At 44.0% G+C, this 115,343-nt stretch carries 97 protein-coding genes and 31 tRNA genes (2 of these 128 only partly in view); 73 read left to right on the plus strand and 55 right to left on the minus strand.

Going from position 1 to position 115,343, the window contains the following annotated elements:
* Positions 1 to 334: the 3' end of a thiamine-phosphate kinase gene (gene thiL / locus AABK40_RS03810; RefSeq protein ID WP_338397684.1), read on the plus strand. The gene continues 710 nt to the left of window position 1, outside the view; the window shows 334 of its 1,044 coding nt (coding positions 711-1,044); its start codon lies off the left edge, out of view; it ends in the stop codon at positions 332 to 334.
* Positions 335 to 345: 11 nt separating this feature from the next.
* Entirely contained in the window at positions 346 to 726 is a 381-nt protein-coding gene (locus AABK40_RS03815; protein WP_332922123.1) for a DUF423 domain-containing protein, read from the plus strand.
* Here the strand turns inward: AABK40_RS03815 and yidD are convergent.
* Positions 718 to 957 (minus strand): membrane protein insertion efficiency factor YidD, encoded by a 240-nt coding sequence (gene yidD, locus AABK40_RS03820; RefSeq protein WP_332922122.1) that lies wholly within the window; start codon positions 955 to 957, stop codon positions 718 to 720. The genes AABK40_RS03815 and yidD overlap by 9 nt on opposite strands.
* A gap of 94 nt (positions 958 to 1,051) precedes the next feature.
* Here yidD and AABK40_RS03825 point away from each other — a divergent pair, with 94 nt between their 5' ends.
* The 3 genes from AABK40_RS03825 to AABK40_RS03835 all read left to right on the plus strand — a co-directional run bounded on the left by AABK40_RS03825 (position 1,052) and on the right by AABK40_RS03835 (position 2,656).
* Positions 1,052 to 1,501, plus strand: a complete 450-nt coding sequence (locus tag AABK40_RS03825) for a Fur family transcriptional regulator (protein WP_332922121.1) — start codon at positions 1,052 to 1,054, stop codon at positions 1,499 to 1,501.
* 205 nt (positions 1,502 to 1,706) lie between these two features.
* Positions 1,707 to 1,946, plus strand: coding sequence for a hypothetical protein (locus tag AABK40_RS03830; protein WP_332922120.1), 240 nt, complete (start codon positions 1,707 to 1,709; stop codon positions 1,944 to 1,946).
* Between the two features lie 53 nt (positions 1,947 to 1,999).
* Positions 2,000 to 2,656, plus strand: a complete 657-nt coding sequence (locus AABK40_RS03835) for a hypothetical protein (RefSeq protein ID WP_338397685.1) — start codon at positions 2,000 to 2,002, stop codon at positions 2,654 to 2,656.
* Positions 2,657 to 2,774: 118 nt separating this feature from the next.
* Here the strand turns inward: AABK40_RS03835 and AABK40_RS03840 are convergent, their stop codons facing one another.
* Positions 2,775 to 3,488, minus strand: a complete 714-nt coding sequence (locus AABK40_RS03840; protein ID WP_332922118.1) for a LytR/AlgR family response regulator transcription factor — start codon at positions 3,486 to 3,488, stop codon at positions 2,775 to 2,777.
* Positions 3,489 to 3,752: 264 nt separating this feature from the next.
* Here AABK40_RS03840 and AABK40_RS03845 point away from each other — a divergent pair, with 264 nt between their 5' ends.
* On the plus strand, positions 3,753 to 4,337 hold the full coding sequence (locus AABK40_RS03845) for a histidine kinase (RefSeq protein ID WP_332922117.1): 585 nt from the start codon (positions 3,753 to 3,755) through the stop codon (positions 4,335 to 4,337).
* 54 nt (positions 4,338 to 4,391) lie between these two features.
* On the opposite strand, the gene AABK40_RS03850 is transcribed toward AABK40_RS03845, so the two are convergent.
* From AABK40_RS03850 to AABK40_RS03860, 3 genes are read right to left on the minus strand one after another with little or no spacing between them, the layout of a single operon-like run.
* Positions 4,392 to 5,444, minus strand: a complete 1,053-nt coding sequence (locus AABK40_RS03850; RefSeq protein WP_332922116.1) for a vWA domain-containing protein — start codon at positions 5,442 to 5,444, stop codon at positions 4,392 to 4,394.
* Positions 5,437 to 6,312 (minus strand): hypothetical protein, encoded by an 876-nt coding sequence (locus AABK40_RS03855; RefSeq protein ID WP_332922115.1) that lies wholly within the window; start codon positions 6,310 to 6,312, stop codon positions 5,437 to 5,439. The genes AABK40_RS03850 and AABK40_RS03855 overlap by 8 nt, the downstream gene beginning before the upstream one ends.
* Entirely contained in the window at positions 6,305 to 7,183 is an 879-nt protein-coding gene (locus AABK40_RS03860; RefSeq protein ID WP_332922114.1) for a DUF58 domain-containing protein, read from the minus strand. The genes AABK40_RS03855 and AABK40_RS03860 overlap by 8 nt, the downstream gene beginning before the upstream one ends.
* A gap of 155 nt (positions 7,184 to 7,338) precedes the next feature.
* On the opposite strand from AABK40_RS03860, the gene AABK40_RS03865 reads away from it, so the two are divergent.
* The 5 genes from AABK40_RS03865 (at position 7,339) to AABK40_RS03885 (ending at position 14,414) form a co-directional block, all read left to right on the plus strand.
* On the plus strand, positions 7,339 to 7,737 hold the full coding sequence (locus tag AABK40_RS03865; protein ID WP_332922113.1) for a DUF4296 domain-containing protein: 399 nt from the start codon (positions 7,339 to 7,341) through the stop codon (positions 7,735 to 7,737).
* Between the two features lie 39 nt (positions 7,738 to 7,776).
* Positions 7,777 to 10,188 (plus strand): endonuclease MutS2, encoded by a 2,412-nt coding sequence (locus AABK40_RS03870; RefSeq protein ID WP_338397686.1) that lies wholly within the window; start codon positions 7,777 to 7,779, stop codon positions 10,186 to 10,188.
* Positions 10,189 to 10,561: 373 nt separating this feature from the next.
* Positions 10,562 to 11,083, plus strand: a complete 522-nt coding sequence (locus AABK40_RS03875; protein WP_338397687.1) for a hypothetical protein — start codon at positions 10,562 to 10,564, stop codon at positions 11,081 to 11,083.
* Between the two features lie 5 nt (positions 11,084 to 11,088).
* Complete coding sequence (locus AABK40_RS03880) at positions 11,089 to 11,925, plus strand: geranylgeranylglycerol-phosphate geranylgeranyltransferase (protein ID WP_338397688.1); 837 nt, start codon at positions 11,089 to 11,091, stop codon at positions 11,923 to 11,925.
* A gap of 161 nt (positions 11,926 to 12,086) precedes the next feature.
* The gene (locus AABK40_RS03885; protein ID WP_338397689.1) at positions 12,087 to 14,414 is read left to right on the plus strand and encodes a TonB-dependent receptor; all 2,328 of its coding nucleotides are present in this window, start codon (positions 12,087 to 12,089) and stop codon (positions 14,412 to 14,414) included.
* 12 nt (positions 14,415 to 14,426) lie between these two features.
* Here AABK40_RS03885 and AABK40_RS03890 read toward each other — a convergent pair whose 3' ends face one another.
* From AABK40_RS03890 to AABK40_RS03900, 3 genes are read right to left on the minus strand one after another with little or no spacing between them, the layout of a single operon-like run.
* Positions 14,427 to 14,642, minus strand: a complete 216-nt coding sequence (locus AABK40_RS03890; RefSeq protein ID WP_338397690.1) for a hypothetical protein — start codon at positions 14,640 to 14,642, stop codon at positions 14,427 to 14,429.
* Positions 14,643 to 14,659: 17 nt separating this feature from the next.
* Positions 14,660 to 14,938, minus strand: coding sequence for an RpnC/YadD family protein (locus AABK40_RS03895; protein ID WP_338397691.1), 279 nt, complete (start codon positions 14,936 to 14,938; stop codon positions 14,660 to 14,662).
* A 17-nt stretch (positions 14,939 to 14,955) separates the two neighbouring features.
* Positions 14,956 to 15,837, minus strand: coding sequence for an Rpn family recombination-promoting nuclease/putative transposase (locus AABK40_RS03900; protein WP_338397692.1), 882 nt, complete (start codon positions 15,835 to 15,837; stop codon positions 14,956 to 14,958).
* 234 nt (positions 15,838 to 16,071) lie between these two features.
* Here AABK40_RS03900 and rplU point away from each other — a divergent pair, with 234 nt between their 5' ends.
* The 5 genes from rplU (at position 16,072) to AABK40_RS03925 (ending at position 21,518) form a co-directional block, all read left to right on the plus strand.
* Positions 16,072 to 16,383, plus strand: coding sequence for a 50S ribosomal protein L21 (gene rplU / locus AABK40_RS03905; protein ID WP_332922105.1), 312 nt, complete (start codon positions 16,072 to 16,074; stop codon positions 16,381 to 16,383).
* An 8-nt stretch (positions 16,384 to 16,391) separates the two neighbouring features.
* Positions 16,392 to 16,658 carry a 50S ribosomal protein L27 gene (gene rpmA, locus AABK40_RS03910; RefSeq protein ID WP_332922104.1) on the plus strand — a complete coding sequence of 89 codons (267 nt, stop codon included), beginning with the start codon at positions 16,392 to 16,394 and terminating at the stop codon, positions 16,656 to 16,658.
* Positions 16,659 to 17,076: 418 nt separating this feature from the next.
* A complete protein-coding gene (locus AABK40_RS03915) occupies positions 17,077 to 17,763 on the plus strand; it encodes a response regulator transcription factor (RefSeq protein ID WP_338397693.1) in 687 nt (228 codons plus the stop codon).
* Entirely contained in the window at positions 17,760 to 19,037 is a 1,278-nt protein-coding gene (locus AABK40_RS03920; RefSeq protein WP_338397694.1) for a sensor histidine kinase, read from the plus strand. The genes AABK40_RS03915 and AABK40_RS03920 overlap by 4 nt, the downstream gene beginning before the upstream one ends.
* A gap of 75 nt (positions 19,038 to 19,112) precedes the next feature.
* On the plus strand, positions 19,113 to 21,518 hold the full coding sequence (locus tag AABK40_RS03925) for a TonB-dependent receptor (RefSeq protein ID WP_338397695.1): 2,406 nt from the start codon (positions 19,113 to 19,115) through the stop codon (positions 21,516 to 21,518).
* 117 nt (positions 21,519 to 21,635) lie between these two features.
* Here AABK40_RS03925 and AABK40_RS03930 read toward each other — a convergent pair whose 3' ends face one another.
* Entirely contained in the window at positions 21,636 to 22,466 is an 831-nt protein-coding gene (locus AABK40_RS03930; protein WP_338397696.1) for a phosphatase PAP2 family protein, read from the minus strand.
* A gap of 131 nt (positions 22,467 to 22,597) precedes the next feature.
* Between AABK40_RS03930 and AABK40_RS03935 the strand changes: the two genes are divergently transcribed.
* Entirely contained in the window at positions 22,598 to 26,140 is a 3,543-nt protein-coding gene (locus tag AABK40_RS03935; RefSeq protein ID WP_338397697.1) for a BamA/TamA family outer membrane protein, read from the plus strand.
* 4 nt (positions 26,141 to 26,144) lie between these two features.
* A complete protein-coding gene (locus AABK40_RS03940; RefSeq protein ID WP_338397698.1) occupies positions 26,145 to 27,356 on the plus strand; it encodes a Pycsar system effector family protein in 1,212 nt (403 codons plus the stop codon).
* Here AABK40_RS03940 and AABK40_RS03945 read toward each other — a convergent pair.
* Positions 27,285 to 28,469 (minus strand): adenylate/guanylate cyclase domain-containing protein, encoded by a 1,185-nt coding sequence (locus AABK40_RS03945; protein WP_338397699.1) that lies wholly within the window; start codon positions 28,467 to 28,469, stop codon positions 27,285 to 27,287. The genes AABK40_RS03940 and AABK40_RS03945 overlap by 72 nt on opposite strands.
* Positions 28,470 to 29,113: 644 nt before the next feature.
* Here AABK40_RS03945 and AABK40_RS03950 point away from each other — a divergent pair.
* The 4 genes from AABK40_RS03950 to AABK40_RS03965 all read left to right on the plus strand — a co-directional run bounded on the left by AABK40_RS03950 (position 29,114) and on the right by AABK40_RS03965 (position 32,082).
* Entirely contained in the window at positions 29,114 to 29,716 is a 603-nt protein-coding gene (locus AABK40_RS03950) for a nitroreductase family protein (protein ID WP_338397700.1), read from the plus strand.
* Between the two features lie 168 nt (positions 29,717 to 29,884).
* Positions 29,885 to 30,484, plus strand: a complete 600-nt coding sequence (locus AABK40_RS03955) for a nitroreductase family protein (RefSeq protein ID WP_338397701.1) — start codon at positions 29,885 to 29,887, stop codon at positions 30,482 to 30,484.
* 484 nt (positions 30,485 to 30,968) lie between these two features.
* On the plus strand, positions 30,969 to 31,178 hold the full coding sequence (locus AABK40_RS03960; protein ID WP_338397702.1) for a hypothetical protein: 210 nt from the start codon (positions 30,969 to 30,971) through the stop codon (positions 31,176 to 31,178).
* A 694-nt stretch (positions 31,179 to 31,872) separates the two neighbouring features.
* Positions 31,873 to 32,082, plus strand: coding sequence for a hypothetical protein (locus AABK40_RS03965; protein WP_338397703.1), 210 nt, complete (start codon positions 31,873 to 31,875; stop codon positions 32,080 to 32,082).
* Between the two features lie 352 nt (positions 32,083 to 32,434).
* Here the strand turns inward: AABK40_RS03965 and AABK40_RS03970 are convergent, their stop codons facing one another.
* From AABK40_RS03970 to AABK40_RS03985, 4 genes are all read right to left on the minus strand, one after another.
* Positions 32,435 to 33,775, minus strand: coding sequence for a radical SAM family protein (locus tag AABK40_RS03970; protein ID WP_338397704.1), 1,341 nt, complete (start codon positions 33,773 to 33,775; stop codon positions 32,435 to 32,437).
* Between the two features lie 467 nt (positions 33,776 to 34,242).
* Complete coding sequence (locus AABK40_RS03975) at positions 34,243 to 34,692, minus strand: GNAT family N-acetyltransferase (RefSeq protein WP_338397705.1); 450 nt, start codon at positions 34,690 to 34,692, stop codon at positions 34,243 to 34,245.
* A gap of 78 nt (positions 34,693 to 34,770) precedes the next feature.
* Complete coding sequence (locus AABK40_RS03980) at positions 34,771 to 35,121, minus strand: hypothetical protein (protein ID WP_338397706.1); 351 nt, start codon at positions 35,119 to 35,121, stop codon at positions 34,771 to 34,773.
* A 7-nt stretch (positions 35,122 to 35,128) separates the two neighbouring features.
* The gene (locus AABK40_RS03985; protein WP_338397707.1) at positions 35,129 to 37,540 is read right to left on the minus strand and encodes a penicillin acylase family protein; all 2,412 of its coding nucleotides are present in this window, start codon (positions 37,538 to 37,540) and stop codon (positions 35,129 to 35,131) included.
* A gap of 104 nt (positions 37,541 to 37,644) precedes the next feature.
* On the opposite strand from AABK40_RS03985, the gene AABK40_RS03990 reads away from it, so the two are divergent.
* Positions 37,645 to 38,511, plus strand: a complete 867-nt coding sequence (locus tag AABK40_RS03990; protein ID WP_332922089.1) for an SDR family oxidoreductase — start codon at positions 37,645 to 37,647, stop codon at positions 38,509 to 38,511.
* Positions 38,512 to 38,824: 313 nt separating this feature from the next.
* Here AABK40_RS03990 and AABK40_RS03995 read toward each other — a convergent pair whose 3' ends face one another.
* Positions 38,825 to 39,391: a class I SAM-dependent methyltransferase gene (locus AABK40_RS03995; protein ID WP_338397708.1), complete on the minus strand. Its 567-nt coding sequence runs from the start codon at positions 39,389 to 39,391 to the stop codon at positions 38,825 to 38,827.
* A 50-nt stretch (positions 39,392 to 39,441) separates the two neighbouring features.
* Positions 39,442 to 40,071: a peptide-methionine (S)-S-oxide reductase MsrA gene (gene msrA, locus AABK40_RS04000; protein WP_338397709.1), complete on the minus strand. Its 630-nt coding sequence runs from the start codon at positions 40,069 to 40,071 to the stop codon at positions 39,442 to 39,444.
* Positions 40,072 to 40,294: 223 nt separating this feature from the next.
* On the opposite strand from msrA, the gene AABK40_RS04005 reads away from it, so the two are divergent.
* Entirely contained in the window at positions 40,295 to 40,576 is a 282-nt protein-coding gene (locus tag AABK40_RS04005; RefSeq protein WP_332923012.1) for a hypothetical protein, read from the plus strand.
* Between the two features lie 55 nt (positions 40,577 to 40,631).
* On the opposite strand, the gene AABK40_RS04010 is transcribed toward AABK40_RS04005, so the two are convergent.
* The 14 genes from AABK40_RS04010 to AABK40_RS04075 all read right to left on the minus strand — a co-directional run bounded on the left by AABK40_RS04010 (position 40,632) and on the right by AABK40_RS04075 (position 47,636).
* A tRNA-Leu gene (locus AABK40_RS04010) sits at positions 40,632 to 40,713 on the minus strand.
* A gap of 70 nt (positions 40,714 to 40,783) precedes the next feature.
* Positions 40,784 to 40,865, minus strand: a tRNA-Leu gene (locus AABK40_RS04015).
* A 70-nt stretch (positions 40,866 to 40,935) separates the two neighbouring features.
* Positions 40,936 to 41,017 (minus strand) — tRNA-Leu (locus AABK40_RS04020).
* A gap of 70 nt (positions 41,018 to 41,087) precedes the next feature.
* A tRNA-Leu gene (locus tag AABK40_RS04025) sits at positions 41,088 to 41,169 on the minus strand.
* Positions 41,170 to 41,239: 70 nt separating this feature from the next.
* A tRNA-Leu gene (locus AABK40_RS04030) sits at positions 41,240 to 41,321 on the minus strand.
* A 70-nt stretch (positions 41,322 to 41,391) separates the two neighbouring features.
* Positions 41,392 to 41,473: transfer RNA gene (locus AABK40_RS04035), tRNA-Leu, on the minus strand.
* Positions 41,474 to 41,543: 70 nt separating this feature from the next.
* Positions 41,544 to 41,625, minus strand: a tRNA-Leu gene (locus AABK40_RS04040).
* A 70-nt stretch (positions 41,626 to 41,695) separates the two neighbouring features.
* A tRNA-Leu gene (locus AABK40_RS04045) sits at positions 41,696 to 41,777 on the minus strand.
* A gap of 70 nt (positions 41,778 to 41,847) precedes the next feature.
* Positions 41,848 to 41,929: transfer RNA gene (locus AABK40_RS04050), tRNA-Leu, on the minus strand.
* Between the two features lie 105 nt (positions 41,930 to 42,034).
* Entirely contained in the window at positions 42,035 to 42,694 is a 660-nt protein-coding gene (locus AABK40_RS04055) for an HAD family hydrolase (RefSeq protein ID WP_338397710.1), read from the minus strand.
* Between the two features lie 58 nt (positions 42,695 to 42,752).
* Complete coding sequence (gene lpcA, locus AABK40_RS04060) at positions 42,753 to 43,337, minus strand: D-sedoheptulose 7-phosphate isomerase (protein WP_338397711.1); 585 nt, start codon at positions 43,335 to 43,337, stop codon at positions 42,753 to 42,755.
* Positions 43,338 to 43,418: 81 nt separating this feature from the next.
* The gene (gene fabD / locus AABK40_RS04065; protein WP_332922751.1) at positions 43,419 to 44,288 is read right to left on the minus strand and encodes an ACP S-malonyltransferase; all 870 of its coding nucleotides are present in this window, start codon (positions 44,286 to 44,288) and stop codon (positions 43,419 to 43,421) included.
* Positions 44,289 to 44,427: 139 nt separating this feature from the next.
* Positions 44,428 to 44,832 carry a thiol-disulfide oxidoreductase DCC family protein gene (locus tag AABK40_RS04070; RefSeq protein WP_338397712.1) on the minus strand — a complete coding sequence of 135 codons (405 nt, stop codon included), beginning with the start codon at positions 44,830 to 44,832 and terminating at the stop codon, positions 44,428 to 44,430.
* Positions 44,811 to 47,636 carry a T9SS type B sorting domain-containing protein gene (locus AABK40_RS04075; RefSeq protein WP_338397713.1) on the minus strand — a complete coding sequence of 942 codons (2,826 nt, stop codon included), beginning with the start codon at positions 47,634 to 47,636 and terminating at the stop codon, positions 44,811 to 44,813. The genes AABK40_RS04070 and AABK40_RS04075 overlap by 22 nt, the downstream gene beginning before the upstream one ends.
* 434 nt (positions 47,637 to 48,070) lie before the next feature.
* Here AABK40_RS04075 and AABK40_RS04080 point away from each other — a divergent pair, with 434 nt between their 5' ends.
* The 5 genes from AABK40_RS04080 to AABK40_RS04100 all read left to right on the plus strand — a co-directional run bounded on the left by AABK40_RS04080 (position 48,071) and on the right by AABK40_RS04100 (position 54,273).
* Complete coding sequence (locus tag AABK40_RS04080; RefSeq protein WP_332922748.1) at positions 48,071 to 48,754, plus strand: succinate dehydrogenase cytochrome b subunit; 684 nt, start codon at positions 48,071 to 48,073, stop codon at positions 48,752 to 48,754.
* A 12-nt stretch (positions 48,755 to 48,766) separates the two neighbouring features.
* Complete coding sequence (locus AABK40_RS04085; RefSeq protein WP_338397714.1) at positions 48,767 to 50,701, plus strand: fumarate reductase/succinate dehydrogenase flavoprotein subunit; 1,935 nt, start codon at positions 48,767 to 48,769, stop codon at positions 50,699 to 50,701.
* Between the two features lie 60 nt (positions 50,702 to 50,761).
* Positions 50,762 to 51,538, plus strand: coding sequence for a succinate dehydrogenase/fumarate reductase iron-sulfur subunit (locus AABK40_RS04090; protein WP_332922746.1), 777 nt, complete (start codon positions 50,762 to 50,764; stop codon positions 51,536 to 51,538).
* Positions 51,539 to 51,688: 150 nt separating this feature from the next.
* Positions 51,689 to 52,258 carry a redoxin family protein gene (locus AABK40_RS04095; RefSeq protein ID WP_338397715.1) on the plus strand — a complete coding sequence of 190 codons (570 nt, stop codon included), beginning with the start codon at positions 51,689 to 51,691 and terminating at the stop codon, positions 52,256 to 52,258.
* Between the two features lie 380 nt (positions 52,259 to 52,638).
* On the plus strand, positions 52,639 to 54,273 hold the full coding sequence (locus AABK40_RS04100; RefSeq protein WP_338397716.1) for a hypothetical protein: 1,635 nt from the start codon (positions 52,639 to 52,641) through the stop codon (positions 54,271 to 54,273).
* Between the two features lie 57 nt (positions 54,274 to 54,330).
* On the opposite strand, the gene AABK40_RS04105 is transcribed toward AABK40_RS04100, so the two are convergent.
* Positions 54,331 to 55,212, minus strand: a complete 882-nt coding sequence (locus tag AABK40_RS04105) for a beta/alpha barrel domain-containing protein (RefSeq protein WP_338397717.1) — start codon at positions 55,210 to 55,212, stop codon at positions 54,331 to 54,333.
* 210 nt (positions 55,213 to 55,422) lie between these two features.
* On the opposite strand from AABK40_RS04105, the gene AABK40_RS04110 reads away from it, so the two are divergent.
* On the plus strand, positions 55,423 to 57,057 hold the full coding sequence (locus AABK40_RS04110) for an AMP-binding protein (RefSeq protein ID WP_332922742.1): 1,635 nt from the start codon (positions 55,423 to 55,425) through the stop codon (positions 57,055 to 57,057).
* A gap of 141 nt (positions 57,058 to 57,198) precedes the next feature.
* Here the strand turns inward: AABK40_RS04110 and AABK40_RS04115 are convergent, their stop codons facing one another.
* Positions 57,199 to 57,585, minus strand: coding sequence for a YciI family protein (locus AABK40_RS04115; protein WP_332922741.1), 387 nt, complete (start codon positions 57,583 to 57,585; stop codon positions 57,199 to 57,201).
* 123 nt (positions 57,586 to 57,708) lie between these two features.
* Positions 57,709 to 58,701 carry a tryptophan--tRNA ligase gene (gene trpS / locus AABK40_RS04120; RefSeq protein WP_332922740.1) on the minus strand — a complete coding sequence of 331 codons (993 nt, stop codon included), beginning with the start codon at positions 58,699 to 58,701 and terminating at the stop codon, positions 57,709 to 57,711.
* A 282-nt stretch (positions 58,702 to 58,983) separates the two neighbouring features.
* On the opposite strand from trpS, the gene AABK40_RS04125 reads away from it, so the two are divergent.
* On the plus strand, positions 58,984 to 60,060 hold the full coding sequence (locus tag AABK40_RS04125; RefSeq protein WP_332922739.1) for a DUF1573 domain-containing protein: 1,077 nt from the start codon (positions 58,984 to 58,986) through the stop codon (positions 60,058 to 60,060).
* Positions 60,061 to 60,122: 62 nt separating this feature from the next.
* On the opposite strand, the gene AABK40_RS04130 is transcribed toward AABK40_RS04125, so the two are convergent.
* Positions 60,123 to 60,797 carry a YggS family pyridoxal phosphate-dependent enzyme gene (locus tag AABK40_RS04130; protein WP_338397718.1) on the minus strand — a complete coding sequence of 225 codons (675 nt, stop codon included), beginning with the start codon at positions 60,795 to 60,797 and terminating at the stop codon, positions 60,123 to 60,125.
* A 404-nt stretch (positions 60,798 to 61,201) separates the two neighbouring features.
* Here AABK40_RS04130 and AABK40_RS04135 point away from each other — a divergent pair, with 404 nt between their 5' ends.
* The gene (locus AABK40_RS04135; protein ID WP_332922737.1) at positions 61,202 to 61,885 is read left to right on the plus strand and encodes a LysE family translocator; all 684 of its coding nucleotides are present in this window, start codon (positions 61,202 to 61,204) and stop codon (positions 61,883 to 61,885) included.
* Positions 61,886 to 61,925: 40 nt separating this feature from the next.
* Here AABK40_RS04135 and AABK40_RS04140 read toward each other — a convergent pair whose 3' ends face one another.
* Positions 61,926 to 63,500, minus strand: coding sequence for a hypothetical protein (locus AABK40_RS04140; RefSeq protein WP_332922736.1), 1,575 nt, complete (start codon positions 63,498 to 63,500; stop codon positions 61,926 to 61,928).
* Positions 63,501 to 63,752: 252 nt separating this feature from the next.
* Between AABK40_RS04140 and AABK40_RS04145 the strand changes: the two genes are divergently transcribed.
* From AABK40_RS04145 to leuB, 4 genes are all read left to right on the plus strand, one after another.
* Positions 63,753 to 64,898 carry a 2-isopropylmalate synthase gene (locus AABK40_RS04145; RefSeq protein ID WP_332922735.1) on the plus strand — a complete coding sequence of 382 codons (1,146 nt, stop codon included), beginning with the start codon at positions 63,753 to 63,755 and terminating at the stop codon, positions 64,896 to 64,898.
* Between the two features lie 124 nt (positions 64,899 to 65,022).
* Positions 65,023 to 66,405, plus strand: coding sequence for a 3-isopropylmalate dehydratase large subunit (gene leuC, locus AABK40_RS04150; RefSeq protein ID WP_332922734.1), 1,383 nt, complete (start codon positions 65,023 to 65,025; stop codon positions 66,403 to 66,405).
* 20 nt (positions 66,406 to 66,425) lie between these two features.
* Complete coding sequence (gene leuD, locus AABK40_RS04155) at positions 66,426 to 67,016, plus strand: 3-isopropylmalate dehydratase small subunit (protein ID WP_332922733.1); 591 nt, start codon at positions 66,426 to 66,428, stop codon at positions 67,014 to 67,016.
* Between the two features lie 2 nt (positions 67,017 to 67,018).
* Entirely contained in the window at positions 67,019 to 68,095 is a 1,077-nt protein-coding gene (gene leuB / locus AABK40_RS04160; protein WP_338397719.1) for a 3-isopropylmalate dehydrogenase, read from the plus strand.
* A 136-nt stretch (positions 68,096 to 68,231) separates the two neighbouring features.
* Here leuB and AABK40_RS04165 read toward each other — a convergent pair whose 3' ends face one another.
* The 7 genes from AABK40_RS04165 to AABK40_RS04195 form a co-directional block, all read right to left on the minus strand.
* Positions 68,232 to 69,611, minus strand: a complete 1,380-nt coding sequence (locus AABK40_RS04165; RefSeq protein ID WP_338397720.1) for a GAF domain-containing protein — start codon at positions 69,609 to 69,611, stop codon at positions 68,232 to 68,234.
* 167 nt (positions 69,612 to 69,778) lie between these two features.
* Entirely contained in the window at positions 69,779 to 70,957 is a 1,179-nt protein-coding gene (locus AABK40_RS04170; RefSeq protein WP_338397721.1) for an acetyl-CoA C-acyltransferase, read from the minus strand.
* 106 nt (positions 70,958 to 71,063) lie between these two features.
* On the minus strand, positions 71,064 to 72,728 hold the full coding sequence (locus tag AABK40_RS04175; RefSeq protein WP_338397722.1) for an ABC1 kinase family protein: 1,665 nt from the start codon (positions 72,726 to 72,728) through the stop codon (positions 71,064 to 71,066).
* A 158-nt stretch (positions 72,729 to 72,886) separates the two neighbouring features.
* Positions 72,887 to 73,453, minus strand: coding sequence for a DUF4136 domain-containing protein (locus AABK40_RS04180; protein ID WP_332922728.1), 567 nt, complete (start codon positions 73,451 to 73,453; stop codon positions 72,887 to 72,889).
* A gap of 135 nt (positions 73,454 to 73,588) precedes the next feature.
* Positions 73,589 to 74,326 (minus strand): hypothetical protein, encoded by a 738-nt coding sequence (locus tag AABK40_RS04185; protein WP_338397723.1) that lies wholly within the window; start codon positions 74,324 to 74,326, stop codon positions 73,589 to 73,591.
* A 10-nt stretch (positions 74,327 to 74,336) separates the two neighbouring features.
* Positions 74,337 to 74,978 (minus strand): tetratricopeptide repeat protein, encoded by a 642-nt coding sequence (locus AABK40_RS04190; RefSeq protein WP_332922726.1) that lies wholly within the window; start codon positions 74,976 to 74,978, stop codon positions 74,337 to 74,339.
* Positions 74,975 to 75,943: a vWA domain-containing protein gene (locus tag AABK40_RS04195; RefSeq protein ID WP_332922725.1), complete on the minus strand. Its 969-nt coding sequence runs from the start codon at positions 75,941 to 75,943 to the stop codon at positions 74,975 to 74,977. Before AABK40_RS04195 ends, AABK40_RS04190 begins: the two co-directional genes overlap by 4 nt.
* 447 nt (positions 75,944 to 76,390) lie before the next feature.
* Between AABK40_RS04195 and AABK40_RS04200 the strand changes: the two genes are divergently transcribed.
* The 25 genes from AABK40_RS04200 to AABK40_RS04320 all read left to right on the plus strand — a co-directional run bounded on the left by AABK40_RS04200 (position 76,391) and on the right by AABK40_RS04320 (position 82,740).
* Positions 76,391 to 76,466: transfer RNA gene (locus AABK40_RS04200), tRNA-Thr, on the plus strand.
* 1 nt (position 76,467) lies between these two features.
* A tRNA-Ser gene (locus AABK40_RS04205) sits at positions 76,468 to 76,554 on the plus strand.
* Between the two features lie 47 nt (positions 76,555 to 76,601).
* Positions 76,602 to 76,676 (plus strand) — tRNA-Val (locus AABK40_RS04210).
* 69 nt (positions 76,677 to 76,745) lie between these two features.
* A tRNA-Thr gene (locus AABK40_RS04215) sits at positions 76,746 to 76,818 on the plus strand.
* A gap of 58 nt (positions 76,819 to 76,876) precedes the next feature.
* Positions 76,877 to 76,951, plus strand: a tRNA-Pro gene (locus tag AABK40_RS04220).
* A 34-nt stretch (positions 76,952 to 76,985) separates the two neighbouring features.
* Positions 76,986 to 77,060: transfer RNA gene (locus AABK40_RS04225), tRNA-Val, on the plus strand.
* Between the two features lie 27 nt (positions 77,061 to 77,087).
* Positions 77,088 to 77,162: transfer RNA gene (locus tag AABK40_RS04230), tRNA-Pro, on the plus strand.
* Positions 77,163 to 77,197: 35 nt separating this feature from the next.
* Positions 77,198 to 77,272: transfer RNA gene (locus AABK40_RS04235), tRNA-Val, on the plus strand.
* 56 nt (positions 77,273 to 77,328) lie between these two features.
* Positions 77,329 to 77,401 (plus strand) — tRNA-Thr (locus AABK40_RS04240).
* Positions 77,402 to 77,419: 18 nt separating this feature from the next.
* Positions 77,420 to 77,494: transfer RNA gene (locus AABK40_RS04245), tRNA-Pro, on the plus strand.
* A 35-nt stretch (positions 77,495 to 77,529) separates the two neighbouring features.
* Positions 77,530 to 77,604, plus strand: a tRNA-Val gene (locus AABK40_RS04250).
* A gap of 56 nt (positions 77,605 to 77,660) precedes the next feature.
* Positions 77,661 to 77,733: transfer RNA gene (locus AABK40_RS04255), tRNA-Thr, on the plus strand.
* An 18-nt stretch (positions 77,734 to 77,751) separates the two neighbouring features.
* Positions 77,752 to 77,826 (plus strand) — tRNA-Pro (locus AABK40_RS04260).
* A 35-nt stretch (positions 77,827 to 77,861) separates the two neighbouring features.
* A tRNA-Val gene (locus AABK40_RS04265) sits at positions 77,862 to 77,936 on the plus strand.
* 56 nt (positions 77,937 to 77,992) lie between these two features.
* Positions 77,993 to 78,065, plus strand: a tRNA-Thr gene (locus tag AABK40_RS04270).
* 19 nt (positions 78,066 to 78,084) lie between these two features.
* Positions 78,085 to 78,159 (plus strand) — tRNA-Pro (locus AABK40_RS04275).
* An 88-nt stretch (positions 78,160 to 78,247) separates the two neighbouring features.
* Positions 78,248 to 78,322 (plus strand) — tRNA-Pro (locus AABK40_RS04280).
* A 34-nt stretch (positions 78,323 to 78,356) separates the two neighbouring features.
* Positions 78,357 to 78,431, plus strand: a tRNA-Val gene (locus AABK40_RS04285).
* 60 nt (positions 78,432 to 78,491) lie between these two features.
* A tRNA-Thr gene (locus AABK40_RS04290) sits at positions 78,492 to 78,567 on the plus strand.
* Position 78,568: 1 nt separating this feature from the next.
* A tRNA-Ser gene (locus AABK40_RS04295) sits at positions 78,569 to 78,655 on the plus strand.
* 33 nt (positions 78,656 to 78,688) lie between these two features.
* Positions 78,689 to 78,766: transfer RNA gene (locus tag AABK40_RS04300), tRNA-Val, on the plus strand.
* A gap of 16 nt (positions 78,767 to 78,782) precedes the next feature.
* Positions 78,783 to 78,857 (plus strand) — tRNA-Pro (locus tag AABK40_RS04305).
* 96 nt (positions 78,858 to 78,953) lie between these two features.
* Positions 78,954 to 80,030, plus strand: a complete 1,077-nt coding sequence (locus AABK40_RS04310; protein ID WP_338397724.1) for a sensor histidine kinase — start codon at positions 78,954 to 78,956, stop codon at positions 80,028 to 80,030.
* A 162-nt stretch (positions 80,031 to 80,192) separates the two neighbouring features.
* Positions 80,193 to 81,869, plus strand: a complete 1,677-nt coding sequence (locus AABK40_RS04315) for an IS1182 family transposase (protein ID WP_338397725.1) — start codon at positions 80,193 to 80,195, stop codon at positions 81,867 to 81,869.
* A gap of 115 nt (positions 81,870 to 81,984) precedes the next feature.
* Positions 81,985 to 82,740 carry a LytR/AlgR family response regulator transcription factor gene (locus tag AABK40_RS04320; RefSeq protein ID WP_338397726.1) on the plus strand — a complete coding sequence of 252 codons (756 nt, stop codon included), beginning with the start codon at positions 81,985 to 81,987 and terminating at the stop codon, positions 82,738 to 82,740.
* A 249-nt stretch (positions 82,741 to 82,989) separates the two neighbouring features.
* On the opposite strand, the gene AABK40_RS04325 is transcribed toward AABK40_RS04320, so the two are convergent.
* Complete coding sequence (locus AABK40_RS04325; RefSeq protein ID WP_338397727.1) at positions 82,990 to 83,505, minus strand: transposase; 516 nt, start codon at positions 83,503 to 83,505, stop codon at positions 82,990 to 82,992.
* Positions 83,506 to 83,971: 466 nt separating this feature from the next.
* Between AABK40_RS04325 and AABK40_RS04330 the strand changes: the two genes are divergently transcribed.
* From AABK40_RS04330 to AABK40_RS04340, 3 genes are all read left to right on the plus strand, one after another.
* On the plus strand, positions 83,972 to 86,293 hold the full coding sequence (locus AABK40_RS04330) for a TonB-dependent receptor (protein ID WP_338397728.1): 2,322 nt from the start codon (positions 83,972 to 83,974) through the stop codon (positions 86,291 to 86,293).
* A gap of 3 nt (positions 86,294 to 86,296) precedes the next feature.
* Positions 86,297 to 87,097: a DUF4249 domain-containing protein gene (locus tag AABK40_RS04335; protein ID WP_338397729.1), complete on the plus strand. Its 801-nt coding sequence runs from the start codon at positions 86,297 to 86,299 to the stop codon at positions 87,095 to 87,097.
* Between the two features lie 481 nt (positions 87,098 to 87,578).
* Positions 87,579 to 88,766 carry a hypothetical protein gene (locus AABK40_RS04340; RefSeq protein WP_338397730.1) on the plus strand — a complete coding sequence of 396 codons (1,188 nt, stop codon included), beginning with the start codon at positions 87,579 to 87,581 and terminating at the stop codon, positions 88,764 to 88,766.
* 123 nt (positions 88,767 to 88,889) lie between these two features.
* Here AABK40_RS04340 and AABK40_RS04345 read toward each other — a convergent pair whose 3' ends face one another.
* Positions 88,890 to 90,101, minus strand: a complete 1,212-nt coding sequence (locus AABK40_RS04345) for an MFS transporter (RefSeq protein WP_338397731.1) — start codon at positions 90,099 to 90,101, stop codon at positions 88,890 to 88,892.
* A 238-nt stretch (positions 90,102 to 90,339) separates the two neighbouring features.
* Here AABK40_RS04345 and AABK40_RS04350 point away from each other — a divergent pair, with 238 nt between their 5' ends.
* Together AABK40_RS04350 and AABK40_RS04355 are read left to right on the plus strand one after the other, a co-directional pair.
* Positions 90,340 to 91,800 (plus strand): sodium:solute symporter, encoded by a 1,461-nt coding sequence (locus AABK40_RS04350; RefSeq protein WP_338397732.1) that lies wholly within the window; start codon positions 90,340 to 90,342, stop codon positions 91,798 to 91,800.
* A gap of 332 nt (positions 91,801 to 92,132) precedes the next feature.
* Complete coding sequence (locus AABK40_RS04355; RefSeq protein WP_338397733.1) at positions 92,133 to 92,912, plus strand: hypothetical protein; 780 nt, start codon at positions 92,133 to 92,135, stop codon at positions 92,910 to 92,912.
* Between the two features lie 502 nt (positions 92,913 to 93,414).
* On the opposite strand, the gene AABK40_RS04360 is transcribed toward AABK40_RS04355, so the two are convergent.
* Positions 93,415 to 94,839 carry an exonuclease domain-containing protein gene (locus AABK40_RS04360; RefSeq protein WP_338397734.1) on the minus strand — a complete coding sequence of 475 codons (1,425 nt, stop codon included), beginning with the start codon at positions 94,837 to 94,839 and terminating at the stop codon, positions 93,415 to 93,417.
* 318 nt (positions 94,840 to 95,157) lie between these two features.
* On the opposite strand from AABK40_RS04360, the gene AABK40_RS04365 reads away from it, so the two are divergent.
* On the plus strand, positions 95,158 to 98,178 hold the full coding sequence (locus AABK40_RS04365) for a SusC/RagA family TonB-linked outer membrane protein (RefSeq protein WP_332922604.1): 3,021 nt from the start codon (positions 95,158 to 95,160) through the stop codon (positions 98,176 to 98,178).
* A 33-nt stretch (positions 98,179 to 98,211) separates the two neighbouring features.
* The gene (locus AABK40_RS04370) at positions 98,212 to 99,573 is read left to right on the plus strand and encodes a RagB/SusD family nutrient uptake outer membrane protein (RefSeq protein ID WP_338397735.1); all 1,362 of its coding nucleotides are present in this window, start codon (positions 98,212 to 98,214) and stop codon (positions 99,571 to 99,573) included.
* Positions 99,574 to 99,652: 79 nt separating this feature from the next.
* Here the strand turns inward: AABK40_RS04370 and AABK40_RS04375 are convergent, their stop codons facing one another.
* The 6 genes from AABK40_RS04375 to AABK40_RS04400 form a co-directional block, all read right to left on the minus strand.
* Complete coding sequence (locus AABK40_RS04375) at positions 99,653 to 100,147, minus strand: hypothetical protein (RefSeq protein ID WP_332922602.1); 495 nt, start codon at positions 100,145 to 100,147, stop codon at positions 99,653 to 99,655.
* A 133-nt stretch (positions 100,148 to 100,280) separates the two neighbouring features.
* Complete coding sequence (locus AABK40_RS04380; RefSeq protein WP_332922601.1) at positions 100,281 to 101,168, minus strand: MORN repeat-containing protein; 888 nt, start codon at positions 101,166 to 101,168, stop codon at positions 100,281 to 100,283.
* 1 nt (position 101,169) lies between these two features.
* Positions 101,170 to 101,991, minus strand: a complete 822-nt coding sequence (locus AABK40_RS04385) for a DUF2490 domain-containing protein (protein ID WP_338397736.1) — start codon at positions 101,989 to 101,991, stop codon at positions 101,170 to 101,172.
* 214 nt (positions 101,992 to 102,205) lie between these two features.
* Positions 102,206 to 103,216, minus strand: a complete 1,011-nt coding sequence (gene gap, locus AABK40_RS04390) for a type I glyceraldehyde-3-phosphate dehydrogenase (protein WP_332922599.1) — start codon at positions 103,214 to 103,216, stop codon at positions 102,206 to 102,208.
* 349 nt (positions 103,217 to 103,565) lie between these two features.
* Positions 103,566 to 103,979, minus strand: a complete 414-nt coding sequence (locus AABK40_RS04395; protein ID WP_332922598.1) for a MaoC family dehydratase — start codon at positions 103,977 to 103,979, stop codon at positions 103,566 to 103,568.
* Positions 103,980 to 104,023: 44 nt separating this feature from the next.
* The gene (locus tag AABK40_RS04400; protein ID WP_332922597.1) at positions 104,024 to 104,695 is read right to left on the minus strand and encodes an ABC transporter ATP-binding protein; all 672 of its coding nucleotides are present in this window, start codon (positions 104,693 to 104,695) and stop codon (positions 104,024 to 104,026) included.
* 168 nt (positions 104,696 to 104,863) lie between these two features.
* Between AABK40_RS04400 and sucC the strand changes: the two genes are divergently transcribed.
* Positions 104,864 to 106,054 (plus strand): ADP-forming succinate--CoA ligase subunit beta, encoded by a 1,191-nt coding sequence (sucC, locus tag AABK40_RS04405; RefSeq protein ID WP_332922596.1) that lies wholly within the window; start codon positions 104,864 to 104,866, stop codon positions 106,052 to 106,054.
* 107 nt (positions 106,055 to 106,161) lie between these two features.
* Here sucC and AABK40_RS04410 read toward each other — a convergent pair whose 3' ends face one another.
* On the minus strand, positions 106,162 to 106,662 hold the full coding sequence (locus AABK40_RS04410) for a SixA phosphatase family protein (protein ID WP_332922595.1): 501 nt from the start codon (positions 106,660 to 106,662) through the stop codon (positions 106,162 to 106,164).
* Between the two features lie 456 nt (positions 106,663 to 107,118).
* On the opposite strand from AABK40_RS04410, the gene topA reads away from it, so the two are divergent.
* Positions 107,119 to 109,617, plus strand: a complete 2,499-nt coding sequence (topA, locus tag AABK40_RS04415) for a type I DNA topoisomerase (RefSeq protein WP_332922594.1) — start codon at positions 107,119 to 107,121, stop codon at positions 109,615 to 109,617.
* A gap of 48 nt (positions 109,618 to 109,665) precedes the next feature.
* Here topA and ppk2 read toward each other — a convergent pair whose 3' ends face one another.
* Together ppk2 and AABK40_RS04425 are read right to left on the minus strand one after the other, a co-directional pair.
* Positions 109,666 to 110,466 carry a polyphosphate kinase 2 gene (gene ppk2 / locus AABK40_RS04420; RefSeq protein WP_332922593.1) on the minus strand — a complete coding sequence of 267 codons (801 nt, stop codon included), beginning with the start codon at positions 110,464 to 110,466 and terminating at the stop codon, positions 109,666 to 109,668.
* Positions 110,467 to 110,601: 135 nt separating this feature from the next.
* Positions 110,602 to 111,822: a uracil-xanthine permease family protein gene (locus AABK40_RS04425; protein ID WP_338397737.1), complete on the minus strand. Its 1,221-nt coding sequence runs from the start codon at positions 111,820 to 111,822 to the stop codon at positions 110,602 to 110,604.
* 220 nt (positions 111,823 to 112,042) lie between these two features.
* Here AABK40_RS04425 and AABK40_RS04430 point away from each other — a divergent pair, with 220 nt between their 5' ends.
* Positions 112,043 to 112,675, plus strand: coding sequence for an HAD family hydrolase (locus tag AABK40_RS04430; RefSeq protein ID WP_338397738.1), 633 nt, complete (start codon positions 112,043 to 112,045; stop codon positions 112,673 to 112,675).
* 150 nt (positions 112,676 to 112,825) lie between these two features.
* Positions 112,826 to 113,941: a site-2 protease family protein gene (locus AABK40_RS04435; protein ID WP_332922590.1), complete on the plus strand. Its 1,116-nt coding sequence runs from the start codon at positions 112,826 to 112,828 to the stop codon at positions 113,939 to 113,941.
* Here the strand turns inward: AABK40_RS04435 and AABK40_RS04440 are convergent.
* Entirely contained in the window at positions 113,938 to 114,303 is a 366-nt protein-coding gene (locus AABK40_RS04440; protein ID WP_332922589.1) for a CoA-binding protein, read from the minus strand. The genes AABK40_RS04435 and AABK40_RS04440 overlap by 4 nt on opposite strands.
* A 102-nt stretch (positions 114,304 to 114,405) precedes the next feature.
* Between AABK40_RS04440 and AABK40_RS04445 the strand changes: the two genes are divergently transcribed.
* Positions 114,406 to 115,343 carry the 5' portion of a toxin-antitoxin system YwqK family antitoxin gene (locus AABK40_RS04445; RefSeq protein ID WP_338397739.1) on the plus strand. It continues 922 nt past the right edge of the window, so only the first 938 of its 1,860 coding nucleotides appear in the window; its start codon is at positions 114,406 to 114,408; its stop codon lies beyond the right edge, outside the window.

Below are 115,343 nucleotides of genomic sequence, written 5' to 3' on the forward strand. Positions count from 1 at the left end.
GATGGATATTTCTGATGGCCTGGCTTCGGAACTGTTACACATTTGTCGCCACTCAAAAGTCGGGGTAAATATTTTTGAGGATAAATTGCCCATCGATGAAGTTGCCTATGAAAATGCCGTGGAGTTTCAGCTTGATCCTGTTACCGCAGCAATGAATGGTGGCGAAGATTATGAATTACTGTTTACAATTAAGCAGGATGATTATGAGAAAATCAAAAATTTGCCTGATATTCATACCATAGGATATATTCAAGCAGAGGAAAAGGGAAAAAACCTGGTAACCAAGCAAGGGAATGTTTACCCATTGCAGGCGCAGGGCTTTACCCATATGTGATTTTTTATAATATGCAGAAAATAATGATCGCCACTGGCGCAATATTGGGCGGCTTGGCCGTGATGATTGGTGCCTTTGGAGCACACGCCCTAAAAGATTTGCTCGAGGCCACTGGGCGGGCGGCAACTTTTGAAACAGGAGTGAAATATCAAATGTATCACGCCATTTTAATCATCCTGCTCGGGGTGGTTGCCCCAAAACTGACGGGCAACCTGATTAACTACAGTTTTTATGCTGCATTGGTCGGTATTTTGTTGTTCAGTGGGTCATTATACGCCCTTTGCCTGACCAATACCCCCAAATTAGGCATCATCACCCCCTTTGGCGGTGTAGCCTTTATCGTTGCATGGGCTTGTTTGGCCATTGCAGCGATGGGAAAATGGTCAGTCTAAATCCGATTTGGGAGGTACGGGATCATGCCCATGGCCTCCCCAAGGATGACATCTGCCAATTCTCCTGAGCCCAAGCAACAGCCCCCTGAAAGGCCCATGTACCTGAATGGCCTTTACCATATAATTTGAACAGGTAGGCGTAAAACGGCAGGCAGGAGGAAAAAATGGAGAGATACCATAGCGGTAAATATCCACCATAAAAATTAAAATTTTTGATAGCAATGCTTTCATTGTAGCGTAATTTTGGAGACGAAAATCCCCATAATTTCTTTATATGCTAAAGAAAGATACGTTTTTTTTAAGGATTCTTCGTAAATTGTACCATATGAAAAACTCACCCGCCCGTATAGAGGAGGTAAAAAAGATATTTACCGAGTATTTGGAAAATAATGCCCTGCGCAAAACACCTGAACGTTTTGCCATTTTAGAAGAAATTTACTCTCGTGATGAGCATGTTGATGTGGAATCATTATACATCAATATGAAGAACAAGAATTATCGTGTTTCTCGTGCTACCGTATATAATACCCTGGATTTACTGATTGAATGTGATTTGGTGACAAGACATCAGTTTGGGAAAAACCTGGCACTTTACGAAAGCTCTTATGGTAACAAGCAGCATGACCATATCATTCTGACTGATACCGAAGAGATTTTGGAATTCTGTGACCCTCGGGTGCAGCAAATCAAAAAAACAGTAGAGGAGCTTTATAATATCAAAATTCAGGCTCATTCACTGAATTTTTACGGAAAGCGAGTTTCTGAAGAAAAATAAATCAGCACCCAAAGTGATTAAGAATCCCAAAATAGGAATTAGTTCCTGTTTTGGGATTTTTTTTGTGGGCTGATTTTCCTGAAAAAGTAGTTTTAACCAGCAAACCAATGGTTGATAAGTAAAATAAGTAGAATGTCGGGGAATTAAAGCACACGCAAGAGCTGGAATAAGATTTGAAACTGTTGGGGAAACAACCCAACACAAAATGCGAAACCTATTTTTAATGATTATCGGCACCTTGATCGCATTCGGTTCTATGGCCAATCCATCGAATGAGAATTACGCCAAGGTGAAACAGAATAAGAAACATGCCATTAAGCAACAGCGAAAGGTGCTGAAGAACCGAAGGAAGTTTCATAAAAATCTCGCCAAGCTGCAAGATAAGGTGCTCAAGAAGAAAGAGAAAAATGAGCGCAAATCCATCCGACGTTCACGTCGCCATTAATATACAACTCTTTTCCTGCTACTTAATTTCAAATTCAAACCCTCGAATTACTTATGAACACCCTAAAGCCAATATTTACATTTTTACTGTTGTTTGCCAGTTCGTTTTTATATGCTGCTGATTTATTTCCTACTGATTCGGTATTTCACTACCATTCAAGACAGATGAATCATTTTGAGGCACAGCCAGAGGAGGCTTTAATTCGTGTAAAGGCCCTCGAAACAGATATGTTTTATTATGCTATCGTGTTACCTAATGGCGAGGAGATGGAATTTATGTCAGAGCCTGTGGGGTATATCAAACTGGGGAATGCGATGGTTGACCTTACCAGTGTGAATGCTGATACAGTGTTTATTGCAAAATTAATTCCTGAGCAACAAGTGGTGTTTGAAGAGGTAGAGGAAGATTTCAGTGATCTCGAAGGCGTGGTAGATTTGGCGCATCAGGAAGATTCATTCGATGTGGAGGATAAATTGATATTGGATAAATTTGTCAATGCATTATTAAGCGATAGTAACTATACCGTGGAGCTGGAATCGCAGGGAGGGAAAAAAGCGGATGAAAAAGATCAGTTGATTTTAAGTAAGATCAAAAAATATTTGCTTGACCATTGGGTAGATATGGGGCAGATCGACATTAAGGCGCATCGCCCGAGTAAAGCCATCAGAAAACAGAAGAAGAATTTGGTAGCCATGAAAATGGCCAATTAATCAATCAAAGTAAGCATTAGTGATGGAATGGGTTGCCTGAAAAGGCAGCCTTTTTTATTGTGAAAAGGGCACAAAAAAAGCCGCTATCAGCGACTTTATTTTGTTCATATCTTCTCTATTACTGAAAAACAACCTTGGCCATTTTTTCTCTCAAATTGCCTTTGTAAGTATTTCCTATCGGAATTTCAACCCCATTTACCTGAATGCGGTTGCTGGTCATTTTTTGAATCTTGTCAGTGTTGGTGATATAAGACTTGTGCACACGTACAAAGCGTTCGTCAAGCTGATCCATAATTCGGATCATTGTTTCCGTCTGAATGTAAGTCTTGTTGGGGTGGTGGATCTTTAAATAGTTGCCAAAAGCCTCGATATAATAGATCTCTTCAAAGAATAAGCGATGGTTAATACCGTTCTCTTTGACAATCAGTGAAGGCTCATCTTCTTTAATAATTTTCTCTTCAGTAGGCGCCTTGGTATAGGCTGTCATGGCTTTGTTAATGGCCTTCAGGAATCGCTGCAAAGTGATTGGCTTGAGCAGGTAATCCACCACAGAATATTCGTAACACTCCAAAGCATAACTTGGATCTGAAGTAGTCATGATAATCATTGGCTTGTCCACCAATGTTTTCATGAAATCGATACCACTGAGTTCGGGCATCTGGATGTCAAGGAAGATTAAATCGACAGGGTTTTCATTGATGTAATTCAATGCCTCAATGGCATTTTCAAGATTTGCACACAATTCCAAAGCCTCATTCTGCTCGACAAATTTCTGAATGATACTACGCGCCAGCGGTTCATCATCAACGATGATACATTTAAGTTTTTTCATATAGGGAAGAAATAGTTTCGGTTTATTGGGTGAAGGGTTAGATTCATCATGAAAAAGTGCCGAAGACCCTTTGTTAAATAAACACGATCTATCCGTTGAGGTGGGGTATAGGATCGGGGGGAATTTTATTGAAATTACCTCGTGTTTCTTACATGATTGGTCAGTAAGAAATATTGGTAGTAATAGAAAGTTGGCATTGATCCCTTTGTGCGGTACTATTTTAATAATTTGGAGTTAAAGTAATAGATACAAACACAATAGGATATGAAAGTAAACTTAGAGACTACAAATACAGTGATGGCCCGTGTGGAGGATGATTTTTTGATGAATACGTTGAATAACCTGTACTCCATGTCTTTGTTGGACGATGGCAGGCTGACGGATTCTTTGGTCAAACTATCCGATTATTTTCGATATCAGTACCGATCAGCAGAATTGGACAAAATACCGATTAAAGAGGAGGTGCAGTTTTTACGATCGTATTTCTATTTGCAGAGATTGCGATTTAATAATCATCTTGACATTAATTTTATACACGCAATTGATCGAAATCATTACATCTCCCCAGGGGTTTTCTTTCCTCTATTAAGTCTTGCGTTCAACATGTTACAACGCAGGGTTGTGGATAAATTGGGCTTTTCAGCCAAATTGCAATCCAGTGCAGATCGCATAGAATTGGTGATGGATATTGTCAAACCTGACGACTTCAGGTCTTCGGTGTTTTCAGCTCAGCTTGATGGGGCTTTGGAGAAATTGAGGCAGGCTTATAAGGGGCAATTTAAAATATCTATTGACGAACGGACGAATCAGTTTTTGGTGGTCATTAGTATTTTGCCATGGTTGGAATAAAAAAAAAGGCTATCTCTGAAATTTAGAAATAGCCTTTTTTGTGCCATGAAGGTTTTAATCTTCAAGAATATTACTCATGAAACTGGATTTCAGTACCATGAAAATCAGTAAGAAAATAATCCCCCAGTTGAGGTAAACATCATAGAAATCAGAAGTGTTTTTATACCTTGATTCCTTAATTTTCACCTTCTCATATTGGTCAATTTTATGGAATACATTCTGTAAGGCTTCATTATTTGATACCCGATAGAAATGCCCTTTTCCAATTTCAGCAATAGATTTCAGCGTGGTTTCATCAAGGGTGTTGGGAACCATTCTTGGGCGGCCGAAGAAATCTTTCCCCCAAGGCACCATACCTTCCTTACCAATGGCAATCGTATAGATTTTGATGTCGTATGCCGCCGCTAACTTGGCCGCAGTAATCGGATCGATATTCCCAGCGGTATTCTCTCCGTCAGACAATAGGATAATCACCTTCGATTTACTTTTGCTTTCACGCATGCGATTGGTGGCCACAGCAAGGGCCGAGCCAATGGCGGTACCGTCGTTGGCGATCATCTTGAAATCGATATCGTGAATATAGCTTTCCAGCAGGTTGTAGTCAGTGGTGAGTGGAGCAAGGGAATAGGCCTCGCCAGAGAAGATGACCAAACCGATGCGGTCCTGAAATCTTCCTTTGATAAAATCACCACAAACCTTCTTGGCAGCCTCCAGGCGATTGGGCTTAAAGTCCTCAATTTGCATGGAGCCAGAAATATCTACCACCAAATTAATGTCAATTCCTTCCGCCCATTGTTCTACATGCTCATTGGTACGCTGTGGTCGGGCTAAGGCAACGACCATCAGTGCCATGGCCAGTGCAAAAAAGAGGGGAGGGATGAATCGGAGTAAGGTTACTGGGCTCCAATTAAGCTCCCGCTTAGTCAGTGCAATGGGTAAGCGCTGTTTGAATTTGATATTCAAGAGCCATTTAAGAAGGTACAGCACTGGGATGACCAATAATAAGTATAGCGCCCATGCATTATCCCACGTAAATCCCTGAAGCGTGCTTGGTTCAAACCAGCTCATGCTCCACCATTGATGTGCTAAATTATTTACTTCAGTCATTTTTTATCTTGTTGAGCTTTTCTTCAAAAGTTTCAATCGCAAACTGGCGCAAGTGATCGTACTGGCTTACTTCGATTTCAGCCGACTGCGCACCATAAATATTCCTGTCCAGTAGTTTTAGGGCATTCACCGCCTCCTGGTCGCTGATGACTTTGGCGATTTCCTTGGTGGTTAACTTTGAAAATGGCCGCCCGTCGATGGTCTCGACATATGACTTCCAGTGGGCCGATAATTCAGCCTGTTGATTTGAGGAAGTCAGGCTGTCGAAGTTATTGAGGAACTTGCTATGCTGACGCTGTAGTTTCTTGATTTTGAATTGCTGACGAATGCCACTACCGAAAATCAGGAATCCGATGATCAGCAATGCGAGGAATATGCCCAAACCCGCAAACCAATATGGGTAATTGAAAGGGTAATCAACGGGGGTATAGGCAACATTCGCCCGCATTTTCAAGGAATCTGGCAACTGTAAAACAGTAGGCGCAAAAAAGATGTCCGAGGCTGGGGCAAACAGGGTCAGGCTGTCCTTTTCCTGAATCAGGTAAACAGGCATCACTAAGGTTTGCAGGCTGTCGGTTTCAAAAGTAGACAGGTGATACACCACACTGTCGGTACTGATGCCTGCCGTTGTTTTCGTCGGAAAAACCTCCCGCCTGTTATATTCAAAAGGGTGGAAGTTATTGAGGGAATCAGGAAATAAAATGTTGAGGGTTTCAGGGTATTTTGCAGTCAGGATATAGGCGAGGTCTTCCCCGACTTTTGTAGAATCCTGCATGAAATATCCGTCCAGTTTTACATTTTGCGCCATGGCACCAAAATGACAGATCAGTAGGAGTAATAGGCTCCAAATCCAGTTGCGCTTAGCCATTTTTCTTGCTTAAATTTCTGACCTTAAAAAGTTTAATTAACTGTGGTACATAGTCTTCTTCGGTATCAATACGAAGGTAGTTGGCCTCGTATTTCTGACAAAGTTCTTTCAGCTTATTTTGATTACCACCATATTTATTGGCGATTTTGTTCCTGAAATGTGCCGAGGAGGTATTGACCCAAATCGTTTTTTCAGATTCTTTATCGTAAAGAGGAATGATTCCCAGTCTTGGCAGTTTGGTCTCCCGTTGATCGAAAATATGAAGCACCACTAAATCATGGCGCTTGGCCAAAGATTTCAGGTTTCGTTCATAGCCTTCGTCAATAAAATCCGAAATGAGGATAATAATACTTTTTCGGCGGACCAGGTTCAGGCAGGATTCAATGCCTTTGTTCAGGCTCGTTCGTTTGGATTTTGGCACCAGTTTATACAAAGAGGTGATCAGCTGATAAGCCTGCGATTCCCCTTTTCCTGCTTTGATGTATTTTTCCTTCTGATCGGAAAAGCATATCGCCCCAACAGAACTGCCCTCTTTTACAGCCGACAGCGACAAAACACTTGTGATCTCGTTGGTGATGTCAATTTTTTGCTTCCCTTTCTTTCCAATTTGCTGAGAAGCACTCACGTCTACCAGGAAAAATACCGTCTGTTCTTTTTCTTCCTTAAAGGTTTTAATGTAGGTACCATGACCTTTGGCTGTTACATGCCAGTCGATACTCCTGACATCATCGCCATATTGGTAGGCCCGAACATCGTCGAACTCCAAGCCACTGCCCTTAAAAATGGAGTGAAAATCTCCCTGCATCTGGCTTTTTACCGCCTTGCGTATCCGTATTTCGTATTTACGTATTTTCTGAAAAATCTCCTTCATCCTGTTTTTGCATTTATTGATCTGTGGCGATTTACTCCAGATAAAAGACCATTTTTTACCTTTCAATCAAAAATCAGAGCACAATATTGTAAGAATGATCTAAATGTACAATGCTGTGTTTTCAAAATTAGAAAGTATTCCGCTAAATTGCAGTTGTGAAAAAATATTTTTTAATACCGATACTGATTTCTCTTTTGGTTGCCTGCGATCCAGAGGAGCACAGAACGCCCAAGCCTGATGGCTTGTTGCCTAAAAATGAGATGGTTCAGCTCATGATCGACTTTTACGTCTTGGAAGCAAAGGTGAAAGAGGTTCGTGTAGGTCGTGATTCGGCAAATGCCTTGTATCATCAGCTTGAACCACTAATTTATAAAAAACATCAGGTGGATTCTACACTTTATAAACAAAGTATGGATTATTACCTTGGGGAGCCAGAAACTATGGAGGCACTGTATGCCGCCATCGTGGACAGCCTCAGTTTGCAGGAGCGCCTGGTGAATGAAAAAGAGAAAAAGCAAAAACAGGAGCTGAAAAAAGTCGATAGAAAGAAATAGGCCGTTGCTGTTTTGCACATAAAAAGGAGAAAATAATAGATGCTATATCCCCGAAGTTTTGAGGAGAAGTTAGGTTTTGACCGTATTCGTGATTTAGTCAAGGACAATTGCCTGAGTCGTTTAGGGGTCAGTTATGCGGAAAAGATGCGCTTTTCCAAAAATTTTGATCAGCTGAATACCTGGTTGTTGCAGACCGAGGAATTTCGGCAGATCCTAACCTCAGGAGAGTCTTTTCCCAATTCAAATTATATTGATGCCACTTCGGCATTGGACAAAGCGTCCTTACAGGGGACGTTCCTTACTCAGGAAGAATTTTTCGATTTGTTGTTGTCGCTGAAAACCATCGACGACATCGTGCGATTTTTCAAAGGTAAGCAGGAAGACTATCCGCTGTTGGCTGAAATCAGTGGAGCGGTATTTTTCAATCAGCAACTGGTGCAGCAAATCGAAAGCAAGATCGATGAAAAAGGTCAGCTGAGGAATAATGCAAGTGCCGAGCTACAGCAAATCAGGGGTAAAATTCAGGGGCAACAGGTGCAATTGCGCCGTGTGCTGGACAGGATCCTTCGCGATGCCAAAGCCAAAGGTTACACCAAAGATGATGTTACGCCAACGATCCGCGATGGCCGAATGGTCATTCCCGTAAGTGTAGCTTACAAACGTTCGATCAAGGGTTTTGTGCACGATGAATCCTCTACGGGGCAGACCGTTTATTTGGAGCCTGCTGAAGTGCTCGAGGTTAATAACATGATCCGAGAGCTGGAGTATGAAGAGCGCCGTGAGATCGTTCGTATCCTGACCGTGCTGACTGACGCCGTTCGCCCTGAAATTGAGTTTTTGCGCAAAGCTTATCGTTTCATGGGGCTGATGGATTTTATCCGTGCAAAAGCAAAACTGGCGGTAAAGATTGAGGCCAATAAACCAGAGATTCATAATCGGACGATGGTGGATTGGTACAATTCCCGTCACCCATTGCTATGGTTGTCCTTTCAGGAACAAGGTAAAAATATTGTACCGCTGAACGTTCGATTGTCTTCCCAACAGCGAATTTTGCTGATTTCAGGACCTAACGCTGGGGGTAAATCTGTTTGTGTGAAGTCTGTAGGCTTAGTGCAATACATGATGCAGTGCGGGCTCTTGGTGCCGATGGATGCCCACTCAAAAATGGGAATTTTCCAGAATATTTTCCTGGACATTGGCGATGAACAGTCGATCGATAATGACCTTTCAACCTACTCTTCACACCTGACGAATATGCGTCATTTTGTCAATAATGGCAATAAACGTACTTTGGTGCTGATTGATGAGTTTGGTACAGGTACAGAGCCTCAGTTTGGTGGGGCAATTGCCGAATCGCTGTTGAGTCAGTTTGCGGAAATGGGCATGTTTGGTGTAATCAACACCCACTATGGCAACCTGAAACGCTTTGCGGATAAAACCAAAGGGCTGGTTAATGGAGCGATGCGCTTTGATCTGGAAAAACTCGAACCGATGTTTCAGTTGGAAATCGGAAAGCCAGGAAGCTCTTTTGCTTTGGAAATTGCCAGAAAGATTGGCCTGCCGAAGGATGTACTGGAGGCCGCACAGGATATGGTAGGGGTGGATCAGGTGAAGCTCGATAAAATGCTGGGGCAGTTGGAGAGTGAAAAACGAAAACTCGAAGAACGCAACAAGAAGGCTGAAGACCGTGACCGTCGTCTGAAGTTGCGCATGCAGGAATATGAGGAGGCGAAGACCAAACTGGACGACCGCCGCAAAGATCTGATTGATGACGCCCGCCGCGAGGCCAAGGGAATTGTGGAAGGGGCGAATCGTCGGGTGGAATTGGCGATTAAGGAAATTAAAGAAACCAAAGCTTCGAAAGAACAGACCCGACAGGTACGTGAGCAGTTGTCGAAATACAAAGACAACATCAAGGTAACAAAGCGGAAGTTGCCCAATGCGGAGGTAAAGGAAGCGGAATACATCGTTGAAGGTGGCCCGATAAAAGTAGGCAACTATGTTCGGGTGAAAGATTCTGGCACTATTGGCGAGGTACTTGGCGTTCGGGGTAAGGATCTTGAAATCTCGCTTGGCGGACTGAAAACGAAGGTAAAAATGACCCGCGTGGAGAAAGTCTCGAAGCGTGAGCAGAAGAAAGAAGAGAAGGAGCGCACGAAGCGTTTCGGCATGAAAGGGATTGACATTAATGCCAAAATGTCGAATTACAACTCGAACTTGGATATCCGTGGACGTCGGGGCGAAGAAATCTTCTTCGAGGTGCAAAACTTTGTCGATGAGGGCGCAATGCTCGGCTTTGATGAGTTGCGAATTGTGCACGGAAAAGGCGATGGCATCCTAAGGGATGTGGTCAGAAATATCCTCGATACCATGTCGCAGGTTCGTTCATATAAGGATGAACATGTGGAGCGTGGAGGCGCAGGTGTTACTGTGGTGCAGATTAAAGGTTGATCAAGCAATCGCGAGAGTCTCTCTTGTGGTAGCTGAGAAAATTTATAGATATATGAAAAGGAGGCCTCGGGCTTCCTTTTTTGTTTTTACCGCAATACTGGTTCGAGGGTCTCGCTTGGATTAGTCCTTCGGTAAATCAACAGTCCAAGCGTGATGCTTGAACTAATAGATCTAATAAATAAAATCTGTGGAAATCTGCGTAATCCGTGAACAATAAATAAATCATGGAAATTCTTCTAACCAAGGAAATCATGGTCTTTATTATCCCTCCAATTGTATCGCATCTCCTACCAATGAAAACAAAAAATCCTTTGTCAAAAAATGGATTTTGTGCAATTTGAAAATCAATCCTATCAACCCTAAAATCAACCTGATGAACTTTATTTTAAAACGTGTTTTGCCTATTGCCCTGATTATTTTCACTTGCTCAATGGGTATTTATTGGTATTTCGGTGGATTCGATGCCGTTGCCGTGGAACGCAAAGAACAGGCGATGCAATATCCTTTGCAGGGCTTAAAGTATGAAGGTAGGATGGGGAGTCCCTTGTTTCAGCAAGCCTTTGAAGCGGTGCGTGATCAGGTTAAAGCAGGGAATTTATCGGCGCCTTTGGTAGTGGTGCAGTATCCTGCGAAAGATGCCGAACATGCCGATGTTTTTATCGGAGGCATCAGCACGGGCAAGGCGCTCGATAGTATGGAGCATTTGACGATTCAGGCTAATCGCTATTATGAAGTGAACTTGGGTACAAGCAGTTTTGTCAAGCCCCGACCTGATCAGGTGTTGGAATTAATTCAGCAAGAAAGCATAAAGCGTCAGGAAAGTTTACAACCTTATTCGTTGGAATTGTATTTCCCTGATAACCATGTAGTGGTTCAAGTTCCTGTTAAACCCTGAAAATCATGAAAGCGATCTTCAAATTGATCCGTCTGAACAACCTGTTGATCGTCGCCTTTACACAGGTGCTGGTTGCTGGTGCCTTAGTGCGCATTGACTTGCTGAACGAGAACAACTGGCTTCCGCTTGGCGTGTTGATTATCTCTACCATTCTTATTGCCGCTGGCGGTTATATTATCAATGATTATTACGACATTAAAATTGATTATGTCAATCGCCCAGACCGAGTAACCATTGGCACAATCATTACTCGACGGGAAGCCATGGCGATGCATTTTGTCGTTACCCTGATCGGCCTGTTACTGGCATTGCTCCTTTCCTGGAAAACGGGATTAATTGCGCTCTTTTGTGCCTATTTTTTATGGTACTATTCCCGGTATCTAAAGAAAAAGCCATTGGTCGGGAACATTATAGTGGCACTCCTGACGGCACTTTCGCTGATGCAGGTGGCGGTTTATTACCAAAAATCCTATATGATTACAGGGATTTATGCCGTGTTCGCCTTCGCGTTAAGTCTGATTCGGGAGCTGATCAAAGATATGGAAGATGTGGATGGCGACCGAATGCATGGTGGCAGAACGGTTCCAATTTTATGGGGAATTCCCAAAACCAAGAAGTTGTTACTGGGTTTTATTGTCCTGTTTATCACTCTGATGATGACCTGGATGTCGGTGGCAGATAATCAACGGCTGAACGTTTATTTTATGCTTTTGAGTCTGCCCTTGATGCTGGTGGTGGCCTATCTTTTTCGGGCAGATACCAAAAAGCACTACCACAGATTAAGTCTTTTTTGTAAATTATTGATGCTCGGTGGTGTGTTGAGTATGTTAATGATCGCCTGATCGAAAACTATTGAAGTCAACGTCTTGTTTCCTTTTCATCAGTGTAGCGCGTTAAAACAGATAACAGAAAATCTCTTGGGGAAACTTGAGGGATTTTTTTATTTTTTGTACTTTTTTCATTTATATTAAGTACTTTTCAAATATCAGCCTTTAACCGCTTTATGCCTACCTACTCAAAATTAGCCATGCTATTGGCTGTTGTACTTTTTAGTTCCTTCGATAGCTACGCTCAAATTTCAGGACAAATTCTGGATAGCGAGCAAACTCCTGTTCCTTTTTGTAACATTTTATTATTGTCCACTTCGGATAGTACCATGATTTCTGGAGGGGTATCCGATGAGCAAGGGAAGTTTACTTTAGCGCTCAAATCGCAAGATCAGCCGTTGTTGATTTATGTGTCTGCGATTGGGTATGAGCCTTATTATTCACCCAAAATTATCGACATTCAGGTTGCTCAATCAATCGTTTTGAAAAAAGCCGATCAGCTATTGAATGAGGTTACGGTCAAGGGAAAACGATCGCCTATTCGGTTGGAGGTCGATCGGAAAATAGTCGATGCCTCGGCGATTGAAGGGGCGTCGGTGGCATTGGATCTAGTGGGGCATCTTCCTGGGGTTAAAATGGACCTTGAGGGGAATATCAAATACCGCAATCATTTATCTTTTATGGTGTTCATTGATGGAGAACCTGCTGAAGGAGGGGTGGATCAGTTGCGGAACATCCCTGTGGAGAAAATTCAGCAGATCGAACTGATTACCAATCCTGGCGCTGAGTTTTCGGCTTCAGGTTTGGCGGGTATCATCAATGTGGTGCAAAAGCGATCGTATTTTGAAGGGTATTCATTGAATGCCTCTACCACCTGGAATACCCTTGGAGGGAAGGATGTCGGAAGTTATTTTGAAATGGAGGGCAAGAAAATGGGCTGGTCTGTTTCGGCGCGTTATGGGGATAAGGTTTTTGGTAACTATCAATTGACGGGAAATCAAAAGTCGGATGATGGTGCTGAAATCCAACGTGATGAAAAATACACCGCAGGGGCAGAGTATGCGATGGTTAATTATGATTTTTTCTACAAATGGAAAAGCAATAATCAATTTACAATCCGTGGAGGACTCACCCCAATCACTTCCCGAAACACCAATAAAATGACAGGTGAGAATGTGATTGTTTCGGATAATCATACGCCCCAAACGACCAATTTCGACCTCAATAACAGTTCGCAGATCATTAATGGAAATGCCCGACTGGATTATTATTTCAATGATTCTCCTGCGAATAATCTCAAGGTTAATTTCAATTATTTTTCATTTTTAAGACAGTCCGCAGAAACCCTCGATAATGAGTTTTTGAGTGCAGATCAAAGATTGACGGCGGGTTATTCCAAGTTGGTGGACGCAGAGCATTCCATTACTGCAAAATTGGGTGGGACGCATACATTAACCGAAAATATGAAACTGAATTGGGGAGGGGAGTTTGATCAGAATTCCATGAAGGGACTGCATCTGGAGAATAATGTGGAGGGAGGTTCAACCGCTCTACCCGACCAATACGCTCCTTATTTTGATCAATATGTTTATAGTGTCTATACCTCATTGAAGGGCAAAGTTGGCGAGGTTTCGGGGCAGTTGGGATTACGGTATGAGATAACCGATCGTAAAACTGCGGTGGTGGATCAGACTAACGGCGGTGCAGAAAGTACGCTATACGATCATCATTTTAACAATCTCTTTCCTTCCTTGCACCTGAAAAGAAATGTGGGTGAACACCATGAATTTGGGTTGTCTTATGCCCGTAGAATTGATCGTCCTTATTATTTTCAGTTTCTACCGATACAACATTTTGTTGAAACTTACCTTGTGGAAACAGGTAATCCGTCTTTATTGCCTGCGCTGACCGATACCTACACGCTGAGTTATTTTTTCTATGACAAGTGGAATTTCAGCTTCGATGCCTTTTTCAATCAGACCGTGAACCATACGACTTATGTTTATGAGTCGATGGGGGCGGGGATTTTTAATCGACAGTTGGTCAATACAGGTTCTGCGAATAACCTTGGGGTAGAAAGCAGTGTCAATGTGCCGATTTTTTCCTGGTGGGATGTAAGCACCTCTGTGGCCTTTTATCACCATCAGTTGCATTTGACTTACCTTTCAGAAAATCAATATCAGCGAAATTTGAATAAGGAATTGAATTTGACCAATAATTTCAGCCTTCCTTTGGGCTTTTCATTGGATATGATGCTCGATTATCAAGGAAAACAGGTCTTGCCTCAGGGATACACGAAGCCTTACACAACGATGGATTTGAGGGTAGGAAAGGCTTTTGGGAAAAAAGAGCATTTCCGAATGAGCATCAGCGTGAACAATATACTCAATAGTAATCAGGTGGTAACCATTATGGAGGATGATGGCTTTTCTACTTTTTCTGATGTGCGGTATGAGCCTTTCGCCACCTTCAGATTGGCTTATAATTTTCAGAAAAGTAAATAAAGGGGAGGAGGCTTATCTGTTGGCCTCCCTCATATTTTTGATCTCCTCTTCATGAATTCTTGCGCTTTGAGCAATTTGGGCATTGGTAAGTACGTTCATTTCAAGAAGGCTTTTAATGAACTCTAATTTCTCCTTCTCAATCCCGACCTTCTCAGCCTCACTCTTAGCCGTTTCGATCACATTAAACAAATCTCTTTGAATTTTTAGTTGATGATCCTCTATGTTCATTATATGGATTGACTGTTTTACAAATTAAGGTCTTTTCTGATTTTCTTCACTTGATCTTCGGTAACCCTTGCACTTTGAGCAATTTGAGTATCTGTAAGAACATTCATTTGGATGAGGCTTTTGATGAATTCAGTTTTTTCATTTTGAGCTCCTTTTTCAATTCCAATCTTTTCCCCTTTTTCGATTCCAATCTTCTCTCCCTTCTCAATCCCGACCTTCTCAGCCTCACTCTTAGCCGTTTCAATCACATTAAACAAATCTCTTTGAATTTTTAGTTGATGATCCTCTATGTTCATTATATGGATTGACTGTTTTACAAATTAAGGTCTTTTCTGATTTTCTTCACTTGATCTTCTGTAACCCTTGCACTTTGGGCAATTTGAGCGTCAGAAAGAACATTCATTTGGATGAGGCTTTTGATGAACTCATTTTTTTCATTTTGAGCTCCTTTTTCAATCCCAATCTTCTCCGCTTCACTCTTAGCCGTTTCAATCACATTGAATAGGTCGCGATAAACCTTCAGAGAAGCTTCGTACGCCTTTCTTTCGACAGGAGTGTAATGCGCAATTTCGGCATTGTCGAAAAATTTGGTAAAGATCCTTTCTTGAAGCTGTGCAGGACGATCCTGAAGTTTTTCCAAATTGCGCAACAGGTACAGCCATTTGTCAAACTTGCTTTCTAATTCGTGGAGCTCCTTGGTGAATTTTGGGGTCTCCAAATAGATAAAGGTTAGTTTATCGTAAAAGACCTCTTTGGTTTCGGTTTCTAACAGCTGGACATGGTGGAGCAGTTTGTCCTTGTTTTCATCTTTTTCATCAAAAACAAAATCCATGATGCCGATGGTGTAAACGCTTTTGAGTTTGAATTTCCAATCTTTTCCTGGCTCGGCTTGTTCCTGAATCGGGAAGGTGGAATAATACAGACTGCGGTCTTTGAAATATTTTTGCTTGGCGCGCTGAAGCTCAATAATGAAGGTTTCTCCCGCTTCATTCTGACAGAACAAATCAAAAATAGCTTTTCGTTCTTCGGGAGTGCGAGGCAAATGCTCGTTGTTTTGATAACTCAACTCCTTGATTTGATCCTCTTCGGGCAACAACTGATTCAGAAAATCAATTAACAGGTCTTTATTCGCTTCTTCTCCAAAAAGCTTCTTAAAACCAAAATCGGTGAACGGATTAATGAATTTGCTAAGCATTGTTTTTCCCTCAAACTGAAAATCTAAAACATTTCACGGGCAAGATAATAAATGTCGGGCGATTTCGGCAACGTATTTGCCAACCCTCAGCAGGTGTTAAAATAATCTTTTACCTTTCGAAAAGAATAATAGCAGATTCTTGCCGAAGCGTTTGATTATAAAGCTAAAACACCTATATTTGCATTCCGTTTGTGTAAACGGAGCTTAATTATTTGAATAATTTATTATTTACAAATGTACGCAATTGTAGAAATAGCCGGTAAGCAGTTCAAAGTAACGCAAGATCAGTATATTTACGCTCCAAAAATGGAGGGTGAAGCTGGCGCTTCCGTAGAGTTCGGCAAAGTATTGTTGGTTGACGCTGACGGTCAAGTCGAAGTAGGTGCTCCTGTTGTTGAAGGTGCTAAAGTTTCAGCAGAGATTGTTGAGCACGTTAAAGGTGACAAAGTGATCGTTTTCAAAAAGAAACGTCGCAAAGGTTACAAGGTGAAAAATGGTCACCGTCAACAATTCACAAAGGTAGTAATTAAAGGTATCTCTAAATAATTTGAACAATGGCTCACAAGAAAGGTGTAGGTAGTTCTAAGAACGGTCGCGAATCAGAATCAAAACGATTAGGCGTAAAAATCTTTGGTGGTCAAGCAGCTATCGCTGGTAACATCATCGTACGTCAGCGTGGTACAAAACACCACCCAGGTGAAAATGTAGGTATCGGTAAAGATCATACATTGTTCGCATTGGTGGATGGTAAAGTTTCTTTCCGCAAAGGATATAAAAACCGTTCATTTGTTTCAGTTCTTCCAGTAGAAGCTGAAGCTTAAGAGAAAACGATTTTACAAAGAATTGGAAAAGCTCATCATTTATTTGATGGGCTTTTTTTATAGCCTATTTTTTTATTTAGCCTTGGTTCAAGCGTCCCATTTGGGGCAGGCAGGGTTAATATCTTGTAGGAAGAATGTAAGAATATAATTTTCTACTGTGTAGGGACGTTGCATGCAACGTCCGTACCGGTAGGTACAAAAATATTTGATCGACTAAGGTATTCCGAATTAGAAAAGTTTAATATTCAGAGACAGGAAGTAGTTTTCATCCCTATAAAAAAACAAAAAATCATGGTAATCCTTTTAATCAAGGTAATCATGGTCTATTTCTCTCCTTTAATATTTTGCCTATTAGCCCTTCCTAAAAGATTAATATTTATATTTGCACTTTGATTTTTTTAGGTAATAGTAGAGGCAAGTGAAAGTTTTGATCGTCGAAGACAATACCGCCCTGTCGAGTGGTATTGTCAGTTATCTCAAACCGATGGGTTATTTTTGTGAGGTTTGTGAAGAAGTAAAGTCAGCTATTGAGAAAATACAATTGTACGATTACGATTGTATTTTATTGGACATCGGATTACCCGATGGCTCGGGTTTGGAGGTGTTGAGTTTTATCAAAGAACAGGGTAAGGCAGATGGCGTTTTGATTATTTCTGCAAAAAATGCCTTGGATGATCGCTTGGAAGGACTGCGATTGGGAGCTGATGATTATCTGACCAAACCCTTCGACTTAGCCGAACTTTCCATGCGGGTATTGGCCATTACCCGCCGGCGAAGATTCGAAGGAAACAACATTATTCGTATCGGCGATCTGCGTATTGACCTGATAGAAAAGCAGGTGTTTTGTGGTGATGAGCCTGTCCCACAATTGACCGCCACTGAATTTCAGCTGTTGTTGTTTTTTGCATCCTCCAAAGAACGGGTGGTTTCGAAAATGGCCATTGCTGAGCACTTGGTAGGCGATCATGCCGACCTGATGGACAACTTTGACTTCGTCTATGCACATATCAAAAACCTGAAACGTAAGCTCAAGAAGGTCGGGCTCGAGCATTTGATTCAGACCATTTACGGTATGGGCTACAAATTAAGCGAGGTAGAGGCATGAAGCTGATTCATAAAACAGGGCAATTTTATTCCTTGCTGTCGTTGGCGATTTTATTGCTGACCATTCCGATTTTTTATGTGATGGTCAATCGGTTGTGGATTGATGATGTGGATGAAAGTTTGTGGGCGCAAAAGGAAAAAATTACCAATGCCCTACACGATCACCCGGAGATGATTGACGAACTATCTGCCACTTTGAAATTTGTTGATCTTGCCATTACCCTAAATCCAATTCCTGAAGATTCTCTTTTCGTTGATGACCTTTATACCGCGCTATGGTGGGATCATGAGCATCAGGAGGATGAGCCTTTTCGGGTGCTTGATACGCGAATTACTGCCAATGGAGGCACTTACCACCTTCGTGTAATGCATGATTTGGTGGAGAACGAAGACTTGGTCATGGGGATTTTCCTGGTAGAGGTCGGTGTGATGCTGGTTTTTTTATTGATGTTTTTGGTGCTGAACAACTACCTTTCCAAACGGATGTGGATGCCTTTTTTTCAGTTGATTGATACCTTAAGAAAATTCCGCGTCGATCGATCAGTTTCCTTGAAGTTTGCCCCTGTTGAGATCGATGAATTCAACGCTTTGGGCGGTGCAATTGAACATTTGACCAATGAAAATCATAAGATCTTTCAGTCGCAAAAGGCCTTTACCGAAAACGCTTCGCATGAGTTGCAGACCCCTCTGGCAGTGATGAAAAATCAGCTTGAATTGTTGATGCAGACCAAAGACCTCAATCCTGAGGCGTATCCCTATATCGAAATTATGGAGATGAACCTGCGTTACATGTCTAAGCTGAGTAAAAATTTGCTTTGGTTGTCTAAGATCGAAAATGGGCAGTTTGAACAGAAAACAAAGCTGAACCTGACGGACTTGATCAAAGGGCAATGCCGAGTTTTTGAGGAGCAACTTTCTTTACAAGGCATAGACTTGCAAATGGAACTTCAGCAAGAAGTGGAGATCGAGGCGGTGGCGACGCTATGGCAATCTTTGGTATTGAACTTTCTGACCAATGCCATAAAATACAATGTAGCGAATGGCTTTATAAAAATAGTATTGAATGGGAAATCCTTTCAGGTGATCAATACAGGTGGGTTTCAGCCTTTGGATGGGCAGAAGATTCGTGAGCGTTTTTATAAAGGACAACAGCAAAGTGCAAAGAGTTCGGGCTTGGGACTGTCGATTGTGCATGAGATTTGTCAGCGGATGGAATATGACTTTTCTTATCAGTATCAAAAGCCGAATATTCATCTTTTTAAGATTTATTTTTAGGATATAGATAAAATTCAAAATCTCTTCAGAATTGGTTGATAGCTTGCGGACAAATATTCCAAATCAACCAAAAGAATGAAGAAGTTATTGTTGTTGGGCATGGTGATGCTCATGAGTGTTCAGCTTTATGCACAACGTTCCCTCTCGGGGACAATCATCGATGAAAGTAATGAAGAGGCGCTTCCTTTTGCCTCGGTTAGTATTTTTGATGCTTCCGAAAAGTTAGTTACTGGGGGAGCATCCAATGAAAAAGGGGTGTTTATTTTTCAAGACCTCGAAAAAGGAAATTATGTGGTGAAAATCACTTGTATCGGTTATCAGCCCACTCAGAAAAACATCCTGTTAGGTGAATTGAATGAGCATTATGACTTGGGCAAGATCGAATTGATCGCTGACACCAAAATGTTGGACGGCGTAACCGTTGCGGGTCAGCGAGCGATCAGCAGTGAAAATTTGGAGCAAAAGAGCTTCAATATGGACGACCTTTTGGCGCAGTCGGGTGGGTCAGTTCTGGATGCGATGAAAAACATGCCTGGCGTGGCGATTGATGCTGACGGCAAGTTGTTTTTGCGTGGTAGCGACAAGGTGATCGTCTTGATTAATGGCAAGCAATCGGCATTGACCGGCTTTGGTCAGCAGAAGGGATTGGACAATTTGCCTGCCTCAAATATTGAAAAAATTGAAGTGATTCATAACCCTTCCTCAAAGTACGATGCTGCGGGAATGGCGGGGATTGTGAACATTATTTATAAAGAATCCAAAGAAAAGGGATTCAATGGAAGCGTGGGTTTGACTTACGGTTTAGGTGCTTTGACGCAACGCAAATCAGATTTGCCTACCGACTTGGGCTCATACCAATTTACGCCAAAGTACATTCCAAGCCTTGACCTGAACTACCGAAGCAAGAAGGTGAACTGGTTCTTGCAGTCGGAGGTGTTATCGCAAGAGAAATTACCGAACAATGAATTTACAACAAGACATTACGAGGATGGACGTGTAACCCGTTCGCAGGTTCCTGAGAACCGTCAGCAGATTCACTATATCGTGAAGGGTGGAGCGAATATCGACCTTGATGATAAAAATCGCCTGACCGTTTCAGGTGTTTATGACTGGGAAAACCATCAGGATACGGCACAAGTTGCTTACCTGAACAAAGGTGGGGAGCGTTACCGTTACACCAACTGGATGGAAGATGAGATCACGGGTTTCATGAACTTTGGATTGAACTGGGAGCATCAGTTTGATCAGCCTGGACATGAATTGACTGTCGATGGGCAATATACCAAAGGTTGGGAGGATGAAACTTATTACATCAACGATAGCTCGGCGGTTCGTCAGGGACGTGATGTTACCAATATTTTGGCAATTGAGCATACCATTGCCACGCAGGTGGACTACACCAAACCATTGGCTTCAGGCCGTTTGGAACTTGGATTAAAGGGACAATGGAGATGGTTACCTGTTGAATATACCGTCGATCGTGGTCATGAGTCGGTGATTTATCCTGACTTGGGGGAATGGTCTGACTGGGGCGAGAATATCTATGCCACCTATATGAACTGGGTGATGGAGAAAACCAAATTCAGTATGGAAATGGGGCTTCGTGCAGAATATACGGAGGTTTTCTACAAAATTGACCCTGCCAATAAGTACTATGATGAGGATGATGCTTATGATTACTTCCGTATTTTCCCGAACATTAGAATGAGTTATAATTTGGGCAATGATCAGAAATTTTCAGCCTTCTTGAACAGCCGTGTGGATCGTCCTGGTGAGCAGGAGTTGCGTGTGTTTCCGAAGTCTGACGATCAGGAACTGTTGAAAATGGGTAACCCATATTTGCGTCCGCAATTTACGACGGCTGTTGAATTGTCTTACCGCAAGGGGTGGTCATCGGGTAGTTTGGTTTTGGCGACATTCCACAAGTGGATCGAAGACCCGTTCATGCGTGTTTACACGGAAGATACCGAGAATGAAAAGTATGACGTGATGTTCAAATCGTATGCAAATACAGGTTCGGCGACCAACACAGGTTTTGAGTGGGGTGTGGAGCAGAAGGTAGGCTCTTTTTGGAAAATGAACGCCAATATGAACATTTACCGCAACCATATTCATGCTTTTACAGGCATGTTGAGATTTCCTTACGAGCATGAGTTCACGGTGGAAGACCGTGTGGATTTGACTTGGGACATGAAAATCGGTAACACTTTTATCCTGCCAAGAAATTTCACCTTCCAATTGAGCGGTTTGTATGTGGCACCAAAGAACATTGCCCAAGGGCGCATGCTATCAAGAAGCTCGGTGGATTTTGGTTTGAGCAAAAAAGTGATGGAAGGCAAAGGAGAGTGGACACTTTCAATGACCGATGTCTTCAATCAATATGGTATCCGCCAAGAAATTTATAGCGATGGATTCACAGTGAATTATGAGAATTTCTATGAAACGCAGGTCGTTCGCCTGGGCTTCAAGTATAAGTTTTAACATTTTGGAATATTAGTTTTGAACCGTCGTGGGCTTATCCTGCGACGGTTTTTTTGCTTTTACTTTTTTGGCTCGCAGGGTAATATGCCGTGATTCACCGCTCTTCACATTTAAGATTTAGTACAGTTTATAGGCGAAGACCACACCCGTAGAGTGCTCATTAATATAAGGTACATAAGAGAGCTTTCGAAGCTTGTTTTGCCGATGAATGGTTGGGATCAGGACACCGATACCTGCGCCAATAAGTAAGCCAGTAAAGGTATCAGTAGGGAAATGTTTATAGGCCTTGAAACGGAAATAACTCATCAGGGCAGGTGGCAGCGCGGCAAAACCGTACATCATGGCTTTTTTGGGCACTGACCAATGTGGGTGGTAGTCTATCAATACCTGCGCCATGAAAAAACTCGATACCGCAGTAGTTGTGGTGTGGCCACTGAAGAAAGAATTTTTGTTATTGGAGTCGCTCCTTTTCTCAAGGGAAAGTGTGTTATTATATGCCAAAGGGCGATATCGGTCAAAAGAAATAGGCCCTAAATAGGAGTAAGCATTATTGGCCAAAGCCTGTGCCTGCAAATACATCAGCGTAATGTCAATCCATTCCTGTCGAATATCTCGGTCAATATACAATAAAAGCGGCATCAAGGCACTGACCTGCAAAATGGTGTTGGAGATATTTTGGCCCTCCACCGTTTTTGTCGGGTCGAAATCGAAGACCCACCGATTAATCGGGCTCAGGCTTTGTTGATCCAGCGCCCGAAGTTCATCAAAAGTAATGGCCTCCTTTTCTCGAATAATCTTGAAGCCCAATGCCCCTGTCCCGAACCCCACCAAGGCAGATCCTCCCGTAGTCCATCGGTTGACCTGATACACTTTAGTATCTTCTTGCACTTGTGCAAAGGCAGTCATTTGTAGCATCAGGCTTAGGAAAATAGCAATCAGTTCTTTCATGGTAAGGGTTATTTACAATTAATCAGGTGCTATTAGTCAAAGATATTTTCATTACAATTGTTTTGCTGAACAATAAGGACAACAAATAGGGTTATCTGCATGAACCGAGCTGATGACCTCACCCCATTAACATGAAATTTTGGCTTTTCTTGCTGTTTTCCTTTTTCCTGCAAAACACCTTTGCACAGCCTCATAAGGGTGCTAAGGTGGTGTTTGTGGGTGGTTTGGCCTCGCTCACTGACCCGCAGCTTGAAGAGCGCTTACGGCATGAGCTGAAAACGGCGCAATCGGTGGTGCTATTGGGCGATTATGTTCCGCTTGCAAAAAAACATCGCGCAGTAGCGGATGAACAGCTGCATAAAGTTGATCAATTGCTGAAAGACTTCAGTGGGCAGGTGATCCTGACTTCTGGCTACAATGAGTGGATGGGAGGACGAAAAGAAGGCAAAAAAAATATGCGGCAGCTCGCAGATGCTATCAATGCTCGGGAAAACTGGACGACAACAGCGCAGGCCTGCCCGAATATTGTAGAAGTGCCTGTTGGCGATCACCTCACTTTTGTGGTGCTGGACACCCAATGGTGGCTGAATCCTGAAGATCGATATTTCAATAAATGTGGCATTGAAGATCCACTTGATGTACTGATCGAGTTACAGGATGTCTTGCGGCGAAATACAGGTCGGCAGGTGTTTGTGGTGGGGTACCACCCGATCGAAAGTTATGGTCATCACGGTGGCTATTTTTCTACGGGAGCATCGATTTTACTTGCTCCTTACGTGCTGTACCGCAAGGCGCTTGGGCTACGCTATGACCTCGCATTTCCCGAATACAAGGCGGTGGCTTCTCGTTTGAAGACCATCCTGAAGGCATTTCCCAATGTGAATTATATATCGGGGGCAGAAAAAAATCAGCAATATTTCTCTGTTGATGGTCTGCCGATACGCAACACCAATATGGCTGAACCTGATTTTGTGAAGCCGATAACCGAGGGGTTTACCGCTAAGCAGTCGGCTTTTGTGGTTTTAACTGCGGACAAATCAATGGAGTATGAATGGTCGTTTATTGGGACTGAAGGCCATATTAAAGCGATGAAATACACCGCTACACCAACAGCGCCTGTAGAGCAGAAAAGACAGTTGCCACCTTCGGCGAGTAGTGTGGGCAGCAAATTGTACCATGACAAAAGTGGACGGAAAAGCCGTTGGATGGGGGCGAATTATCGACAGGTTTGGGAAACACCTGTACGGGCCACCGTTTTTGATATTTCGAAGGTGTATGGTGGCCTCAAGGTCGTGAAGCGCGGAGGTGGTCAGCAAACCATGTCGCTGAGGTTACAGGACAGCACTGGCCGTCAGTATGTGCTTCGGACGGTGGATAAAAATGTGTTGGGGGCACTGCCTGCTGAATTGCAAAAAACTATTGCTCATAGCATTGTTCAGGATCAAATTTCGGCATCTAACCCCTATTCTGCACTGGTTGTAGCGCCTTTGTCCGATGTTGCAGGAATCTTACACCCTGTCCCGAAATTGGTTTATGTACCCGACGATCCCCACTTTGGGATTTACCGACAAGATGTTGCCGACCGTTTGTTTTTCTTTGAACAGCGCCCCGACGGTGATTGCTCCGACCTGCCACATTTTGGCAATTCCAAAAAGGTCATCAGTACGAAAAAAATGATTAAGAAAATGCAGTCGTCGGAAGATCATCAGGTAGATCAGCAGGCGGTTCTCAAAGCCCGTGCTTTTGATATTTGGCTTAATGACTGGGATCGGCACGATGACCAATGGCGATGGGCAGGAGAAAAAGTAGGTGGCCTGACGGTTTATCAGCCTATTCCCCGAGACCGTGATCAGGCCTTTTTTGTGAACGAGGGCATTTTACCGAAGTTGATGGCCCGACAATGGCTGATCCCCAAAATTCAAGGATTTTCGCCTTATACAGCGCATGTGAAAAGCCATGCTTTTAATGCCCGATTTTTTGATCGGACCTTCCTGACCTCACTTTCATGGGCGCAATGGCAGCCGCAAATTGAAGCTTTAATAGCCGATCTTGACGATGCGTCGATTGATCAGGCGGTAAAATCTTTCCCGAAGGAAATCTACCCGATTGCAGGGCAAAAAACAGCTAATATGCTGAAGCAAAGACGGGATCATCTGTTGCCCATGATGCGCCAATTTTATGATTTTCTGGCGAAGGAGGTCGATGTGGTAGGTACTAAGGATGCGGATCAGATACAGCTTGACTATTTGGCCGATGGGGAATTGCGGGTGCGACTTTGGCACCTGAAAAAATCTGGCGATAAGGGGCGGAAGCTTTATGATCGGCGGTTTCGTGCGACCGAAACAAAATACGTACATATTTATGGCTTGTCGGGCAGAGACGAGGTGCTCATTAAGGGAGATCGTCCGTCAAAAATAAGGGTCAATATTTTCAGTAAAGGCACAAAAGATACTTATCGGTTACTGATGGAGAAGCCACCGCGTAAACTGAAAATTTATACCGTGGATACCTTACCCAAAAGTAGTGGATTAAAAAGGATTCAGGTGAGGCATTATCAGCAAAAGGAAGCAAAATATGATCGGGAGCGTTTTCAGTATGCGGTACTTTCTCCTGCATTGGCTTTGGGGTATAATATTGACGACGGTGCCTTTGTTGGGGGTGGAGGCCTGTACCGTTCCTATCGGAATTTTCATTATTGGCGACACCGCTTTGTGGGGAATTATGCCTTCCTTACAAGGGCTTTCAACCTTGATTTGCAGTCGTCCTTATATTTACCCCTTCGGGGGATGGCTTTTGACCTTCAGGCATTTATAAAAGCCCCAAATTTCACCATTAATTATTTCGGTTTGGGGAATAATACTGAGTGGCGGGTGCCAAGGGCTGAACGGGCATTCTATCGGATCCGTTTAAATCAGTATGTCGGGCAGTTTCGCGGGTGGAAAACCCTCGGAGATCCCTTTCACCGAATTGGGCTCGGGGCTTTTGCACAGCGGACGGTCGTGGAGCCACGCATCGGGCGGTTTATATCCCGATTGAACATCAATGATTTACCTGCCAATATATTTGACGGGCAGTCCTTTTTGGGCTTGTCGGTTAACTATGAGTTCGATAATATTTCAGGCAAGCGCCTGAAAGCCGAGGAGCAATTTGCAGGCAGTGCGATTTTCCCCCGAAGGGGCTATAAGGTGAATGCTTCCCTGAAACAATACTTCGGAATGGGAGGGCTGGCGACAGATTTCACCACTTACCAAATGGATATGGCGGGCTATTTCAGTTTTTCTCAGCGGCCAAGGGTGGTGTATGCTTTGCGCCTCGGCGGACAGAAAAACTGGGGGGATTATATTTTCTATGAAGCAGCGAAACTGGGGCGGAGGGAAAATTTGCGCGGCTATCGGGCAACGCGCTTTTATGGCGATGCTTCAATATATCAAAATACTGAAATGCGAATACGACTGAGAGAATTGAATATGTATTACCTGCGGGGTGTTGTGGGCTTGCTGCTGTTTAATGATGTGGGCCGTGTATGGCTTGAGGGGGAGGATTCTGGCCGATGGCACCACGGTTATGGTGCAGGACTCTGGCTTGCACCTTTTGAGCTGGCCGTCTTGGGCTTTAACTACGCGAGGAGTCGGGAGGACGGCATGATTAACTTTCAATTTTCTTATCAATTTTAACCTTATGAAAAAAAGACCATTGACGCCAGCCGAAATCATTGCCAAAGGGAAAGCATTTATTCACCAATATTATCAGGATAACCTTCAGCTCAGCCGTTTGCCTTTCCATAATATCAAACATGTGGAAGGTGTGGTGGAGTGTGTTCAGTACCTTTCTCAACATTATCAGGTGAGTGAGCAAGACGGGCTGCTGTTGGTGGTTTCGGCACTTTTCCATGATATTGGCTATGAAAGTGGCTGCGGGAAAGGGCATGAAGAAAGAAGTGCTGATTTACTGACAAAAGCACTTGCTGATGAGCTGTCGACGGAAGAGCTCGAACGTGCCAGACGGCTTATAATGGTCACCAAGATGGGGGAAGCACCTGAGGGAATTGTGGAGTGTATTATGAAAGATGCGGATTACTTTCATTTGCATATGAGCGATTATATGGCGTATTCGAATAATCTTTGGCAGGAATTTCAGCAGATGGATAACGGGCAGGGGATGTCGGAACAAGCCTATCTGGAGTGTACCCTGACTTTTCTTAACAACCATCAATATTATACTGACTTTGCCGAAAGGAATTTTGCCCTTGGCAAAGCCTATAACCTTCAGCGTATAGAAGATCGGCTGAACCAACTTATTGAGCAAACCCCTAAAGTCCGTGGTACCAATGCGAAAGTGAAGAAAAAGAAGCGTAAGAAGAAGGAGGCTTCGGTGGAGCGCGGGGTGCAATCGATGTTTCGACTTACCTCCCGAAATCAAATCAGCCTGAGTTCAATAGCAGATAATAAGGCGAATATTTTACTGACGGTTTCTTCACTGATTGTCTCGGTGGTAACCATCTCGGGCTACCCTTACGCACAGGAGCACCCCGACCTGCAGTGGGCAATGCTGATGTTTGTCGTTACCTCATTAATTACCCTCATTCTCGCCATTCTCTCTACCCGTCCGAAGGTGTCAAAAAAGCCCGTTTCAAAGGAAGCCCTGACCAACAAGTCTGTCAATTTGCTGTTCTTTGGGAACTTCTGGAAAATGGCCTACCCCGAATACGAGTATGAACTCAACCGCCTGATTACCGACCGAAAAGCGCTTTACAATAACATGATTAAAGACCAATACAGCTTGGGTTTGGTGTTGGCCAAAAAGTTTAAACTCCTGCGCTTAGCCTATACCGTCTTTATGCTGGGATTTGTAGGGACGATGATTACCTTTTTTCTTTTTATTTATTTTTGAGGAAGCCCCCGCATTTTGCTCTACGGCATATATAGCCACCTCATTCTGTTTGCCTTTGGGCAACACTTTATTGATGTAGGAGAAGTAATAGGAAGGGCTGAATATGCCCGCACTTTTCACAAACCTGCCAGTAACCAATAGGTTTTTGTGGAAAAGTTTACACTTTTCAAGTACCCTTGCTGCGGTGTTCAGTACGTCCCCGTGATAGGCAATTTCAATTTTTACCTCGCCCACTTCCGCTGCCATGACCAAGCCAGAGTTTATGGCGCCATTGAACTGCGGGGAAAGGCCATATTTTTCCTGAAAGTAATCTTCTTTTGCTTCCAGGCTTTTGCATACCTCATAGAAGAAATCCAGCGAGCGCTGATAATTTTTGTCGTTTGCTGGCCAGGAAAGGATGATCTCATCGCCAACATATTGATAAACCTGCGCTCGATAAACGAAAATATGATCCGTAAACTCCCGAAATACTTCCTGGATGAAGGCACTGTATTTCTTATGCCCAAGAATTTCCGCTGTCCGTGAGGAAGAAATCAGGTCGGCAAAGAGGAAAATCCGGTCTTCCTCATGAGGAATACGGTATTTCCCCCTCAGGACTTTGTTCAGGTTACCAGGCCCGAGGTAGTTGGTGGCGGCCATATAAATGGTTACTCCAGAGTTGATGATCAGCCCAAGGACAAAGAAGTACAGCCATACTTTATTGAGCATAAACTGCGGAAGTTGCTCGAAAGCCATCAGCAGCCCGTAACCATAGTGTTGGGTATAGTAAAAGCAGTTAATGGCGATACTGATCAAAATGGCGACACACAAATACACAATATTTGAGGGGATGGTACTGGAGGCGCATACCACACGCATCTTAATCCAATTATTCAAAAACTCCTCGACCAGCCAAGTGGAGAAAGCCACCGACGAGGCTACAATGATGGTGATAAAATGCCTGTTTTTCAGTACGGTAATCGCCTTTGCCTCCAAATAAACAAAGGCATCTGAGCCCGATCCAAAGCGGATAAAACTTAGAATGAACATCCCAATGTTCCAAAGCAATAGCATGACCAACAGGCGGTACAAGCGGTATTTATTGATAGGAGAAAGCATAAAGTTACGCCTCATAGATTCTTCTTTTGTTATCCTTATTAAACAACGTGAAGGCTGTTTGTACTTCGATTTCAGCAGAACTATTGAAATCTATTGGATAGGTGCAGGTTTTTGTATGTTTACTTATGATCTATCGCGAGAGCCCCTCTCCTGATAGCCTGTTAAACATAGCCTGTCGAATATTTTTGTACCTGTCGGTACGGGGCTGTTGCATAACCATAAATTGATCTTGTTCCACGAAATTTTATTTGGTCACTGTATGGGCTGACCTGCGTGTCTGCCCGAATCATCATAAATTCTGTGTGGTTTGGATACACACATAGGTGCATCCGCAATGTCATTAAGTTAAGGATTTTGGGATGACTCAGGTCTAAATTCGAAGTGCTTGTAAAGGCATAATTCATTATGTCTCACGTAACAATTTGAATTAATCCAAGAGAAATCAGCGTTGTGTTAGACGTTAAAAATAACGTCTCTACGGGGTAAGGCGCTTAACTTATTGACATTGGGTGCATCCGTACAGCTCACGAAATAATCTTTTGTGTTAAATTCAAAGAATGAAGTTGTGTCACAGCCCCCTACACAATAGAAATCGTTGCATGATCTTTGAACTTTACTACTCAATGCATTAGGTTTGTACAAAACAAAATCATCGAGCAATGAACTTTACAGAAAATATAGCCAATCGATACACCACCAAATTATATGATGCGAGCAAAAAGGTAGATGCTGACATTATCGAGCAATTGAAGCAGGTGTTGTATCTGAGTCCGTCGTCATTGAACACTCAGCCATGGAATTTTACTTTCATTGAAGAAGGCGAAAAGAAGCAGGCGTTGGCACACCATTCTTTTCACAATACCGAGAAGGTGCAGAAGGCGAGCCATATTGTGGCCTTCAATGTGATTGATGATTTGGAATATTTTGAGCAAAAAATCGAAGAGACCCTTCCTGAATATGCCGTTCAGTATTATCAAAATAATTTGAAAGGTCAGCCCGCCGAAGAGATCAAAAGCTGGATGAGCAAGCAGGTGTATATTGCCTTGGGCGTGTTTTTGAGTGCCTGCGCTAGCATGGGCATCGACTCGACACCGATGGAAGGCATCGAGCCTGAGAAATACACCGAGATCCTTGGTTTGGACAAACACAAAACCATTTTGGCGGTGGCGATCGGTTACCGTGATGAGGAAGATTTGAACCAGCTCAGTAAGAAACCAAAGCAACGCCGAGCATTCGAGGAGATTATCAGTACCACCCGCTAATAACAATTAATAGGTCGTTGAAAAATAAAAAAGTAAAATAAAAACCCGTTTTACAGCTCGTAAGGCGGGTTTTTGTATACTATCCATATGGTTAGTTATTGATTGGTAAATTCACTTACCTTAGCTTTGTACTATACTTTTGATAGCAACAAACAAATATATAGTATTATGAGCTTTATTGAAACAATGGAAACCCGCTACACTACCAAACAATATGACGGTAGTAAAAAAATTGATGCAGCAACAATCGATACCTTGAAAGAGATTCTGCACTTGAGCCCATCGTCGATCAATAGCCAGCCATGGAACTTTACTTTTGTGGAGAATGATGAGTTGAAAGACCAATTGGCGGAAGCGTCTTACTTCAATGCAGACCGTATTCGTAATGCCAGCCATTTGGTGGTTTTCAATGTGATCAATGATTTACCTTATTTCGAAGAAGTCATCAATGCCAACCTTCCTGAAGGTGCCGTTGGTTATTATAATACTTTCCTTAAACCAAAACCTGAAGCGGAAGTCAAAAATTGGATGACCCACCAAGTGTATTTGGCTTTGGGCGTGTTCTTGAGCGCATGTGCCAATATGGGCATCGACTCAACCCCAATGGAAGGCATTGTGCCTGAAGCGTACACTGAGATTTTGGGTTTGGACAAGCATGAAACCGTGTTCGCCGTAGCGATCGGTTACCGTGATCCAGCCGATGATAATCAAGTGAATAAGACGCCAAAACAACGCAGAAATACTCAGGAAGTGATCACTACGCTATAATTCAAACCCCTAAAAAACAAAAATCCCGAAACTGTTTGTTCAGCTTCGGGCTTTCTTATTATGCTTGCTTTGGTTCAAGTGTCCCACTTGGCTCGAAGCATTTTATAAATTCTATAGTCCAAGCGAGACGCTTGAACTAAGGGTAACACTATCCTCCTATCGTGAGAGTCCCTCTCGTGATAACCTACAAACCCAAAGAAATCCGTTCAAAACCTCTAAAAAACAAAAATCCCGAAACTGTTTGTTCAGCTTCGGGTTTTCTTGTTATGCTTGCTTTGGTTCAAGTGTCCCACTTGGCTCGAAGCATTTTATAAATTCTATAGTCCAAGCGAGACGCTTGAACTAAGGGTAACACTATGCTCCTATCGCGAGAGTCCCTCTCGTGATAACCTACAAACTCAACGAAATCCATTTCATTTCCTCCAATTATTGATTAAATTCAATTCATAACGTGATTCTCCTTCAGTGTCTTAACCTCAAATCTATGAATAGAACTTGGTTCATCAGCTTGTTTACCATTGCCTTTGGTGGAGGCTATGTTTATGGTCATTTCGTGGATTGGGATGAGGGGACGATTTTTATGTTGTTATCCGTTTTCATATTGACAGGTTTGAGAAGAAAATATTTAGGCATGTCATGGCCGTGGTTGGGAGGAACGCTATGCGACATCGTTACATATTTCAAAGCCCCGTAAATCAAACCCCTAAAAAACAAAAATCCCGAAACTGTTTGTTCAGCTTCGGGATTTCTTGTTATGCTTGCTTTGGTTCAAGTGTCCCACTTGGATCGAAGCATTTTATAAATTCTATAGTCCAAGCGAGACGCTTGAACTAAGAACAACACTCTCTCCTCCTATCGCGAGAGTCCCTCTCGTGATAACCTACAAACCCAAAGAAATCCATTCAAACCCCTAAAAAACAAAAATCCCGAAACTGTTTGTTCAGCTTCGGGATTTCTTGTTATGCTTGCTTTGGTTCAAGTGTCCCACTTGGCTCGAAGCATTTTATAAATTCTATAGTCCAAGCGAGACGCTTGAACTAAGAACAACACTCTCTCCTCCTATCGCGAGAGTCCCTCTCGTGATAACCTACAAACCCAAAGAAATCCATTCAAACCCCTAAAAAACAAAAATCCCGAAACTGTTTGTTCAGCTTCGGGCTTTCTTATTATGCTTGCTTTGGTTCAAGTGTCCCACTTGGCTCGAAGCATTTTATAAATTCTATAGTCCAAGCGAGACGCTTGAACTAAGAACCACACTCTATCCTCCTATCGCGAGAGTCCTTCTCGTGATAACCTACAAACTCAACGAAATCCATTTCATTTCCTCCAATTATTGATTAAATTCAATTCATAACGTGATTCTCCTTCAGTGTCTTAACCTCAAATCTATGAATAGAACTTGGTTCATCAGCTTGTTTACCATTGCCTTTGGTGGAGGCTATGTTTATGGTCATTTCGTGGATTGGGATGAGGGGACGATTTTTATGTTGGTATCCGTTTTCATATTGACAGGTTTGAGAAGAAAATATTTAGGCATGTCATGGCCGTGGTTGGGAGGAACGCTATGCGACATCGTTGCATATTTCAAAGCGCCTTAAATCAAAACCCTAAAAAAACAAAAATCCCAAAACTGTTTGTTCAGCTTCGGGCTTTCTTATTATGCTTGCTTTGGTTCAAGTGTCCCACTTGGCTCGAAGCATTTTATAAATTCTATAGTCCAAGCGAGACGCTTGAACTAAGGGTAACACTATCCTCCTATCGCGAGAGTCCCTCTCGTGATAACCTACACACCCAACGAAATCCGTTCAAAACCCTAAAAAAACAAAAATCCCGAAACTGTTTGTTCAGCTTCGGGCTTTCTTATTATGCTTGCTTTGGTTCAAGTGTCCCACTTGGATCGAAGCTAAATTCTATAGTCCAAGCGAGACGCTTGAACTAAGGGTAACACCTTTATTTTTCTCTCAACGCATTATATTTCTCCTGCACTTCGATTGGTGGGTTGAAGTATCCATAAGCAATGTGCGGGAATTCTTCATGAATTGCCTCCATCACTTCGGCAACACCCAAGCCTTCGCCGGTGTCTTCCATACCCAATTTCGACAGGTACCACTCCAGATCAATATTGAAATTACGCCACTGAATCATGCTCAGATCGGTATAGCGGATCACCTGACGAAGCGTTTCAAACTCTTCTTTGTTATCCGTAAAACCAGGCAAGGTGAAGTAGTTGATCGACGCCCATTTGCCATGCTGACGGGCAACTTTGATCGACTCAATCACATCCTCGTATTCGTAATTGTTCGGCAGGTAATATTTATTGTAAACATCTTTTCTAACCGAGTTCATGCTCACACGGATACTGTCCAAGCCAGCCTTGAATAGCTCATCCACCGCTTTTGGTTTCGATCCATTGGTGTTCAAGTTGATGATTCCTCGCTTGGTGCGTTTACGAATAGCAACAATCACATCACGGATCAATTGCCATACCAACAAAGGCTCACCTTCACATCCCTGACCAAAGCTGACGATCGGCAATGGAGCATTTTCCAAATGCGGAACGGCCATTTCAATTACTTCCTCGATATATGGAATGAAGTCAATGCGGTTTTGCATCGCATCGATACCATGCTCATCAGGCTGAAAGCTGATACAACCCAAGCAGTTGGAGTTACAGGCAGGTGATAATGGAATCGGCGCTTCCCAGCGTCCCATAAAGAAGTTGCGGGCCGCAGGACAAGAATAAGTCAAAGAACAGTTGGCACCCAGATGCTGAATCAATCGGTTTTCCGAAAATTCCTGCATGGTTTCAACGGTCTTTTGCTCGATCTCCTCACAATCAAAATTTTCGAAGTCCTGACGTGGATCGGGATCAATACGAACTGCTGTTGTGTAAAATTTATCATCCAACCAACCTACGGCAGTGTAGGCATACAAAGGCAAGGTTTCAGCGCCGTCAGTTTCTTCATAAGCAGGCATGAAGGTTTGTGTGTAGGCAGGTGAAACGAATGCCGCCACAGCATAAACGTCTTCCAACAATTCTACTTCGCCGGTATGTTTGTTCATCCCGTAAGGATGACGGCAGGGCATATTGAAAAACTCACTGCCTTCCGGTAATTCGATGAAGTCCTCAGGTTTAAGCCCCATCAATCGGGTACCCGAGCGACCAATTACCTCGTAATCTTCCTCTTCAAACATGTTTCCCTCGGCATCGCAAGCCAACAAGTACGGCACACGATCAGGGTGCTTCAAATCATTTGATTTAGCAGTGTGGATATTTGAACTTTCCTTCAACACGGTAATATTTATGTCAAGCAATACACCCAGCCCCTTGGTGTTGGATGTTTGATTTTGATCAATTTTGAAATAGTGCGCAATTTAAGCATTTTTTCGCTGATAATTGTCATGCTTTGCCCTTGATGTTGAGCGTTTAGCCTTATTGGCTTAAGATTCTCAATCATGATTGCTACTGTGTAGGGACGTTGCATGCAACGTCCGTACCGTCAGGTACAAAAATATTTGACTGCCTGATCTTCGGGTTAAGCACTACACAATATTGTTGGTGAGGTGTTATAGACCTTGATTACCATGATTAAAAAGGATTTTAAGATTTGTTTCTTACGATAATCGTGATAATCCTTCTAATCAAGTAAATCATGGTCAAAAAAATACCGACGTTAAGCGTTAAGACACTAAATAAATCACAATAAAAAAATCTGTGGAAATCTGTGTCATCTGTGGACAGTCACTACCGTCCTCTTTTAAAAAGTATAAACCATCTTTCTATGCGGAATGCGATCCTCCAGGTAGATAGGCCCCTCTTCTTTAAAGCCAACCTTATTGTAAAATGGAATGATGATCTGTTGGGCTGAAATGGCAACCTGTTCAGCGGTTGGGAATTGTTGGTGTGTTGCTTTCAGTGCTTCTTGAACAAGGACTTTGCCCAGGCGATCCTCCCGAAAATCAGGAGCAATGATGATGCGTCCCAATTTTTTAAGGGGGGATTTATCGGTCTCAATTAGCCGGACGTAGCCCGCAAGTTCTCCGTCTTTTTTCATCATAAAATGAAAGCATTGCTTATCGGTGTCGTCCAAGTCTGGATAAGGACAGTGTTGCTCCACAATAAAGACATCGATGCGCAGTTTGGCGATATCAAAAAATTCGTCTTTGCTGAGCTGTTCGTAGTGTTTTAATTCAAAGGTCAAGGCCATGGGATGATGATTTTGTTTGGCGCAATTTAGGAAGAATTTTCGGCATTTGTAGGGGCATTACATACAACGCCGTACAGATTATCGCTGAACAAATATCTTCCTCAGGCTTCCCCCTGTAGCGGCACCAAAACCACCGAGTACTCCACCAAAGACGCCTGTGATCAGCACCAGGAATAACTTCATGGAGGCAGGGATTTGCAGCAGCTCGGCAATTTTAGCAGAGAGCATTTGCTGGTTGTCATAGTCGAGCCAGGCGGCAAAGGCCACCCACAAAAGCAGAATGGAGAAAAAACCGTAGAGGAAACTGTTTTTGGAATTGAAGATGAACGCCACGGTGGCGGTTGCAGGAACGATGACCCAAAATGGGAAATATAAGGAAGCGATACCTGTCAGGAAAATGCTGCAGGCGAATTGAAGTAGTCCTTTCATGCTGTGGTTAGTTTTTTGCCTGAATGTTGATCAATAATTGCTGGTCGCTGCTGGAAGAGGGAGCGGTGCTGAAAAATGGTGATTTCAGGTATGCCCCCTTGACCCAGCCTGTAGTTTGGTTGTTGTAGTACGGGCTTCCGGGGTTGCCTGAAGTTCCGCCGGGGTAGGTGTACCACATTTGGTTCCCTTCTGCCGATAGTTCGATGATCATTCGCCATGACGGCCCATGATCCGCCGATGCGGCATTGATGCTTCCTGCATTTCCGGCGATGTTGGCCTTGGCACCAAAAGGGGCAATACGTGCGAGGTGACGCAAGGAGGTGTTTTTGAATTTTGCCCAATGCAGGTCAGTTCCTTTAATTTGCTCCTGAGCAAGGGTGTTCATGGCTTCCACAAAAGCAAGGTTAAGCAGTTCCGTGCCTGTCATTCTTTTACTGCCAAACTTCAGCTGATGGGTAGGGTCTTTGAGTAATTTGATTGTCGTATAGGCCGTAGGGCGCATCATTGGAGCTTCACTTTGATCGAAATCCTCATAAAGCATACGGTCGAGGGTTTTCCACCAGGTGGCGTAAAAAGTGGGGGCTTCGGTGTCAGCGTTATTTTCATAATCCCATTGACTTAATTGCTTGTAAGCATAACGGTGCAAGCGGGGTAACGGCAGGGTGTCAACAAACCCCAGCCAGTGCGGGAGGCTTTCTGCTGCCTGCAAGTTAAAGTTGTCATTTTGCAGTTTCTTCATGTCCTCCACAGTCCATTCATCGTTGGCATTCAAGCGCTCAAAAATGATCCGGTTTCGGTAATATTCAAATCTTTTGGCCGCGACCACATAGGGGTAGGTTTCATCCACCGGATGTTGATTGGCCGAATAAATGAATCCCTTTTTGGGGTTGTGCTCATAGATTTGTTGATTGGCAGGAATATAGCCTTCCCATAGGTTATTGAGGTGATTCCCTTCACGGAGGAATCGTCCGGCTTCATCACGACGGATGGGGAACTTGCCCTGAATGTGCATGGCAATGTTGTTATCAATATCCGCATAGGCGAAATTTTGTGCCGGAGCATCATAATGGCTGATGGCCTGTTTAAAAGCGGTGTAGTTTTCTGCTCGGTTAATTTGGTGAAAGGCGAGTACCTCATTGCTCTTTTCATGGGCAATCCAGTGGTAAGCGTAGCCCGTGTAAGGGCTGTTGGAGCGATAAGCCTGATCATAGTAGACGGGTCCGAAAACGGTATATTTTACAGTGTCAATAAAGGCGGGCGCATTCTTGATTTTAATGGTCTCAATGCGGTTGGTTACCGTCTCCACTTTTCCGTTCAGATCGTAGCGATTTCGCAGGTCGTCCAGAAAGTGAATTTTATACCAGTCCACTAAATCCCTTTGGGCATTGGTAACGCCCCAGGCGATTTTTTCATTCATCCCAATAATGATACCAGGAGCCCCGGGAAGGCTTGCCCCCATGACATTGACATTCGGGCTGTGCAGTTGCATAGCGTACCAAATGGAGGGCAGGTTTAGCCCAAGGTGCGGGTCGTTACAAAGTATGGGCTTGCCTGATTTTGTTTTTGAGCCATGAACTGCCCAGTTGTTGGATCCGTTCAGCGGGTTGGGGCCAGGATCCAGCGGAAAGTCGATGGTTGTATTCTGAGCCGCCAGGGCTTGTTGGGGCAGGGCTTCTCCCCAGGAATTGGGCTGATCTACAATTGGCCGCTGACCACTTTCCATCAGTGGAAACAGCAGGTCGAATTTTTTCTTGCCCAGCTTTACCAGTGCATTGGTGTTTTCAAGGTCGGCATTGCTGGCACACAGGTTTTGTGCCATATATTTCAGCAGGAGTGCACTCTTGAGGGGTGTCCAGGGTTCCGGGCGATAATCAAGGATTTTGTATTCTATCGGGAAGTTGCGGTGTGGCAGGTTTTCAATGTAAGCATTGGCGCCATCGGTGTAGGCCTGTAGCATTTCACGGGTTGCCTCATGGTCCATAAAAGCCTCGGTGGCTAATTCCGCAGCGTAGCACATGCCTTTTCTGCGCTGGCCGCGATCATATTGCAGAATGAGGGAATCTTGCCCGAGAATTTCCGATAATCGGCCTGCGGAGGCCATGGTCTGAAAATCCATTTGCCAGAGGCGGTCTTTAGCGGTGAAGTAGGCCTGCAAAAAATACAGGTCGTAATCATTATCAGTAAAAATATGAGGGACCTGATTTTCATCGATCAATACTTTGGCATCACCTTTCAGCCCCTTGAGTTTTATTTCTTCAAGGATGTTGCTGTGGGTATTTTTGTAAGCAGCATTCTGCCAAAAGCCTTCGAAAGGGTTGAGGAATTTCCCGAGTGGAGGGACTTTCCCCCAAGTTCGGTTGAGTGCCCAAATCAGGCTGATGCATATTGTCAGGTGAATAATAAATCGTATTGTTCGCATAAGTAGTAGGTGATGGGCTGTTAAGTAGTGAGAAAATAAAGCTTAACCTATATAATGTCAATAAATTTTGATATTTTCCTTATACTAACCTAAATAAGAACCCTATGAAGTATAATGAAGGTATGCTGAAGCCTGAGGCGCTTGCCGGCAAAACCATTATCGTAACTGGCGGAGGAACAGGCCTTGGCCGTTCGATGTCTCAGTATTTTTTGGAATTGAAAGCCAATGTGGTCATTTGCAGCCGTAAAAAAGAGGTGCTTGAAGCTGCGGCTACCGACCTGATGAACAAAACGGGCGGTCAGGTGCTGGCAGTTCCCTGTGATGTTCGGGAGGTGGATCAGGTGCAGGCGGTGATTGATGCCGCAGTCGAGCGGTTTGGTGGGGTGGATGTGTTACTGAACAATGCCGCGGGGAACTTTATCAGCCCTACTGAACGACTCTCGCCCCGTGCATTTGCCATTATACTGGATATTGTACTGAAGGGGACATCGAACTTCACTTTAGCGATGGGCGATTACTGGATAAAAAATCAAAAAGCAGGGACGATTCTGAATATCGTGACCACTTATGCATGGACAGGCAGTGGCTATGTGGTACCATCGGCGGCAGCAAAAGCAGGTGTGCTGGCCATGACCCGCTCCTTGGCGGTAGAGTGGGCAAAGTATAATATTCGGAGCAATGCCATTGCGCCAGGGCCTTTTCCTACTGAAGGGGCTTGGAGCCGATTGCTGCCAGGAGAGTTGGCGCAGAAATTTGACCCAGCTCGTCGTGTACCGTTGAAACGCGTGGGAGAACATCAGGAGTTGGCCAATCTTGCGGCCTATCTGGTGTCGGATTATTCGGCCTATATGAATGGAGAGGTGGTAACGATTGACGGTGGTGAGTGGCTTAAAGGAGCCGGGGAATTCAATGGCCTGGACAAAATTACCCCTGAAATGTGGGATATGTTTGAGGCGATGCGGAAGAAGTAGGAGTAGTCGTACGGTAGGGAGCTGTTGCACAAATGGCTCCGCAATATATCAAACCAAATAAAATTTGCCCATGCCTTTTTTACCATGGAATGAATTCCATGTCTATTGCGAAAAGTCTTTTCAGGACTGCTGTGCCGAAGGTACATTTCGTAATAGCTGCGGGTTTTAACCCGTAGTACATAAGCGGTAGGATAAAATTTGGGTATTGATAATCAATTGGCAATCGTGCAACAGTCCAGTACATAATAAAGCCGCACACAATATAAATGAAAACAAAAAAGCCTCAAGACATCTGCGTCCTGAGGCTTTTCTTTTATTTCTTTTTGGCAATCACCAATACCGAGTCATTCTCTTCGATCTCGGTGTAGCGTTCAATTTTAATCAGTTCAAAATGCTTCCCAAAAGCAGTTTCAAGGTCTTGCTCCTGATGGTAATTAAAGCACATCTCCATGATTTCCTCTTCATGAGCCCCCCACCAAAAGGTGTGAATGGCCACGCCTCCATCGTTAAGATTCGCCGCCTGCCCTTTAATTGAACTTTCAAGATCGTCATTCTTCAAATGATGCAAAACCTTATTGGAAATGATGGCATCAAATGTTTTATCCGTCTGAATGGCTTCCGCAGAAATTTCCAAAACATCCACTTCAGGATGGTTGGCTTTAATATGCTCCATAAAGAATGGGGAGTTGTCGGAAGCCGTTACCTTGAGGTGTGCCTTTAACCAGTGGAGGTCGTTGCCTGGCCCAGTACCAAGCTCCAGTGCCGTGCCACCTGCTTTGAGGTGGGGTAGTGCTGCTGTCGAAAAAAAATGACTGTCATAGTCGGCAGTCATTTTAATATATTGTTGTGCCGTGCTGGCATTTTTATAGAAATCAGCCATGAGGAATTTTCTTGTGGTTCGATCTTAATGATGACCGCAAAAATAGCAGTTTATTCGGCTTTAAGTAAGTGTTTAAACTTTTTTCGGAGTTTCTGCACCTTCGGCGCCACTACAAAAGAGCAATAAGGGTTTTTGTCGGCATTTTCATTGTAATAGTTCTGATGATATTCCTCGGCCTTATAAAATGTTTTTGAGGGACTGACTTCAGTAATAATCGGGTCTGGGTACAGCTGCTCGTTGTTGAAGTCGGCAATCACCTTGTCGGCAATTTGCTTTTGCTCGGGGCTGTTGTAAAAGATCACCGATCGGTATTGAGTGCCCACATCGTTCCCCTGACGGTTCAGGGTGGTGGGGTCATGGGTGGTGAAGAAGACCTCGAGAATGGTTTTATAGTCGATGATGTCTGGCTGATAGGTGACCTGTACAACTTCAGCATGCCCTGTAAGTCCGGAAGATATTTGTTTGTAGGTAGGGTTTTCAACAGATCCGCCTTCGTATCCGGAAACTACCGACACAACACCATTGAGTCGTTGCATCACAGCCTCCACACACCAAAAGCAGCCTCCGCCAAGGGTAGCAATTTCCATGGGTTTTTCTTTTAGTTCAATGTTTGAATTTGATTGCGCCATTAAGGCACTTTGTATAAGTAAGAATAAGAATACGCCGACAATTTTTTTCATTGTGAAAGAAGAGTTGATTGATAGTGAAAAATACGAATATTGGATGAATTCGAACGATAAATTATAAATTGATTAAAAAAAGTTGTTATCAACTGTTGTCATGCTGACTTTATTTGCTAAATTCAAAGCAGATAAAATAATATTCTGAAAACCGCAAACAAATAGTCGATAAATTGCGTCAATCATTAAAATTTCAAAACTTATATTAACGTGGGGAGCAATTATGGGTGCCACAATTTCTACAATCAAACAAGCTGATAACGAACAACAGATGTTCGCTATGGTAATGAACGAAAATGACCGTTCGTGGTATGTTGTTTTTATGACAGAGAAGGAGGCGGATATTTATCATCCGCATACAGCAGATTTGCTGGAATATGAAGAACTTAGAAAAAGCGATTACGAGGGAGCATTTGTAAGAGCTTTATCTTTAAAGTCCCGGGACTCACTGCTCTCTGGACGATTGTATAAGTTTGCACGACGAGGGTTGGCATCAATCATTTGATATGAAAAAATTAGCGATAAAAAAAAGCACTTGAAAAATCAAGTGCTTTTTTTTGTACCTAAGGCCGGGATCGAACCGGCACTCCCGAAGGAACACGATTTTGAGTCGTGCGCGTCTACCAGTTCCGCCACTCAGGCAATTGTTTATTGGCGCGAGGCCAAAGGGTAGAGATTCAGTATTTATACAAGTGAACCGTCTTGTTATTCGTACCTAAGGCCGGGATCGAACCGGCACTCCCGAAGGAACACGATTTTGAGTCGTGCGCGTCTACCAGTTCCGCCACTCAGGCAATTGTTTATTGGCGCGAAGCCAAAGGGTAGAGGTTCGATATTTATACAAGCGAACCGTCTTGTTATTCGTACCTAAGGCCGGGATCGAACCGGCACTCCCGAAGGAACACGATTTTGAGTCGTGCGCGTCTACCAGTTCCGCCACTCAGGCAATTGTTTATTGGCGCGAAGCCAAAGGGTAGAGGTTCGATATTTATACAAGCGAACCGTCTTGTTATTCGTACCTAAGGCCGGGATCGAACCGGCACTCCCGAAGGAACACGATTTTGAGTCGTGCGCGTCTACCAGTTCCGCCACTCAGGCAATTGTTTATTGGCGCGAGGCCAAAGGGTAGAGATTCAGTATTTATACAAGTGAACCGTCTTGTTATTCGTACCTAAGGCCGGGATCGAACCGGCACTCCCGAAGGAACACGATTTTGAGTCGTGCGCGTCTACCAGTTCCGCCACTCAGGCAATTGTTTATTGGCGCGAAGCCAAAGGGTAGAGATTCAGTATTTATACAAGTGAACCGTCTTGTTATTTGTACCTAAGGCCGGGATCGAACCGGCACTCCCGAAGGAACACGATTTTGAGTCGTGCGCGTCTACCAGTTCCGCCACTCAGGCAATTGTTTATTGGCATGAAGCCAAAGGGTAGAGATTCAATATTTATACAAGTGAACCGTCTTGTTATTTGTACCTAAGGCCGGGATCGAACCGGCACTCCCGAAGGAACACGATTTTGAGTCGTGCGCGTCTACCAGTTCCGCCACTCAGGCAATTGTTTATTGGCTTGAAGCCAAAGGGTAGAGATTCAGTATTTATACAAGTGAACCGTCTTGTTATTCGTACCTAAGGCCGGGATCGAACCGGCACTCCCGAAGGAACACGATTTTGAGTCGTGCGCGTCTACCAGTTCCGCCACTCAGGCAATTGTTTATTGGCATGAAGCCAAAGGGTAGAGATTCAATATTTATACAAGTGAACCGTCTTGTTATTTGTACCTAAGGCCGGGATCGAACCGGCACTCCCGAAGGAACACGATTTTGAGTCGTGCGCGTCTACCAGTTCCGCCACTCAGGCATAGCAAACATCGCTATGTTTATGCAATACCTTGTTCGTTATTGCGGATGCAAAGGTACGAGCAAAATTCTTGATTGCAAGCAATGAGGCGATGTTTTTTGATCTTTATTTAAATAAATCTTCTAAGTTTTTCATGCTCAAGTCTTTGAAATTTTCGATGGTGTCGTCACATTCCCGAAGTTCGTAAAGCGAATGCGTAGTTGCCACTCCGATGACTTTTGAGCCGGATTTTTTTGCGGCTTGGATGCCTGAAAGTGAATCTTCAAATATTACACATCGGTCGTTTGGTAGATTCAGTTTTTCAGCGCAGATCAAAAATGCCTGTGGGTCTGGTTTGCTTTTGGTTACCATGGAATCATCGACAATGACATCGAAAACATCGTCGAGTTGGAGTTTTTTCAGCGTGAAAGCAACATTTTCAATGGGTGCCGAAGTGCCGATGGCCATAGGGACGCCATTTCTTTTCAGGTGAAAGATAAACTCACTGATGCCTTCCACATAAGCTTCCTCCTCATCGAAAATATTCCTGAAGATTTCTTCTTTTTCAAGTGCATAATCTTTCAGCTCTTCTTCGGTGAGTTGCTGCTCCCCGAAAGCGTAGGGGATCCAGTCGGCATTGGTTCTTCCGAAAACATTTTCAATCAATTGTTCTTCGGTGAGTTCCAGACCGTGATTCGCAAGGAATTCCCGTATTGCTCCTCTGTGGGCGTTATTGCTGTCAATAATAACGCCGTCCATGTCAAAAATCACTCCAATGTTATTCATAGAAAGGGTAGTTCTTAATGTTGTATTTATCTAATTAAGGCGATATTGGAATAGATTGTTAGGCGTAGCCGAGGTTTTTCTCAATCAGCTGAATAAGAATATGAATGACCTTAATGTGTATTTCCTGGATTCTGTCGGCATAGCCGAAATGCGGAACACGGATTTCGAGGTCGGCGATACCTGCCATTTCTCCCCCATCTTTTCCGGTAAGTGCTACCGTTTTTATTCCCTTGCTTTTGGCTGCTTCAAAGGCCAGTTTAACATTTTTAGAGTTGCCGCTGGTGCTTAGCCCGAGGAGTACGTCACCCGGCTGTCCGAGCCCTTCGATGAATCTTGAGAAGATAAAATCAAAGCCATAGTCATTGCCTACGCAGGAAATGTGGGAGGTGTCAGCAATTGCCAAACCCGCCAATGCCGGTCGGTTATTTCGGTATCTTCCGGAAAGTTCTTCGGCAAAATGCATGGCGTCGCAGTGGCTGCCCCCATTTCCGCACGACATTACTTTGTGGCCGCTTGCAATAGCGTCGCTCATGAGTTTTGCCGCTTTTTCAATGATTTCAATATTGCGCTGGTCGGCAATGAAATCACTCAGCACCTTTTGTGCTTCCTCGAGCTCGCGTAGAATTTGCTGTTGTGTTTCCATAAAAAATGAAGTTTTGGGGTGTTGCGTATTTCAACGAAAAAAGCCAGGGGATTTGTAAATACCCCCTGGCGGGTGATTTTTTTAGATGGCACTCACCGTGGCCGGACGGTGAATTTTCTTCACCAATCCTTGTAATACTTTTCCAGGTCCGGACTCCACAAAAGTTGTGGCGCCGTCAGCGACCATATTTTGTACCGACTGTGTCCATTTTACTGGAGCAGTAAGTTGTGCGACCAAGTTTCCTTTGATCGTTTCTACGTCTGTAGAAGCTTGTGCCGTCACGTTTTGATAAATGGGGCATTTTGGTGCTGAAAAAGTAGTGGACTGAATTGCCGCTGCTAATTTCTCACGGGCAGGCTCCATTTCTGGGGAGTGAAAACCACCGCCGACAGGTAATGGAAGTGCGCGTTTAGCTCCTGCTTCTTTGGCTTTTTCAATGGCTACGGCAATGCCGTCTTTGCTGCCGGAGATCACCAACTGGCCTGGGCAGTTGTAGTTTGCCGCTACCACGCCGTCGATGCCGTTACAAAGTTCTTCCACCTGCTCATCAGTAAGGCCAAGAACAGCAGCCATTGTCGAAGGGTTGATTTTGCAGGCTTCCTGCATGGCCTCAGCGCGTTGCGCTACCAATTTCAGCCCATCTTCGAAAGAGAGTGCTCCTGCAGCCACCAAGGCAGAAAATTCCCCTAAGGAATGTCCGGCAACCATATCTGGATTAAACTCATCAGCAACTAATGCTTTGATTACAGAATCCAGGAAAACAGCAGGCTGCGTAACATTGGTTTGTTTGAGTTCTTCAGCAGTGCCTTCAAACATGATGTCGGTAATGCGGAAACCTAAAATCTCGTTGGCTTGCTCAAAAAGGGCTTTCGCCTTTTCGTTACCTTCGTAAAGATCCTTGCCCATGCCTGGGAACTGAGCTCCCTGACCAGGGAAAACGTATGCTTTCATATTGTTAAATTATCTTAACCAAAAATTGAGTTTGCTAAATTAATCGTCTGAAAGTTATGAAAGAAAAAAATGATTAAAAAAGCGCATCAATAGTTTATGGCGATAAGAAAGTGATCCCTGCTGAAGGGATGCTTTGGAATTACAAAAAACGAGCTTTTAATTCAGGAGAAGGGAGCTGGCAGGCCTCCTGTTTGCCAAACCAGCGGTATCTGTTTCGGGAAACCCATTGATAGATGCTGTCGCGTAGTGGGGTGGGGATCAGTCTGCCGTATTTAAACAATGTTATGGGGAAAGACAGGTGTCGTGCAATTTTGACCGCCGCATCGCTTTGGGCAAACCATTGACCATCCTCGATCAAAACGACTGAGTCGAGGGCTTCAGGGTTGGGGTGTCCTGCCCGTTGCAGGAGTTGTTGCCCGATATCAGACTGTAAGGAAGCAAACAGGAACTTGCCCTGTGGGTCATGGTCAATAATAAAATTGACGGCCCATGAACATAAATTACATACGCCGTCAAATAAGATTATTTTACGATTCTCACCCATCCTTTATAAGTTCGGTTCTGTTGTGATTCCTCCAATACATTGAATTTGACATCCACGGAATAGAAATAACTTCCAGAGGAAAGTTCTTTTCCATCATTTGTTTTTCCGTCCCAGTTAATGGCCAGGTCGGTAGTGGAATCCGCTCTTGAGGCTTGATACTCGAACACCAGCCCACCTGACGGATTGTAGATTTTAATGTCAAGGGCTTCAACAAAGCGTGGACATCCAATGTTTGCTTCAGTATCCCCGATATTGTCCAGGATTTCCTTGGTCAGGGTCGAGAAAGTGTCGTTTTTTCCGTCGCCATTTGGCGTAAACATGTTGGGTAACTCGAAAAACGGACAGTTGTCCATACAGATAATTTCAGATGGCGGCGAAGGATTGCCACTGCCGTCTATGGCTACCACATAATAGCAGCCTTTAAAGCTGCTGAGGTCGGCATGGGTGAAGGTGTTGATCGGTGAAGTGCCCACCAGTTCAAAACTGTCATCTTCATTTTCTGAGAAATAAATTTCATATTCAAAAATATCATCCTGACAAGCGCCTCCCGTTATTTGAGGGTCCCAGGTAAGAATATTTTGGAAGAAATCCAGCTCACATTTAGCATTCAAAAAGGCCTCTTCGCAAAATTGTTCTTGATCCAGGCCGTTCACCGCCAGGGTAACTGGTGCGCAAGGCGGGTTGCCGTCATTCAGCTTATTACAGTTCAGTTGTGTTCGGTTAAGTAAAGGTGACTGTACCTTATCGTTGCCATAAGAACCTTTCGTCTCGACATAATAACAGTAGGTGCTGCTCTTGCGGAGATTTTCGGCGTCATCCACAAAAAACTGCCCTTCCTTGGTTACATCAACAGTGGCGTATAATGACAGTTTTGTGCTGTCGCTTGGGTCGGTGTGATTTCTGAAAATCAAGTGTGTCGGGGCTTCAGAGACGCTCGTGCTGTAAGGTGTTTCTCCTTCCCATCTTAATGTGAACTGGTCGTCTGAGGCTTGTATTCTAAGCCGAATATCGCTTGCTGGAGCAGATATAGGCAGTGTTTTTCCTTCAGGAGCGATGCTTGCAATGGCCTGTACCTGATAGGTATGCGACTGATCCAAAGTATTGATGCCCGTGTGCACAAATGTTGTGTCCGAGCCGCTGTATAATGGGGTGTCACTCAGAGATCCATTAACAACCTCATACAGCTCATAAGTATAAGGAGGCTGATATATGGCAGGGTCGGCATCGAAAGGAGTAGTCCATTTAATGATGATCTCCCCTGTTGTGTCGTCTGTTTTTTCAGGCACAATATCCACATTGGTAATCAAGGAAGGGAACATGCCTTCAAAAGGGCCAATCTCTACGCAGAGTTCTTGCGAAGCATAGCTCTCGCCCCCCTTGTTGTCGGTGAAAACAGCAACGAGTCGGTAGCAGTAGGTGGTACCGAATTCCAGGTCGCCATCATCAGTGAAGGTATTTTGATTGATGTCGTCACTTCTGCCGATAAGTTTATAGTCGGAGCCCTCAGGGATGCCCGTCTCACAATTGTCGGGATTGAACTGATTTTCGCCCACTTTTCGGTAGATAAGAATAGAAGTCGGGCGTGCCGTTGCGCAGACCGTGCTTTCGGAATATTTTTCCCATTCCAATTCTACGGTTCGGTCTCCGGCGAGTACCGCATTTTCCAGTACGGGGGCAGGTGCAACCACCTGGATGAAATAAGTTTTGAATGAGGCAAGTGGAACCTCCTGTATGTTTCTTCCCGTAGGGTCGTCTGATGCTTTGAAATGCACCTGATAAGGGTTTCGTCGAACCAAATTACAATCGGGCGTCCATTTAAATTGACCTACTGTTGGCGATGGCTGAAAACCAGGGCCTGCAGGGGTGAAGGTTGCCCGTTGCTGTGGTTGGAGGCTGTTGCTGAGGATGCCTCCGAATGCTTCGAGTCGGATGGGGTCATTATTGGGGTCAACGGCCTCAATGTCTGCCTCAAGCAGGGTGTTGGCCTCGATACAGGTATCTGCAGGAATCAGGATTTCTGGCGGCAGGTTGTCACACAGGTCCACAATAATTTGCATATCACGGGTAACATACCCCATCTGTACATATTCTCCTGTTTCTATTTTTCGCCATTCCAGGACTTTGAAGGCAATGTTGTATTCTCCGTCGAGGCCTGGGGAATCCCAAATCAGGTCGCCAGAGATAGGGTCCATGGAATAGGTTGCACCACCGCCCGTTCCGCCTTGAGGGGAGCCATTGAAAATGGCGTCGTTAGGGAAGCGGTAGCCATCTACGGGCTTGCCAACATCTTTTTTGTTGACGGTCAATTCGTAGGAAATGGAATCGCCGTCAGGGTCGTAGGCGCCTGGGTTGTGAAAGAAAGTTACCCCAGTACAGGCGCGGTCAATGGGTGGAATCAACATATTGATGGTCTCATTACAACCCAAAAAAGGATCGATAATGATTTTGGTCTCCACATAAAAAGGGGTATTCACGGAATTGACCATATTGACCACATCGGCATTTCGGTTGAATTCCTTAAATCCGATGATGTAATCGCCAGGGCCCGGGAAAGTGTGGGTGAATACAAAGGTGGTGATCCCAATATTGTTTCCTATATCGATGTCCTCTTCAAAATCGTCGGGATTTAATTTTATGATTTCCGAGCCGTCACCAAAATTCACCTCGCCGCCACCAAAGGGTACGTCTGAGCCTTTATCGGTGTAACCGGTAATGGTGAACTCATAGGTGAAAGTAGCACAGTTGATTACCCGTGCGGTGATTTCCCCAGCACGGATGTGTGTAGCTTGGGCAGTTGATGCCATCAAAAAAATGCACACCCCGAAAACAAAAGTTGAGGCGGTTTTAAGATAGGTGAATGTTGCGCTCAATGGCTGAAAAGTTTGATTCGGTGAATAATATATAAAATAATCAATCGGACTAATGTATTTCTTCAGGTGGTTTAAAACCTTAACATTAATCAATGCCTTCTTTTTCTATATAAAAAGCAGGTTGAGGGATTTATATCCTTTTACGGTAAAATAGCTTAGTCCACTTAAAATTATAAGAAATTTGTGATATAAGTTGAGCAAAGCACTTGTTTTTTGTCTGATATTAATTTCATGTTATGATATATATGTTTATGAAAATGGAAAATATCCGAATTTATGACGCATCTCATGTGCTAATAAGGTGTCCACCGCTTATCTTTGGTACGAGTTATTTATTTTCCAGTTAATGTTCATTTAAATTTTTAAAGATGAGTTGGGTAAAACAAACCCTAGGCAGTACGATCGGTCGGAAGTTCCTCGTCAGCCTAACAGGTCTATTATTAATCAGTTTTTTATTAGTGCACTGTATCATCAACAGTTTTGCACTTATCAGCCCAGAATTGTACAATGACGCGGGTAATTTTATGGGGTCAAATCCATTTATCAGTGTTGTAGCGAAAGTACTTTTTGCGGGTATCCTTGTTCACGTAATTGTATCTGCAGCCTTGACGGTTTTCAATAGAAAAGCGCGCGGTGGCAATGCTTATGCCGTAACAGGAAACAACAAAAAAGTTAAGTGGGCATCCAAAAACATGGGGCTTTTGGGTTCTGTATTGTTATTGTTCATTGTGGGTCACTTGGCGCACTTTTGGGTAAGAATTCAGTTCACCGAGTTGCCAGGAGAATTTATGTTGGCAGATGGACATCACAACTTGTATGCGATGTTGAGAGAAGGTTATTCTCATGCGTGGATCGTGGCCTTGTATGTGATCTCGATGATCCCGTTGGCTTACCATCTTAATCATGGTTTCCAGAGTGCATTCCAGACTTTGGGTTTGAACCACAAAAATTACACTCCTGCGATCAACGCAGTAGGGGCGGCGTTCTCTATCGTCATTCCTTTATTGTTTGCAGCAGTGCCATTAGCGTTTTTCTTTGGTGTTATTTCCTAATTTGAGGCAGTCATGAGTTTAGATTCAAAAATTCCAGAAGGTGCTTTAGCCGATAAATGGACTAATCATAAATTTAATTTGAAGTTGGTAAACCCTGCCAACAAGCGTAAATACGATATTATTGTAGTAGGTACAGGTCTTGCTGGTGCATCGGCTGCGGCTTCTTTCGGAGAGCTCGGTTACAATGTGAAGGCGTTCTGTTATCAGGATTCTGCTCGCCGTGCGCACTCTATTGCTGCACAGGGTGGTATCAATGCTGCGAAAAATTATAAGAATGACGGTGACTCTGTTTTCCGTTTGTTCTACGATACGATTAAAGGTGGTGACTATCGCTCAAGAGAAGCGAATGTTTACCGTTTGGCAGAAGTATCCAATGCCATTATTGACCAGTGTGTAGCGCAGGGAGTTCCATTCGCTCGTGATTATGGTGGGCTATTGGATAACCGTTCTTTCGGTGGTGCGCAGGTATCTCGTACTTTCTATGCCAAAGGACAAACAGGTCAGCAGTTGTTGTTGGGTGCTTATTCCGCACTTTCTCGTCAAATCAAATCAGGTAAGGTAAAACTTTACACTCGTAATGAGATGCTTGATCTTGTATTGGTGGATGGCAAAGCGCGCGGAATCATTACACGTAACTTGATTACGGGTAAAATCGAGCGTCATTCAGCACACTCTGTTGTTTTGGGTACAGGTGGATATGGTAACGTATTCTTCCTTTCTACCAATGCAATGGGCTGTAACGGAACGGCAATCTGGAGAGCATACAAGAAAGGTGCACAATTCGGAAACCCATGTTTCACGCAAATTCACCCTACTTGTATTCCAGTACACGGCACGCAGCAGTCGAAATTGACTTTGATGTCAGAGTCGTTGCGTAACGATGGTCGTGTTTGGGTTCCTAAAACAGTAGAAACTGCTCAGAAACTTCAGAAAGGTCAGATTAAGCCTACTGATATTGCTGAGGAGGATCGCGATTACTATTTGGAGCGTATCTACCCATCATTCGGTAACTTGGTACCTCGTGATGTAGCGTCCCGTAATGCGAAAAACATGTGTGATGCTGGTAAAGGGGTGAATGAAACTGGTTTGGCGGTATTCCTCGATTTCAAAACGGCTATCGCTCGCGATGGTGAGGATGCTATCCGTGCCAAATATGGTAACCTTTTCCAGATGTATGAGAAAATCACTGATGATAACCCATACAAAACACCAATGATGATTTATCCTGCGATCCACTATACAATGGGTGGCCTTTGGGTAGATTACAACTTGATGACAACCATTCCTGGTTTGTATGCTATCGGTGAGTGTAACTTCTCTGATCACGGTGGTAACCGTTTGGGAGCTTCAGCCTTAATGCAAGGTTTGGCCGACGGTTATTTTGTGATTCCTTACACTATTGGTGATTATTTGGCGAAAACGCCTTACGATAAAGTACCTACTTCTCACCCTGCATTTGATGAGGCGGAGCAAGTAGTAACAGGTCGTATTAATACTTTATTGAATTCTAAAGGTGATAAAACACCTGATGAATACCATAAAGAACTTGGATTGATCATGTGGGAGTACTGTGGTATGGCACGTAATGCTGAAGGTTTGACAAAAGCCAAAGGTATGATTCAGAAACTTCGCAAGGAGTTCTGGGAAGGTGTTAAACTGATCGGTGTGAATGAAGAGATGAACATGACTTTGGAGAAAGCTTTGCGTGTAGCAGACTTCCTGGAGTTGGGTGAATTGATGGTGGATGATGCTTTTGCACGTACAGAGTCTTGTGGTGGTCACTTCCGTGAAGAATCACAAACTGAAGAAGGCGAGGCATTGCGTAAAGATGATGAATTTGCTTTTGTAAGCAGCTGGGAATACCAAGGTGAAGGTAAGCCTGCGAAGCTTAACAAAGAGGAATTGGTTTTCGAAAACGTAAAACTGACACAACGTTCTTACAAATAATTGGTACCACAAGCGGTGCTCACGGGTTCGCCTATGAGCATTGCGCTTAAAGATAAAATCATGAGTTCTAATCATAAAGGTTTAAACTTCACGCTTAAAGTTTGGCGCCAGAAAAATGCCCAGGCGAAAGGCGAATTTAAAGAATACCCTGTATCTAATGTATCTCCAGATTCTTCTTTCCTGGAGATGTTGGATATCATGAATGAGGATCTTTTGCACAAAGGCGAGGATCCAGTATATTTTGATCACGATTGCCGTGAAGGTATCTGTGGAATGTGTTCATTGTTCATTAATGGACGTCCTCATGGACCAGGTGAAGAGATCACTGTATGTCAGTTGCACATGCGTGAGTTCAACAGCCAGGACGGTGGAACCATCACTATTGAGCCATGGAGAGCAGCCGCTTTCCCTGTTATCAAGGATTTGGTAGTTGATCGTGGTGCTTTCGACCGTATCCAGCAAGCAGGTGGTTATGTGTCGATTAATACTGGTGGAGTACCTGATGCCAATGCGATTCCAATTTCTAAGGAAGTAGCAGATAAAGCAATGGATGCCGCAACCTGTATTGGTTGTGGTGCATGTGTGGCAGCCTGTAAAAATGCTTCTGCAATGTTGTTTGTTTCGGCAAAAGTTTCTCAGTTCTCTTTATTGCCACAAGGGCAGGCGGAGAAGAAACGCCGTGTATTGGCAATGGTAGATCAAATGGATACCGAAGGATTTGGTGCATGTACCAACACTGGTGCTTGTGAGGCTGAATGTCCTAAAGGCATCTCTTTGGAGAATATTGCACGCATGAACCGCGATTACCTTGCGGCTTCATTGTCACAGGAACACTAATCCAAGATTGATTTTTAGCACGCACGTGCTTGATCATATTGTCAAAGCCGAGACACTTGTCTCGGCTTTTTTTATTTCTTCTGATTCAATTGAATAGCTTTCCGTAAGTTGAAGGGAAATCAATCTATTTATTATTCAATTGCATTTTTTATGTCAGCGAAATTAATCAAGGGTCAAAAATTCCCTCAACTCGAAGCCACCGATGTTTTTGGCAAGTCTGTTGTTTTACCTTCTGCAGAAAGTCAGCATAATTTATATATTGGCTTTTTCCGAAATGCAACCTGCCCTTTTTGTAGCCTCTATACCTACCAATTGGCCAAGCGATCGGCCGAATTCGCAGAAAAAGGACTTCGGATGGTCTTTATTTTTGAAGCCAAAAATCAGCAAATTGTTAATAGCGCATTTTTAAAGGATATGGAGGCGGTAACCCTTATTTCAGATCCAACACGTGGATTGTATCAGCAATATGGTGTCGACAAATCCTTGATCGGCATGGTAAGAACAATGGTCAAAGGGCAAATGAAAGTCAAGCAACAAATACTCGAGAAAGAGGGCATCAACCTACCCGCTTCAGAGGCATCTGCAACCATGCCTGCGGAAATCATCCTCGACAAAAATGGAAATGTATTGAAAGCCCACTACAGCAAAGATCTTGATGATCGTCTTGGCTTAGCGGCTTTGGAGGCTTATTTACCTGAGAGGCAGACTGCCATTAAATAGTGGCGTTCCGTGCAAAGTGATGGTCGGAAGATTCATAATATATTATTGCTTCTAAAGTGTAAATTTATATTAAATAGGTCATATTTTTCAAGGCGTGTGAAAAATTACCAATATTTGACCAATGTGGTAATTTTAGGTTTGTTTTAAATTTTATATGACAAATGACTCATTTTTGTGCTCAATTGAGTGAATTTCAGCGAATAAGTGTTCGGTGGGCTTCATGATGCAGGGGTAATATTCATAAGTTTATGAATGTTTTTATCATATAAATTAGTGGTTAAGTTTTATTCTGTGGAATGGTAGTATTCGGGCGTTTCGGTTTTTTTGGCTGAAAAAGATCCTGCAATTTGCCCTCATCATAAACTAACATAACCTATTTAATGATGAAAAATTTAAGTTACCCACTGCTACTTTTGGTGCTTCTGGCCAATTTCGCCTGTAATAAGAGTGTTAATGAGAACATTGACAGTCTAAACCAGGATGTGTTCCTCACGGAATCCTATATGAGTGACCTTAACCGCAAGGAGGATGGTTTGCTTGCCATGCAAATGACCGTGGAGGAAGACCGCAGAGATCTTTACTGGTCAGCAGAGGAATATAACGCACTCAATGCACAAATTACAGGTGGGCTGAGTTTGGTAGATTCCTTGAAATCCTCATTGAGAAGCTTGGATGCCAGCCGTATGGATGCAGGTTTAGCGAGTTTGACAACGACCATCGATGCGCTAAATGAAACGATTAATGAAGACCTCAATTTCTTCAAAGCAAGTTCTGTTGATGAAATCCTTGGCAAATATGAATCCCTTTATCAGCCTGTTATGGTGATCCGAATTGTAAATGAATATGAGCATCGTTTTTCTCAAGGTGATTTTATCTATGAGAATACAATATATGATGTAGATACAGAGGATTATGTTCGTGAAGACTTTTTTGATTTTGATGTAAAAATGCCCGGGGTTGTATGGGAAAAAATAACTTCCTCTGAAGATATGGGTGATGCCCAAGTGGGGGAAATTATCCGTTTACGCCGATTTGCCAATGATTTGGAAATGTATGCGGCAACGCTGCCCATGAAAGATTATGTTGCCCTGAATGAAAAAGGAAATGCTTTGATGGAAGGGATGTATCAAGATGAATTTAGCGAGGGCAATTGGGCAGATTTCGTTGATGATCTTCAGCAGTGGAGAACTTATTATGATAGAGCACCCAATACAACGGTCCATAACTACAATGAAATCAAAAAAGCATTTCAGGCGAAGGTTACGGAGTCCAAATTTAGTTTGCAGGAGATTAATGCGTTGAGTAAGGTAAATGCTGTAGTGTGGAACGGAGGAAAAGCAGATTGGATCAACAAGTATGGGCTGGATTACAACGATGAAATTGAGGTTGAGGGCAGCATAACGAGTTATTCAAAAGGTAAGGGCGATGCCTACATTGCATTTTATGGAAATAAATTCGTGGAAAAGCATGAAATCAATGATTATTTGAGTGTGGAGGATCTCAATTATCATTTTTATTACGGCTTCACTTATAATATTAACGACGCCAAAGAGGTGGTCAATGATTTTGATCAATCCGTGAATGATTTCACGACAGTTTCCTCGGATAATTTGGATGATTATCACTATAGTGATATCCGTGATCTTATTGAGGATAATGCTCATGTGAATGGTGATTTGGAGTTTTTCACGCTGAGAAGTGAAAACAACGAATTTGTATGGAAAGATCATAAAGAAACCTCAGAAGTGTTGGCCTGCTATGACCTGAAAATAGATTTTACAAATAAAAAGGTAAGTCTTGTAAAAGATATGTTCTACTTCGGTGAATGGAGTAAAGAGGTCTTGATTGATAACCAGGATATTGATGCCTTTGAGTACAGCTCAAGCATTAGAATTTCGGATGAACAATATATAGAAGTTCAGCCTAACTATTTATTCATTAAACTGTCGGATCAAGAGAGATTTTGGCTGTATGATCCTCAAGTACTGGATGATACGAACACTGATGCGATTTAAAGTCGTAAACCGATAGCCTTTAAAACACCTTGTGAGTCTTTTTCACAAGGTGTTTTTTTATAAATATTGATTAAATATCTCCTGATTGAGTTGTTTGGCTTTCGCTAAAGCCTGCTCATCGAGTGCTAAATTCACATCTTGATCTTTCAGGCAATGAATAAGCTGGAGGGTATCCAGGTTGCCTGTCAACTCTTCTTTGGCCATCGGGCAACCTCCATAACCACCAATAGCACCATCAAATCTGCGAACACCCGATTGGAGTGCCGCCATGATTTTTTCTTTCTGATGAACAGGTGTTGCGTGGAGGTGTGTGCCAATTTCAAGTTGTGGATATTGAGGGATGTATTGCGAGAAAACCTCCTTGATGAGGTCGGGGCTTGCTGCGCCAATGGTGTCAGAAATCATGATGGTTTCTACGCCTATATTGCGGAGGCGTTCGATAAATGCACGAAGTAGCGAAGGCTGATAGGGTTCTTCATAGGGGTTGCCAAAGGCCATCGAGAGATAAACGATCAATTTTTTTTGATGATTGACTACCATGGCTTGTAGGCGTTCGACCACCTGCCAGGCGGCATCGGTATTTTTTTTGGTATTTCGTTGCTGAAATATTTCAGAAATGGATAAAGGGAAGCCGAGGTGCGTAATCTGAGGGAACGAAATGGCGTCTTCAGCACCACGGAGGTTCGCAACAATAGCGATCAGCTCATGTTCGGAAGTGTCCCCCAACCCATCGAGCAGTTCCGCAGTATCGCGCATTTGCGGCATGGCTTTCGGGCTCACAAAGCTCCCAAAATCAATGGCTGAAAAACCGACCTTGATTAACTGTCGCAGGTACTTTAACTTTACTTCAGTGGGAATAAATTCCGCAATCCCCTGCATGGCATCGCGAGGACATTCAATGAGACTTATCGGAGTGTGCTTCATTTTTGGGATGGTCATGGGCTGAGTAGGTATGGTTGCAGGCTTTCTTGCTTTAACGTTATTTTGCTCCGACTGATACTTAACGCATAAATGTTGTAATGATTTGGATACTATTATTATTGCGTGGGTGTCATTTTAGCGCTTAGGGTAATTTTTATGTCAAATTACCTGCTAAGTCGGATCATTTATTTTATTTTTGCGGTCTTGAATTTAAAATAACAGAGGAAAATGGGATTGAACAAACAAACCCTTGATCAATTTTTTGCCAATGTTGTTGAGCAGTATCATGCGAAACAATCGCTGGCGTATGTGGGACAGTCCCCTTTTACTTATGCGGAGTTTGGACGTAAGGTTGTCAATACCCGCCTAAAGTTAGAGGAGTCGAACATCATTCATGGTGATCGAATAATGATCCTTGGGGCGCCGTCACCAAATTGGTGTGTCGCCTTTTTGGCCGTTACTACTATGGGCGCTGTTGCGGTGCCTGTCATGGACGAAGTGGCGAGCAATGACATCGACCATATCATCAAACATTCAGAAGCAAAAGCAATTTTTATTGCTGATAATATATATGAGTCTCAGTCTTTGACGCGTATGCCGAAGCTGAAGGTTTTTAGTCTTGACCAGCTGGAAGTAGTGGCAGAGCCACTTCAGCCGATTGAGAAAAGAACTGGAGGGCAGCAGGTGCAGGAAGACGACCTGGCGGAAATCCTTTACACTTCAGGGACGACTGGCCACTCAAAAGGGGTGATGCTTACCCATAAAAACATTGTTTCCAATGCCATCGAGAGCTCCTCTCAAATTGGGATCATTGATTCCAGTTCTGTGGTTTTGGGTATCCTGCCTTTGGCGCATGCTTTTGGCGGAACGGCAATGTTCCTTGGGGGGATATTTCATGGCTCAGAAATTCACTTCCTTCGCCGTAAGCCGACCCCAAAGTTGTTGCTGGCAGCGATGGAGGAGGTTCGGCCAACAGTGCTTTGTGCGGTTCCTTTGATCTTTGAAAAGATCTTCCACAAGCAGGTATTGCCTAAAATCAACAAGAGTAAAATCTTCTCGAAAATGGTGAAAAACTCCCTCGGTCGTCGTGTGGTTTACCGCTTGATCGGGACGAAAATCATGAAAATGTTTGGTGGCCGTTTGCGTGGTGCAATTATCGGTGGGGCATCTCTTAACCGAGAAGTTGAACAATTTTTGAACGATGCAAAGATTCCTTTCGCGCCAGGGTACGGACTCTCAGAGGCAGCGCCCGTAGTGGCTTGTTGTCATCCATCGAAAGCAAAAATGGGCTCTGTAGGTTTAATCACCAATGGCTGTACAGTTAAAATCGTTGAGGCGAATGAGCAGGGTGTAGGCGAGATTTTGGTGAAGGGTCCGAACGTTATGCAAGGGTACCTGAAAAACGATGCTGCCACTGCTGAGGTATTTACAGAAGATGGCTGGCTGATTACGGGGGATCGTGGTTTTATGGATGAGGAAGGTTACCTATACATTCGTGGTCGCTCAAAAAATGTGATTATTGGCCCTTCGGGAGAAAATATCTACCCTGAAGTTATTGAAGATAAACTCAAAGAATCTCTTTATGTGGAGGAGGCTTTGGTTTATGCGGAGAATAATAAGGTGACTGCACGTGTTTATCCTGACTTGTCTTATATTGAGGGCGAACTGAATGGGACGCATCTGAGCAATGAGGATATGCAAGAATATTTGCAAAAGCTGCTGAACGACGTGATGAAAGATACCAATAAAAAGTTGGCGGCCTCTGCGCGGGTAAAGGCAATACGAGTTCAGGAGGAGCCATTTATCAAAACACCGACCAAGAAAATAAAAAGGCCTTTGTATGTGCCAAACTACGGCATGTAATTTGCTAAAGATCAAATGAGAGAATTTATGAGCCCCCATTGAGCATTGCTTGAAGGGGGCTTTTTTATGCTCCGCTGTTCTGTAAAAAAAAATAGGCGAGCCCCAGTGGAGTCGCCAATCGTCTGTGTTTATTTGTCTTGCTTAAAGGGAATTGTCAAGAATTGCACCTTCATCGGGAATTCCTCCCATTTGCATCACCGCACGGATTTCCATTCGCCAGGCACCGTCACCAAAGCGTGGGTCGCCCTGGGCAATATTAACCGCCTGTTGCATATTGTCTGCGGTAATCATATAATAACCTGCGATATCTACCTGATTGGGAGGCAGGGAAGTGACCTCGAAATTGCCCTCTGTTCCCCGAATAGTTACTGCGCCAGGTTCCAGTGGTTGTGCCTCTTTCAGGTGGCCTTGCAGCGAAAGGCGCTCAAGGTACTGACCGATGTCTTTGATATCTCCTCGGTGACTTTCACCTGTTTTTTCTTCCACAGGGTTCCCCTCAGGGAAAATTAGAATCATATAGTCTTTCATCGCTCGAAATTTACTAATAATTAGGCGGTTTTACTATTGGGGCAGTGCTTTGTAATGGTAAATAGGCGTACCTTTCCGTCTGATTTGTAAACGGGTACGCCTATTTATATTGATCGCAAGGGATTATAACCCCATAGCTGTTCTGAATTTGGCAATATTTTTCTGAGCGATCTCACGGGCACGGGCCTCTCCTTTTTCAAGGGTAGCTTCCAGTTCCTGAAGATTCTCCATATAGTAATTAAAGCGTTCACGCGGCGCTTCGTATTTCTCGAGGATAAGCTCCAGCAATGCTTTTTTTGCATGACCAAAACCGTAGTTTCCGCCTTCGTAGTTGGCACGCATCTCGGCGATCTGCTCTTCAGAGGCGATCAGCTTATACAAAGAGAATACATTACAGGTATCAGGGTTTTTAGGCTCTTCCAATGGGGTCGAATCAGTTACAATGCCCATCACCTGTTTCTTCAATTGCTTTTGAGGCAAGAAGATATCAATGACGTTGTTGTAAGATTTACTCATCTTTTGGCCATCTGTACCAGGAACAATCATAACCTGCTTGTTGATGCTCGCTTCAGGAACAACGAACAGTTCTTCACCATATTGGTGGTTCATGCTTTTGGCCATGTCGCGCGTCATTTCAAGATGCTGCTTCTGGTCTTTACCGACAGGAACAATCTCGGCATCGTAAAGCAAAATATCAGCGGCCATCAATACAGGGTAGGTGAACAATCCTGCATTTACATCCGAAAGCTTGTCGGCCTTGTCTTTGAAAGAGTGGGCGTTCTGGAGCATTGGAAATGGCGTGTTACAGCTCAAAAACCAGGTAAGCTCCGCGGTTTCAGGAATACGAGACTGGCGGTAGAAGATATTTTTTTCAACATCAAGACCAAAAGCCAGCCAGGTAGCTGCCACATTGAGTACATTCTGACGACGAAGACCTGCGTCCTTAATGGTGGTCATCGAATGTAAATCAGCGATGAAGTAGAGTGCTTCATTCTGCTCCTTTTCTGCCAACTCGATAGCAGGCAAGATTGCACCAAGAATATTTCCCAAATGCGGGCGTCCGGGCTGCTCAGGAGTACCCCCCGAGCTTTGAATACCAGTTAAAATCCGAGCCATGGATTTATTTTGTTTATTATATAAAAGAAAAAGTCTATTGAAAGATCATCAGCCGTAAAAGGCTTTGTTGATCTTGATGCAAGTTAATAAAATTCATTGAAGAATTGATGAGCGGGGCCTTCTGAGCGTTAAATTATGTGAAAGGAGGAAGACTTTGACCAATATGGGCCTTGGAAGGTTCAAGAATATGAAAATAGTTGATATATTTGAATAATGTAATAGCCCCTGCTGCGGGCTTGTTCTTTATTCCCAAAAATAACCTGAAACGAAGAAATATTTATTATGAGAAATTTAGTTTTCTTTTTTGCGGCCATGCTGATCAGCTTCAGTGCTTTGGCTCAGGCAAAGATAACCTTTAAGGAAAGTGACCATGATTTTGGTAACATTGAAGAAGTTGATGGGCCAGTGAGCTATACTTTTCATTTCAAAAATGATGGACAAGTGCCTGTTCAGATTTCCAATGTGCGTGCTTCTTGTGGGTGTACGACCCCTGCCTGGTCTAAAGATCCGATCTTACCGGGTAAAGATGGTTTCATTAAAGCATCATATAACCCAAAAGGACGCCCTGGCGCATTCCATAAATCTTTGACCATTACCTCTAATGCCAGTCCGAATATTCAGTATTTGTACATTAAAGGTAATGTGAAACCTAAGCCACGCACCCCAAAGGATGACCTCCCAACGAAAATGGGGGCTATGCGCGTAAAGTACCGCTCATTCAACATGGGTAAACTGACTGACGATAAGGCGACCACCAAGACTTTTGATGTGATGAACGACTCGGAAAAACCATTAACTTTCCTTGGCGCAAAAACACCTTCGCATATCAAAATTACCTTCAGCAAAAAAACTTTAGCCCCTGCGGAAAAAGCACAAGTTTCGGTTACTTATAATGCTAAGGCGAAAAATGATCTGGGATTCCTGAGCGATCAGGTGATTATTAACACAGATGAAGAAGGCACAAATGGGAAAAAATCATTGCGTGTTGTTGCGACAATCGAGGAGTACTTTCCACCAATGTCGGCGGCAGAGATGGCAAAAGCGCCACATTTGTCGATTGCAGGTGCTGTTTATGAGTTCGGTTCAGTGAATGAAGGCGAGAAAGTGAGCCATGAGTTTGCGATCCGAAATACGGGGCAGCAGCCTTTGGAGATCCGCAAGACCAAAGCTAACTGTGGCTGTACAGTGCCTGAGCTGCCAAAATCAACATTGGCTCCAGGCGAAGCTTCTGTGATCAAGGTGGTGTTCAATTCAAAAGGACGTCGGGGCAACCAATATAAAACGGTGACGATTTTCACCAACGACCCTCAGAAGCCTACACAGGTGGTAACACTGAAAGGTAAAGTGATTGAAAAATAGCAATCGCGTTAATTAAAAAAATCCCCAAGCTTTTGTCAGGCTTGGGGATTTTTTTTGCTCAATTATTGATCGTAATTCCGATGGCCGAAAATAGAGGACCCTACACGGACCATCGTACTGCCTTCTTCAATAGCAATTTTATAATCACCACTCATCCCCATACTGATCTCCTGAAGCGCAACATTTGGGCACAGGTCTTTGGTCTTATGGGTCTCAAAAAATTTTTTCAGCCCTGCAAACTCTTTACGGACCTGTTGCTCGTTGTCGGTATTGGTCGCCATGCCCATCAGCCCAGTGATGCGTATGTTTTGATAGTCTTTGGCGATCTCACAAAGAATGTCGGCCGTTTCTTCATAAGATAAACCGAACTTGCTCTGCTCTTCGGCAATATGTACCTGAAGCAGGCAATTGATAATGCGATCGACCTTTTTTGCCTGCTTATTGATCTCTTTCAGTACCTTAATGCTGTCTACAGAATGAATAAGGGCAACGAAAGGAGCCAGATACTTCACTTTGTTGGTTTGCAGATGCCCAATCTGGTGCCACTCAATATCTTTGGGCAAGTTGGCCGCCTTGTCGGCCATCTCCTGAACTTTATTTTCACCAAAGGCACGCTGGCCAGCCGCATAAGCCTCTTCAATGGCTTCCTGTGGTTTGGTTTTACTGACGGCAATAAGTCGGGCAGAAGTGCCTTCAAGCTGATGATTAAAATCGGCAATATTTTTACTGATACTCATGGGAAAGGTCTTTTTTGTGATGTCCTTGCAGTAAGGGATTTTTAAAGCGAGTTCAAAACTTAAAATTTACAGTAAATGGTAAGTTTATGGATACGCTCTTGGGAAGGCAAGTTAATGCTTTTGGTTAAATGTAGAAAATGCCAGTGGCCTTATCCTCTATTTGGAGAGCTTCATCAACAAATCGGTACATGTACGGTTAAGTGATAATTGTCAGCTGAAGATTTAATGAAGGGCGGTTTTGGTATTTTTTGATGGTCAATTCTGCATATTTCTATTCAGCTGAAAGGATAAATACCCGGGGATTGTGGGAAAATTAATCTGATCACCCTACATTTGTTCCCTTATGATTCTGCCTTAATTAAAAGCATAGAAGGTTGGCGGAAGCATGATTTTGAAAAGAAAATATGTTAGGATTTTTTAAAGGGTTGATGTTTGGCGTCTTACTGGCTTTTATGGTCGGTCCTGCGTTCTTTGCATTAATACAGACAAGTATTCATAAGGGCTTCCGAGCTGGGGCGACTTTGGCTTTCGGAATTTCCTCAAGTGATTCGATATATATTCTGCTGAGTTATATAGGGGTGAGTTCTTTTGTGGATCAGCCAGGCGTAGCAGAGGTCATGGCGTTGGTCGGTGGAGGTGTAATGGTGGTGTATGCTGCCTTATTGCTATTGAAGCCACCAAAAGAAATAAAAAAACATGAGAGTCGCGGGACGACGACCATTTCGAAAATGGGGCATTTTGGTCAGTTTTTGAAAGGTTTCTTCCTGAATGGGATGAATCCGGGGATTATATTGTTCTGGATTGCGATGGTCGGTATTATTACCAGTAATAATTCATTTTCCGATTTGGATCGGCATATGTTTTTCGTCGGGATTATTACCTGTGTGTTGTCGCTCGACCTTACCAAGGCCTATGCCGCTCACCGATTGAGCCAGATTATTACCGTGAAATTGCTGCGTAAACTGAACCTCATTATTGGTGTTGTATTGTTGGTCTTTGGACTGAAGTTGCTCTATGATGGCTATCAGGCGCACTATCATCCTGGGGAACAGTCAAATCCAGATCTTGAATTATTCAAAAAATTATAAAAACAAAAAAAGGGATGAGCAATATGCTGATCCCTTTTTTTTAGGAATTTTTGAGTTCTGGTTCTTTTAGTGTGAAGGCCATTTTGTAACGCTCCTGCGATAGCTGCGCGATCGACTTTTGTTCTATTTTGTGATCAAGCCAAATGATCAGGTCAAGGTACAGGAAGGGACGAAGCTCTCTCGGGTCGTTTCTGAGTTCTTCGAGTAATGCCCGGTACTTTTTGAATTCGTCCATCAGCTGATCAGGGAGCAGGAATGGCAAGCGGCGGATAAACCGCAAAACAACCCGCTGTACCTCATAAAGCTCTTCCTCTTTCATCAGGTATCGGTAAGTGGACTTCAGCAGGTACTCCAGATAGTCATATTCCTGCAATTCAAAATAGCAGATCACAATCAGCAGGCGCGCAAAAGCATGAATGTCCCCCCGAAGGTCGGTATTGCGCTCTGTGATGATCAGATTGAGGTACTTAATAGCCAGTTTGTAATCGGCATTGCCAAAATACAGACAGGCAATTTTGTAATATAAAGAAAGGATGATCTGCTTGTCAAGGTGGCGTTTATGCTCTTGCAGACCCTCCTCAATCTTTGGGATCACCTCAATGCCTTTCTCAAATTCCCCATCAATAAATCGGTAGTTGATATAGTGATTCGACCAGCTGCTGAAGTACAATATTTTGATATTGGGGATGTTCATCAGCGTTTCGTCCTCGCCAACCTGTTCCAAAACCTTGTAGAAATATTCAAATTTCCCATAATAGGCGGAGAGGAAACAAGTGTTGAGCATGTTGTCCAGTCCCTTGAGGTACATATCGGGCATGGTAGGCTTCATCAGTGGCTCTTCATCAAACAGGCTGACCCATTTGTAGCAATAGCGGTAAGCATTGAAAAAGTCCTGTGTCAGGAAATAATACCACTGCTTGGCATGATAAAGATTCAGCTTTTCAGGGAAACACAATTCCTGCTCTTCAAACATGGGCATATGGGCCTCCATAATGGCGTCGGCTTCCTCCCTGTGAGCCCCATCATAGGTATGTCCTTTTTTCAGAAATAACCCATATAACAGAATGGCCATATCAGAAAATACCGATATCCTGTTGGAGATAATATCTACTTTTTTCGATTCCTGTGTCAGGTCCTCCGCCCGCGAGGAGATGCTGCGTGTGATAAACTGGCTCTCAATACGCTTCTCAAACTCAATAATGGTCTTGATCTGGCGCAGTCGGCTGTACTTATAGGCAACAGCCTTGGCCTTGTCTAAAATTTTCAGGCTTTGCATATAAAGCCCACGGTTGTAAAGTATTTTGGCGTAATCAATTTGCTCACGAATGTTTATCGCAATATCGTTGTTCTTGTAGTTCAGGCGCAGGCTGGTTAATAATTGTTTATATAAGTGTGCCTTTAAGTTCGAGAGCTGTACTTTCTTAATGTCCTTGGCTTTTTTCATCAAAAGCTTCTCATCGTACTCGTCTTGCTTGTCTATTAAGTCAAACAACTGAAGGAATTTGGCCCCTTCAGAACTGCTGTTTCGCTTCACATATAGCTTAAAATTGCGTTTTTCAGACTTACTGAGCGATTTTATTAGCTGAAAAAGGTGGTCCGTTTGCTGTTTAGCCATAGTATGTCTGTCTTTATGGTTTTTGAGTTAATCGACTGATAACCAATGGATTTAATGGTGGTGTTGAAGGTTTGGCTTTCGTATTTTTTATCGATTTATGTTTTTTCTTCAGGCATCTAATCCTTTAGATTAGAGTATGAAAAAAGAAGAGGGCTGAGCCCTCGATATTTAGGCTGATCTCTTTAAAAGCCTAAAAAAATATTTTTTTGCTAAAAAGCCTAATGAATAATAATTTATAAACGAACCATGATTATGGATGCAGCTAAAGTACATATCTTTGATACCACATTAAGGGACGGCGAGCAGGTACCAGGGTGTCAGCTCAATACTGAGGAAAAGGTAATTGTAGCACAGGCGCTGGAAAATCTTGGTGTTGATATTATCGAAGCAGGTTTTCCGATATCCTCTCCAGGGGATTTTGAAGCCGTAGAAGCAGTGTGCCGTGCAGTGAGTGAGCCAACGATTTGTGCGCTATCACGAGCAGTGAAGAAAGATATTGATGTGGCCGCTAAAGCCCTGCGCTATGCAAAGCATGGGCGTATTCATACTGGAATTGGTACTTCAGCTTATCATATACAACATAAATTCAACTCTAACCCAGAAGAAATTATTCGTCGTGGGGTGGAGGCCGTAAAATATGCCAAAGGACTTACCGATGAGGTGGAGTTCTATGCCGAAGATGCTGGTCGTACTGATAATGCTTTTCTGGCCCAGGTTGTGGAAGCCATGATTGATGCTGGTGCGGATGTCGTGAATATTCCCGATACTACAGGCTATTGTTTGCCTAATGAATATGGTGAGAAAATCGCCTATCTGAAACAACATGTTTCCAACATTGATCGCGCTATTATTTCCACGCATTGCCATAACGATCTCGGGATGGCCACCGCCAACTCCATTGCTGGTGTAATGAATGGGGCGCGCCAGATTGAAGTTACCATGAATGGTATTGGTGAACGTGCTGGTAATACCTCTTTGGAGGAAGTGGCCATGATTCTGAAGAGTCATCAACACCTGAATCTATATACCAAAATTCAGTCCATCCAATTGGCTAAAATGAGTAAGCTGATTTCTTCAATGATGAGAATGCCTGTGCAGCCTAACAAAGCGATCGTCGGACGTAACGCTTTTGCACATTCATCAGGGATTCATCAGGACGGTATGCTGAAGCACCGAGAAAATTATGAAATTATCGATCCTAAAGAAGTGGGGGTGGAATCTTCAGAGATTATCCTTACTGCAAGAAGTGGTCGAGCAGCTTTGCGCCATCGTTTAGAGTGTTTGGGCCATACGGTAGAACCTCAGCGATTGGACAACCTATATGAGAAATTCCTTGAGATGGCTGACGAGAAGAAAGTCATTGAAGACGGAGATCTATGCCACTTGGTAGCATCTTGAACTCCCGTTGCAAAATAGGATCATTAGGAAAGGCTGTCGGCATCTTCGGTGTCTATTGCCTTTCTTTTTTGCCTGTACTGCACCAACAATTTAATCGCCTACAATCACAGAATCATTGAATAAGATGAAAAAGACACTTTTTGATAAAATTTGGGAAAAACATGTGGTCAAAACCATAGAGAATGGCCCATCCGTTTTTTATATCGACCGTCACTACGTTCATGAAGTGACTTCCCCTCAGGCTTTTGCTGGCCTTGATGCCCGCGGGATCAAGGTGCGCCGCCCAGACTTGGTTACTGCAACGGCAGACCATAACGTACCAACCATCAATCAGCATTTACCAATTGCTGATGAGTTGTCAGCCCTTCAGGTTGCTAAACTCGAAGACAACTGTACCAACCACGGTATTGAAGCCTTCGGTTTGAACCACAAACACCAGGGAATTGTACACGTTATAGGTCCTGAAATGGGATTTACTCAGCCAGGTATGACCATGGTATGTGGTGATTCACACACGTCAACACACGGTGCTTTCGGAGCGATTGCCTTTGGTATTGGTACTTCTGAAGTGGAAATGGTGCTTGCAACACAGTGCTTGATGCAAAGAAAGCCTAAGCAAATGCGCATCAACGTGAATGGTGAGCTTAATGAAGGCGTAACAGCCAAAGATGTGATTCTGTATGTGATTGCCAAACTGACCACCAGTGGCGGTACGGGTTATTTTGTGGAATTTGCAGGTGATACCTTCCGTAACATGTCGATGGAAGAGCGTATGACCGTTTGTAATATGAGTATTGAAATGGGAGCCCGTGGTGGCTTGATCGCTCCAGATCAAACCACTTACGATTACCTTAAAGGCCGTCAGCATGTTCCTCAGGGAGAAGCATTCGACGCTGCTGTAGAGCGCTGGTCGCAGTTGTACTCTGATGAAGAGGCGGCATTTGACGCTGAGTTGCACTATAAAGCATCGGAAATCCCACCAATGATTACCTTCGGAACGAACCCAGGAATGGGTATTGGGGTGAATCAAAGTATTCCAAGAACAAGTGAAGTGGAAGCTGGGCAGCAACAAACCCTGAGCAAAGCTTTGAGCTATATGGAGTTTGGTGAAGGTGATGCCATTGCAGGAAAGAAAATTGACTATGTATTTATTGGTTCTTGTACCAATGGCCGTATCGAAGATTTGCGTCAGGTGGCAGGAATTGTAAAGGGGCAACAAAAAGCACCACATGTTACTGCATGGATTGTTCCAGGATCAAAAGCAGTAGAAGCGCAAGCGATTGAAGAGGGGATTGATGCCGTATTGAAGGAAGCAGGTTTTGAGCTGCGTCAGCCAGGTTGTTCAGCTTGTTTGGCCATGAATGACGATAAAATTCCTGCAGGTAAATATTGTGTTTCAACTTCCAACCGAAATTTCGAAGGTCGCCAGGGACCAGGTTCCCGTACCTTATTGGCATCTCCAATTACGGCAGCCAAGGCGGCACTTTCAGGCGTTGTAGAGGCTTAATTTTTATTTCGAGAAAAATCATGGAAAAGTTAACAATAGTAGAATCAACATATATTCCACTTCGAAATGAGAACGTGGATACAGATCAAATTATCCCTGCCCGCTTTCTGAAAGCAACTTCGAGAGAAGGTTTTGGTGACAACCTGTTCAGGGATTGGCGTTATGACAAAAGTGGTGAGCCTAAGGCTGACTTTGTGCTCAATACGGGAGTTTATAGCGGAAAAGTTTTGGTGGCAGGCAAGAACTTCGGTTCTGGGTCTTCACGTGAGCACGCTGCCTGGGCGATTTACGATTACGGATTCCGTGTGGTCGTTTCCTCAGAATTTGCTGATATTTTCAAAAATAACTGTCTGAACAATGGTCTGTTGCCTGTGGAGGTAACCCCCGCATTTTTGTCGGAGTTGTTTGAGCGTGTTGAGGCAGATCCTTCAACGTCGGTAACGGTGGACCTTGCAGCGCAAACCATCAGCCTGACGGGAACAGACAAGCAGGAGCAGTTTGAAATCAACGAGTACAAAAAGCATTGTTTGATGCAGGGATTGGATGATATCGATTACCTATTGAGCATTCAGTCTGAAATCGAAGCTTTTGAAACCACACCTAATATCTAATCATGGCTAAATCAACTAAAAATATAACCGTTCTTCCTGGTGACGGCATCGGTCCAGAGATTGTCAGTGAAGCACAAAAAGTATTGGCTGCAGTTGCAGGAAAGTACGATGTGGAATTCAATTATACCGAAGGGCTTATCGGTGCAGTAGCAATTGATGCGACGGGTTCTGCTTTGCCTGAGGATACCATAGCGGCCTGCCAGTCAGCAGACGCAGTAATCCTTGGCGCAGTTGGAGACCCTCGATTTGACAATGACCCTAAAGCAAAGGTGCGTCCTGAGCAAGGCTTGTTGGCTATTCGTAAGGCTTTGGGATTATTCTGTAACATTCGTCCAATCCGTACTTTTGATGCGCTCCTTGATCAGGCACCGATCAAAGCTGATCGCCTTCAGGGGGTTGACTTTGTGATCTACCGTGAGCTGACAGGAGGAATTTACTTCGGTGAAAAAGGAACGATCGGCGAAGATAAAGCTTTTGACAACTGTGTTTATGAGCGTTCAGAAATTGAGCGTATTGCACACTTGGCTTTTGAAGCTGCAACTAAACGCTGCAATAAACTGACTTTGGTAGATAAGGCGAATGTATTGGAGACGTCTCGTTTGTGGAGAAAAGTGGTGCAGGAACTTTCCGCACAATACCCATCAGTGGAGGTGGATTACCTTTTCGTTGACAATGCTGCCATGCAGGTGATTTTGAATCCTGCACAGTTTGATGTGGTATTGACTGAAAATATGTTCGGAGATATCATTTCTGACGAAGCCTCGATTATCAGTGGTTCGCTCGGAATGCTACCATCGGCTTCTGTAGGTACAGGTTCTTCACTTTTCGAACCTATCCATGGTTCTTACCCTCAGGCGGCAGGAAAAAATATTGCCAATCCAATGGCAACGATCCTTTCTGTAGCTATGATGCTTGACCACCTGGATTTGCCAGAAGCAGCCAAGGATGTTCGTAAGGCAGTGGATGATGCCTTGAACAGTGGTTTTGCGACTATTGATGTAAACAAGGATGAGCCACAAAGCACTTCAGCAGTAGGTGATCGTATCGCTGACCTGATTAGTGCAGAGGTTTCTGCTTAAAAAATAAGAGTGCATAAGTAGCACTCAAAAAATAATATTCTGTTGTTTGTTGCCCGTTGCTTTTCGATAAGCGGCGGGTATTTTTTTGCCAAAAAAATAGCGATGGTTTGTCCACCGCTATCATTTAAGTGCTTTTTTAGAGCTTCTTTTTTAAGTCTTCAATAATGGCATTTTTTTGCTCAATCTCTTCCTGGAACTTCATCGTTCGGCGCTCAGCCTCTTCCTGGGTTGCAGTAAGCTCTTCCATGTTTTGGCGCATTTCTTCTTCCTGTGCGCGGAGCATTTCACTTTGCATCTGCGATTCCTCCAAAAGCTTGCGGGTTTTTACCGTCACCTTTTGGTTCGAAACAAAGGAAGCGATACTCTGCCCAATACTTTCAATAAATTTTTGCTGATAGTCTGACAGTGCATCAAAAGAAGCGAGCTCTATGATGGCCACTACCTGCTCATTGTTGATCAGCGGAACCACGATAATACTGCCAGGTAGCGCTTCCCCCAGCCCTGAAGTAATATTGACATAATCCTGCGGTACGTTGGTCATGTAAATAGGCGCTTTTTCAAGAAAACACTGCCCAACGACGCCTTCTCCAACTGCAATTTTTTTCTCGAGGTATTTTTTACGATTGTAAGCATAACAGCCCATCATCTTCAGGTGTAAATCGCCTGGTTCTTCATCCTGCAACAGGTAAATCGCACCCTGTGTAACTTCAAGATAATTGACCGTAAAAGAAATCAGCTGATCGTAGATGTTGTCACTGTCTTCACTTGTTCTGAGCAGGTGGTCGATTTTTGACTGCCCCTCAGCAACCCATTGCCTTTGCTGATCTTCCTTCTGTTTCTTTTCTACTTCTTTAATATAATTGTTCAGTTCCGCATTTTGGTGCTCCATGTCCTTTTGCTGTTGCTGAACATCTTTCATCAGTAATAAAGTTTTTTCCTGCGATCTGATATTGATCATTCGAAAGGTTATCATGATAAAAAAGGAGATCAATACGGCTGCTCCTATAATCAGGTAGTGCATGAACCCACCCGTAAACGAATCGAGGCCTTGACCTGTCAAGTTCCAGCCGTCAGTCATTACAAGCCATAAAAAGCCAATAATGGCAATGATGTTGGCGGTGATGAACAGGGTACTTTCTTTTTTTTCGAACAGTAAAAAGCTGATGGAAAAGAAGGAGAGTTGCAACATGGTGAGCCCTACTACCAATGGGGCGTCGGGGGTTCTTAATGCCGTATGGTATAATGTCAGGCAAAGTGTTGAGCCAATAATTAGCAACAAGCGGCTGGCGTTGAGTTGCTTGAACCTGTTAAGGATGAGGGGGGATGCAAAAAAACAAGTGCCTATCACAGGGTAGACCAGTCCTTCAGGAAATACAAAAACAGAAAACAAAGTAACCAAGGCCCCGACAATGGTTAGAAATATAGATATGCCATTGGTGAGCTGGTACTTTAATTCTTCATCTTTGGTAAGCTCTTCCCGAAAGCTCGGCGTCAATATTCGTTCAATTAGCGACATCGATAATAAGTTAATGTTGAAATGTGCACTGTGTTATGATTTAGTGAAAGGACACTTGAACTTTGTTTGTTCAAGTGCTTAACTTTTTCTCATGTTACAAATCTATGTAAAAGTGTTATAATATGATAGCGATTTCCATCTATCAACTATAATTTTATATACCCTATTTATACTTTTTCTACAATTAGCGCAGAGGCTCCTCCTCCTCCGTTGCAAATTCCAGCGACCCCCAGCTTGCCGTTTTCCTGATGTAAAACACTCAGCAGTGTACACAGGATTCGAGCGCCCGAACAGCCCAAAGGATGCCCCAAAGCAACGGCCCCTCCATACACATTTACCTTCGAGGGCGATAAATTCAATTGCTGTAAATTCGCAATGGCCACCGCTGAAAAGGCTTCGTTGATCTCAAAAAAGTCAATATCAGAGAGTTGGAGGTTCGCTTTATTGATCGCTTTATTAATGGCTTTGGTTGGCGCGGTAGTAAACCAAATCGGCTCATTGGAGGCATCACCCATGCCAACGATTTTTGCCAGGGGCTTTACCTGGTGTTTCTTTACCGCTTCGGCACTCATCAGCACCAAGACCGCGGCGCCGTCGTTAATGGTCGAAGCATTGGCCGCAGTCACCGTACCATCTTTTTTGAAAACAGTTCTTAAGCTGGGTATTTTTTCGAGTTTAACATGCGAAGGTTCTTCGTCTTCGAGGATTTCTTCCGCGGGTCCTCGCCTGTTCGGAACCGCCACTGGTGTAATTTCCATCTTGAATTTGCCCTCTTTCTGGGCTTTTTGTGCACGACTGTAGGATTCTATGGCATAATCGTCTTGCATACTTCTGCTGATACGCATTTCTTCTGCCGTATTTTCGGCACAGTTCCCCATCGCAAAATCGTTATATGGTTCCCAAAGCCCATCTTTAACCAAGCCATCAACCATCTCTGTATGGCCAAATTTAAAGCCTTTTCGTGCGTTGGGAATATAATGCGGAATATTCGACATGCTTTCCATTCCGCCCGCAACGACGACATCATTTTGGCCAGACATGATAGTCTGTGCGCCAAGCATGACCGCCTTTAAGCCAGAGGAGCATACTTTATTGATGATCGTACAGGGGATGTCGTTGCCAAGGCCTGCTTTAACAACGACCTGTTTTGCTGGTGCCTGACCAATATTTGCAGAGATCACATTGCCCATAAATACTTCATCTATGGTCAGCTGATCGGAGGGGATTTTTGCTAAAGCAGCCTTCAGGGCAATTGCCCCGAGGTCGGGGGCAGAGAGGGTGGATAATTTTCCCATAAAACTCCCCATAGGAGTACGTGCCATAGCAACTATAAAAACATCATTCATTTTGGGTGTAGGTTAGTGGTTTATTAATAAAATACGATATTTTACTGATAGATGCTAACCTGTCGAAATGAATGAGAATCAATATTTTGCTGGTAGATGCAAGGTTTTATTTGTCTTTTTGCTTTTTGTCACGCCTGAGGATGTTCAGTACCATATAAAATCCAAGTACCGAGCTGAGGAAAAAACCGATAAACCCGAGGATGGGGATGTCATAAATTAGTGGGGGGATCTGGGCAAAAACAATCACTGAGGAGCCAATGATGATCGCGGCAATGATGATCGCCAAAGAGACGCTGTTGGCTGCGCTGTCGATGGTTTTTCGGAAACTTTCCAGCCCATGTAGCTGAACATCTACCTTAAAATCTCCCGCTTTGGCAGATTCCACCAGGTCGGCGATGTCCTCAGGTAAATTCTTCAGCATCTGTAAGCCATAAAGAATATTGCTGATGCCATCTTTGGTGATGTTTTCGAAATTCACCTGATTGACGATAATCTTCCGCAGGTAAGGCTTAAGCTGATCGGTTACATGGAAATGAGGGTCAATTTTATGCCCCATGCCTTCAAGAATGATGATGGTACGAAATACCGCATGGAGGAATGGCGGCAGCTGCACGCGGTATTTATAAATGATCCTGGTGAAATCTTTTACGAAAACGGCGATCTTTAAATCGGAAAGTTCTCCTTCGAGCTGAAAAAGAATCGATTCGCAATCTTGTTCAAAGTCCTGAATATTGTGGATCTCGTGTGAGATGGCAATTGAGCGAACCGTTTTGGCGACGCGTCTGCTGTCTTTTTGCAAAAACTGAAAAAGGAGCCTCGACAGGACGTCTCTTTGCAGTTGGGTAAGGCGCCCCATATTGCCAAAATCCAGGAAGCAGATCACGGCATGCTCCTGAATCATGATATTGCCTGCATGTGGATCCGCATGGAAAAATCCATTCTCAATAATCTGGGTAAAAAAGCTGTCGATCATATTTTTGATCATGCGCTGTTTTTGCTGCTCATCTTCGGCCACCCACAAATCGATATGTGTCCCTTCCATTTTTTCCATGGCCAAAAGGGTAGGGGTCGTCAGTGTTTTATAAACTTTCGGGCTAACGACTTTCGAGCTGTCTTTATGTTGCTGATAGAAGGCCTGAATGTTGCGGGACTCATGTAAAAAGTCCAGTTCCTCACGCATATGTTTTCTGAAACTCTCGATCAATGTCAAGGGCTTCAGGGACGAAAAAAGTTCCGTGTTTTTTTCCATCTGTCCAGCAATGAGCGTCAGGATGTCAAGGTCTGCCTCAATGGTTTTCCGAATATTGGGGCGCTGCAGCTTGAGCACCATCTCGGTACCATCCTGATGAATGGCGTGATGTGCCTGCGCAATGGACCCACAGGCAATGGGTACAGGGTTTACATATCTGAAAACCTGATCACAGGGCTTTTTAAGGTTTTGCGAAATAAATGCTTTAATGTCCCAGTTGGGGACGGGCGTGCTGTCCTTTTGGCACTTGGCCAGCTCAGTTACCCAATCTTCAGGCAGTAGATCAGGGCGGTTGCTCATGATCTGCGCAAGTTTTACGAAGGTGGGGCCGAGCTCTTCGGCGGTCAGGCGGACGCGCTTGGCACGGGTAAGGGTGAGGGCTTCCTGATCGACCGTTTTTTTTATGATAGGCGTCGCGACGATCAGTTCTTTGATGCGGGAGTGCGCAATGAAATCTTCAAAGCCATACTTGATCAGTATGGAGATGATCTGGCCGATGCGTTGGTTTTTACTGGTGGTCATATAGAATCAGGTGCTTGGTCGAGTGGAAAATCCGCTGCCGATGAAAGGCTGTTTTTTTGTTGCAGATCAACGGTGGCCGGTCATTTGACGGTTAACGTATTTCGCCGATCCATAGCAAAAAAAACAAGCAGCTCGGTGATGAACTGCTTGTTAATATATTATCCTTTTGGCTTATATCCGAAAGCTTCATGCGCTTTATGCGGATATCTCGTGAAAATTTCCTGAATGATCTTGGCGACCTGCTTGTCGGGGTCCTTCACGTCGCTGTCCATGGCGCCTGTGGCAACCCCCTGCCAGATAAGCTGCTTCTTTTTGGCATCTACAATATCGATCACCATATTTCCTTCTGTATATTCTGTTACGGAATACGGCTGACGGTAAGGTCCCCACATGCCGTACCAGCCTCCCCAGTAAGGGTCGTACATTACATCCTGCTTGTTTTGGGTTTTCAGGTAGAAGTTGATCAGCAGATCGGGATTTTTCTGTACCTCTTCATAGCCTCTCGCTGCCATTTCAGCGCCGACATTCGACATGACGCGCCTTTGGTTGAGCTCATTCAGCCCCACATTAATTTTGGCAGAAGGGTCTTTGAGCATAAAGCTGAAAGTACTGTATTGGGAAAAGTTAGCTTCACGATCGTAATCGGAGGTGATGCGCATACTGCTGCATGCTGAAATAGCCACGGAGGCCATCAGCAGGAAAAATAGATTATGCCACTTTTTCATAGTAAATCATGTTTTATTCGACCGATGCAATCAGGCGAAATAGGTGAATACTTTCATTTTCGGTTAATGTTGGGCTCCTCTATATAATAGTGCATTTGTTGGTAAATATCCCCCAACAACACACCAATAAATTTTTTACCAGTCAGGTTTGCTGCTGTCCTTCTTCTTGGTGGCCTTACGCTTGTTTTGCTGTAAATACTGCACTTCAGCATTACGCATAGCGTCGAGGATCATCTTGGCCTTTCCTTCGGTCATGTTGATCTTTTTGAGGTTGTCGGCAGTGCTTGGCGCGGCAAGCTGTTCTTGTTTCTCCTTGTTGTCTTTGTCTTTTTCTCCCTGCTTCTGCTCTTGCTGATCCTTCTGATCTTTGTTTTTCTCGCCCTTCTGCTGATCGTCCTGTTCTCCCTTTTGGTCCTTCTTCTCGTCTTGTTTTCCTTGCTTGTCCTGATCTTTTCCCTGATCCTTTTGATCCTGCTTCTGCTGGTCTTTTTGATCTTTATTTTGATCCTTGTTATCGTCCTGTTTTTGGTCGTCTTTGTTCTGCTGATCTTTTTGGTCCTGCTTGTTTTGGTCCTGCTGGTCTTTTTGATCCTGCTGCTTTTTGTCCTGATCCTGCTTCTGCTGGTCTTTTTGCTTTTGCTGATCCTTTTTTTGCTGCTCCTTGATTTTTTTCAGCAGCTCCTGCATGTCCCTGTTGTTTGGGTATTGCTTCAGCCCTTGCTCCAAAGTGGCAATGGCCTGAGGTGTCTGATTATTGATGTACTGCTGCGCCCCCTGATGAAAAGCAGGGGGATTGTTGGACTGGCCTTGCGCAACCGCGGGAACAGCCCATGCGGTGACCAATAATAATATGATGATGATCTGATTTTTCATGATCCTCGATTTAGTTTTTATTGATTTCAGCGACCACACGGCTGCGGTGAATGAAGTCGTTATAATGCCCTACAGATTTATCTTTCTGCAATCCGTTTTCCAGCAAATCAACCGCCTCCTGATAAGCATGGCGTGACACCAACTGGTCGGCCTGCTTCTTCAGTTGCTTGGCAAAAGCAGTGAGTGGAGGCAGTTTTGGTTTCTCTTGGTTCTGTTTTTGATTTTGCTCAATGATTTTCTTGACCAGCTCATAGTTGTAGCGGGCACTCTCATTCTGCGGGTCGGCCTTCATGGCCATTTTAAAGTGCTGGAGTGCCTGGTCGTATTGCTGCTTTTGTACATCAATAACTCCCAACTGCTGATTGGCCACCGTGCGGATATTTTTTTGATCACTTACACTCACCATCTCGAAGTATTTCTCCGCATTGGTGGTGTCTTTGGTCATGAAATAAGCATTGGATAAGTTGAGGATGGCGGCATCCTCTTGCACCTTCATGGAGTCAATCAATTGATGATATAGTGTGATGGCTTCGGGATACGCTTTTGTTTCCATCGCCTCCTCCGCCTTTTTTTTCAGTGCGTTGGTTTTGGCAATGTGGTTGAAGCCATCAAAGCTCAGTGCGGCAAATAATATTACAAAAAAGTACCTCATATTTTTATTGTGCGAATGCTGGTCAAAACATCAATTCCCATAAGTAATAAGCCGAAGGCAAGGAAGTAAAAATACTTGTTGGCCTTGACGTCGATTTTTCGTGTATCTCTTAATTCTCCCTCAATCTTACTGATATCGTTGATCAGCTTTGGGACGTCGTTGCGCTGATCATTGACCTCGAAATATCTTCCGCCCGTTTTGGAGGCGATTTTTTTCAGTGAGCTGGCCTCCAGTTTAGTTAGTACGGGTTGTCCGTTGGATTGTCTTTTAAATCCTCTGCCAACAGGGATCCGTCCGCCGGCTTCGGTACCAACACCTACCGAAAATAATTTGATGTTCTGATCTTCGACCTGAGTGATGGCATCTGCGGTGTTTTCACCAAAGTCTTCCCCGTCACTGATCAGGATGATGACCTTGGATTTGGGGCTGGAGTTGTCGTCTTGCTGTGCTTTAAGTTTGTCTAAAGCCATTTGAAGTGGCGGCCCAAAATCAGTTCCCGAATGCGGAACAAGGGAGGTGTTCATGGTTTCAATGAACAGGTTCAAGGCGCTTTGGTCAAAAGTAAGCGGGCACTGCATAAATGCTTCAGAAGAAAATATAATCACCCCAACGCGGTCTGAAGCAAAGGATTTTACCAAATTCTTGAGCTCAAACTTCACCTTCTCCAATCGCGAGGGCGCAATATCGGTAGCATCCATAGATCGGGATAAATCCACGCAGATCATAATGTCTTTTCCCTGCGACTTGATTTCCTGGGCCATCTGACCAAAAGAAGGGCCGAGTAGGGCAGCAATAAAACAACCGAAGTAGATGGTTCGGAGCACCAACTTTACAAATACCCACTTGTATGCCGCACGCAATCGTTTTGCTATGCGGATGCTTCGCCAGATGTAAGCGATATAGAGGAAGCAAAAAAGGAGAATGAAAATGGTCTCCGTCGTTCCTAATGGTTTATACCAAGTCATATTTTTTGTTTTTCTACCTGTGTTTAAGCAAAAAATAGGTTCAGAAGCACTATTTACAGCCCTTAAGCCCAATTTTAATGGTTAATATTAGCAATGTTTCAACGAGTAGTCAAGCCTAAAAACAGATCGATTATTTTTTTTAACATTTTTTATGACTGCAATATGGTGTTTATCTCTTTGGGAAACATAGGATTAATCGTTTATTTGTATTTGTTGAAAATAATCCCCCTCAATTTTTTTTGAGTAGAAGGTTTGCGCAATAAAAATAAACCTTGTATGTTTGCATCGCTTTAAGGGAAAACGCCCTTAGGAACGCTGGAACGGCACATTGGTGCTGCGGTTGAGAAATTAGCTTTTTAGCATCACTTTGAAATATTGATACCATGAACTGATCTTTTGATCAGTTGTGTTTTTCTGTGAAATCGTCTGATGGAACAGTAATATTAAGCCTCCATAGCTCAGCTGGTAGAGCAACTGACTTGTAATCAGTAGGTCGTTGGTTCAAGTCCGACTGGAGGCTCCATAGAGAGTTGGGTGAGTGGCTGAAACCACCAGTTTGCTAAACTGACGTACGGGTAACCGTACCGGGGGTTCGAATCCCCCACTCTCTGCAACGTGTTTGTAGCGCTAAGGCAGGCTTTAGTGCTGCAAAATACACGGGCTCTTAGCTCAGTTGGTTCAGAGCACCTGCCTTACAAGCAGGGGGTCACTGGTTCGAATCCAGTAGGGCCCACATTAAAAGGGAAGAGAAACATTTCTTCACGCAATTTTTGGCACGATTGTCGCTAATGAATTGCACCAAGCCTCCATAGCTCAGCTGGTAGAGCAACTGACTTGTAATCAGTAGGTCGTTGGTTCAAGTCCGACTGGAGGCTCAGAATAGAAGGGGAGATTTGCAGTGTGTAAAATCATTTTCATTTCTTGGAACACTTTCGGGGTGTAGCGTAGCCCGGTCATCGCGCCTGCTTTGGGAGCAGGAGGTCGCAGGTTCGAATCCTGCCACCCCGACGAAAAATGGAACCGTAACCATTCAAAAAAATACGGGCTCTTAGCTCAGTTGGTTCAGAGCACCTGCCTTACAAGCAGGGGGTCACTGGTTCGAATCCAGTAGGGCCCACAACACTTTAATAGTGTGTGACCGTTTCGGGGTGTAGCGTAGCCCGGTCATCGCGCCTGCTTTGGGAGCAGGAGGTCGCAGGTTCGAATCCTGCCACCCCGACGAAAAATGGAACCGTAACCATTCAAAAAAATAAAGGGCTCTTAGCTCAGTTGGTTCAGAGCACCTGCCTTACAAGCAGGGGGTCACTGGTTCGAATCCAGTAGGGCCCACAATCAATAGGATTGTGAGATCACATATTGAGCATATCGAATGAGAATTTGATACTGCCTCCATAGCTCAGCTGGTAGAGCAACTGACTTGTAATCAGTAGGTCGTTGGTTCAAGTCCGACTGGAGGCTCTTGAAGGAAAAAACCTTCGGGGTGTAGCGTAGCCCGGTCATCGCGCCTGCTTTGGGAGCAGGAGGTCGCAGGTTCGAATCCTGCCACCCCGACGAAAAATGGAACCGTAACCATTTAAAAAAATAAAGGGCTCTTAGCTCAGTTGGTTCAGAGCACCTGCCTTACAAGCAGGGGGTCACTGGTTCGAATCCAGTAGGGCCCACAATCAATAGGATTGTGAGATCACATATTGAGCATATCGAATGAGAATTTGATACTGCCTCCATAGCTCAGCTGGTAGAGCAACTGACTTGTAATCAGTAGGTCGTTGGTTCAAGTCCGACTGGAGGCTCTTGAAGGAAAAAACCTTCGGGGTGTAGCGTAGCCCGGTCATCGCGCCTGCTTTGGGAGCAGGAGGTCGCAGGTTCGAATCCTGCCACCCCGACGAAAAATGGAACCGTAACCATTTAAAAAAATAAAGGGCTCTTAGCTCAGTTGGTTCAGAGCACCTGCCTTACAAGCAGGGGGTCACTGGTTCGAATCCAGTAGGGCCCACAATCAATAGGATTGTGAGATCACATATTGAGCATATCGAATGAGAATTTGATACTGCCTCCATAGCTCAGCTGGTAGAGCAACTGACTTGTAATCAGTAGGTCGTTGGTTCAAGTCCGACTGGAGGCTCAAGAAGGAAAAAAACCTTCGGGGTGTAGCGTAGCCCGGTCATCGCGCCTGCTTTGGGAGCAGGAGGTCGCAGGTTCGAATCCTGCCACCCCGACAATAAAAAATAAATAAAAATTGATTGCAAAGTTGCGGTTTGTTAAAAATCATTTACCTTTGTAATCCCTTCAAAAACGAGGGCCTTTCGGGGTGTAGCGTAGCCCGGTCATCGCGCCTGCTTTGGGAGCAGGAGGTCGCAGGTTCGAATCCTGCCACCCCGACGAAAAATGGAACCGTAACCATTTAAAAAAATAAGGGCTCTTAGCTCAGTTGGTTCAGAGCACCTGCCTTACAAGCAGGGGGTCACTGGTTCGAATCCAGTAGGGCCCACAATCAATAGGATTGTGAAATCATTTATTGAAATAAACTTTTCGGACATCGGTCTGATAAGCCTCCATAGCTCAGTTGGTAGAGCAACTGACTTGTAATCAGTAGGTCGTTGGTTCAAGTCCGACTGGAGGCTCCATAGAGAGTTGGGTGAGTGGCTGAAACCACCAGTTTGCTAAACTGACGTACGGGTAACCGTACCGGGGGTTCGAATCCCCCACTCTCTGCTACTGTTGCGTTAAGGCATGCCTTAACGTTACGGGCTCTTAGCTCAGTTGGTTCAGAGCACCTGCCTTACAAGCAGGGGGTCACTGGTTCGAATCCAGTAGGGCCCACCACTTTTGGTGACCGTTTCGGGGTGTAGCGTAGCCCGGTCATCGCGCCTGCTTTGGGAGCAGGAGGTCGCAGGTTCGAATCCTGCCACCCCGACTTAAGACATTCTGTATAGGATGTCTTTTTTTTTGTCTATACTTTTGAGCTTTATTGCCAGAGAGAACATCAACCCATAATATTTTTGACCTTAGCATGAGGGTATTTCAACTTTTTCAACCGAGGCTCAAGCATGCCAGTTACGAGATGCAGGAGCTTCTGAGGGTAGCGCGACTGACGAGTCCAATCCTTGCACTGTATTCTTTTGGACCATTGTCTTTATTTCTAATGACCATGTCATCGCGTGGTGCCTTGGCCGAAGAAGTCAACCCACCCAAAGCACTCTTTGGTATTGTGATGCTCTGCGTTTTTCTTTATACCCATTGGCTGTTCAATATTTTTTTATTTCATATTCTTCCTCAAGATATTTTCAAAGGGAAGAAACGCTTTATCAGGTATGTCTTGTCTTACGGGGTGATTTTATTGGTGGCTATGACGTTCCTACACATAAAGAAGGGAGCGGTGATGGATAATGTTGGTTTTGTACGCTACTATCCCTTGTTCTCCACCGTCGCCAACAACAGCATCATGCTGATCATTTTTTCATTGGTCAAGGAACGGCACAAACGTAACCAATTGGCTTTGGAGAAAGCCGAGCTTGCCGTGGAGCATGAGCGTGCATTGAAGGAGAACCTCAAGCATAATATTCATCCGCACTTTCTTTTCAATACCCTCTTTACCCTGAAACTTTTGATTAAAAAGAATCAGACCGAAGCCGAACGCTACCTGAAGGAGATCTCGATGTTCTTGAGGCAATCTCTAACAGATAAAGGTAAGGACATGAATTTGGTAGAAGACGAAATTGCACACAGTCAGCGGTACTTTAATATTCAGAAGGTACGCTTCAGTGGGGCCATCTTTTTTGAAGTGGATGTTTCTGATCATGTTCGTCGAAATAAGACTTTGCCCGTCTTTGCTTTGCAATCCATGGTGGAGAATGCGATCAAGCACAACGCTTTTTCCGAACAAAACCCCTTGGTGATGCGACTCTATGAAATGGACGACGGTGCATTGGCCTTCACCAATAATCATATACCCAAACTTGAGGAGGTACCCTCCACGCAGGTAGGATTGAAAAACCTCGAACAGCGCTTTTCTTTTTATGGAAAAGATTACCTGAAGATTGATTTCAAGCCTGAAGAACATTTTACGCTTATTTTTAGGGCGGTTTAAGGATGCCAACGAAGACGCTTGCGTGTTTTGGATCGTAGCGGAACGCTACGACCAGTGAAGGTTTCTACTGCGTAGGGGGCTGTCGCAGATTCTCAGCCCTTCGTTTCAAAATAAATGTCATGGAAATTAAGTATATTAAGGTATTAAAAAAAGTACTTTTCCATGATCAAGAAGAAATTCAAATCTTACCAAAAAGATCAGGTTAGCCTGTTTCCTCTGAGTTTTGGGGAGCTGGTTCCGCCAGGGCATATCGCAAGGGTGATTGATTGTTTTGTTAATGGGCTGTCAATGGATTTGTTGGCTCGTTACTTTACAAATCAAGGAGGGAACGCTCCCTATAACCCTCGTATGATGATGAAGCTTTTGCTTTTTGGTTATCAGAGTGGAGTTTTCAGTAGTCGCAAAATTGAGGCATTTACCTATGAGTCGATTCCGTGCCTTTGGCTTTGTGGTGGCGAGCATCCTGATCATGCGACGATTGCTCGATTTCGGAGTCTCTATTTTCTCGATATTTTTCAGGATGTCTTCGTTCAGCTGATTCTTTTACTTGTGGAGAAAGGGCTTGTGAATCTTGAGGACTATGTGCTTGACGGCACTAAGCTTGAGGCTGATGCGAACAAGTATAAAATGGTCTTTAAGAAAAATGCATTTCGATACAGTAAGATGGTTCGTGAGAAAATCATAGCACTCTTTGCTGAGATAGATGAGATCGAAAAGCAGTCGGAGGAAGAGGCTAAAAAGGGGCATAAAATGGATTGTGAAGATTTCTCAAGTGAAGAGGTTTATGCTAAAGCACAAGAAATTGAAAAGTCAATTAACGAGGATTTGCCACCGAAGGAAAAGAAGAAAATCGAAACCCGATGTAGGCATCTGAAAAAAGGAGCAGATAAGCTAAAAGGTTACGAAGATCAGCTTCAAGAGCTTGGAGAGCGGAATTCTTACTCAAAAACAGATATAGATGCGACATATATGCGGATGAAAAATGATGAGTCGCGTCCAGGATATAACGTGCAAGTGGGTACAAACGGAGAGTTTATTACTGGGGCTACAGCTCATCAAAATGGTGGTGATTCAGCGTGCACGATAGATCATTTAGAGGAGCGATCAAAGATGCTTGAACAGGTCAACTTGGATTCAATGCCAGAGACTTTGACGGCTGATGGGGGCTACGGAACAGAAGCTGTATTTGATTATTTAGAACAAAACGGGGTGAGTCCGAACGTTAAATTTACAGGTTATTACAAGGAGTCGAAGAAGACATTTAAGGAGGATATTTCGAGGTGGCAGAACATGCTTTATCATGAAGAGGGTGACTATTATGAGTGCGCCAACGGTCGGAAGTTAACGTGGAAAAAGCATAATATTGTAACAAACAAAAGCGGTTATGAATCACATCGGGATGTATATGAATCAGCTGATTGTTCGGACTGCCCGTTTAGGGAAAAGTGCTTTTCGATGAAGGGTAAAGTTAAGCAGATTGTGGTAAACAGGAACTTTCAACGGCACAAAGAACGAGCCCGACGAACCATCAAATCCGAAGAAGGAGGAGAGAAAATGAGAATGCGAGGCCATGATATCGAGACGGTATTTGGCCACATCAAACACAATTTAAAATTCAAAAGATTCATGCTACGCGGACTTGAAAAAGTCGGTGCAGAACTTCTATTGCTTTCACTTTCTTACAATCTTTCGAAAATGGCCAAATACAGTAAAAAGGCCTTAATTCGAGTTTTACTTTTTGTGTTTTTCGGAGAATGGATAAAAAAAGGCTTCAAGAGGTTCGAATTTCACTCTCAAAGCCTGTTTTTTATTCAAAATCAATTTTTGTACAAATTTTAAAAATCGTGGTAAAATTCCATTTTTACCCGATTTTTGAAGGGTTATGCGACAGCCCCGTACCGATAGGTACAAAAATATTCGACAGCCTATTTGTAAACTATAATTTTTTCATTCCATGAACATTATCATCATCGAAGACGAGGCACTGATTGCCGAGGAGTTACAGGAGCAGATCAACAACTATGATGAAAGCATCAAGGTGCTGGCGGTGCTCAAGAGTGTGGAAGAAGCACGGAGCTACCTGCAGAAGCACCCGCAACCCGATTTGTTTTTTTCGGACATCCAACTGCCCGACGGTTTGAGTTTTGAGATTTTTAAAACCGTAGAGACGAGCTGTCCCGTGATCTTTTGTACCGCATATGATGATTATGCCCTCGAAGCCTTCAAAGCCAATGGGGTGGATTATATCCTTAAACCGTTTGATGAGGAAGACATCTTTCAGACCCTCGATAAATACCAACAACTGACCTCCAATGGTCATACAACTCTTTATCAAAAACAACAGCAGGCGATTGAGCAGGTGCTGACGCCCACCCAAATGAGTCATTTCCTGATCGAAAAGGGAGATCAGATTATTCCCGTGAAGGTGGATGATGTTGTTTTGGTTCATTATCAGGAAGGTGTCAGTTTTCTTTACACCGACAAAGGAACTCGCTATCCTTACCCAAGAGCACTGGATGGAATCATGGAGCGACTCGGTGGGGAGTTCTATCGACTGAACCGTCAGGCGATCATTCAGCGCAAAGGCATCAGCAAGGTGTCCAAATACTTTGGCAGGAAGCTGTTGGTTCAGCCGACGGTCGAATGCTCGGAGCAGTTGTTGGTCAGCAAGGCAGGCGCTTCGGCTTTCTTGGAGTGGTTGGCGTATTGAGGATAGGCTTTTCTCCCTAATACTCTAATGCCTTAGTTCCATGATTCTCAAGTAAGCTTGTTTTGAACGCTGTACGGATGCACCTACGTGTGTATCCAAACCATTTAAACTTATGATTACTTTGGGCAGACACATAGGTCAGCTCGTACAGCTATCTAATTTAGGGCTGTCGAAAGGCATTGCTCAACGATTTTAGGAACAAGTTTATTTAGGACGCTGTATGGATGCACCTATGTGTGTATCCTTCAACTATTCCTTACAATAAAACCGATCACTTTCCCAACGGGTAGGATTGGTCAAGATATAGTTTTCAATTTCGTCAAATGCCTGATCGTTTCTAATGATGTGTTCCCAATAGTTCCAATGCCAAAGTTTTTTGTCAAATGGAGTCCATCCTAATCCTTTTACTCTGCGAATATATTCATTGGTCGTCATGGTTTTGAACCACTGAATAACTCTTCCAAGAGTTGCTTTTTTATTAATGTGTGGGTAGTCTATAATTTGGATTATACAATGAAAATGGTTTGGCATTACGACCATAGATAAGCATTTGATTGATTCAAATTTATTTTCTAATTCAAAATACCACCTTTCAACCATGATTCCTGCAGAGTTTAAAACCATCTTTTCATTTTGAATCTTCCCGAAAAGACTGTGGTGTTTATTTGTGTTGATGGTCACAAAATATAGCCCTTGGTTAGAGTAGTCAAATCCTTTTAGGCGAAGGCTTTTTCTATGCCCTATTTGTGAGGTATCTCTATTCATAATGATGTTTTTTAACATTAAGAATAATTTGGTAATTGTGTTTTTTAGGTGGATGTAATGAAATGATGTGTTTGTTTAATTTTTGTTAATGTATGGTCTTGTGTGTATTCAAATTCCGCCCTTTTATGATGATTTGGGCAGACACATAGGTCAGCCCGTACAGCGGTAAAATCAGGTTTGGAGCAGTATCAGAATTCACTTTTTTGAAATTAACAGAAAATATGTTTTGTAAGCTGTAAGGATGCACCTATGTGTGTATCCAAACTTTATGATGATTTGGGCAGACACATAGGTCGGCCCGTACAGCGGTAAAATCAAATTCTTCTTAAACCTAATATCGATTGTATTTGAGCTTTGCTTGTCATGCCCACTTCAACCGCTGATTTGTCCGTTTCAGTGATTTTTTGACGCCAAACCAACACGATTGATGGTAGCTTTGGGACATCTAAACATCCCAACTATCAATATGAGAAGAATAATTGCTGGCCTTTGGCTGTTGTTGTTTGTTTGCACTGCCGTGATGGGGCAGGGGCAGAAATATACCTTGAGTGGAACGATCAAGGATGCCAATACGGGCGAGGACCTGATGATGGCCTACGCCGTAGTGGTCGGTCAGGCGGGAGTCGGTACCACCTCCAATGAGTATGGTTTTTATGCCTTGAAACTCCCCACAGGTACCTATGACATTCAGTTTTCCTACATTGGTTATGAGCCGATCGTTAAGACGGTCAAGCTCACCAAAAACCAAAGCATCAATATCCGTCTGAGCCCTGCCGTTAAGCAGATGGAAGAGGTGGTCATCTCTGCCGAGCGTGAAGACGCCAACGTTACCCAAAATAATGCAGGGGCGGTTTACCTTAGCCCCAAGAGCATGAAAGATCTCCCTACTTTCGGTGGGGAAACCGATATCGTCAAGGCGATACAGACCACCGCTGGGGTCAAGCCTGCGGGTGATGGAAGCGCGGGTTACTATGTGCGTGGTGGTGGACTGGATCAAAACCTTGTCTTATTGGATGAAGCACCTGTTTACAACCCTTCCCACTTGTTGGGCTTCTTTTCGGTATTTAACAGTGATGCTCTGAAGGGCGCAACCATGTACAAAGGGGCGACGATGCCCGAGTATGGTGGGCGCACGGCTTCGGTGATGGACATCCGCATGAAGGATGGTAACAATCAGAACTTTTCGGGATCGGGTGGTATTGGAACAATCGCATCTCGTCTTACGCTTGAAGGTCCAATCGTAAAGGATAAAGGTTCATTTATCATCTCTGGTCGTCGTACTTATGTTGATATGTTCCTTGGGCTGAGTGATCGATTCGATGGTTCAAGTCTTTATTTCTATGACTTGAATATGAAAGCCAACTATCAGGTCAGCTCCAAAGACCGTGTGTTTGTGTCGGGTTATTTCGGTCGGGATAAATTCGGTTTTGATGATGCAATGGGCATCGATTGGGGAAATGCGACGGGTACCTTACGATGGAATCATATTTTCAGTGGACAACTTTTCTCCAATACTTCCCTTGTGTTCAGTGATTACCAATATGGGGTAAGCATGGGCAGTGGTGAGGAGTCTGTTGGCTTGGAATCGGTGATCCGTGATTTTAATTTAAAGCAGGATTTCTCTTTGAATCTTCACCCAAACCATGACCTGAAATTTGGTGCCAATGTGATTCAGCATACGATTCAGCCTGGTAATGTTGTGGCAGGTGCTGAGTCGGGTGTGAACTCTACCAAAGCGGAAGAGAAATATGGCTATGAGAGTGCTTTTTATATTCAGCATGAAGCGAAGGTCGGGTCGAAATGGCAGTTGAATTATGGTTTGCGCTATTCGATGTTCCATCAGGTAGGTGCGGGCAATCAGTACACCTATGATGCTTCGGGCAATGTTACCTCCAAGAAATATTTCGAATCGGGTGAAGTGATGGCCTTCCACGGAGGTTTCGAACCTCGTTTTATGGGAACCTATTTGATCAATGATCAGAGCTCCCTGAAGATGGGACTCAACCGCAACTATCAGTACATGCACATGCTGACCAACAGTACCTCTTCGAGCCCAACTGATACGTGGGTGATGAGCTCCAATAATATCAAACCGCAAATTGCCGATCAGATCAGTTTGGGATACTTCCGCAATTTCAGCAACAATATGTATGAGTTCTCCACCGAGGTTTATTATAAGGAAATGCAAAATGTGATCGACTACAAAGACGGAGCAGATGTATTCCACAATGAACACCTCGAAGGGGATTTGGCTTATGGCGATGGTAAGGCTTACGGTATTGAGTTCATGTTCAAGAAAACCCAAGGACGATTCACAGGGTGGGCAAGCTACACGCTTTCACGCTCCTTGCGCCAAATCGATGGCATCAACCGTGGGGAGTGGTACGCCTCTCGTCAGGACCGTATCCATGATTTCTCTCTTGTGGGTGCATACAAACTCAATGATAAATTCACGGTCTCGGGGAACTATATGTTCTACACGGGCGATGCGGTAACCTTCCCGACAGGCCGACAGATTATTGATGGCAAAGTTGTTCCTGTGTATTCGGACCGCAACAGCTACCGCATGCCGAACTACCGCCGACTGGATCTTAGCTTAACCAAGATCATTAAGAAAACACCGAAGTTTGAATCGAGCTGGAACATCTCGCTTTACAACACCTTCGGAACTGAAAACGCCTACACGATCTCCTTCCGCCCTTCCGAGGACGACCCACAAGTTACCGAAGCGGTGCAGGTGGCCTTGTTCCGCTGGGTGCCTTCATTTACCTATAACTTTAAATTTTAAGTCATGAATAGAGCATTGTATTTGATCCTGTTGTTGAGTAGTGTGTTTTTCGCTTGTGAGTCTGTGATTGAGATTGATCTGGATGAAAGTGAAACCCGTTTGGTGATCGAGGGCATCCTGAGTGAGGATGATCAGCAATTGACGGTCATGATCACCGAGACGGCTTCCTATTTTGATCCTGCCGAGGTGATCCGTGTGGGAGGGGCAGAGATTGAGTTGGTGGATCAGCAGGGAAACCGCTGGGCTGTCGAAGAAAAAGAACAAGGAGTTTATATGGTGAAGGTAGATCAGCTCGACTATCAAATGTATGAGTTGGTAGTGAATGTGCAGGGGCAGGAGTATCGTGCCAAAAGCGAACTCTTGCCCGCTATTCCGATCGCTGAGGTGTATGGTGAATATCAGGAAGGCTTTGGTCCGATTGAGGCTGGTTACCTGATTTATGTGCGCTATCAGGATCCTGCGGAGGTCGAAAACCGTTACCGCATCCGATATTATATTGATGAGGAATTGCAGAATGCTTCCGATGATTTTGTGGTGTTTAATGATGACCGCAACGATGGGCAGTTGGTCAATATGACCATGGTGCGCAAGACCTTTGAGGAAGGGGTGAAGATGAAAGTAGAACTGATTCACTTTGACGCACCATCCTATGCTTATTTCTCAACCTTGGGCAATATTATTGGTGGTGGAATGGGACCTGGTGGTGGTGCCACCCCTGCCAACCCAACAAGTAATTGGTCTAATGAAGCCATGGGTTATTTCTCTGCCCAAAGCAGGGATGTGGTGAATTTTACGGTGAAGTAGAGGTGCCGATCGCTGTGACTGCCACACGACGTATTATTTCAATTTAGCACCTAATAATATTCCGTTTAGGTAGGGTCAAACCTATGTGTCTGACCTAAACCGTTTTTAAATGATGCTTTTGGGGCTGTTGCACAACCATAATCCGATATTATACCACGAAATTTTATTTGGCCACTGTATGGGCTGACCTATGTGTCTGCCCGAATCATCATAAGTTTTGGGTGGTTTGGATACACACATAGGTGCATCCGTACAGCTCACGAAATAATATTTTGTGCGTAATTTAAAAAACTGAGTTGTGCGACAGCCCCGCACCCAACAGAATAAAAATTTGAATGCCATTATCAAATTGATGTTGTCCCCCTGAATGATCATGAAAATAAAATAGAGGTCAGGCACTTAGGCCAGACCCTACCAAAAATTACCTAACATCATCAACTATATGAAATTTTTTCACTTGCTGATCATCCTTTTTTCAACGATGACAGTATTCGCAAATAATCAAGAAGAAGCCACGCCTAAGCACGAACCTTTGTACGTGCAGTGGTCAGAAAAATACAGCCCACCATTTTATGAAGAAGGGGCTAAAGTCATCAATTATGTAGGCTGGGAACAGTCTTTCGAAGACCTGCAAAAAGAGATGAATGCCTTGCTCAATATCAGGCACCGCATCAACATGAACAAGATTTTCCTGATTGTAAAGGGAAGCGAAGAATTCATTCGCACCATAGAAGCGGGGATCAATACCGATCTGTTTGCACAGGTGATTTTACTGACCGACGACCCTGTCAAGGAAGAGTTGGCGCACACGGTGATGCCCCTTGAAACTTCCCGTGAGGATATTTTGGCCGAATGTGAACGGCACTACAATTGGGATGTGAAATTAAGTAACATCCGTGAGAAATATACCCGACCACAGGATGGGGCAGGCTTCAAAGGACTTAATGTTGGCTTGAACCAACAGTTTCAGACTTCGGTAACCAAAGAAGCTGGTCCTCGCTATTTCGGTAGTTATGAGTTTGGTTATTCGGAGCTTTATCCTTCAGGGTGGATGTGGATGTTGAGCTATGATGCACGCTTCAAACTCCCCAATATGGAGAAGATCATGCAGGAAGAGATGAAAGGACAGATGGATCCTTCGGACATGATGGGTGGAGGAAGAGTAACGATTACTCTGCAAAGGGAAATTCCTTTGGTGATACATAATCAAATCAATGTGAGTGTGCGTAAATACCTTCCCTGGAAGGAGAAACAAACCTATCTGCAAGGCGGATTGGCATTCCAAAGTTATATGGGTGGTATCATCGAGATGGATACTTCTTTCACCGTATCAGGCGGTATGGGCGGAGGAATGCCAAGCGGAGGGATGGGTGGAGGCGGTGGTTTCGGTCCTGGAGGCGGAGGCTTTGGTGGCGATATTGAGGGCGAAGGGATGTCTGGGAGCATAACCTCAATCGGGGAGACCTCCCTGTTGTTGGAGGCAGGTTGTACCTTTCCGTTTTTCGACGCTTCAAAGCTGGATGCTTATGTGAAATATCAAGTTCCGATTTCCCTATTCGATAAAAACCGTCAGCATTACTTCAATCAGTTTGTGGTTGGCTTCCGATACCGATTTGAATGGGTGCCGAAGAAGAAACAGACGGTGGATTATCTGCGGTTAAAACGGTGATTTGAATACGATATGATGAAAGTATAAATGGCAACTTATATCAGAACGAGACACATTAATCAAAAAAAACAGGCTTGCCAATAAGAGCAAGCCTGTTTGTTATCATCTAATTTCCAAGGTCTGTTACGCCACAACCACCTTTTCCTTAGCCCGCAACAAATAATAAGCCCCACAAGACAACACCACCTGCACTGCCAAAATAATCAGCATTGCATTTTGAAAGTCCCATGAGTAAAGGAACACAAAGATGGTTGGGGCTAAAGCGGTGGCGATCGCCAGGAAGCTACTGCCCAATCCACGACAGGTACCCACGCGGTCCACGCCGAAAAGCTCTGCCCAAAGGGCGGTACCGACCACGTTGCTGATGCTCAGCGAGCCTGCCAAGATGAACAGAAAAATCGGTAAGCTCCATTGATTGGGGATCAGGCTGATGATCGCTACGGCAACGGATAAAGGTAGCAGAGCAAAAGGCGCCAAGGTTCTTGCGGAGAACTTGTCCACCAGCGGACCTGATGAAAAAGAACCAACAATACGTCCCACGCCAAAGGTGGCAAACGCCAAGGCATACCATTCCAAAGACCAATTTCGAGCTTCCAAAACGAGGTTATGATTCAGCAAAAATCCCGCATTGAGGAATGCGGAGAAGGCGAAGATGGTCGCCATCAGCAGAAAGACGGGATTGCGGAACAGTTGCTTGATAAAGGTTTTATTGTCTGCCTTGGAGGCGGTATTCTGTACTTTGCAAAAGTCGGGAATGCGTCCCACCAACAAATAGGTGATCAGTGGGAAGGCAATTCCTTCAATCATGGCGATACCATACCAAAGGGTTTTCCAGTCACAGATTTTCAGTGCCCCAACGATGATTCCGGGGATCAGCATTTCGGCAAACGACAAGCCCAACATCGAGAAGGAAAGTGCCTTGCCTCGGTTCGGACCAAAATGTTTGCCCATAGCGGTCATACTGATAAAAGGCATCATCGCCTGACCACAAAAACGAAGCCCGAGGATACCAAACAATAGCATCCATGGGTTATGGACATTAGCCATCAGGATGCAGAACAACGCCCCGCCGAAGCCACTGAAATAGGCGAACTTGCGGATGTCATAGCGATCGACCATCGGCCCGACAAATGACAGCAGGAAGCCACTCACCAAAGCGGCGGCGGTATAGATATAGCTGACTCCTTTTTGGTCCATGCCCGAAAGTTCAATGAACTGGGGAACGAACATGCTGAGCAAGAAGGCTTGGCCCATCGCTGAAAAAAAGAACTGATTAGCCCCAAAGATCATCGCTCCTGGAGACTTGCGTAAAAGTTGTGCGTACGTTTGCTTCATATTTGATTTTATCTGCCACAAAATTAGGGCAATAAGTTGAATTGACCTAAGGATCGTTCAATAATTGGTAAACCAATTTTGGAGTATATGCACAAACATACTTTTACGCTTTCTCGGGTTCAGGCTTATTTATTGAGCGATCACGGGAAGGGGGGCTTGCGATAGCTGAGGTATTTATTTGCTTCCTTGCGCAAAGGGTTTAATTTTGAGCTTTTATCACGGACTCTACAGTATTTTTATGATGTCACCAACGCTCGTTTTTGTTATCCTTTTTGCCTATTTCCTGTTGCTGATCATGCTCTCTTATTTTACTGGCCGCAACAGTAACAGCGATGCTTTCTTTTCAGGAAACCATGCTTCGCCCTGGTATTTGGTGGCCTTCGGAATGGTGGGGGCTTCATTGAGTGGGGTAACTTTCATTTCAGTGCCGGGGCAGGTGAATGTGCAGGGCTTTGCCTATCTGCAATTTGTGTTGGGGAATTTTGTGGGCTATTGGCTCATTGCCGAAGTGCTGTTGCCTTTATATTATAAGAACAAAGTAACGAGTATTTACGAATTGATTGCCCAACGACTCGGGCGGGTCAGTCATCGTACGGCCTCGGTAGCTTTTGTGGTGTCGCAATTGATCGGCGCTTCCTTTCGGATGTTTCTGGCGGTGATGGTTCTTCAGATGGCCTTTTTTGATCCTGTGGGTATTCCATTTCCTGTCACGGTGGCAATCATGATCCTGATGATTTACGCCTATACTTTCCGTTCGGGTATCAAGACGATTGTCTGGACGGATACCCTGCAAACAGCCTGTATGCTGGTGGCGGTGTTCGTTACCCTGTTTTATATTAAGGCACATCTATCGATGAGTTTCGGGGAGTTGTGGGCAAATGCTTCGGGGCAGGGGTACACCAAGCTTTGGGACTGGCAATGGCAATCGGCGACCTTCTTTCCCAAACAGTTTTTCGCAGGAATTTTTATTACGATCGTGATGGTGGGCTTGGATCAAAACATGATGCAGAAGAATTTGACCTGTAAAGACCTGCCTTCCGCCCAAAAGAATATGCGCTGGTTCAGTATCAGCTTTTTGATTTCCTGTGCTTTTTTCCTGTTCACAGGCGCCTGTCTATATTTATACGCCATCGATGCAGGATTGCCCTTTCCTGAAAAGGGTGATCAGCTATTTCCGATGCTCGCTTTGCAATACATGCCCGTGGGCGTGAGCATTGCCTTTTTGTTGGGCATCATCGCCTCGGCCTATTCTTCGGCAGACTCTTCCCTGACTGCACTTACCACGAGCGTGTGTATCGACTGGTTCGATAAAAAACAACCCACCAAACGCTTCAGAACGGTGGTTCATGTCAGTCTATCTGTTTTAATGTGGTTGGTGATTGTGGTCTTTGATGCGGTACAAAACCAAAGTGTGGTGACGGCGGTATTCAAAGTGGCGGGATACACTTACGGCCCGCTGTTGGGTATGTTCTGCTTTGCATTTTTCTTTAAAGAAAGAAGTTTGCCTGCTTGGGCAACGCCTGTGGCCTCCATCTTGGCGCCTTTAATTTGCTGGGTAATTTCGACCAACAGTCAGCAGTGGTTTTGGGGCTATCAGTTTGGCTTTGAGTTGTTGATCTTGAATGGAGGATTGATGGTGGGCTTGTTGGCGTTGTTTAATCGTTTGGCAAGTATATCATCCACAGATTTCACAGATTAACACAGATTTTTTTTAAAGAGAGGTTGACTAATGAGACTGCCTTACGAAATATTATTTGCCTACTGTATGGGCTGACTCAATGTTATTAAATTAAGGATTTTAACCTGCCCCAGGTCTAAATTTGAAATGCTTGTAGAGGTGTTATTTTTAACGACTCACATCACAATTTGAATAATTCAAGCGGTAGTCTATAAAATCAGCACTACGTTAGACGTTAATAATAACGTCTCTACAGGGCCCTGCGCTGTACCCATGGATTTTGAAAATATAAAAACAAATCATTAATTCGATCAGGTTTATCGCCTTTCAAATGAATTGATTAATTTTACACTATGGAAAATATTGGATTCACTGCCTTGGCAGGCATTACTATAAAATATTACTCGGGGGACGTGCCTCCGCCGTTTTGTTGTCAGTACGAGTTGGCGATTGATCTTCAGGATCAGTTATTTACCCGCTACAAGATTGAGTATTTGTTCCGTGAGGAGCTGTCGGAGCAGGAAATAGTTGATGAAGGCTTTGCCCCTGATGATAACTTCAGCTGGAAAGGGAACTTGCCCGTTTTGTGGGAGGAGGAGTTCGAGGAGATTCTTTCGAAAACATCATGGATTCGCAAAAAGGTCAGCCGCAAGCCTGAAGATCCTGTGATTGAGGTTACCTTGCTCGATCTTGATGGGAACACTTTTGTGGGCTATCCTGGAGAGATGGATTTATGGTTGTATTTTATGGAAGAAGCGATTCAGGCCGTATATGAATTGGCAGGTCGTTCAAAGCCGCTGGAAATTCGCTATATGGACCTGACGGAGGAACAGCCACTGAAAGTAAGCATGGAAGTGAAGTTTGCCGTTCGTCAGTTTCTGATTACTAAAGAGCAAAAAGGGCTTGCACCCGTTGAAAAAGAATACCCTTGGGCGGAAGTGAAGAACTACCTCAAGGATATTTATGTGCCAGAGTACAACTGGGAAGCAGTGGTGCAGGGAAAACCCAAGCAAGGTGCCAAATACATTGATCCGGGTGAAGGCGTTTGGCTGAAATTCAATAGTGGAGTGGTGAATCCTAATGCGAAAATTGACGCTTTGGGCAGAATCAGTGCCATGATGGCAGATTTGTAAAAACCACACGATTATTTGCAGATCAACGGTCGGAGGCAGTATATGGCTGCCACGACTAAGCATCAACGGAGCGGCGTCTATCCTTGCTGATGATCAGTATTAGCGGATAAGTAGCCACTGAGGGGATTTGTTGGCATGCATTGATCTAATAATGGCACAAGGAATAGATTTCAGTGCGTTTTTTTAGGTCAAAACCTTCAGACTAACATATTCAGTATTGATATTTGTCAGGAGGTCTGAAAGTCGATCAATCATCAATGATTATTGATGTCTATATATTTGAGATTTGCCCTTGTGGCATAGCATTTGTTTAAATTCAATTGAATTTGGTACTGGAAAATATATATACCAAAAAGTCCCTGTGATTTCATTATCATGGATTGATTCAGAAGCGCCCTTAACACTATATCGCTACATTGTTAAGGGCGCCTTTTTTATCTGCTTAGCCAAAATCAATACCAATATGCCGACGGTGCAGCAGGAAGGTCAATTTTAGGATTCGTTAATAGAAATTGGCCAGTCTTTCGTGCAGCCATTCCATATATTCCTCTAAAATCTGTCGATTATCGTCGGCTAAATCTTCTTCCTGAAGGAGTTCTTCCGTGCGCTCAAGGGCTTTTTGAGCCGTTAAACGGGGTCTGCCTGTTTTATCGATAATGTCTTCGTCGGCCCATCTTTCCGTAATAAATTCCATTTGCTGGGCGCCAAGTTCAGGGCTCAGGCGTTCTTCATTTCTGAACAGAATTCTGCGGGCAAGCGTTCGGACAGTTTCATTGGGGTAAAGGCCCGCAATATCATACTTTTCATTCCAGTCTTTGGCTTGGTGAAAGGACAGGTTCATGTTTTTTACCTTGCTCTCCCAAAACCCCTGATAGATGCGATCATCCTCATCTACATTTTGTACTTCGGCATATCTGAAATCAATCTGAAATTGGCGAAGTTGCTCAAATGACTGAGGATTATTTTTTATCCACTGTATATTTTTTGACATCAGTGCTCTACGTTCCTCAGTAATATATTCGCTTTGTAATTTATCAAAAGGAAGGATAAATGGCGGCTCTCCAGCCTTGCCTCTCCACACGCAATTGAGTTCGTTAAGCGTCCCTTCCTGATCAGCAGCCTCCAAGTCTGTGCGGTCAAGCTGAAGGTACAGGTGTTGTTTCATGCCCGTAAATCCGAGGTAAAGCACGGGTGCCTGGTAGCCGTTCAGTCCGCCAAGTTTATTGTCCACCAGCAATCCCCACTGAATAGTCAGTTGTTCCCCAAGCTTTTTGGCTTCGAGGTATTTTTCGAGTCGGCTATTGTAATTGTTTTTATCGAAATAGCCCATGGCCCAGCTCCAGATGGTGGCATTCTGTTTCATTTTTCGTGCGAGTGCCAGTGTGGCCTCGACATCCACCATGGCGTCATGGGCATTGCCAGAAGCCAAAGCATTCAATTTTGAGATCAGCTCCAGCTTCATGCTCGGTTTGCCTTCCTCGGTAACGGGCCACTGAATGCCTTCAGGAGCAAATTGTCGGTAGATAATCGCTACGGGCAATAAATCCGCTCGGCTGCATTTGTTGCTGTACCCGTGGGTATAAGGGTCGAAGAGGTTGCGGTAAAATGCATGGCGAAGCATCAGGTCGTCAAAACCAATAGAATTGTAACCGATGGAGGTGGTTTCTGGGGTATTGATGAGCGCATGGATCACCTTCATGGCCTCATACTCATTGTACGTTCCTTGATGTAGCAACTCGGGGTTCACCTTGGTGGTGGTCAGCGCTTCAGGTGAAGGGATCACATCTGGGCGTATTTTGATGCGGAACTCGTGGCGTTCAATTTCCTCGAGCTGTTCATTGGTTCGAATGGCGCCAAATTGCAATACCTGATCGAAGGCATGATGAAGTCCTGAGGTTTCTAAATCGTAAAAAAGAAATGTACGCATAGGGTAATTCTATTATTGGTTTATCCACTGCGAAGGTCAGTATTTTTTTCAATTAAGGGAAGCCTTCGTGAACATTTTGTTGTTTTTAGCCCTGTTAAGACTATTTTAATTCAAGCCCTTGTTATATGCTATTATTGTAAATAAATAGGTCTTTTTATAGCCGATAATGTAAATAAAATTAAATAATCATGAAAATTCTTGGTATTTGGTTTTTGGTTTACCAAATTAGATTTATGATAAGCTGAACGAGTGAATAAGGTAGTGGCGTAGAAGGCTTCAGTTTTCATTAACCTATTTTTTAACAACTTCTTTATTTTTATGAGGAAATTATTTACTACCTGTGTATTTCTACTCATGGGATTCATGGCGGGTTCAGCCTTTGCACAATCATTCACGGTGAAAGGGATTGTAAAAGACGAAACAAGTTTTGCGCTGCCAGGTGTTTCGGTGCTGGTCAATGGTTCAACGATCGGGACAGTAACCGATTTTAATGGAGCCTACACCATCGAAGTTCCTGAGGGCATGGAGACCCTGACCTTCAGCTATGTCGGCTTTAAAACCCAACATCTCCAAATTCAGAATCGGTCTGAAATCAATCCTATTCTAAAAACAGACAATGTCATGCTCGACCAGATTGTGGTAACGGGTTATGGCGAGCAAAAAAAATCACACCTTACTGGGGCAATTGCCAAACTGGAGAACACCAATCTGGAGCAAATTCCTGTTCCTCGGGTAGATCAGGCGCTTTACGGAAAGCTGGCGGGGGTACAGATCCAAACCACCGACGGTGACGCAGGTGCTACGCCTTACATTCAGATTCGTGGTCAGGCGACTATCAATGCGGGTTCTGGTCCATTAATCGTGGTGGATGGCTTCCCTATTCCTGATGATCTTTCGGCGGTGGACATGAACGATGTGGCCTCTATTGAGGTGCTGAAAGATGCGGCATCAGCAGCTATTTATGGTTCACGTGGTGCCAATGGCGTGATTTTGATTACGACCAAAACGGGTAAAAAAGGGAAAATGAAGGTTTCCTTTACTTCAAACATGAGTGTGAAAACCCCTGCTTTGGGTTACGATCTTGACAACCCAAATTCATGGGCAGATTATGCACTCAACAAGCCAAATCTTTCAGAAACAGACAAAGAAAAGATCTTGTTCGCTCAGCAATTGGGCCACAATTACGATGCGATGGAAGAGATGACCCGCGCAGGTTTTTCGCAGAATTATCAGATCAATTTGAGTGGCGGTTCTGAAAATACCAGCTATTATATCTCGGGTCAGGCCATGGACGACGAAGGGGTGGTAGAAGGTAACAACTTCAGAAAATACTCTTTACGCGTAAAAGTCGATACCAAACTGAATGAGCGATTCAAAGTAGGGGTAAATATGAACGGTTCGTTGCAACAGCGCGACGTGATCGAGACGCGTATGCACGATGTCGGGCGTAGTGCTTCATGGATGCCAAGCTTCCACACACCAGAGACTTCCGCAATGACAGGCTACCCCGTAGGATCATGGACGATGGAAGAGCATTTCCGTCCGAGTGCCAACCCTATTTATGGCGATCAGGGTTACCCCGATATCCGAAATACCAGTAATGTGAATGGTTATGCCAAATTGGTAGGGCGCCCGAAAGATGAGCAAACCGTTCGGATGTATGTGAATGCTTATGCAGCCTATCAGATCACCGACGATTTGGAGTTCCGCTCCACTGGTGGCGTTTATTATACCAACTTCCAGCGAAATTATTTTCAGACTTCCTACGGCCATCGAAATGGTGCACCTGAGGCGCTATACCTCAATCAGAATACTTTCAACTTCCTGAATGAGAATATTCTGAACTACAAAAAGAAGATCGGTGACCACGAGATTTCTGCCATGGGTGGTTTTACAATCCAGACCAATAAGGTGAACAGCCTGGGAACGGGAGCCAATGGGTTTTTGAATGATAAAATTCAGTTACCTTCTGCGGCGACAAACACCTGGGTGGTTCAGGATGATACTTATGAAACACAGAACAATCTGGTTTCCACTTTGGCCCGTGTGAATTATGCTTTCCGCAACAAATATTTGCTTTCGGTAAGTTCTCGCTGGGATGGCAGCTCAAGATTTGGCGCCAACAACCGATGGGGGTATTTCCCTGCGGTGAGTGTGGGCTGGAGACTGATGGAAGAGCCATTCATGGCGCAGTTCCGTGAGGTGGTGAGTGAATTGAAATTGACTTCTTCTTACGGTGCAACAGGTAACAATGCCATCGGCGATTATTTGCACATTGGTAATATGGCCTCTGGAAACTATGTAACGGGTAGCGATAATGTGGTGCCAGGTTATGTGCTGAACAACAAGAGTAACCCAGATTTGGGCTGGGAGAGAACCTTTGAGTACAATGGTGGGGTGAACATTGGTTTGTTCGAAAACCGTGTGTATCTGGGCGTTCAATATTATTCATCAACAACAGACCAGTTGCTGCTGAACATGGATATTCCGTCGATGTCGGGTTTTGAAACCCTTTGGGTAAACCACGGAAAAGTACGCAACAGTGGGGTGGAAATTGAACTGACCACCCGTAACATTGTGAAGGATGATTTCTCCTGGGAAACCACCGCAACTCTTACCACCACTAAAAATGAGGTGTTGAATTTCGGTCAGCATGATTCCTTTCAGTCTACCACAGAATCTAAGCGTCCGAATCACTTCCTGACGCAGGTAGGTTCGCCAATCTCTCAATTCTATGGCTACCGAGTGAAGCGTGAACTTACTGATGAAGAGTTCGGCCTTTACTGGCCAATCGGTTTGCAGGCAAACAATGTGTATGCGCAGGACTTGAACGGTGACGGTGTGATTGATGAGAATGATATGGAAGTTTTGGGTAAAGCCAATCCAGATTTCGTTTGGGGATTGACCAACACGGTTCGATACAAGCAGTTCGATTTAAGTTTTACCTTCCAGGGATCGCATGGTGCATCGGTTTTCAATATTGATGACCACTATTTGCAAACCCACTGGGCAGGTACCAACGATAAAATCGGTTTGGATGATCCTGACGGTTTGACCGTGAGAAAAACAGAAACAGACTGGCACGTGCAGGATGCTTCCTATGTGGCTTTGCGTAACCTGAACTTTGGTTACACTTTCCCACTGCAAAGCGAGCATATCAGGAACCTTCGCGTATTCTTCGCAGGCAGCAACTTACTTTATCTGACTTCAAGCGAATATACAGGTCTTAACCCTGAAGGGATCAACGCCAACACAGAATCAGCTTATACACGAGGTTACCAGCGTGGTCCAATGCCATTGGCCAAAAGCTTCTCTTTGGGTGTAAAGCTTGATTTTTAAAGACCTATTTTTTGACCGTTTAAGATTAAGAACATGAAACTTAAAAATATTTTTTGTGGCCTTTTGGCTGCTTTCATGATGTCGGGACTGAGCAGTTGTTCAGATTTTCTGACGCTTACCCCACCAAGTTCAATTGGTGAAAACAACTTCTTTGAGAATACCGAAGAGGTGGAGTCTGCCGTGATCGGAGTGTATGATGGCTTGCAGGAACTGACCAATATCGCCTGGTCGATCGAGGGAATTGTGGACGACAATACTTTCCCAGGAACGGAAGGATTCTATGCAGAGATGAATGCCTTTACTTTTGACCCCTTTACTGGCTTTTTCTATGATTACTGGCGCATCTGTTATTCGACCATCAACCGCGCCAATATGGTTTTGGAGAATATAGAAGTGGTAGAGGAAGGAGCGAAACGTGATCAGCTGAAAGGTGAAGTGTTGTTCATCAGGGCCTATGTTTACCACCAAATGGTGCAGATTTATGGCAGCTCGCCACTGATCTTAAAGACGATCGGACATGCTGATTATGCCGAAATGGCCAATACACCCGAGGCTGATATTTATGCCCAGGTGATCGCCGACCTGAAAGAAGCCGCGACCTTGTTGCCTGATAGTTATTCGTCGGATGAGTTGGGCCGCGCAACAGCCTGGTCGGCCAAGGGGATTTTGGCAAAAGCCTATCTTTCTTCAGGTGATGACGTGTCAGCGAAAACCCTTTTGAAGGAAATCATGGACAGTGGTAATTTTAAATTGCAGGAGAACTACAAAGAGGTGTTTGAGGTGGAGATGAACAACGAAATCTTGTTCGCCGTTCGTTATGTGGCAAGTGACAACGAGCATCAGACTTTCTCCTATACCTTCAGCTCTAAAGGAGAGTTTGGTGGTGTGATGGCTACAACCGATATCCTGAATACCTACGAGGATGGTGATCTGCGGAAGGATGCCAGTGTTGGTGAAGACGGTGGTAAAATGGTTGTTGATAAATACAATTCTGTGGGCATCAGCAATGAGCAGTCTGGTGTGGACTGGGTGGCTTTGCGCTATGCTGATGTGATTTTGCTTTATGCGGAACTGTTGGCCAATGAAGGCATGAATACTGAAGCCGTTGATATTGTTAATCAGATTCGTACACGTGCTGGGCTTGCCCCAAAAACTTTCGCCACTCAGCAGGAACTGATCGATGGAATAGCCCTTGAACGTCGCCTTGAGCTTGCTTTTGAAGGACATCGCTGGTTCGACTTAAAACGATACGGTAATGCGATTGAAACCATTAAGGCGTATTTGGAAAGTGAAAATATTACTACGCCAATCAGCGATCACCACTTGTTATTCCCTATTCCTAACCGCGAGATTAACCTTGCAGATGGGAATTTAAGACAAAATGATGGCTATTAAACGACCCTATTGTTGAATAATGGATGTGAAAGAGGTGCTTCGGCACCTCTTTTTTTGTCATTGATTTTCAAGGTACCAGCTAAATTGCCGTCAACTCAAAATGCCTGCTGAGCAATCGAGCCAACGCAATATAGGACCTGATTAGTTTTCGCTCCCTTTCATTATCTGCTTCAATCTCTTCCTCTTTCATAAATAAGTATTCGGTGAATCCCTCACAAAAAACATACTGTTTGGAGCTGTATGGATAATCGGACATCGGTGGAATAAATGATAAGTCGATGTAGTTTGAGATGCGCAATTCACTACCATCCTTGAAAGAAACATAAACCATATCCTCATCATGGCCAACTTCTCCCTCGACCAAAGCTTTGTATTTGCCGATCAGCTTTTCAAATTTCTCTGCAGTATTGTATTTCCCAATTGCATAATCTGTATCATCCTCAAAATCTTTTCTTTTTACGATCCTTTTGGTGTCATAAAGGTCGAGGCCTCCTTCACCATTATAAACGGCCAAATATTTCGTTCCATCCTCAGCAGTGAGGTACTTTTTGTCAAGTGAGTAGTTCGCAGTCATATTGTGAATTCTTTTGTTTTCCACAAAGAAATGAGTGGTGAGTGCATTGTAAGTGCCTTTGGTGAAAAAGGAAATTTATGCCATAAAAAAAGGACGCTGCACGCAACGTCCTTTTGATGAAAATCTATCTTTCTTATTTCTTCTTTTTAGTCTTATCCTTCTGCAACTCATCCTTTACCCAGGTGCCCGAAGCAACCTCCTTACCTTTGGCATCGATGATTTTTCCTTCGCCATCGCGCAGGTCATTTTTCCAGCCTCCAATGTATTTTTCCCCTGAGCTAAAGTGATAAGTTCCTATTCCCGAACGTTTGCCATCTACATATTCTCCCTTGTAAATGTCGCCGTTGGCCCAATAATAGGTACCCTTTCCATTTCGCTTGTTATGCGCCCAATGCCCTTCGTAAAAGCCTTTCTTGTCGAAGATCGCGTAGCCATAGCCTTCTGCCTGATCATTGATGGTGTGGCCAATATATTTGACCTCCACGCCGTCCTGATTTTTGAAGGTCTTCATCAACACCGACTTATTGGCCTGGTGGAGGTTAAGCTCCAGCTTGGCAATTTTCCCCTCTGCCTCTTCCAGCAACTGCAGATGATGATTGTGCTTGATCAGTAGGCTGTCCCACTGCAATTCAAGGTGACTGATCATCTGTTTCTTTTTTAGGGTGTCTTTGGCTAAAATATTCTCCTTGCCCTGGTATTTTTTAAGGTGATTAGACAATCGGTCGCCAAGGGCTATATGGTCGTGCAGGTCATTGCTGAGCGCAATGGTCATGCTATCGACATAAGAAGAGAAGGTTGCAGGACGCAGGCTGTTGGCTTCTTGGTATCTTTCAAGTGCTTTTGAATATTCCCCACTGAGCATCAGACTGTCGGCATTTCTCTTTATCTCGTAGTATTCCAGCAATTGCACCTGCTTTGGATCCACTTCCTGCTCCTCTCTGTTAAGCAACAGAAAATTGGCAAGAATAGATATCCCGAGTGCAATAATTAAGAATAGTTGTATCAGCGGTAATTTCTTCATATTAGTATCCCAGGTTGATTTTTGGTAATAGGTCGCCAGATTTGCGGAAATCCATACCGATGAAAACATTGAATCTGAAAATGTGACTGGACTTGTATTCATAACCGCTCGACTTTTGCCCGAGGGTATACATGTGTCCAACGAAGAAGGTGACATTGTTATTTAATACATAACCAAGGCCATTGTAAGTTCGGAAATCTTCCATCGGATTCGCGCCAATGGATTCCCCACTGTGCATAAATATCTCTGCACTGGGAGAGAAATAGAGGGTTTTCTCCTTGATTTTCTTGGAGTTCAGCGGAATATAAGCAAAAAGCTTATAACGATATCGGTTGGTGTAATCGTGTTCTTCCCCTACATCATTCTTCCTTTTCCAGCGGTGTTCAAAACGAAACTGATGGTAGAACTTAAACCGTCCCATGGCTGGCATTTTTAATAGCCATTGGTGCCATATCCGTGGTTCATAAGTCACTTTTTCAAACTCTTCATTTCCTGTTTCAGGCGTGAAGTTCATCACGAGGGTCGGGCCTATTACGCCTTCGAAATACTCATTGAAGAAGATGTTCAGACCGAAACGGTTGTACATCTGACGTTTTCGGCCATAAAATGACCACACATCGTCGAGGTCGTTACGTACCCGCCAGTGGTGTTCGCCATAGTAGCCGAGCCTTTCCGAAAATTGAAACTTCAGGTAGGCACCAAACCAAAGGCCGGTTTCCTCCATAGTGGTAACGGAAGGCTGAGCGGCCGCTTTTTGTGCATGAACAAGTTGTGGGAGTAGGAGTAGGGTGAGTACGAGTGTTGCAATAAAATTCTTAAGCATATAGATGTTTGTTATCCCCAGACATGCAAAACAGGAGACTCAAGGTTGAGGTATGAGTTTCAGAGCCGAAAATTACGGCAAATAAAGCAGAAGACAACAAAATATCATTAAAATTTACGAATCGGGATATTCGCAATCGGAAGAAGGGGCGTTTTTGGGCATAAAAAAAGCCAATCCGAAGAGGATTGGCTTAATGTTTTATCTGAAGGATAAATTATCCGTTTACAGATTTCATGTGTTTGATCAACTCGATAACTTTGTTTGAGTAACCCCACTCGTTGTCATACCAAGATACAACTTTAACGAAAGTGTCAGTCAATGCGATACCAGCGTTAGCATCGAAGATAGAAGTACGAGCGTCAGTTTGGAAGTCAGTTGAAACAACTGCATCCTCAGTGTAACCCAATACACCTGCCATTTCGTTCTCAGAAGCAGATTTCATTGCAGCTTTGATATCTTCGTATGAAGCAGCTTTCTCCAAGTTTACAGTCAAATCAACTACAGAAACAGTAGGAGTTGGTACGCGGAAAGCCATACCAGTCAATTTACCGTTCAATTCTGGAATTACTTTACCTACCGCTTTAGCAGCACCTGTAGATGAAGGGATGATGTTTTGTCCAGCACCACGTCCACCTCTCCAGTCTTTCATAGAAGGACCGTCAACAGTTTTTTGAGTTGCAGTAGTTGCGTGTACAGTTGTCATCAAACCGTCTTTGATACCGAATTTGTCATTCAATACCTTAGCGATTGGAGCCAAACAGTTAGTAGTACAAGACGCGTTAGAAGCGAATACAGTACCTTTTTCGTATGAAGTGTGGTTAACGCCCATTACGAACATTGGAGTGTCGTCCTTAGAAGGAGCAGACATTACAACGAATTTCGCACCAGCATCAACGTGAGCTTGAGCAGATTCTTTAGTCAAGAAAATACCAGTAGACTCGATTACGTACTCAGCAGAGATCGCATCCCATTTCAAATCAGCAGGGTTACGCTCTGAAGAAACGCGGATTTCTTGGCCATCAACAACCAAGTTACCATCTTTAACTTCTACAGTACCAGCATAACGACCGTGAGTAGAGTCATACTTCAACATGTATGCGATGTAATCTACATCCAACAAGTCATTAATTCCTACTACTTCTACGTTTGCGTCAGCCATCGCTACGCGAAAAGCCAAACGACCGATACGGCCGAAACCGTTAATACCAACCTTGATTTTAGACATCACTAATTATATTTTTTGTGAATGGTTAACTTTGTTATGACACAAATGTAGGAGTTCCATTGAATTTTCAAACCGAATCATGTGGTTTATTTTTATGATCTGTATCACGTTTTGAATGATCGGTATAATAATCGGCTTATACGCGCTGTATCGGCATTTTTTGGGGAAATTGTGGTGCTGATTTTGCCAAGTTGGCAGTGGTGTTTTTTTCTGAAAAAAGGTACACGGCGCTTTTTTTGCCGCTAAAAAGGGTGAAAATACGGGTGTAAAAAAAAGTGGGATTTCTTCTAAACAACAACAGCCCGGCATGGTTGCCGAGCTGTGCGTGTTTTATGATAAAGGAGGGCTATTAAGAAACAAAAGTTTTTTTGTTCATAGCTTTAGCCTCACCTTTTACAACGATTTTTCCAGATTCAATATGTCGGATGTTGGTTTCAACAACGGCGATATGCACTCGGCCGATCACGCGTTTCACTTCCAACTCAATGCGGTATTGGTCTCCAGGATACATCGGTCCTTTGAACTCAATGTTTTGCCCAAGATACAAGGATCCCTCGCCTGGCCATTGCGTTCCCATCACTCTTGAAATGATGGAAAGACCAAAAACGCCATGAATTACTGTTCTGCCAAATTCTGATGTTTTTGCAAACTCAGGATCAATGTGTACAGGATTGGTATCCCCGGTAATCCTTGCAAATTCGTTCACTTCTTCCTGACTAATGGAAAAATCGTAATGGTATTGATCTCCTACTTTTAAAATCATGATCTAAAATAATGATGTATTTACTCAGCGCAAATGTAAATAAATTATTCGTTAGGTGAATGGTTTTCGATAATTTGTCCGTCCACCATGGTCAATTTACGGTCGGTCATATCTGCCAGCTCGGGGTTGTGAGTTACGATCACGAAGGTCAGGTCGAGCTCATCACGCAATTCAAAGAAAAGTGCGTGCAAGTTCTGAGCGCCAATGCTGTCGAGGTTACCCGAAGGTTCGTCAGCAAAAATAATGTCCGGCTTGTTGATCAGTGCCCTGGCCACTGCCACACGCTGTTGCTCACCCCCAGAAAGTTCTCCCGGCTTATGGTTCATTCGGTGTCCAAGCCCAAGACGATCGAGCAGGTGCTGTGCTTCAAGTTCTGCGGTTTCTTTATCAGTACCAGCAAGAAAAGCGGGTAAACAGACATTCTCTATGGCAGAAAACTCCGGCAACAGGTTATGGAACTGAAAGATAAATCCAATCTTCTGGTTTCTAAACCGTGCAAGCCCATCTTTGTTCAGCTGGCCAATTTCCTGATTGGCAATGTACACTTCACCGGAGTCGGCATGGTCGAGGGTTCCGATAATTTGCAGCAGGGTGCTTTTTCCTGCGCCCGATGCACCTACTATAGAAACGATCTCTCCTTTTTTTACCAGCAGGTCCACCCCTTTGAGTACCTCAAGGTGGCCGTATTTTCGGTGAATATTTTTAGCTTTTAACATTTGCCTTAGTGCCTGTTTTATCGTGATAATTACTCACTTGTGGTTCAGAAGCTACAAACATATAAAAAATTCAAGCTTTATCCTGTTTCCTTGCGGGGCAAATCTTTGGTAATTTTCCTCAATTAACTTACTTTAGTTGAAAGACAAGCAAATAATAACCCAACAACCATGAATATTCACGAATATCAAGCAAAAGACATATTAAAAAGCTACGGCGTGGTGGTTCCTGCACAGAAATTGGCAGAAACTCCCGAGGTGGCTGTCAATGCAGCACGTCAATTATTTGAAGAAACAAAAACGGCTGTATTTGTTTTAAAAGCGCAGATTCACGCCGGTGGCCGTGGAAAAGGCGGCGGGGTGAAAATCGCCAAAAATGTGGAAGAGGTGTATCAGTTAGCGGACCAGATCATCGGGATGCAGTTGGTGACTCCCCAAACAGGCCCTGAAGGGAAAAAGGTCAACAAGATCATCGTTTCAGAGGATGTTTACTACCCTGGCGCATCGGAGCCTTCAGAAATTTACCTGAGTGTACTGCTGGATCGTGCCAAAGGCTGTGACGTTATCATGGCATCTACCGAAGGTGGTGTGGACATTGAAGAAGTAGCGGAACAAACGCCGGAAAAAATCATTAAAGAGTGGGTTGATCCTAAGGTGGGTTTACAGGCTTATCAGGCAAGAAAAGTGGCTTTCGCTTTAGGCTTGGAAGGTTTGGCACTGAAGAATATGATCAAGTTCATTACCAACATTTATAAGGCTTACCGTGGAATCGATGCTTCACAGGTGGAAATTAACCCGGTATTGAAGGCCTCGGATGATGCAATTATTGCGGTGGATGCTAAGATCAACCTGGACGATAACGCTTTGTACCGTCATAAAGATTTTATTGCTTTGCGTGATGAGTCGGAGGAAGATCCTTTGGAAGTGGAAGCTTCAAAATCGGGCTTGAACTACGTGAAGCTGGATGGTAATGTAGGCTGTATGGTGAACGGTGCCGGTTTGGCAATGGCCACCATGGACATGATTAAGCTTTCAGGTGGTGAGCCTGCAAACTTCCTTGATGTTGGGGGTGGGGCAAATGCACAAACAGTAGAAGCTGGTTTCCGCATTATCCTTCAGGACCCGAACGTTAAAGCGATTTTGATCAATATTTTTGGTGGTATCGTACGTTGTGACCGTGTAGCAAGTGGTGTGGTGGAAGCTTACAAAAATATCGGCCAAATTGATATTCCGATTATTGTTCGTCTTCAGGGAACAAATGCTGAAGAAGGAGCGAAGATTATCGAGGAGTCCGGTTTGCGTGTGGTTTCTGCTATTTTACTGAAAGATGCAGCAGATTGCGTTAAAGAGGCATTGGTATAATCGACCATTATAATTACAATAAAAGGCTGATACTTGAAGTTATCAGCCTTTTTTTTATGCTTTTTTTCTATCAGCGGAAAAGAGAATGTTCTGGTTTAAACACGCTTTTAAGAAAGCTCATTAATCACCTCGATCAATGTGCCTGTGCCTTCCGATACTTCCTGCCAGTGATCCACCTCAAGGCTTATTTTTATCACACCTGCCGGCTGAAGAAAGGGCATTTCTTTGTTGGTCAGGACTTCTGCAAGATGCGGCAGCCCAGGGTAATGTGCCACAACGGCTAATGTATTGACTTCCTCAGGGGCACTGCAAATACTTTGCAACAAGACCCGTGGCGAGGCATTATACAACTCTTCGCTATATTCAATTTTATTCATTGGCCAATCGAACTGTTCCGCGATCAGCTTGGCGGTCATCTCAGTTCTAAAAGCAGTGGACACCATCAGGTGGTCAAAAACACAGTTTTGCTGTTTGAGGTGTTCCCCAAGCTTGGCGGCTGAACGAATGCCATGTTGTGTGAGCGTTCTTTTGATGTCCGGCTCATGATAATGAGCTTCCTGTGCTTCTGCATGTCTGATCAGCAGTAAAGTCTTGGTCGTGTTCTGCATATAGTAATAAATAAAGCAATCTGTTCAATGAAGGAATACGCCCATTCCTCTTTCTTTAAGATAGCGGATTCCTAATGCGAAATAATCTAAATTTTTGATTATTTAAAGTGGATTTAGGAATAGATTTCTACCTGAGGCCGTTATTTTTTTTCAAACAGGAAGAATGTTGGGATGTTTTGCGTTTTCAAATAGTTGATAATCAATAGGTTCTAATTAAAGGTTTATAGGTTGTTTTAGCTTAAAAATGGACGTAATTATTTATTTTTTTTAGGCAGAGGGATAATTTTCTCTTGTATTTATTTGAAAAACCGACAAATTTAAACCTATGTTTGTAGATATGCACCAGTCAAATGAGTACTTCAATGTTGAATTTGTTCAATAATTAGTGCATATTCTATTTTTGTTTTTAGGGTGCCTTATAGAAATGGGCATCGGAATATAACCTGTGCTGTAACGATGCAGAAAAATTTGGTAATAGTGGAGTCCCCTGCCAAGGCCAAGACCATTGAAGGCTATTTGGGAGAGGACTATAAAGTTGTTTCGAGCTTTGGGCACGTTCGGGATTTGCCCAAGGGGAACAATGCCATTGATATAGAGAATGGTTTTAAGCCGACCTATGAAGTAAGTGCTGACAAGAAGGAGGTTATTCGTGACCTGAAAAAATTAGCCAAGGATGCCGAATTGGTCTATCTCGCATCCGATGATGACCGTGAGGGAGAGGCGATTTCATGGCACTTGAAAGAAACCTTAAAATTGGAAGATGAGCGTACCAAACGGATTGTCTTTCATGAAATTACCAAAAATGCGATTGTCAAGGCGATTAACAATCCACGGACCATCGATGAAAACCTGGTGAATGCACAACAGGCACGAAGGGTCCTTGACCGCTTGGTGGGTTTTGAGCTTTCGCCAGTTTTATGGAAAAAAATTAAGGCCGGCCTGTCGGCGGGTCGTGTGCAGTCCGTAGCAGTACGTATTGTCGTGGAGCGCGAACGCACGATTGATGCGCATCAGGTGAGTTCATTTTTTAAGATCAAAGCACGTTTCGATCTCCCTGAAGGCCGTTATCTGCATGCAGAATTGCCTGCAAGGTTCAAGACCGAGGAGGAAGCCAACGCTTTCCTTACCGACTGTCAGCAAGCGACTTTCAAGATCAACAGCCTGACCAAAAAGCCAAGTAAGAAATCTCCGGCACCACCGTTCACGACTTCTACCCTTCAGCAGGAAGCATCGCGGAAGTTGGGCTTCTCGGTAGCACAAACCATGGCGGTAGCACAGCGTTTGTATGAAGCCGGTAAGATTACTTATATGCGTACCGATTCCCTGAATTTATCTGATGATGCTTTGGCTGCTGCGGCAAAAGAAGTGACTCAGGCCTATGGAGAGGAATACGCACATACGAGAAAATACACCACGAAATCTGCTTCGGCACAGGAGGCTCACGAGGCCATCCGTCCGACAAATTTCGCTGAGCATAAAATCACCACCGGAGAGCGTAACGAGCAACGCCTTTACGAATTGATCTGGAAACGTGCCATTGCATCGCAGATGTCACAAGCCGAGATTGAAAAGACGACCGCTAAAATTGGGGTTTCTACCCGCAGCGAGGAGCTTTCGGCAACAGGGCAGGTGGTTACTTTTGAAGGTTTCTTAAAGGTTTACATCGAATCTTCGGACGATGAGGATCAAAATGAAGAATCCAAAGATATGTTGCCGCCATTGTCTGAGGGGCAGGAATTGGCCTTCAATGAAATGATTGCACGTCAGGGGTTCACACGTCCGCCGGCAAGATTTACAGAGGCCAGTCTGGTGAAAGAACTGGAGGAAAAAGGCATCGGTCGTCCTTCTACTTATGCACCGACGATCTCTACGGTACAGCGCCGAAATTATGTGGTGAAAGAGCCACGCGACGGGGTGGAACGCCCTTACCGTGAATTGATTTTGGGCTCGGATTTGCAACTGACGGCTTTGGATAAAACCGAAACGACAGGCGCAGAGAAGAACAAGCTATACCCAACAGATATTGGGATGGTGGTAAATGATTTCTTGGTCGAATATTTCCCGAATGTGGTCGATTTCTCCTTCACCGCAAAAGTGGAAAAGGAATTTGATGAAATTGCTCACGGACAGCAAAACTGGGACGAGATGATCGGCAGTTTTTACAGCGGTTTCCATACCAAAGTAGAACAGGCAGAATTGATTGACCGTCGTGAAATTAGCTCTGCCCGGGAATTGGGGAATGATCCTAAAACCGGAAAGCCTGTGATTGCACGATTGGGCCGATTTGGTCCATTGGTACAACTCGGAGAAACTTCCGAAGAGGAAGGTGCAGAAAAGCCACAGTTTGCCAGCTTGCGCAAGGGGCAGTATCTGGAGAAAATTACTTTGGAGGAGGCTTTGGAGCTCTTCAAATTGCCACGTGATGTGGGGATGTATGAAGATAAAAAAGTGGTGGCGGCCATTGGTCGCTTCGGGCCATACCTTCGCCATGATGGAAAATTTGTCTCTTTGGGTAAAGAGTATGATCCGCTTTCAGTGGAAATTGATACCGCCATTGAGCTGATTGAAGCCAAGCGTCAGGCAGATCGTGAGAAGTTTATCAAGGCTTTTGATGAAGATCCTGAGGTGCAGGTGCTGAAAGGCCGCTGGGGGCCATACATCAAGTTTGGGAAGAAAAATGTAAAGATTCCGAAAGAGCTTAAAGAAACGCCTCTTGAAATTACCTGGGAACAGGCCGTAGAGTGGGAAGCAGCGACACCGGAAAAAGGCAAAAAAGGGGCGGCAAAGAAAACCACCGCAGCGAAAAAGCCAGCGGCGAAGAAAGCCACTGCCAAAAAGCCTGCAGCCAAGAAAACGGCAGCAAAGAAACCCGCGGCGAAGAAAACGACCACCGCAAAAAAAACAACCACCCGTAAAAAAGCCACTCCAGTAGTGGAAAAAGAGGCGGAAGCCTAATAGGCAAAACATAAAAATCCCCGCAACGGAAGCGCTGCGGGGATTTTTTTATTCATATTTTTTGGGAACATAGGTCAGCTCTGAAATCGGCATCCGGATATAGCCTTTGCTTTTATCGATTTCCGGCAGGACAATTTCCTCATCAGGAATGTCCTCATAATCTATCTGATCAAGCAAGTGGGCAATACAGTTCAGCCGTGCCGCTTTTTTGTTATCGGCCTTTACCACATTCCAGGGGCTCTGCTTGGTGTCTGTATAGGAGAACATCTGATCTTTGGCCTGCGAATATTCCATCCATTTTTCCCTGGATTTAATATCCATCGGGGAGAATTTCCATCGCTTCATGGGCGTTGCAAGCCTTTCCTTGAAGCGCTTCTCCTGCTCGTCATCACTTACAGAGAACCAGTATTTAACAAGGATCAGCCCCGAGCGGATCAGCATACGTTCAAATTCCGGACAGCTGCGCAAAAATTCTTCATATTGCTCCTGACTGCAATAGCCCATCACATGTTCTACCCCTGCGCGGTTGTACCAGCTTCTGTCAAAAAGGACAATCTCTCCGGCAGCGGGTAAATGGTGAACATAACGCTGGAAGTACCATTGCGTTTTCTCTTTTTCAGTAGGAATACCCAGCGCAACCACTTTGCAAATTCTCGGGCTCAGGTTTTCACGGATACGCTTGATGGCTCCACCTTTTCCGGCGGCATCTCTTCCTTCAAATAAAACACAAACGCGTAAGCCCTTTTTCTTGACCCATTTTTGCAGTTTTACCAGTTCAAGCTGAAGGCGCTCCAGCTCTTTTTCATAAATTTTTTTGTTGACCTTAATCGGTTGCTGTTGGTTCTCCATACTCCTATTTGGCTTTGATTATACTTAAATAATACAACTAAGAAGTTGGTGATTTTGTGGTGAAATACCATGTTTTAATCAAAAAAAAACCGACAATTGCCGGCTTTTTATAAATATCTTGATTTTTGGGGTACTTTATTTTTTAGCGTGCGATTTATCAGGAAGAATCAGGTTCAGTACTACCCCAACCAAAGAGGCCAAGCCAATACCTGAAAGAGAAAATTCACCGAACTGAAATACTGCACCACCAATACCGATGGTCAGGATGACCGCTGCAATCGCCTGATTACGAGGCTGTGCGAAATGATCCTTGTTTTGTACCAGCGCACCAATACCTACCGAGGCAATGGTTCCGAAAAGCAATAACATGATCCCCCCTAAAACGGCCTGAGGAATCGTTCTCAAAAAACCACTCACTTTACCAATGACCGAGAAACAGATCGCTGTAATGGCGGAAATTCGAAGGATCGTCGGGTTGGTTACACCTGTAAGGGAAATTGCACCTGTAACTTCAGAATAGGTGGTGTTTGGAGGCCCTCCCAAGAAGCCCGCAAAGGCTGTGGCAATACCATCGCCTAATAACGTACGGTGTAAGCCAGGCTCTTTAACGAAGTCTTTTTTCGCTACAGTACTGATGGCGTACATATCTCCGATATGCTCAATCATAGGAGCAAAAGCGACCGGCAGCATGAACAATACCGCATTCCAGTTAAATTCAGGATGGATGAATTTAGGCAAAGCAAACCAGTCCGCATTAATAATTGGGCTGAAGTCAATAATTTTGTCACCAAAGTGAACATAAAGTCCAGAGAGGTCAAGGGCTACTGAAAGGCAATACCCGATAACAAGTGCACCAAAAATCGGCACCAATTTCATAAACCCTTTACCATAAATGTTAATCACCATGGCGGTCAATAAAACGACAATGGCGACAAACCAATTGGTTTTGGCCATATCAACGGCCACATGTGCCAGCGACAATCCAATCACCATAATTACTGGCCCAACAACCGCAGGGGGAAACAAGCGCTCCACATCTTTTAAGCCACGAAGCTTTATTAAACCCGATGCTACGGCATACACGCCACCTACTGCAATTAGGCCGGAGAAGGTAGATTCCAGTCCGTAGAGTTTGGTACAGGCAATAATTGGTGCAATAAACGCAAAGCTACTGCCCAGGAATACAGGTACTTTTCCTTTGGTGATAAGGTGAAAGATAAGCGTTCCGACGCCGGCAGTAAATAGGGCAACAGCGGGATCAATGCCCACCAATAGCGGTACCAAAACTGTTGCGCCAAAGGCGACAAACAGGAATTGAACACCTAAGACGACTTGCTGTCCTGAAGATTGTTTCATTTCGATAGATAGATTAAAATTTGCGAAATTTAGGACAAAAATCTGATGATTGCGATGACAATTGTTAGTTTAATGCCTTGATCCACACAATATTTTGCTTCAATTTTCATTCATTGTTCAAAGGATTAAATATTTTATTCGATAGATTAAATATAGTACATGGGCTGATATATTATATCGATTCAATTATATTTGATCATAGCATTAGACTTACGCTTTTATGAAACAGATAAAAACAATCATATTTGATTTTGGTGCAGTTTTGCTCGATATTAGCCTTCAGCGTGCCATTGAGGCCTTCTCACAATTATCGGGGAAGCCAGTGGCAGTCCTTTCTGAAAGTATTTATGAGACAGACCTGTTCAATGCCCATGAGAAGGGACAGCTGAGCAATACCGATTTTTTAAACCGGCTCAGTGCGCAACTCGGCGTGGAGGTTCCACATCAGGTATTGATCGATCACTGGAATAAAGTACTGGTGGATTTACCCAAAGAGCGGCTTGAAATGGTACAGTCACTGCGCGAAAATTACCGGGTTTTACTGCTGAGCAACACCAACGCAATTCATGTTGCGCAATTCGATGGGATGGTTAATCAGCATGGTTTTGAAGGCGGGATGCACGCGATGTTCGACAAAGTGTACTATTCAAATGAGATAGGGATGCGTAAGCCTGATCCGGCAATTTTTGAATACGTGGTTGAGCAGGAAAACATTGACCTGAGCGAGATGTTGTTTGTGGACGACAATGAGGCCAATTGTAAAACCTGCCGCGCCCTTGGCTGGCAAGTGGAGCAAATGAAACCCAATTCTGGTGATTTCTCCTTTTTTGCCGACTACGGTATTCAGTATTAATGGTCAACCGTAATGCGATAATCACATCGCACCTCACGGTGAGCACCATCATAAGCCCTCTTTTTTGAAGAAACAGCGGGCTTTTTACTTTCCATCGGATTGACTATTCATTGAAATTACACCCGCCCACAGTGGGGTGGAAGCAGATTTATGGCAAAAAAAATATTTATACACCTCGGCTTGTTCATCATCACCCTGATCACCACCACCCTTGCTGGTGCCGAGTGGATGTTTGGGAAATCGTGGTTCTTTGGGGAACAAACGCTCACCTTCCCAGACTTTCTTGCGGGCCTTCACTACTCCCTGCCTTTTTTGGGGATTTTGACCGTCCATGAGTTTGGACATTATTTTACGGCTAAAAAGCATAAGATTGACACCACACTGCCTTACTACATTCCGCAGTGGTTTATGTCAATTTCCCCAAGCCTCGGGACTTTTGGCGCACTGATAAGAATTAAAAGCTATATCGGTTCAAGAAAAAAATATTTCGATGTCGGCCTCTCAGGCCCACTTGCGGGCTTTATCGTTTGTGTGGGCGTGCTGATTTACGGATTTACCCATATTCCATCGATCGACTACCTTTACAGTATTCATCCAGAGTATCTAAAATATGGGCAAGATTATGCCCAGCACGTCTATCAGGCGGGGGACGGTGGGTTCTCTCTGGGTTCAAATTTGTTGATGAAAGGACTCGCCTGGCTGTTTGTTGCCGACCCATCGACGATCCCCAACGCCCACGAACTGATGCATTATCCCTTTCTGTTTGCCGGCTACCTGTCGTTGTTTTTTACCGCACTTAACTTATTGCCCATCGGTCAGCTTGATGGCGGGCATATCCTGTATGGCCTGATTGGTGATAAGGCTCACCGAATCTTTTCAAAATGGTTATTTTTACTGTTGTTGTTTTTAGGGGGCATTGGTATGGTAAGCCCACAAATGCCCACAGAAGATATTTTGATTTACAGCCCATTGTACCTGTTCTTTCTGTATATGTGTTTTTATAAAATGACCGAGAACAGGCTTGAGCGGGTTTATTATGCCACCATTATTTTTGCGTTGCAGTTTGGCTGTAAACTGATTTTTCCATCATTTGAGGGCTTTTCCGTATGGCTGGCTTTCATGTTCATGCTTGGCAGATTTTTGGGCATCTATCACCCAAATACTTATGATCAGCAGCCATTGGGAAGAAAACGGGTGATATTGGGTTGGCTGGCGATGCTGATTTTTATCCTCAGCTTCACCCCACAAGTATTTATTATGAATTAATATTGATGGGTACGGAGTAAGACCAGTGTGCAGGCTTCCTGCGCTTCAATGCCCGCTTCCTCGAGCTGTTCAATAAAGGCAGGATTGTATGTGCCAGGATTGAAGATCACCCGCTTTGGATGAAGGCTCAGAATATAATCAATATAACTGCCCTGATTTTCCGGAGAGAGGTAAAGCGTTACGGTGTCTATATCTTCGTAATGTTTTTTTTCTGATAAGGAAAGAATCTCATGCCCTTCAATATTTCCCGAACGAATGCCCAGTGGAATGACTGGGTGGCGGAACTCTGAAAGCATTTTGGTGGCTTTATAGCTATATCGGGCGTCGTTTGGTGATGCCCCTATGATGATCGTTTTTTTCATTTTTTTCAGTATTAATTATGTGAAAAATATTGTAATTAGGATATTGTTTTGAATATAACCTTATCATTTTTTATCGACCTACTTCATTAACCAATTTATACCTTGTTGTCTTTAACCCGACGGATATTTTTCACTTTCTTTTTCGCCTATGGGCTGTTATCGTATTGCTGTGCGCAAAAATTGGTAAAAACCTATTATGATGATGCCCACACGCAATTGATGGAAACCTATGAGGTGAGTAGCGATGATCCTGAAATTATGGAAGGTCGGTACACGATGTATTTCAAAAGTGGGAATAAAAGTGCCGAAGGGAATTATTTTCAGGACGAACCCGTGGGCTTCTGGCGCTATTACCATGAGAATGGGCAGGTGAAAATGCAGGGGGAGATTGTTAATCGGGTGAATGCAGGCAAGTGGCAATATTTTCACGATAACGGTCAGCCGAAAATGCAGGGGGAGCTGATGAACAATAAAAGAGTAGGGGAGTGGCTGTTTTTCGACCGACAAGGGAAATTGCAGGCTTCGGGAGTGTTTAAGGGAAGCCGCCGGACTGGCTGGTGGAAGTTCTATTTTCCCAATGGCAAACTCAAGTCGGAAATCAATTTCAGCAAAGCCGAAGGTGAGTTTATTGATTATTATCCGAGTGGCAACATTAAGGGAGAAGGTTCGCAGTGGCAAGGCAAACGACAGGGCGAATGGCGATTGTATCACGACAACGGTAAAGTGGCTGGCGAGGGGCTTTTTTCTGCTGATCTTCAGCATGGCGAATGGCGGCTATATAATGAGGACGGTTACCTGAAGGCCAGTGGGCAATATGATGATGGTGAACGCAGTGGTTCCTGGAAAACATTTTATACTAACAAGCAAAAATCCGCAGAAGGAAATTATTATAAGGGAAAGCGCGAAGGGCAATGGCAATTTTTCGATCCCAACGGAAAGCCTGCTGGTGTAGTGAATTATGCCAACGACCAAGGGACTTTTACAGGAAGGGACGCTCAGGGGCATATCCATACCCAGGGGCAAGTTAAGGGAGGCTATTT

The organism is Persicobacter psychrovividus (assembly GCF_036492425.1).
GTDB lineage: Bacteria > Bacteroidota > Bacteroidia > Cytophagales > Cyclobacteriaceae > Persicobacter > Persicobacter psychrovividus.

Coding starts and splice junctions, on each gene's coding strand:
- AABK40_RS04180 (WP_332922728.1), bottom strand. CDS start 73,453: ATGAAAAAGTGGCATAATCTATTTTTCCTGCTGATGGCCTCCGTGGCT.
- AABK40_RS03990 (WP_332922089.1), top strand. CDS start 37,645: ATGAAGTATAATGAAGGTATGCTGAAGCCTGAGGCGCTTGCCGGCAAA.
- AABK40_RS03920 (WP_338397694.1), top strand. CDS start 17,760: ATGAAGCTGATTCATAAAACAGGGCAATTTTATTCCTTGCTGTCGTTG.
- fabD (WP_332922751.1), bottom strand. CDS start 44,288: ATGAAAGCATACGTTTTCCCTGGTCAGGGAGCTCAGTTCCCAGGCATG.
- AABK40_RS04370 (WP_338397735.1), top strand. CDS start 98,212: ATGAAACTTAAAAATATTTTTTGTGGCCTTTTGGCTGCTTTCATGATG.
- AABK40_RS04165 (WP_338397720.1), bottom strand. CDS start 69,611: ATGTCGCTAATTGAACGAATATTGACGCCGAGCTTTCGGGAAGAGCTT.
- AABK40_RS04080 (WP_332922748.1), top strand. CDS start 48,071: ATGAGTTGGGTAAAACAAACCCTAGGCAGTACGATCGGTCGGAAGTTC.
- AABK40_RS04095 (WP_338397715.1), top strand. CDS start 51,689: ATGTCAGCGAAATTAATCAAGGGTCAAAAATTCCCTCAACTCGAAGCC.
- AABK40_RS03950 (WP_338397700.1), top strand. CDS start 29,114: ATGAACTTTACAGAAAATATAGCCAATCGATACACCACCAAATTATAT.
- trpS (WP_332922740.1), bottom strand. CDS start 58,701: ATGGCTCGGATTTTAACTGGTATTCAAAGCTCGGGGGGTACTCCTGAG.
- topA (WP_332922594.1), top strand. CDS start 107,119: ATGCAGAAAAATTTGGTAATAGTGGAGTCCCCTGCCAAGGCCAAGACC.
- AABK40_RS03925 (WP_338397695.1), top strand. CDS start 19,113: ATGAAGAAGTTATTGTTGTTGGGCATGGTGATGCTCATGAGTGTTCAG.
- AABK40_RS03875 (WP_338397687.1), top strand. CDS start 10,562: ATGAACTTTATTTTAAAACGTGTTTTGCCTATTGCCCTGATTATTTTC.
- rpmA (WP_332922104.1), top strand. CDS start 16,392: ATGGCTCACAAGAAAGGTGTAGGTAGTTCTAAGAACGGTCGCGAATCA.
- AABK40_RS03965 (WP_338397703.1), top strand. CDS start 31,873: ATGAATAGAACTTGGTTCATCAGCTTGTTTACCATTGCCTTTGGTGGA.
- AABK40_RS04100 (WP_338397716.1), top strand. CDS start 52,639: ATGATGAAAAATTTAAGTTACCCACTGCTACTTTTGGTGCTTCTGGCC.
- AABK40_RS04400 (WP_332922597.1), bottom strand. CDS start 104,695: ATGTTAAAAGCTAAAAATATTCACCGAAAATACGGCCACCTTGAGGTA.
- rplU (WP_332922105.1), top strand. CDS start 16,072: ATGTACGCAATTGTAGAAATAGCCGGTAAGCAGTTCAAAGTAACGCAA.
- lpcA (WP_338397711.1), bottom strand. CDS start 43,337: ATGGAAACACAACAGCAAATTCTACGCGAGCTCGAGGAAGCACAAAAG.
- AABK40_RS03850 (WP_332922116.1), bottom strand. CDS start 5,444: ATGACTGAAGTAAATAATTTAGCACATCAATGGTGGAGCATGAGCTGG.
- AABK40_RS03900 (WP_338397692.1), bottom strand. CDS start 15,837: ATGCTTAGCAAATTCATTAATCCGTTCACCGATTTTGGTTTTAAGAAG.
- leuB (WP_338397719.1), top strand. CDS start 67,019: ATGGCTAAATCAACTAAAAATATAACCGTTCTTCCTGGTGACGGCATC.
- AABK40_RS04110 (WP_332922742.1), top strand. CDS start 55,423: ATGGGATTGAACAAACAAACCCTTGATCAATTTTTTGCCAATGTTGTT.
- AABK40_RS04360 (WP_338397734.1), bottom strand. CDS start 94,839: ATGCGTACATTTCTTTTTTACGATTTAGAAACCTCAGGACTTCATCAT.
- AABK40_RS03940 (WP_338397698.1), top strand. CDS start 26,145: ATGAAAAAAAGACCATTGACGCCAGCCGAAATCATTGCCAAAGGGAAA.
- AABK40_RS03935 (WP_338397697.1), top strand. CDS start 22,598: ATGAAATTTTGGCTTTTCTTGCTGTTTTCCTTTTTCCTGCAAAACACC.
- ppk2 (WP_332922593.1), bottom strand. CDS start 110,466: ATGGAGAACCAACAGCAACCGATTAAGGTCAACAAAAAAATTTATGAA.
- AABK40_RS03880 (WP_338397688.1), top strand. CDS start 11,089: ATGAAAGCGATCTTCAAATTGATCCGTCTGAACAACCTGTTGATCGTC.
- AABK40_RS04395 (WP_332922598.1), bottom strand. CDS start 103,979: ATGATTTTAAAAGTAGGAGATCAATACCATTACGATTTTTCCATTAGT.
- AABK40_RS03845 (WP_332922117.1), top strand. CDS start 3,753: ATGAAAGTAAACTTAGAGACTACAAATACAGTGATGGCCCGTGTGGAG.
- AABK40_RS03885 (WP_338397689.1), top strand. CDS start 12,087: ATGCCTACCTACTCAAAATTAGCCATGCTATTGGCTGTTGTACTTTTT.
- AABK40_RS04435 (WP_332922590.1), top strand. CDS start 112,826: ATGGCAAAAAAAATATTTATACACCTCGGCTTGTTCATCATCACCCTG.
- AABK40_RS04085 (WP_338397714.1), top strand. CDS start 48,767: ATGAGTTTAGATTCAAAAATTCCAGAAGGTGCTTTAGCCGATAAATGG.
- AABK40_RS04330 (WP_338397728.1), top strand. CDS start 83,972: ATGAGAAGAATAATTGCTGGCCTTTGGCTGTTGTTGTTTGTTTGCACT.
- AABK40_RS04075 (WP_338397713.1), bottom strand. CDS start 47,636: ATGGCATCAACTGCCCAAGCTACACACATCCGTGCTGGGGAAATCACC.
- AABK40_RS04335 (WP_338397729.1), top strand. CDS start 86,297: ATGAATAGAGCATTGTATTTGATCCTGTTGTTGAGTAGTGTGTTTTTC.
- AABK40_RS04430 (WP_338397738.1), top strand. CDS start 112,043: ATGAAACAGATAAAAACAATCATATTTGATTTTGGTGCAGTTTTGCTC.
- AABK40_RS04345 (WP_338397731.1), bottom strand. CDS start 90,101: ATGAAGCAAACGTACGCACAACTTTTACGCAAGTCTCCAGGAGCGATG.
- AABK40_RS03960 (WP_338397702.1), top strand. CDS start 30,969: ATGAATAGAACTTGGTTCATCAGCTTGTTTACCATTGCCTTTGGTGGA.
- leuD (WP_332922733.1), top strand. CDS start 66,426: ATGGAAAAGTTAACAATAGTAGAATCAACATATATTCCACTTCGAAAT.
- AABK40_RS04385 (WP_338397736.1), bottom strand. CDS start 101,991: ATGCTTAAGAATTTTATTGCAACACTCGTACTCACCCTACTCCTACTC.
- AABK40_RS03815 (WP_332922123.1), top strand. CDS start 346: ATGCAGAAAATAATGATCGCCACTGGCGCAATATTGGGCGGCTTGGCC.
- AABK40_RS04005 (WP_332923012.1), top strand. CDS start 40,295: ATGGGTGCCACAATTTCTACAATCAAACAAGCTGATAACGAACAACAG.
- AABK40_RS03955 (WP_338397701.1), top strand. CDS start 29,885: ATGAGCTTTATTGAAACAATGGAAACCCGCTACACTACCAAACAATAT.
- AABK40_RS04125 (WP_332922739.1), top strand. CDS start 58,984: ATGAGAAATTTAGTTTTCTTTTTTGCGGCCATGCTGATCAGCTTCAGT.
- AABK40_RS04070 (WP_338397712.1), bottom strand. CDS start 44,832: ATGGGTGAGAATCGTAAAATAATCTTATTTGACGGCGTATGTAATTTA.
- AABK40_RS04185 (WP_338397723.1), bottom strand. CDS start 74,326: ATGAAAAATCAGATCATCATCATATTATTATTGGTCACCGCATGGGCT.
- AABK40_RS03895 (WP_338397691.1), bottom strand. CDS start 14,938: ATGAACATAGAGGATCATCAACTAAAAATTCAAAGAGATTTGTTTAAT.
- AABK40_RS04135 (WP_332922737.1), top strand. CDS start 61,202: ATGTTAGGATTTTTTAAAGGGTTGATGTTTGGCGTCTTACTGGCTTTT.
- AABK40_RS04130 (WP_338397718.1), bottom strand. CDS start 60,797: ATGAGTATCAGTAAAAATATTGCCGATTTTAATCATCAGCTTGAAGGC.
- AABK40_RS04105 (WP_338397717.1), bottom strand. CDS start 55,212: ATGACCATCCCAAAAATGAAGCACACTCCGATAAGTCTCATTGAATGT.
- AABK40_RS04440 (WP_332922589.1), bottom strand. CDS start 114,303: ATGAAAAAAACGATCATCATAGGGGCATCACCAAACGACGCCCGATAT.
- AABK40_RS04355 (WP_338397733.1), top strand. CDS start 92,133: ATGGAAAATATTGGATTCACTGCCTTGGCAGGCATTACTATAAAATAT.
- AABK40_RS03975 (WP_338397705.1), bottom strand. CDS start 34,692: ATGGCCTTGACCTTTGAATTAAAACACTACGAACAGCTCAGCAAAGAC.
- AABK40_RS03840 (WP_332922118.1), bottom strand. CDS start 3,488: ATGAAAAAACTTAAATGTATCATCGTTGATGATGAACCGCTGGCGCGT.
- AABK40_RS04310 (WP_338397724.1), top strand. CDS start 78,954: ATGAGGGTATTTCAACTTTTTCAACCGAGGCTCAAGCATGCCAGTTAC.
- AABK40_RS03995 (WP_338397708.1), bottom strand. CDS start 39,391: ATGGCTGATTTCTATAAAAATGCCAGCACGGCACAACAATATATTAAA.
- yidD (WP_332922122.1), bottom strand. CDS start 957: ATGAAAGCATTGCTATCAAAAATTTTAATTTTTATGGTGGATATTTAC.
- AABK40_RS04425 (WP_338397737.1), bottom strand. CDS start 111,822: ATGAAACAATCTTCAGGACAGCAAGTCGTCTTAGGTGTTCAATTCCTG.
- leuC (WP_332922734.1), top strand. CDS start 65,023: ATGAAAAAGACACTTTTTGATAAAATTTGGGAAAAACATGTGGTCAAA.
- sucC (WP_332922596.1), top strand. CDS start 104,864: ATGAATATTCACGAATATCAAGCAAAAGACATATTAAAAAGCTACGGC.
- AABK40_RS03835 (WP_338397685.1), top strand. CDS start 2,000: ATGAACACCCTAAAGCCAATATTTACATTTTTACTGTTGTTTGCCAGT.
- AABK40_RS04410 (WP_332922595.1), bottom strand. CDS start 106,662: ATGCAGAACACGACCAAGACTTTACTGCTGATCAGACATGCAGAAGCA.
- AABK40_RS04145 (WP_332922735.1), top strand. CDS start 63,753: ATGGATGCAGCTAAAGTACATATCTTTGATACCACATTAAGGGACGGC.
- AABK40_RS04140 (WP_332922736.1), bottom strand. CDS start 63,500: ATGGCTAAACAGCAAACGGACCACCTTTTTCAGCTAATAAAATCGCTC.
- AABK40_RS04325 (WP_338397727.1), bottom strand. CDS start 83,505: ATGAATAGAGATACCTCACAAATAGGGCATAGAAAAAGCCTTCGCCTA.
- AABK40_RS03945 (WP_338397699.1), bottom strand. CDS start 28,469: ATGAGGCGTAACTTTATGCTTTCTCCTATCAATAAATACCGCTTGTAC.
- AABK40_RS03870 (WP_338397686.1), top strand. CDS start 7,777: ATGCTATATCCCCGAAGTTTTGAGGAGAAGTTAGGTTTTGACCGTATT.
- AABK40_RS04340 (WP_338397730.1), top strand. CDS start 87,579: ATGACAGTATTCGCAAATAATCAAGAAGAAGCCACGCCTAAGCACGAA.
- AABK40_RS04375 (WP_332922602.1), bottom strand. CDS start 100,147: ATGACTGCGAACTACTCACTTGACAAAAAGTACCTCACTGCTGAGGAT.
- AABK40_RS03830 (WP_332922120.1), top strand. CDS start 1,707: ATGCGAAACCTATTTTTAATGATTATCGGCACCTTGATCGCATTCGGT.
- AABK40_RS04175 (WP_338397722.1), bottom strand. CDS start 72,728: ATGACCACCAGTAAAAACCAACGCATCGGCCAGATCATCTCCATACTG.
- gap (WP_332922599.1), bottom strand. CDS start 103,216: ATGTCTAAAATCAAGGTTGGTATTAACGGTTTCGGCCGTATCGGTCGT.
- AABK40_RS04350 (WP_338397732.1), top strand. CDS start 90,340: ATGATGTCACCAACGCTCGTTTTTGTTATCCTTTTTGCCTATTTCCTG.
- AABK40_RS04365 (WP_332922604.1), top strand. CDS start 95,158: ATGAGGAAATTATTTACTACCTGTGTATTTCTACTCATGGGATTCATG.
- AABK40_RS04380 (WP_332922601.1), bottom strand. CDS start 101,168: ATGAAGAAATTACCGCTGATACAACTATTCTTAATTATTGCACTCGGG.
- AABK40_RS04055 (WP_338397710.1), bottom strand. CDS start 42,694: ATGAATAACATTGGAGTGATTTTTGACATGGACGGCGTTATTATTGAC.
- AABK40_RS03890 (WP_338397690.1), bottom strand. CDS start 14,642: ATGAACATAGAGGATCATCAACTAAAAATTCAAAGAGATTTGTTTAAT.
- AABK40_RS03930 (WP_338397696.1), bottom strand. CDS start 22,466: ATGAAAGAACTGATTGCTATTTTCCTAAGCCTGATGCTACAAATGACT.
- AABK40_RS04320 (WP_338397726.1), top strand. CDS start 81,985: ATGAACATTATCATCATCGAAGACGAGGCACTGATTGCCGAGGAGTTA.
- AABK40_RS03825 (WP_332922121.1), top strand. CDS start 1,052: ATGAAAAACTCACCCGCCCGTATAGAGGAGGTAAAAAAGATATTTACC.
- AABK40_RS04190 (WP_332922726.1), bottom strand. CDS start 74,978: ATGAGGTACTTTTTTGTAATATTATTTGCCGCACTGAGCTTTGATGGC.
- AABK40_RS03980 (WP_338397706.1), bottom strand. CDS start 35,121: ATGAAAGGACTACTTCAATTCGCCTGCAGCATTTTCCTGACAGGTATC.
- AABK40_RS04090 (WP_332922746.1), top strand. CDS start 50,762: ATGAGTTCTAATCATAAAGGTTTAAACTTCACGCTTAAAGTTTGGCGC.
- AABK40_RS04315 (WP_338397725.1), top strand. CDS start 80,193: ATGATCAAGAAGAAATTCAAATCTTACCAAAAAGATCAGGTTAGCCTG.
- AABK40_RS03985 (WP_338397707.1), bottom strand. CDS start 37,540: ATGCGAACAATACGATTTATTATTCACCTGACAATATGCATCAGCCTG.
- AABK40_RS03855 (WP_332922115.1), bottom strand. CDS start 6,312: ATGGCTAAGCGCAACTGGATTTGGAGCCTATTACTCCTACTGATCTGT.
- AABK40_RS04195 (WP_332922725.1), bottom strand. CDS start 75,943: ATGACTTGGTATAAACCATTAGGAACGACGGAGACCATTTTCATTCTC.
- AABK40_RS04115 (WP_332922741.1), bottom strand. CDS start 57,585: ATGAAAGACTATATGATTCTAATTTTCCCTGAGGGGAACCCTGTGGAA.
- AABK40_RS03860 (WP_332922114.1), bottom strand. CDS start 7,183: ATGAAGGAGATTTTTCAGAAAATACGTAAATACGAAATACGGATACGC.
- AABK40_RS04170 (WP_338397721.1), bottom strand. CDS start 70,957: ATGAATGATGTTTTTATAGTTGCTATGGCACGTACTCCTATGGGGAGT.
- msrA (WP_338397709.1), bottom strand. CDS start 40,071: ATGAAAAAAATTGTCGGCGTATTCTTATTCTTACTTATACAAAGTGCC.